This window comes from Bacillus sp. CBEL-1 (assembly GCF_004348885.1).
In the GTDB taxonomy this organism is placed as follows: Bacteria; Bacillota; Bacilli; order Bacillales; family Bacillaceae_H; genus Priestia; species Priestia aryabhattai_A.
Genome location: NZ_SBIM01000006.1, coordinates 56,871 through 172,213 on the forward strand (window position 1 = coordinate 56,871; position 115,343 = coordinate 172,213).

113 protein-coding genes and 2 riboswitches are annotated in these 115,343 nt (G+C 37.8%); of the genes, 40 read left to right on the forward strand and 73 right to left on the reverse strand.

Features of this window, described 5'->3' with window-relative positions:
- Positions 1 to 80: 80 nt before the first annotated feature.
- The 3 genes from EPL02_RS04990 to EPL02_RS05000 all read right to left on the reverse strand — a co-directional run bounded on the left by EPL02_RS04990 (position 81) and on the right by EPL02_RS05000 (position 1,896).
- On the reverse strand, positions 81 to 956 hold the full coding sequence (locus EPL02_RS04990) for a YitT family protein (protein ID WP_094911420.1): 876 nt from the start codon (positions 954 to 956) through the stop codon (positions 81 to 83).
- 192 nt (positions 957 to 1,148) lie between these two features.
- Positions 1,149 to 1,280 (reverse strand): AgrD family cyclic lactone autoinducer peptide, encoded by a 132-nt coding sequence (locus EPL02_RS04995; RefSeq protein WP_119543731.1) that lies wholly within the window; start codon positions 1,278 to 1,280, stop codon positions 1,149 to 1,151.
- Positions 1,261 to 1,896, reverse strand: a complete 636-nt coding sequence (locus tag EPL02_RS05000; RefSeq protein ID WP_165932517.1) for an accessory gene regulator ArgB-like protein — start codon at positions 1,894 to 1,896, stop codon at positions 1,261 to 1,263. Before EPL02_RS05000 ends, EPL02_RS04995 begins: the two co-directional genes overlap by 20 nt.
- 248 nt (positions 1,897 to 2,144) lie before the next feature.
- Between EPL02_RS05000 and EPL02_RS05005 the strand changes: the two genes are divergently transcribed.
- Positions 2,145 to 2,480 carry a PadR family transcriptional regulator gene (locus tag EPL02_RS05005; protein WP_094911488.1) on the forward strand — a complete coding sequence of 112 codons (336 nt, stop codon included), beginning with the start codon at positions 2,145 to 2,147 and terminating at the stop codon, positions 2,478 to 2,480.
- A complete protein-coding gene (locus tag EPL02_RS05010) occupies positions 2,477 to 2,989 on the forward strand; it encodes a DUF1129 family protein (RefSeq protein ID WP_094911418.1) in 513 nt (170 codons plus the stop codon). The genes EPL02_RS05005 and EPL02_RS05010 overlap by 4 nt, the downstream gene beginning before the upstream one ends.
- Positions 2,990 to 3,172: 183 nt before the next feature.
- On the opposite strand, the gene EPL02_RS05015 is transcribed toward EPL02_RS05010, so the two are convergent.
- The 8 genes from EPL02_RS05015 to EPL02_RS05050 all read right to left on the reverse strand — a co-directional run bounded on the left by EPL02_RS05015 (position 3,173) and on the right by EPL02_RS05050 (position 8,304).
- Positions 3,173 to 3,688, reverse strand: a complete 516-nt coding sequence (locus EPL02_RS05015; protein WP_094911417.1) for a stage II sporulation protein M — start codon at positions 3,686 to 3,688, stop codon at positions 3,173 to 3,175.
- Positions 3,689 to 3,796: 108 nt separating this feature from the next.
- On the reverse strand, positions 3,797 to 3,997 hold the full coding sequence (locus EPL02_RS05020) for a circular bacteriocin, circularin A/uberolysin family (protein WP_076512897.1): 201 nt from the start codon (positions 3,995 to 3,997) through the stop codon (positions 3,797 to 3,799).
- 32 nt (positions 3,998 to 4,029) lie between these two features.
- Complete coding sequence (locus tag EPL02_RS05025; protein WP_076512897.1) at positions 4,030 to 4,230, reverse strand: circular bacteriocin, circularin A/uberolysin family; 201 nt, start codon at positions 4,228 to 4,230, stop codon at positions 4,030 to 4,032.
- Between the two features lie 32 nt (positions 4,231 to 4,262).
- The gene (locus tag EPL02_RS05030) at positions 4,263 to 4,463 is read right to left on the reverse strand and encodes a circular bacteriocin, circularin A/uberolysin family (protein WP_076512897.1); all 201 of its coding nucleotides are present in this window, start codon (positions 4,461 to 4,463) and stop codon (positions 4,263 to 4,265) included.
- 39 nt (positions 4,464 to 4,502) lie between these two features.
- The gene (locus tag EPL02_RS05035; protein ID WP_094911416.1) at positions 4,503 to 4,703 is read right to left on the reverse strand and encodes an uberolysin/carnocyclin family circular bacteriocin; all 201 of its coding nucleotides are present in this window, start codon (positions 4,701 to 4,703) and stop codon (positions 4,503 to 4,505) included.
- Between the two features lie 31 nt (positions 4,704 to 4,734).
- Positions 4,735 to 5,430 (reverse strand): YIP1 family protein, encoded by a 696-nt coding sequence (locus EPL02_RS05040; protein WP_094911415.1) that lies wholly within the window; start codon positions 5,428 to 5,430, stop codon positions 4,735 to 4,737.
- A gap of 346 nt (positions 5,431 to 5,776) precedes the next feature.
- Complete coding sequence (locus EPL02_RS05045) at positions 5,777 to 6,502, reverse strand: ABC transporter ATP-binding protein (protein WP_131887170.1); 726 nt, start codon at positions 6,500 to 6,502, stop codon at positions 5,777 to 5,779.
- Between the two features lie 14 nt (positions 6,503 to 6,516).
- On the reverse strand, positions 6,517 to 8,304 hold the full coding sequence (locus EPL02_RS05050) for a hypothetical protein (RefSeq protein WP_131887171.1): 1,788 nt from the start codon (positions 8,302 to 8,304) through the stop codon (positions 6,517 to 6,519).
- 286 nt (positions 8,305 to 8,590) lie between these two features.
- Here EPL02_RS05050 and EPL02_RS05055 point away from each other — a divergent pair, with 286 nt between their 5' ends.
- Together EPL02_RS05055 and EPL02_RS05060 are read left to right on the forward strand one after the other, a co-directional pair.
- Complete coding sequence (locus EPL02_RS05055) at positions 8,591 to 9,928, forward strand: sensor histidine kinase (RefSeq protein WP_094911412.1); 1,338 nt, start codon at positions 8,591 to 8,593, stop codon at positions 9,926 to 9,928.
- A gap of 13 nt (positions 9,929 to 9,941) precedes the next feature.
- Entirely contained in the window at positions 9,942 to 10,703 is a 762-nt protein-coding gene (locus EPL02_RS05060; protein WP_094911411.1) for a LytR/AlgR family response regulator transcription factor, read from the forward strand.
- A gap of 75 nt (positions 10,704 to 10,778) precedes the next feature.
- Here the strand turns inward: EPL02_RS05060 and lepB are convergent, their stop codons facing one another.
- The 6 genes from lepB to EPL02_RS05090 form a co-directional block, all read right to left on the reverse strand.
- On the reverse strand, positions 10,779 to 11,327 hold the full coding sequence (gene lepB, locus EPL02_RS05065; protein ID WP_094911410.1) for a signal peptidase I: 549 nt from the start codon (positions 11,325 to 11,327) through the stop codon (positions 10,779 to 10,781).
- A gap of 387 nt (positions 11,328 to 11,714) precedes the next feature.
- Positions 11,715 to 12,272 (reverse strand): L,D-transpeptidase, encoded by a 558-nt coding sequence (locus EPL02_RS05070; RefSeq protein ID WP_094911409.1) that lies wholly within the window; start codon positions 12,270 to 12,272, stop codon positions 11,715 to 11,717.
- Positions 12,273 to 12,602: 330 nt separating this feature from the next.
- A complete protein-coding gene (gene prpB, locus EPL02_RS05075; protein ID WP_094911408.1) occupies positions 12,603 to 13,517 on the reverse strand; it encodes a methylisocitrate lyase in 915 nt (304 codons plus the stop codon).
- 16 nt (positions 13,518 to 13,533) lie between these two features.
- Positions 13,534 to 14,970: a bifunctional 2-methylcitrate dehydratase/aconitate hydratase gene (locus EPL02_RS05080; protein ID WP_131887172.1), complete on the reverse strand. Its 1,437-nt coding sequence runs from the start codon at positions 14,968 to 14,970 to the stop codon at positions 13,534 to 13,536.
- Between the two features lie 95 nt (positions 14,971 to 15,065).
- Positions 15,066 to 16,175, reverse strand: coding sequence for a citrate synthase (gene mmgD, locus EPL02_RS05085; protein WP_131887173.1), 1,110 nt, complete (start codon positions 16,173 to 16,175; stop codon positions 15,066 to 15,068).
- On the reverse strand, positions 16,165 to 16,398 hold the full coding sequence (locus tag EPL02_RS05090; protein WP_131887174.1) for a hypothetical protein: 234 nt from the start codon (positions 16,396 to 16,398) through the stop codon (positions 16,165 to 16,167). The genes mmgD and EPL02_RS05090 overlap by 11 nt, the downstream gene beginning before the upstream one ends.
- Before the next feature lie 164 nt (positions 16,399 to 16,562).
- A riboswitch (cobalamin riboswitch) is annotated at positions 16,563 to 16,762 on the reverse strand.
- 253 nt (positions 16,763 to 17,015) lie between these two features.
- Between EPL02_RS05090 and EPL02_RS05095 the strand changes: the two genes are divergently transcribed.
- Complete coding sequence (locus EPL02_RS05095) at positions 17,016 to 17,243, forward strand: DUF3923 family protein (RefSeq protein WP_131887175.1); 228 nt, start codon at positions 17,016 to 17,018, stop codon at positions 17,241 to 17,243.
- Between the two features lie 69 nt (positions 17,244 to 17,312).
- Here the strand turns inward: EPL02_RS05095 and EPL02_RS05100 are convergent, their stop codons facing one another.
- Positions 17,313 to 19,244 carry a DUF2075 domain-containing protein gene (locus EPL02_RS05100; protein ID WP_131887176.1) on the reverse strand — a complete coding sequence of 644 codons (1,932 nt, stop codon included), beginning with the start codon at positions 19,242 to 19,244 and terminating at the stop codon, positions 17,313 to 17,315.
- Positions 19,245 to 19,428: 184 nt separating this feature from the next.
- Here EPL02_RS05100 and EPL02_RS05105 point away from each other — a divergent pair, with 184 nt between their 5' ends.
- Positions 19,429 to 19,824 carry a (deoxy)nucleoside triphosphate pyrophosphohydrolase gene (locus EPL02_RS05105; protein ID WP_094911403.1) on the forward strand — a complete coding sequence of 132 codons (396 nt, stop codon included), beginning with the start codon at positions 19,429 to 19,431 and terminating at the stop codon, positions 19,822 to 19,824.
- 19 nt (positions 19,825 to 19,843) lie between these two features.
- On the opposite strand, the gene EPL02_RS05110 is transcribed toward EPL02_RS05105, so the two are convergent.
- The gene (locus tag EPL02_RS05110) at positions 19,844 to 22,648 is read right to left on the reverse strand and encodes a DEAD/DEAH box helicase (protein WP_131887177.1); all 2,805 of its coding nucleotides are present in this window, start codon (positions 22,646 to 22,648) and stop codon (positions 19,844 to 19,846) included.
- Positions 22,649 to 22,873: 225 nt separating this feature from the next.
- Here EPL02_RS05110 and EPL02_RS05115 point away from each other — a divergent pair, with 225 nt between their 5' ends.
- Positions 22,874 to 23,683: a hypothetical protein gene (locus EPL02_RS05115; protein WP_205687701.1), complete on the forward strand. Its 810-nt coding sequence runs from the start codon at positions 22,874 to 22,876 to the stop codon at positions 23,681 to 23,683.
- 42 nt (positions 23,684 to 23,725) lie between these two features.
- Here the strand turns inward: EPL02_RS05115 and EPL02_RS05120 are convergent, their stop codons facing one another.
- Positions 23,726 to 24,208 carry a glutathione peroxidase gene (locus EPL02_RS05120; RefSeq protein ID WP_131887178.1) on the reverse strand — a complete coding sequence of 161 codons (483 nt, stop codon included), beginning with the start codon at positions 24,206 to 24,208 and terminating at the stop codon, positions 23,726 to 23,728.
- Positions 24,209 to 24,483: 275 nt separating this feature from the next.
- Between EPL02_RS05120 and EPL02_RS05125 the strand changes: the two genes are divergently transcribed.
- Positions 24,484 to 25,482, forward strand: a complete 999-nt coding sequence (locus tag EPL02_RS05125; protein ID WP_094911401.1) for a tRNA dihydrouridine synthase — start codon at positions 24,484 to 24,486, stop codon at positions 25,480 to 25,482.
- Between the two features lie 83 nt (positions 25,483 to 25,565).
- Here the strand turns inward: EPL02_RS05125 and EPL02_RS05130 are convergent, their stop codons facing one another.
- A complete protein-coding gene (locus EPL02_RS05130; protein WP_131887179.1) occupies positions 25,566 to 26,453 on the reverse strand; it encodes a hypothetical protein in 888 nt (295 codons plus the stop codon).
- Between the two features lie 218 nt (positions 26,454 to 26,671).
- Here EPL02_RS05130 and EPL02_RS05135 point away from each other — a divergent pair, with 218 nt between their 5' ends.
- Positions 26,672 to 27,562, forward strand: coding sequence for a ferritin family protein (locus tag EPL02_RS05135; RefSeq protein WP_131887180.1), 891 nt, complete (start codon positions 26,672 to 26,674; stop codon positions 27,560 to 27,562).
- An 89-nt stretch (positions 27,563 to 27,651) separates the two neighbouring features.
- Here the strand turns inward: EPL02_RS05135 and EPL02_RS05140 are convergent, their stop codons facing one another.
- Entirely contained in the window at positions 27,652 to 28,269 is a 618-nt protein-coding gene (locus tag EPL02_RS05140; RefSeq protein WP_131887181.1) for a TetR/AcrR family transcriptional regulator, read from the reverse strand.
- A gap of 171 nt (positions 28,270 to 28,440) precedes the next feature.
- Here EPL02_RS05140 and EPL02_RS05145 point away from each other — a divergent pair, with 171 nt between their 5' ends.
- Positions 28,441 to 29,625 carry a YhgE/Pip domain-containing protein gene (locus EPL02_RS05145; RefSeq protein ID WP_131887182.1) on the forward strand — a complete coding sequence of 395 codons (1,185 nt, stop codon included), beginning with the start codon at positions 28,441 to 28,443 and terminating at the stop codon, positions 29,623 to 29,625.
- A gap of 52 nt (positions 29,626 to 29,677) precedes the next feature.
- On the opposite strand, the gene EPL02_RS05150 is transcribed toward EPL02_RS05145, so the two are convergent.
- A complete protein-coding gene (locus EPL02_RS05150) occupies positions 29,678 to 30,463 on the reverse strand; it encodes a tyrosine-protein phosphatase (RefSeq protein ID WP_131887183.1) in 786 nt (261 codons plus the stop codon).
- A gap of 204 nt (positions 30,464 to 30,667) precedes the next feature.
- Here EPL02_RS05150 and EPL02_RS21120 point away from each other — a divergent pair, with 204 nt between their 5' ends.
- From EPL02_RS21120 to EPL02_RS05170, 4 genes are read left to right on the forward strand one after another with little or no spacing between them, the layout of a single operon-like run.
- Entirely contained in the window at positions 30,668 to 31,126 is a 459-nt protein-coding gene (locus EPL02_RS21120) for a hypothetical protein (protein ID WP_286175233.1), read from the forward strand.
- A gap of 36 nt (positions 31,127 to 31,162) precedes the next feature.
- Positions 31,163 to 31,435, forward strand: coding sequence for a hypothetical protein (locus EPL02_RS05160; protein ID WP_131887184.1), 273 nt, complete (start codon positions 31,163 to 31,165; stop codon positions 31,433 to 31,435).
- Positions 31,436 to 31,458: 23 nt separating this feature from the next.
- Positions 31,459 to 35,121, forward strand: a complete 3,663-nt coding sequence (locus EPL02_RS05165) for a multicopper oxidase domain-containing protein (protein WP_131887185.1) — start codon at positions 31,459 to 31,461, stop codon at positions 35,119 to 35,121.
- Positions 35,122 to 35,123: 2 nt separating this feature from the next.
- Entirely contained in the window at positions 35,124 to 35,885 is a 762-nt protein-coding gene (locus tag EPL02_RS05170; RefSeq protein WP_131887186.1) for a hypothetical protein, read from the forward strand.
- Between the two features lie 71 nt (positions 35,886 to 35,956).
- Here EPL02_RS05170 and EPL02_RS05175 read toward each other — a convergent pair whose 3' ends face one another.
- The 3 genes from EPL02_RS05175 to EPL02_RS05185 all read right to left on the reverse strand — a co-directional run bounded on the left by EPL02_RS05175 (position 35,957) and on the right by EPL02_RS05185 (position 37,753).
- On the reverse strand, positions 35,957 to 36,505 hold the full coding sequence (locus tag EPL02_RS05175) for a hypothetical protein (RefSeq protein WP_094911393.1): 549 nt from the start codon (positions 36,503 to 36,505) through the stop codon (positions 35,957 to 35,959).
- 212 nt (positions 36,506 to 36,717) lie between these two features.
- Entirely contained in the window at positions 36,718 to 37,044 is a 327-nt protein-coding gene (locus tag EPL02_RS05180) for a branched-chain amino acid transporter permease (protein WP_131887187.1), read from the reverse strand.
- Position 37,045: 1 nt separating this feature from the next.
- Positions 37,046 to 37,753 (reverse strand): AzlC family ABC transporter permease, encoded by a 708-nt coding sequence (locus tag EPL02_RS05185; protein ID WP_131887188.1) that lies wholly within the window; start codon positions 37,751 to 37,753, stop codon positions 37,046 to 37,048.
- A gap of 157 nt (positions 37,754 to 37,910) precedes the next feature.
- Between EPL02_RS05185 and EPL02_RS05190 the strand changes: the two genes are divergently transcribed.
- On the forward strand, positions 37,911 to 39,314 hold the full coding sequence (locus tag EPL02_RS05190; RefSeq protein ID WP_131887189.1) for an aminotransferase-like domain-containing protein: 1,404 nt from the start codon (positions 37,911 to 37,913) through the stop codon (positions 39,312 to 39,314).
- Between the two features lie 54 nt (positions 39,315 to 39,368).
- Here the strand turns inward: EPL02_RS05190 and EPL02_RS05195 are convergent, their stop codons facing one another.
- Positions 39,369 to 39,719 carry a hypothetical protein gene (locus EPL02_RS05195; protein ID WP_094911390.1) on the reverse strand — a complete coding sequence of 117 codons (351 nt, stop codon included), beginning with the start codon at positions 39,717 to 39,719 and terminating at the stop codon, positions 39,369 to 39,371.
- 706 nt (positions 39,720 to 40,425) lie between these two features.
- Here EPL02_RS05195 and EPL02_RS05200 point away from each other — a divergent pair.
- The gene (locus tag EPL02_RS05200) at positions 40,426 to 40,701 is read left to right on the forward strand and encodes a hypothetical protein (RefSeq protein ID WP_131887190.1); all 276 of its coding nucleotides are present in this window, start codon (positions 40,426 to 40,428) and stop codon (positions 40,699 to 40,701) included.
- Between the two features lie 216 nt (positions 40,702 to 40,917).
- On the opposite strand, the gene EPL02_RS05205 is transcribed toward EPL02_RS05200, so the two are convergent.
- Together EPL02_RS05205 and EPL02_RS05210 are read right to left on the reverse strand one after the other, a co-directional pair.
- Entirely contained in the window at positions 40,918 to 41,163 is a 246-nt protein-coding gene (locus EPL02_RS05205; RefSeq protein ID WP_131887191.1) for a hypothetical protein, read from the reverse strand.
- Between the two features lie 13 nt (positions 41,164 to 41,176).
- Positions 41,177 to 41,686 (reverse strand): hypothetical protein, encoded by a 510-nt coding sequence (locus tag EPL02_RS05210; protein WP_131887192.1) that lies wholly within the window; start codon positions 41,684 to 41,686, stop codon positions 41,177 to 41,179.
- A 418-nt stretch (positions 41,687 to 42,104) separates the two neighbouring features.
- Here EPL02_RS05210 and EPL02_RS05215 point away from each other — a divergent pair, with 418 nt between their 5' ends.
- Together EPL02_RS05215 and EPL02_RS05220 are read left to right on the forward strand one after the other, a co-directional pair.
- On the forward strand, positions 42,105 to 42,401 hold the full coding sequence (locus EPL02_RS05215) for a DNA-binding protein (protein WP_131887193.1): 297 nt from the start codon (positions 42,105 to 42,107) through the stop codon (positions 42,399 to 42,401).
- Positions 42,402 to 42,416: 15 nt separating this feature from the next.
- Positions 42,417 to 42,812: a DUF2283 domain-containing protein gene (locus EPL02_RS05220; RefSeq protein ID WP_165932518.1), complete on the forward strand. Its 396-nt coding sequence runs from the start codon at positions 42,417 to 42,419 to the stop codon at positions 42,810 to 42,812.
- A 47-nt stretch (positions 42,813 to 42,859) separates the two neighbouring features.
- Here the strand turns inward: EPL02_RS05220 and csaA are convergent, their stop codons facing one another.
- The 6 genes from csaA to EPL02_RS05250 all read right to left on the reverse strand — a co-directional run bounded on the left by csaA (position 42,860) and on the right by EPL02_RS05250 (position 49,224).
- Positions 42,860 to 43,192, reverse strand: coding sequence for a chaperone CsaA (gene csaA, locus EPL02_RS05225; protein ID WP_025908687.1), 333 nt, complete (start codon positions 43,190 to 43,192; stop codon positions 42,860 to 42,862).
- 21 nt (positions 43,193 to 43,213) lie between these two features.
- Positions 43,214 to 44,104 carry an EamA family transporter gene (locus EPL02_RS05230; RefSeq protein WP_131887195.1) on the reverse strand — a complete coding sequence of 297 codons (891 nt, stop codon included), beginning with the start codon at positions 44,102 to 44,104 and terminating at the stop codon, positions 43,214 to 43,216.
- A 93-nt stretch (positions 44,105 to 44,197) separates the two neighbouring features.
- Positions 44,198 to 44,899 (reverse strand): AraC family transcriptional regulator, encoded by a 702-nt coding sequence (locus EPL02_RS05235; protein WP_094911381.1) that lies wholly within the window; start codon positions 44,897 to 44,899, stop codon positions 44,198 to 44,200.
- A gap of 230 nt (positions 44,900 to 45,129) precedes the next feature.
- Positions 45,130 to 46,362 (reverse strand): amidohydrolase, encoded by a 1,233-nt coding sequence (locus EPL02_RS05240; protein WP_131887196.1) that lies wholly within the window; start codon positions 46,360 to 46,362, stop codon positions 45,130 to 45,132.
- A gap of 15 nt (positions 46,363 to 46,377) precedes the next feature.
- On the reverse strand, positions 46,378 to 47,622 hold the full coding sequence (locus EPL02_RS05245) for an amidohydrolase family protein (protein WP_094911379.1): 1,245 nt from the start codon (positions 47,620 to 47,622) through the stop codon (positions 46,378 to 46,380).
- Positions 47,623 to 47,667: 45 nt separating this feature from the next.
- A complete protein-coding gene (locus EPL02_RS05250; protein WP_430487918.1) occupies positions 47,668 to 49,224 on the reverse strand; it encodes a glutathione ABC transporter substrate-binding protein in 1,557 nt (518 codons plus the stop codon).
- 210 nt (positions 49,225 to 49,434) lie between these two features.
- On the opposite strand from EPL02_RS05250, the gene EPL02_RS05255 reads away from it, so the two are divergent.
- The 7 genes from EPL02_RS05255 (at position 49,435) to EPL02_RS05285 (ending at position 56,105) form a co-directional block, all read left to right on the forward strand.
- Positions 49,435 to 50,340: an ABC transporter permease gene (locus EPL02_RS05255; RefSeq protein WP_286175234.1), complete on the forward strand. Its 906-nt coding sequence runs from the start codon at positions 49,435 to 49,437 to the stop codon at positions 50,338 to 50,340.
- 12 nt (positions 50,341 to 50,352) lie between these two features.
- The gene (gene nikB, locus EPL02_RS05260) at positions 50,353 to 51,273 is read left to right on the forward strand and encodes a nickel ABC transporter permease (protein WP_094911378.1); all 921 of its coding nucleotides are present in this window, start codon (positions 50,353 to 50,355) and stop codon (positions 51,271 to 51,273) included.
- Positions 51,274 to 51,284: 11 nt separating this feature from the next.
- The gene (locus EPL02_RS05265) at positions 51,285 to 52,289 is read left to right on the forward strand and encodes an ABC transporter ATP-binding protein (protein WP_131887197.1); all 1,005 of its coding nucleotides are present in this window, start codon (positions 51,285 to 51,287) and stop codon (positions 52,287 to 52,289) included.
- Positions 52,286 to 53,269, forward strand: a complete 984-nt coding sequence (locus EPL02_RS05270; protein ID WP_131887198.1) for an ABC transporter ATP-binding protein — start codon at positions 52,286 to 52,288, stop codon at positions 53,267 to 53,269. The genes EPL02_RS05265 and EPL02_RS05270 overlap by 4 nt, the downstream gene beginning before the upstream one ends.
- Before the next feature lie 64 nt (positions 53,270 to 53,333).
- Positions 53,334 to 54,092 (forward strand): sensor histidine kinase, encoded by a 759-nt coding sequence (locus EPL02_RS05275; RefSeq protein WP_131887199.1) that lies wholly within the window; start codon positions 53,334 to 53,336, stop codon positions 54,090 to 54,092.
- A 13-nt stretch (positions 54,093 to 54,105) separates the two neighbouring features.
- The gene (locus EPL02_RS05280) at positions 54,106 to 54,804 is read left to right on the forward strand and encodes a response regulator transcription factor (protein ID WP_094911374.1); all 699 of its coding nucleotides are present in this window, start codon (positions 54,106 to 54,108) and stop codon (positions 54,802 to 54,804) included.
- A complete protein-coding gene (locus EPL02_RS05285) occupies positions 54,801 to 56,105 on the forward strand; it encodes an SLC5/6 family protein (protein ID WP_094911373.1) in 1,305 nt (434 codons plus the stop codon). The genes EPL02_RS05280 and EPL02_RS05285 overlap by 4 nt, the downstream gene beginning before the upstream one ends.
- A 7-nt stretch (positions 56,106 to 56,112) precedes the next feature.
- Here EPL02_RS05285 and EPL02_RS05290 read toward each other — a convergent pair whose 3' ends face one another.
- From EPL02_RS05290 to EPL02_RS05315, 6 genes are all read right to left on the reverse strand, one after another.
- Positions 56,113 to 57,252 (reverse strand): glycerate kinase, encoded by a 1,140-nt coding sequence (locus EPL02_RS05290; RefSeq protein WP_094911372.1) that lies wholly within the window; start codon positions 57,250 to 57,252, stop codon positions 56,113 to 56,115.
- 25 nt (positions 57,253 to 57,277) lie between these two features.
- Positions 57,278 to 58,552 carry a GntP family permease gene (locus EPL02_RS05295; protein ID WP_131887200.1) on the reverse strand — a complete coding sequence of 425 codons (1,275 nt, stop codon included), beginning with the start codon at positions 58,550 to 58,552 and terminating at the stop codon, positions 57,278 to 57,280.
- A gap of 119 nt (positions 58,553 to 58,671) precedes the next feature.
- The gene (locus tag EPL02_RS05300) at positions 58,672 to 59,775 is read right to left on the reverse strand and encodes a sugar diacid recognition domain-containing protein (RefSeq protein ID WP_094911370.1); all 1,104 of its coding nucleotides are present in this window, start codon (positions 59,773 to 59,775) and stop codon (positions 58,672 to 58,674) included.
- 118 nt (positions 59,776 to 59,893) lie between these two features.
- Positions 59,894 to 61,834: a family 16 glycosylhydrolase gene (locus EPL02_RS05305; RefSeq protein ID WP_076512872.1), complete on the reverse strand. Its 1,941-nt coding sequence runs from the start codon at positions 61,832 to 61,834 to the stop codon at positions 59,894 to 59,896.
- A gap of 529 nt (positions 61,835 to 62,363) precedes the next feature.
- Positions 62,364 to 63,566, reverse strand: coding sequence for a hypothetical protein (locus EPL02_RS05310; protein ID WP_131887201.1), 1,203 nt, complete (start codon positions 63,564 to 63,566; stop codon positions 62,364 to 62,366).
- Between the two features lie 268 nt (positions 63,567 to 63,834).
- Positions 63,835 to 64,749 (reverse strand): LysR family transcriptional regulator, encoded by a 915-nt coding sequence (locus EPL02_RS05315; protein WP_131887202.1) that lies wholly within the window; start codon positions 64,747 to 64,749, stop codon positions 63,835 to 63,837.
- 257 nt (positions 64,750 to 65,006) lie between these two features.
- On the opposite strand from EPL02_RS05315, the gene EPL02_RS05320 reads away from it, so the two are divergent.
- Positions 65,007 to 66,368, forward strand: coding sequence for an MFS transporter (locus tag EPL02_RS05320; RefSeq protein WP_131887203.1), 1,362 nt, complete (start codon positions 65,007 to 65,009; stop codon positions 66,366 to 66,368).
- Between the two features lie 147 nt (positions 66,369 to 66,515).
- On the opposite strand, the gene EPL02_RS05325 is transcribed toward EPL02_RS05320, so the two are convergent.
- The 4 genes from EPL02_RS05325 to EPL02_RS05340 all read right to left on the reverse strand — a co-directional run bounded on the left by EPL02_RS05325 (position 66,516) and on the right by EPL02_RS05340 (position 70,445).
- A complete protein-coding gene (locus EPL02_RS05325; RefSeq protein WP_094911366.1) occupies positions 66,516 to 67,757 on the reverse strand; it encodes an MFS transporter in 1,242 nt (413 codons plus the stop codon).
- Positions 67,758 to 68,191: 434 nt separating this feature from the next.
- A complete protein-coding gene (locus tag EPL02_RS05330; RefSeq protein WP_094911365.1) occupies positions 68,192 to 68,416 on the reverse strand; it encodes a helix-turn-helix domain-containing protein in 225 nt (74 codons plus the stop codon).
- A gap of 10 nt (positions 68,417 to 68,426) precedes the next feature.
- The gene (locus EPL02_RS05335) at positions 68,427 to 68,912 is read right to left on the reverse strand and encodes a DUF2975 domain-containing protein (protein ID WP_094911364.1); all 486 of its coding nucleotides are present in this window, start codon (positions 68,910 to 68,912) and stop codon (positions 68,427 to 68,429) included.
- Positions 68,913 to 69,125: 213 nt separating this feature from the next.
- The gene (locus EPL02_RS05340; RefSeq protein WP_094911363.1) at positions 69,126 to 70,445 is read right to left on the reverse strand and encodes a hemolysin family protein; all 1,320 of its coding nucleotides are present in this window, start codon (positions 70,443 to 70,445) and stop codon (positions 69,126 to 69,128) included.
- Between the two features lie 121 nt (positions 70,446 to 70,566).
- Between EPL02_RS05340 and EPL02_RS05345 the strand changes: the two genes are divergently transcribed.
- Positions 70,567 to 70,869 carry a hypothetical protein gene (locus tag EPL02_RS05345; protein WP_094911362.1) on the forward strand — a complete coding sequence of 101 codons (303 nt, stop codon included), beginning with the start codon at positions 70,567 to 70,569 and terminating at the stop codon, positions 70,867 to 70,869.
- Between the two features lie 14 nt (positions 70,870 to 70,883).
- Here the strand turns inward: EPL02_RS05345 and EPL02_RS05350 are convergent, their stop codons facing one another.
- The 8 genes from EPL02_RS05350 to EPL02_RS05385 all read right to left on the reverse strand — a co-directional run bounded on the left by EPL02_RS05350 (position 70,884) and on the right by EPL02_RS05385 (position 79,051).
- Entirely contained in the window at positions 70,884 to 72,587 is a 1,704-nt protein-coding gene (locus EPL02_RS05350) for a YndJ family protein (protein ID WP_131887204.1), read from the reverse strand.
- 15 nt (positions 72,588 to 72,602) lie between these two features.
- Complete coding sequence (locus EPL02_RS05355; protein WP_094911360.1) at positions 72,603 to 73,280, reverse strand: DUF4166 domain-containing protein; 678 nt, start codon at positions 73,278 to 73,280, stop codon at positions 72,603 to 72,605.
- Positions 73,277 to 74,197, reverse strand: a complete 921-nt coding sequence (locus EPL02_RS05360; protein WP_094911359.1) for a DoxX-like family protein — start codon at positions 74,195 to 74,197, stop codon at positions 73,277 to 73,279. The genes EPL02_RS05355 and EPL02_RS05360 overlap by 4 nt, the downstream gene beginning before the upstream one ends.
- Positions 74,198 to 74,351: 154 nt before the next feature.
- Positions 74,352 to 74,888, reverse strand: coding sequence for a WGR domain-containing protein (locus tag EPL02_RS05365; RefSeq protein ID WP_311859623.1), 537 nt, complete (start codon positions 74,886 to 74,888; stop codon positions 74,352 to 74,354).
- Positions 74,889 to 75,017: 129 nt separating this feature from the next.
- Positions 75,018 to 75,350, reverse strand: a complete 333-nt coding sequence (locus EPL02_RS05370; RefSeq protein ID WP_131887206.1) for a YolD-like family protein — start codon at positions 75,348 to 75,350, stop codon at positions 75,018 to 75,020.
- A 19-nt stretch (positions 75,351 to 75,369) separates the two neighbouring features.
- A complete protein-coding gene (locus EPL02_RS05375) occupies positions 75,370 to 76,632 on the reverse strand; it encodes a Y-family DNA polymerase (protein WP_131887207.1) in 1,263 nt (420 codons plus the stop codon).
- Between the two features lie 446 nt (positions 76,633 to 77,078).
- A complete protein-coding gene (locus EPL02_RS05380) occupies positions 77,079 to 77,642 on the reverse strand; it encodes a DUF4256 domain-containing protein (RefSeq protein ID WP_094911356.1) in 564 nt (187 codons plus the stop codon).
- Between the two features lie 137 nt (positions 77,643 to 77,779).
- Positions 77,780 to 79,051 (reverse strand): MFS transporter, encoded by a 1,272-nt coding sequence (locus EPL02_RS05385; RefSeq protein WP_131887208.1) that lies wholly within the window; start codon positions 79,049 to 79,051, stop codon positions 77,780 to 77,782.
- Positions 79,052 to 79,186: 135 nt separating this feature from the next.
- Here EPL02_RS05385 and EPL02_RS05390 point away from each other — a divergent pair, with 135 nt between their 5' ends.
- A complete protein-coding gene (locus EPL02_RS05390; protein WP_131887209.1) occupies positions 79,187 to 79,399 on the forward strand; it encodes a hypothetical protein in 213 nt (70 codons plus the stop codon).
- Between the two features lie 61 nt (positions 79,400 to 79,460).
- Here EPL02_RS05390 and rlmD read toward each other — a convergent pair whose 3' ends face one another.
- From rlmD to EPL02_RS05415, 5 genes are all read right to left on the reverse strand, one after another.
- On the reverse strand, positions 79,461 to 80,855 hold the full coding sequence (gene rlmD, locus EPL02_RS05395) for a 23S rRNA (uracil(1939)-C(5))-methyltransferase RlmD (RefSeq protein WP_076512869.1): 1,395 nt from the start codon (positions 80,853 to 80,855) through the stop codon (positions 79,461 to 79,463).
- Positions 80,856 to 80,999: 144 nt separating this feature from the next.
- Positions 81,000 to 81,827, reverse strand: coding sequence for a delta-lactam-biosynthetic de-N-acetylase (gene pdaA, locus EPL02_RS05400; protein WP_131887210.1), 828 nt, complete (start codon positions 81,825 to 81,827; stop codon positions 81,000 to 81,002).
- A gap of 78 nt (positions 81,828 to 81,905) precedes the next feature.
- Positions 81,906 to 83,447, reverse strand: a complete 1,542-nt coding sequence (locus EPL02_RS05405; protein ID WP_094911352.1) for a fumarate hydratase — start codon at positions 83,445 to 83,447, stop codon at positions 81,906 to 81,908.
- Positions 83,448 to 83,587: 140 nt separating this feature from the next.
- A complete protein-coding gene (locus EPL02_RS05410; RefSeq protein ID WP_094911351.1) occupies positions 83,588 to 84,106 on the reverse strand; it encodes a YfiT family bacillithiol transferase in 519 nt (172 codons plus the stop codon).
- 250 nt (positions 84,107 to 84,356) lie between these two features.
- The gene (locus EPL02_RS05415) at positions 84,357 to 84,548 is read right to left on the reverse strand and encodes an SE1561 family protein (protein WP_025908669.1); all 192 of its coding nucleotides are present in this window, start codon (positions 84,546 to 84,548) and stop codon (positions 84,357 to 84,359) included.
- Between the two features lie 181 nt (positions 84,549 to 84,729).
- Between EPL02_RS05415 and yfkAB the strand changes: the two genes are divergently transcribed.
- On the forward strand, positions 84,730 to 85,848 hold the full coding sequence (yfkAB, locus tag EPL02_RS05420; protein WP_094911350.1) for a radical SAM/CxCxxxxC motif protein YfkAB: 1,119 nt from the start codon (positions 84,730 to 84,732) through the stop codon (positions 85,846 to 85,848).
- 40 nt (positions 85,849 to 85,888) lie between these two features.
- Here the strand turns inward: yfkAB and EPL02_RS05425 are convergent, their stop codons facing one another.
- Both EPL02_RS05425 and cax read right to left on the reverse strand, forming a co-directional pair.
- Positions 85,889 to 86,701, reverse strand: coding sequence for a YfkD famly protein (locus EPL02_RS05425; RefSeq protein ID WP_094911349.1), 813 nt, complete (start codon positions 86,699 to 86,701; stop codon positions 85,889 to 85,891).
- A 129-nt stretch (positions 86,702 to 86,830) separates the two neighbouring features.
- Positions 86,831 to 87,883, reverse strand: a complete 1,053-nt coding sequence (gene cax / locus EPL02_RS05430) for a calcium/proton exchanger (protein ID WP_094911348.1) — start codon at positions 87,881 to 87,883, stop codon at positions 86,831 to 86,833.
- A gap of 202 nt (positions 87,884 to 88,085) precedes the next feature.
- Here cax and EPL02_RS05435 point away from each other — a divergent pair, with 202 nt between their 5' ends.
- Positions 88,086 to 88,496: a pyridoxamine 5'-phosphate oxidase family protein gene (locus EPL02_RS05435; protein WP_094911347.1), complete on the forward strand. Its 411-nt coding sequence runs from the start codon at positions 88,086 to 88,088 to the stop codon at positions 88,494 to 88,496.
- 210 nt (positions 88,497 to 88,706) lie between these two features.
- A complete protein-coding gene (amyS, locus tag EPL02_RS05440; RefSeq protein ID WP_094911346.1) occupies positions 88,707 to 90,257 on the forward strand; it encodes an alpha-amylase in 1,551 nt (516 codons plus the stop codon).
- Positions 90,258 to 90,303: 46 nt separating this feature from the next.
- On the opposite strand, the gene EPL02_RS05445 is transcribed toward amyS, so the two are convergent.
- Entirely contained in the window at positions 90,304 to 91,356 is a 1,053-nt protein-coding gene (locus tag EPL02_RS05445) for an aldose epimerase family protein (protein ID WP_131887211.1), read from the reverse strand.
- Between the two features lie 160 nt (positions 91,357 to 91,516).
- Here EPL02_RS05445 and EPL02_RS05450 point away from each other — a divergent pair, with 160 nt between their 5' ends.
- The 4 genes from EPL02_RS05450 to EPL02_RS05465 all read left to right on the forward strand — a co-directional run bounded on the left by EPL02_RS05450 (position 91,517) and on the right by EPL02_RS05465 (position 96,240).
- A complete protein-coding gene (locus EPL02_RS05450) occupies positions 91,517 to 92,113 on the forward strand; it encodes a class I SAM-dependent DNA methyltransferase (protein WP_131887212.1) in 597 nt (198 codons plus the stop codon).
- Positions 92,114 to 92,223: 110 nt separating this feature from the next.
- On the forward strand, positions 92,224 to 93,633 hold the full coding sequence (locus EPL02_RS05455) for a sigma-54 interaction domain-containing protein (RefSeq protein WP_062687338.1): 1,410 nt from the start codon (positions 92,224 to 92,226) through the stop codon (positions 93,631 to 93,633).
- A gap of 157 nt (positions 93,634 to 93,790) precedes the next feature.
- A complete protein-coding gene (gene speB / locus EPL02_RS05460) occupies positions 93,791 to 94,768 on the forward strand; it encodes an agmatinase (protein WP_094911343.1) in 978 nt (325 codons plus the stop codon).
- A 59-nt stretch (positions 94,769 to 94,827) separates the two neighbouring features.
- Positions 94,828 to 96,240: a sodium:solute symporter family protein gene (locus EPL02_RS05465; RefSeq protein ID WP_094911342.1), complete on the forward strand. Its 1,413-nt coding sequence runs from the start codon at positions 94,828 to 94,830 to the stop codon at positions 96,238 to 96,240.
- Between the two features lie 99 nt (positions 96,241 to 96,339).
- On the opposite strand, the gene EPL02_RS05470 is transcribed toward EPL02_RS05465, so the two are convergent.
- The 6 genes from EPL02_RS05470 to EPL02_RS05495 form a co-directional block, all read right to left on the reverse strand.
- Positions 96,340 to 97,587 (reverse strand): helix-turn-helix domain-containing protein, encoded by a 1,248-nt coding sequence (locus EPL02_RS05470; RefSeq protein WP_094911341.1) that lies wholly within the window; start codon positions 97,585 to 97,587, stop codon positions 96,340 to 96,342.
- 90 nt (positions 97,588 to 97,677) lie between these two features.
- Positions 97,678 to 101,844, reverse strand: coding sequence for a S8 family serine peptidase (locus EPL02_RS05475; protein ID WP_165932519.1), 4,167 nt, complete (start codon positions 101,842 to 101,844; stop codon positions 97,678 to 97,680).
- A 368-nt stretch (positions 101,845 to 102,212) separates the two neighbouring features.
- Entirely contained in the window at positions 102,213 to 102,692 is a 480-nt protein-coding gene (locus tag EPL02_RS05480; RefSeq protein ID WP_094911339.1) for a hypothetical protein, read from the reverse strand.
- Complete coding sequence (locus tag EPL02_RS05485; protein WP_094911338.1) at positions 102,692 to 103,069, reverse strand: hypothetical protein; 378 nt, start codon at positions 103,067 to 103,069, stop codon at positions 102,692 to 102,694. The genes EPL02_RS05480 and EPL02_RS05485 overlap by 1 nt, the downstream gene beginning before the upstream one ends.
- 216 nt (positions 103,070 to 103,285) lie before the next feature.
- Complete coding sequence (locus tag EPL02_RS05490) at positions 103,286 to 103,798, reverse strand: hypothetical protein (RefSeq protein ID WP_094911337.1); 513 nt, start codon at positions 103,796 to 103,798, stop codon at positions 103,286 to 103,288.
- 198 nt (positions 103,799 to 103,996) lie between these two features.
- Entirely contained in the window at positions 103,997 to 104,380 is a 384-nt protein-coding gene (locus tag EPL02_RS05495) for an OsmC family protein (protein ID WP_094911336.1), read from the reverse strand.
- A 104-nt stretch (positions 104,381 to 104,484) separates the two neighbouring features.
- Between EPL02_RS05495 and EPL02_RS05500 the strand changes: the two genes are divergently transcribed.
- Positions 104,485 to 105,714: an MFS transporter gene (locus EPL02_RS05500; RefSeq protein ID WP_286175257.1), complete on the forward strand. Its 1,230-nt coding sequence runs from the start codon at positions 104,485 to 104,487 to the stop codon at positions 105,712 to 105,714.
- Between the two features lie 46 nt (positions 105,715 to 105,760).
- Here the strand turns inward: EPL02_RS05500 and EPL02_RS05505 are convergent, their stop codons facing one another.
- Together EPL02_RS05505 and EPL02_RS05510 are read right to left on the reverse strand one after the other, a co-directional pair.
- Positions 105,761 to 106,696 carry a cation diffusion facilitator family transporter gene (locus tag EPL02_RS05505; RefSeq protein WP_094911334.1) on the reverse strand — a complete coding sequence of 312 codons (936 nt, stop codon included), beginning with the start codon at positions 106,694 to 106,696 and terminating at the stop codon, positions 105,761 to 105,763.
- 12 nt (positions 106,697 to 106,708) lie between these two features.
- Positions 106,709 to 107,026, reverse strand: coding sequence for an ArsR/SmtB family transcription factor (locus EPL02_RS05510; RefSeq protein ID WP_094911333.1), 318 nt, complete (start codon positions 107,024 to 107,026; stop codon positions 106,709 to 106,711).
- A 324-nt stretch (positions 107,027 to 107,350) separates the two neighbouring features.
- Between EPL02_RS05510 and EPL02_RS05515 the strand changes: the two genes are divergently transcribed.
- Together EPL02_RS05515 and EPL02_RS05520 are read left to right on the forward strand one after the other, a co-directional pair.
- Complete coding sequence (locus tag EPL02_RS05515) at positions 107,351 to 107,500, forward strand: BH0509 family protein (RefSeq protein WP_035319822.1); 150 nt, start codon at positions 107,351 to 107,353, stop codon at positions 107,498 to 107,500.
- A 207-nt stretch (positions 107,501 to 107,707) separates the two neighbouring features.
- Complete coding sequence (locus EPL02_RS05520; protein ID WP_131887213.1) at positions 107,708 to 109,624, forward strand: heavy metal translocating P-type ATPase; 1,917 nt, start codon at positions 107,708 to 107,710, stop codon at positions 109,622 to 109,624.
- 244 nt (positions 109,625 to 109,868) lie between these two features.
- Here the strand turns inward: EPL02_RS05520 and EPL02_RS05525 are convergent, their stop codons facing one another.
- From EPL02_RS05525 to EPL02_RS05535, 3 genes are read right to left on the reverse strand one after another with little or no spacing between them, the layout of a single operon-like run.
- The gene (locus tag EPL02_RS05525; RefSeq protein ID WP_094911330.1) at positions 109,869 to 110,705 is read right to left on the reverse strand and encodes a YihY/virulence factor BrkB family protein; all 837 of its coding nucleotides are present in this window, start codon (positions 110,703 to 110,705) and stop codon (positions 109,869 to 109,871) included.
- Positions 110,706 to 110,720: 15 nt separating this feature from the next.
- Positions 110,721 to 111,065, reverse strand: coding sequence for a hypothetical protein (locus EPL02_RS05530; RefSeq protein WP_094911329.1), 345 nt, complete (start codon positions 111,063 to 111,065; stop codon positions 110,721 to 110,723).
- Between the two features lie 23 nt (positions 111,066 to 111,088).
- Positions 111,089 to 111,562, reverse strand: coding sequence for a low molecular weight protein-tyrosine-phosphatase (locus EPL02_RS05535; RefSeq protein WP_131887214.1), 474 nt, complete (start codon positions 111,560 to 111,562; stop codon positions 111,089 to 111,091).
- Between the two features lie 148 nt (positions 111,563 to 111,710).
- Here EPL02_RS05535 and EPL02_RS05540 point away from each other — a divergent pair, with 148 nt between their 5' ends.
- Together EPL02_RS05540 and ade are read left to right on the forward strand one after the other, a co-directional pair.
- Entirely contained in the window at positions 111,711 to 111,938 is a 228-nt protein-coding gene (locus EPL02_RS05540; protein WP_094911327.1) for a DUF1128 domain-containing protein, read from the forward strand.
- A 184-nt stretch (positions 111,939 to 112,122) separates the two neighbouring features.
- Positions 112,123 to 112,224: riboswitch (purine riboswitch) on the forward strand.
- A 77-nt stretch (positions 112,225 to 112,301) separates the two neighbouring features.
- Positions 112,302 to 114,035: an adenine deaminase gene (gene ade / locus EPL02_RS05545; RefSeq protein WP_131887215.1), complete on the forward strand. Its 1,734-nt coding sequence runs from the start codon at positions 112,302 to 112,304 to the stop codon at positions 114,033 to 114,035.
- A gap of 269 nt (positions 114,036 to 114,304) precedes the next feature.
- Here ade and EPL02_RS05550 read toward each other — a convergent pair whose 3' ends face one another.
- Positions 114,305 to 115,012 (reverse strand): CAP domain-containing protein, encoded by a 708-nt coding sequence (locus tag EPL02_RS05550; RefSeq protein WP_131887216.1) that lies wholly within the window; start codon positions 115,010 to 115,012, stop codon positions 114,305 to 114,307.
- Between the last annotated feature and the right edge of the window lie 331 nt (positions 115,013 to 115,343).

The following is a 115,343-nucleotide window of genomic DNA, read 5'->3' on the forward strand; positions in this document are numbered from 1 at the left end:
CTGGTTTTTATTGGATAGGTTGTTGGATAATCCTTCTACCTCTAGATAATACCAATTTTATACAGAATAAAAAGATTAACTTAATGAATGTTGGTTTTTCTAAAGTTTCCACCCTTTACTTCGGCAACGTCATATACGCGCACAAATGCGTTCGGATCAATCTCGTTGATAATTTCCTTCATCTTACTTTCCTCTAAACGGTTAATGACGCACGTAATTTCTTTGAACTTCTCATGAGAATATCCGCCGTATACTTCTTTATATGTAGCGCTTCGACCAAGTCGATCACGAATCGTTTTAACCATTAAGACAGGCTCACTTGTAATAATTTCAAACGCTTTTGAACCGCTTAGTCCTACTTCAACGACATGAATGACCTTTGAAGCAATGAAGTAAGCAATTGCAGAAAGGATAGCTCCTTGTAAGCCAAACACAAAAGAAACCACGATAAAAACAAACATATTTAAAAATAAAATAAGGTCACTTGTTCCAAACGGGGACTTTCGTGAAAGGAGAACAGCAAGCATATCAATACCGTCCAATGCGCCTCCGTTACGCAGTGCTAAACCCATTCCAAAACCAAGGATTACACCACCTACAACGGTTACTAAAAGCGTATCTCCTTCGATAATTGCTGGAGTATGATGCATAAGAGTTGTACTAATTGCTAGAGAAGCAATACCGATGATTGAAAAGATAGCGAAGCTTTTTCCAATTTGTTTATATCCTAACCAAATGAACGGAAGGTTGATAATAGCGATTAACACACCTAGTGGAACTTCAAAAAGCTGTGAACCAACGATGCTAAGTCCCGTTACGCCCCCATCAGATACGCTATTTGGAATTAATACTGTTTCTAACCCATAACCTGCGATAATGCCACCAATGATGACTAAAAGGCCCCGAAACAGCAGCTTTTTTTTACTCGATTTTCGATGCTGTTTTAACGCATTCATGTAATTCCTCACTTCTAATATTTTTTGACACACATAATTTTATCATAAAATCATCTTCATTTATAAGATTAAGGTATCTCTAAAAGATAATACGCATAACAAACGTAAATAGCCAGTCATCGGTTTAGTACCGAAAACTGGCTATTTAACTACTTTAAAAATGAAAATAAGTGCAAAAAAATCATTGTAAACTTATTGTAGTTCTTCGTCTTCATCTTCAGGAAGTTCAGGTTCATACAATCCTAGAAAACAACTTGTTGTAAAGGTAGCTTGTGTCATAAATAAACCTGTAGCAGCAACAAAATTATAAAGATACTTTTTCATTTAAATCAATCTCCTTCTTTATTAAAATTTTATCTATTGAGTGTATGATAAATACTCCAATAGGTGTAATCGTAAATGTTTGATAAACCAGTACTTGCATGATGACAATTGCATATGCCTTGGGAATAAATAAACTTATAATCATCAGAAATAGTGCAATTAAAATAGAGGTCCATTTATTTTTTTGTTTCTGCGAATTACTAAAAGCTGCTTCTTTCTTAAATAAAATGGGTGCATATCGCCAAACAAAGAAAATGACTATTGGATAAGCAATGATCTGCCAATAAATAATATCAAGCATAGGTGAGAGATACTTAGAAGTAAAAGAAATGGTGAAGATAAGCATAACGCTTGCAATTAAACAGTGATGAAATTTAGAGAAATGTGCTCCTCCGGAAAACATTCGAAACATGGATAGAGACAGTAAGCAAAGTAATGTGAGAAAAAATAGATCAAATAGAGAGCCCAATAGTAAAACAATGAAAACCTGATAAAGTAAAATAATCATCATTTCTAAACCATAGCGAATTTTTCCGCTTACTTTTCTAAAGCTACTTTCGTGAGCAATAACTTCATTGGTTATTGCTTGAGCTAAGTCTTTTGGTCCCCAATTCACACTTACTCCTCCAAACAAACTATAATTTACAATTGTTATATTAGCACAAAAATACTATTAAGTTAAATTAATACAGTTAAATTAAAACACAAAAACTCCCCTAAAAATTCTTATTTTGGAATTTATAGTACATTTTTAAACCTTTATACGTCATGCTAGTATTTTAGATTTAGTATTTATAAGATAATTTTTATAACCCATCTATATTGCTCAACTATAGTTCAGAAAGGCTGGTGAAAGTACTGTCTATTTATAGTCAGATGATTAAAGGCTTATTAGAAGGTAGTATTCTATCTCTTATTAAGCAAAATGAAATATATGGATATGAATTAATTGAGAAGTTGAGGAAAGGTGGATTTAACAAAGTAAGTGAAGGAACCATTTATCCTCTATTGCTGAGATTACAGAAAGAAAAGCTTATTTCTGCCTACTTTATTGAATCCAAAACAGGACCAAGGCGAAAGTATTACAAAATAACACCAGAAGGTCTAGAATTTTTACAAGGCTTTGAAGATGAATGGGTAAAATTAGAAAAATCAGTAAATTATTTTCTAAAACATAGAGAGGAGCACTCACGAGTATGACTTATCAAGAGGTTGAAAGATTAAAGCTTAGATTAACTAAGTACAATAAGCAACAGTTTGAAGAGTTTTGTCTATATTTATCTAGCAGCGATTTAGACACGAAAAAACGTAACGAAATTAGAGATGAAATACTTGATCACCTTTTAGAAGGAGAGAAACAAGGAAAAGACTTTCACGACTTATTTGGTCAAAACCCCAGAGAATATACACAAAAAATTGTAGAACAGCTACCAAAAAGCTCTTTAAAAGAAAAAATAACCTTTGGGCTTAGTATTCTACTCATATCAACTATTATTATCTTTAGCCGTTCACATAACGATTCATCTTTATTTGTTGATTTAACTTTATTTTCCATATTAAGTAGCGTTGTCATCCTAGGTTTTTTTAAATTGAATAAGCGTTTTGCCTTTACAAGCTCTATCATGAGCATTCTAATTTTAACTCTCATTATTCAGGTTGCAGGTGTATTATATTACTTTTTAAAAATCCTTCTTATCAACATTAGCTAAAACAGTCTTGATGGTAGTAGCATTCATTTTATTCTGTTTTAGAGACTACATAACAATGGCTAAGCAACAGCACAAGAGCCATATTAACCTACAGGAGAAATTCCTAATACTAGTAACAGATGATTGGTTATCTTCTCTTCACTTTTTAAAGGACTTCTTAATGAAAACACTAAGTCACGCCTATTAAATATACTTAGGCGTGACAAATCCTTCAATAAGGCCTGCTATTAAAAGTAACACAACAATAATACCTACTGTTGATAGATTCCTTTTCCAGTTCTTTTTTTGAAAATAAAATTTAAAACCAACAAATCCTATGTAACCGGCTAATAATAAAGCTGGAATCTCAAAAATTCCATGTGGCAATATGCTTATACATAATTCCCAGACGCTTGTGCCATTTAAATATTGACTCGCTATTACACCCCCAAGCCAAAATCCATTGATTACTAATACTAAAAAAGTAGAAAGCCCAAAACAAAGAATTCCGGAAAGTAACATAAGCACCACTTTAAAATTTTGAATAAAAAAGAATGTTGCTCCTGAAATCCCTTCTCGTTTCGCATAATAATTATTGTTGTTACTAATAGCTTCGTTCACATCTGCACTTAAAACCAAACCTAGTCCAAAAATTAAGCTTAAGAAAAAACACCCAACAGAAAATAGAAATAAATATCTATCTTTTAATAATTTTTCCATTTTTACCACCTTAAGATTTTTTTTATGTAAGAATTTTGATATAATAAATTAAGGGAAACGACCGACATCGTTCCCCTCCCTACAATTTAATTTGTAGTTGCAATTGTATTAGTAGGCAACTGCAGTTTTCTTAGCGCCTTTTTTCAATAATGATTTAGCTGTTAAGATTAGTGCTGATGTTAATCCAAAGCTAGCAAACATTGAGATTAAAGCTAGAACTGTGCTGCCTGCTTCAATTGCTGTTACGATTACGTTTGCCCAGTATTCAGAAATTCCTAATGCTCCTGCGATATATGCTACTACTTCCATGTTTTCCACCTCATTTTAAGATTTTTAATTTATTAGTAAGCTACTGCTGTTTTCTTAGCGCCTTTTTTCAATAATGATTTAGCTGTTAAGATTAGTGCTGATGTTAATCCAAAGCTAGCAAACATTGAGATCAAAGCTAGAACTGTGCTGCCTGCTTCGATTGCTGTTACGATTACGTTTGCCCAGTATTCAGAAATTCCTAATGCTCCTGCGATATATGCTACTACTTCCATGTTTTCCACCTCATTTTAAGATTTTTAATTTATTAGTAAGCTACTGCTGTTTTCTTAGCGCCTTTTTTCAATAATGATTTAGCTGTTAAGATTAGTGCTGATGTTAATCCAAAGCTAGCAAACATTGAGATCAAAGCTAGAACTGTGCTGCCTGCTTCGATTGCTGTTACGATTACGTTTGCCCAGTATTCAGAAATTCCTAATGCTCCTGCGATATATGCTACTACTTCCATGTTTTTCACCTCCTTTAAATAAAATTCATTCTTTTCTTATTAGTAAGCAATTGTTTTTTGCTTACCAATTTGTTTGATTAACTTTCTCAATGTACTAATTAAGGTTCCAGTTAATCCAAAGCTTCCAAATGCAGCCAATAACTGTGTTACTGTATCTCCAGCCATGATGGCATTCACAATCAAAGTAGCCCAATACTCGGAGATTCCTAATGCTCCGACTAAATTAGCGATTACGTCCACCCTCTCACCTCCTTCAATCAGTGCATTTTTCTTAATTTAAAAAGCTCAATAGCATAGAAGAAATAGTAAGAAATACTAGCCACGTAGAGAACACAAGGATCATGCTTTTTTTCTTACTAAACCCAATACATACGCTAGCACCTAAGGCAATGATGAAATAACTCCAAATACTGAATATTTCAAGACTAGAGAAGAAATTAAGGATAAAAACCGAATCAGTCAAAGATTGTATCGTAAAACCTAAGCTTGTAATTGGCATTTCCATAGTGTTTTCATTAATAAATAATAGGTTAATTGCTTTCCCAATAATAAGGGGGATTTGCGCAACCATCACGATATGAAAAAGCCCTTTAAACGTTACTCGAACCTGTGCAAATGATAAGATAATTTTATAAATTAAAGTAGAAATTAAGACGGTAAATAAAAATTGGAATATTCCTACTAAAGTGGTTCCAATTACCATAATCATTTGACTTTTTCCATTTTGCAGTTCTTTTGGCAACATGGATCCAATTTCATTATTCGTTAATAAGTGTTGAGAAAGTAAATATGTAATAATTCCATATAAAACTAAAATAATGAAGATATTAACCCCCAGTTTTCTTTGCACTTTTAGCTGACTAAAGAATTTAACTGGGCTAAATAGTGCGCTAACTAGACTAATGGGGTTGTTAGTCGAGAGTGATACAGATTGTTTATTTTCCATTACTTCAGATTGATTCACCATTGTACTTTCTCATCCTCCTGTTTGTTGGTTGCTTCCTGAATAAATAGTACAATAAAAACCCAAACAATAAACATTTTTTGGATATTATGGTCGTTTTTTGTATTTTCAGGGGTTATTTTGCTAATATTAGTGACTAAAATAAAAAGACTAAATCCCTAATTTTTTAAGGACTTAGTCTTTTTTTCATTTTTTTCTTCTAACAAATTCATATGTTGTAATCGAAAAAACAATAATTATAATCAAGGAGATAACCATAATGTCCTTTACCTCTCCTTGATAAATAGCTAATATAAGTGGCGGTGAAGCGAATAGTAAAAACACGATAGTAGCCAGTATAAAGAATTTTTTAGTCATGCGAAGTGCCTCCTGACGTACTTAACATTGAAATAAAGTAGTCTTCTAAGCTTTCATTTTTTGTGAAAACACTTGATATATCTCTTTCTATTTTTAAGATCTTTCCTTCGTTAATGAAGACCAAAGAGTCACAAAATGTTTGTGCCACTTCTAGCTGATGGGTAGAGAGCAAAATAGAGTTACCTATTGATGCATAATCTTTTAAAATGGATTTTATTTTTTTCATATTAATTGGATCAATCCCAGATATGAATTCATCTAACAGTAAGACGCTAGGCTTATTCAGCAGGCTGCCCATCAAAGCTAACTTTTTTTTATTACCTAATGATAAATTTTTAATTTTCTTATCGATTTCTTTCTCTAGATGATAGTAAACAATTTGTTTCTCTACTTCCTCTTTTGATAGATTTAAATCAGTTAATTCCATAATAAACTTTATATATTCTCGACCTGTTAATTCGTCGTATAAATAAGGATGATCAGGTATAAAAGTGACTTCTTTCTTCATTTTCTCTATGCTTTCACTATGCAAAAGCACCTTTCCCTCATTCGGTGTGAGAAGTCCCATTGCAATTTTTAACGTTGTGGTTTTACCCGCTCCATTCTGTCCAAGAAATGCCGTTATTTTCCCTTTTTCAATATCAAATGAGATATGGTCTAATATGCGTTTGGTTTCAAACGATTTACTGACGTTTTGAAAGCGTAAAGAGTAGTTCATACAATCACTTCTCTCTATAAGTTTATTTGTTCAAAGCTTGATTTTTTAACTAATAGTTTGGAAACGAGCGACAGCGCTGTTCCAACAAATAAAAGAAGAATTATTCCAATCATGCCCCACTGAATGACAAGATAGCTTAAAGTCCCAATACTATCCACTAGAAACAAAGCCGTAGGAAGCATCAATAATGGAACCATTAACCCAACGGTCCCAAAGCGGATGACATCGGCAACAATTTTCTTATCTGGATAATCGTCTAACTGTTCGATATTTTCGTAATTAAAATGCGGTCTAAGTACTCCAGGCAAGAACATTAATAAAGCAAAGAAGAAAAAGCTAATAATATGCAATAACAAAGTCATGATACTTAATATGAGCGACATTTGATTAACAAAAAAGAATACGATATCTGCGACGATAAACAAAGGTAAACTTGTCAAAGCGAATAGATGAAACCGATATTTAAACACATCCCATAATGATTTTCCATTTAACAAATAAGTAATGACTTGCTTCCCTTCTCCGTCCACAGAAAACATACCATTTAACTCGGAGAAAATTGAATATACATAGAAATAAGTTAAGAAAAACAAATAAAATGACATGATTAAAAAGTAAATCTCTTCACTTGGATTAAGGCTTTGCAGGAGACCTGTAATCACTCCCCAAATTACCCAAAATAAAAATGACCCTAAAACAATCGGAAACCGATAGCGTAAATAATTCGTTCGATAATGATGCTTCGCTAAAATAGTTGTATACGATGTGCCAGGAATAACTTTAGCTAAAAAAGTATTGAAAGCCTCTATCCTTTTAAACGGATAATATGGTGTTCTTCTATGATGATTCATTTTTGATAGAATGAATAAAAGAACAATCAATCCTACAAAGAACATTGCTAGCTTCATTAAGGCATGGAGTTGTAGGCCATCAAACAAAATGTCTGAAAACACGTTATAAGGCATATAAGGATGTAAAAAGATTTTTGATAGCGGTGCTAAAATAGAAAAAATAACGTCTACTCCTTCATTAATCCATTCATTGTAATGTGCATAATTGATATTATTGCTCGTTAAAGGAAATTTCTTAATCCACGGAGAGCTCACTTTTCCAATAAAAAAAGCTGTATATACAATCAAAAGGCGAACAATTAGGTTTGTTAACAATCTCAAAAAGAAATTCCATTTATAATGCTGTAGCTTAATATAATTGTTATGCAATATTGAAACAAGCAAAGTCATCAGCAGATAGCTACCTAACGTTAAAATTAGTAAGCTAGCAAGATAAACTTTATTTACACCTGTAACAGCGCCTACAGCTACTAAAATTGGAATATAGTTAAAGATAAAATCCTTCGTGTCCCATACAATTGATTCTAAATAAAGAAAGATGTTTGCTTTTCTTTGCTTGATCTTTAACGTAATCATTAACCATTCTTGATCTTTCGATTGTATTTGCCATTTAGAAGAACTTATCCCCGAAATAAAGGCAAAAATCATAATTAAACAAAATAAAATTGACCAAAGAATCTCCCCATTTTGTTGTATGGAAGACAACATCTTTAAAATTAAATTAAGCACTAGACTTTGCTTCACTTCACCATTCGTTAACTGTTCGTTAAGAACTACGTATTTTAAAAGAAAATACGTTCCGAAAAAAATGAAGCATGAATGAATTATATTTTGAATAAAAAATAAGACCCAGAGGCTTCTTCCGACTGATAAATCTCTAAAGATTTTAATATAGTTCCATTGATTCTTCCATCGAATAAAAAGCTTCCATTTCAGCCATTTGCTTATCATTTTTTTCACCCCTCCACTATATTGCATTACAATATAGTAACTCAGAAAACTTCTTACAATAATTTAAAATAAACATACATATATGTCTACATCTCCTGCTTATCTAGGCATTTTTTCGTCTTAACAGGGTCAAAACATCGTCTGTTAAAATCATCAAATTAACCAAGTATTGTTATTTTTAGAAATAATTATTGTAATTAACATATTAAAAAAATTCAATATATGCTATTTTATATATCGTAAAGGGTTGTTAGCATAATAAAAATAGGAGGTAAAAAGAATTAAAATGAACTTCTTCGTTGAACTAGCAGGCACCTTTTTAGAAGTTTTTTCATTAATGTTTTTCTTAATTGCCTTTTTAGGTATTAAATTTTCCAAGGTAAGAGCACAGTTCATAGCAGTCAATTCAATCGGAGTAGCATCGATTATGCTATTGAAGTTAACGACCAACTTTTCACACGCTATTACTTTTTTATGCAGCTTTCTCATTTTATTCATCTTAGGAAGCTTAATTTTTAAGATTAGCTTTTCTGCTGCGTTTATTTCAGTAGTACTCGGTTTATGTATTTTATTATTAGGAGAATTAATAGCACTCCTTTTTTTAGGAAATACCTTTGATGTCATAAGCTTATTGGAAACTCAGTCCTTTAAGAAAATGTTCATTGCGTTACCTCATATTCTATTAATTAATTTCATTAGCTTTCTATTTATTAAATACAAATTACCTTTCATTCCTTTAACTATTATTTACAAAGATCAGAATGAATTCTTTTATAAGCAACATGGGCCAAGGTATATCATCTTAACTTGCTTCACTATGGTACTTATCATTGTTGTAGCATTTACGATTTCGTATAATTTATTTTATTTACAACAAACGAATTCATCTATTTTATTCATTACGGTTGTATCTATCATTTATCTGCTATTCTTTTCACAAATTGTGCTTAAGCATGAATCTGAACGATTAGAGAAACTGTTAGAAAAGCAGCATGAGGTGGAAATTAAGCGATACTTTCAAGTTATTAAATCTCAGCGGCATGATTTTATTCATCACCTTCATACACTATACGGATTAATTGCCCAGCAAAAATTTCAGGATACTGAAGCATATATAGAGGAAGTCATTGAAGATGTGAGAAAAGTAAATGAAGTCATTCCTATTCATCACCCAGCCGTTTCGGCTTTACTATTAACTTTAAAGCAGCAAGCACATACCAAAAATATTCAGATGTCCGTAATCGCAAAAGATAATTTAGCCCACATTCCCTGCAAAGTAACCGATATTAATCGCATACTAGGAAATTTAATTTCAAATGCGATGGATGCCCTAACGCATAATAAAAAACAAAACAGCTGGATTGAGGTTTTAATTGAGACTGAACATTCATCCAACGAATACATATTTACAGTAACAAACAGTGGAGAAATAGACCCTAATGTTGCTTCAAAGTTATTTAACAATCAATTTACAACTAAGTCAAATGATCATGAAGGTATTGGCTTAATTGCTACTAAGCGGATTATCGAGAAATATGAAGGCATGATTTACTTAGAAACAACTAGTAATACTACGGCTTTTATTGCTAGACTTCCAGCTATGAAAAAGAACAAAGCGATTTAAAGGAGAGAGACAGATGGATAAATATAATGTTTTAACCGTAGATGATCAGATCCATTGCACGGATATGTTAAAAAATTTATTAACACGATATCCATTTATCGAAAACATTTATAGTTATTCAGATCCCAGAGACGCACTAGCATTTCTACAAACATCAGCGGTTGATTTAGTTTTTTTAGATATCGACATGCCTCACATCAATGGTTTAAAGTTAGCTGAAACCATTAAACAGCAATTTCCTGATATTTTACTGATTTTTGTAACGGGTCATTCTGATTATGCTCTACATGGGTACGAGTTATATCCTATCGACTTTTTATTAAAGCCTGTAAGCCCGTTACGACTTGAAAAAGCGTTGGTTCAGTTTCGTAACCAGCGCTCAAACAGAACGGTTTCTCAAGAACTTAACCTTGATAGTACACAAGAGCAAGCAACAAAGAAAATCACGGTAAGAGACAAAAGCTCCATTCACTTTATTACAATCAATGAAATTAATTTCGTTGAAAAACGAGGCCGAAAATGTATTATTAGCGTAAGGGATAACAAAGAGATTGAATGCAGCAATACGCTGAACGAACTGGAAAAAATGCTAAGCAAACATCATTTTTTCAGACCTCACCAATCATTCTTAATTCCTTTATCAAAGGTAGCTGAAATTAAGCCTGATGAATACATGCGCTCTTATTTAATCGAGCTTGAAAATGTCAATGCAGAAATTCGAGTTAGCAAAAACAAGTATAGTGAATTGCGACATGCCATTAATTCATATCTATAAGCGTGCTATATATCTTAGTGAAACAAAAATATCCCTTTTTATAAGGGATATTTTTGTTAGTTAAACAATCGTTTTCTACTCTTTTGAATCAGAACCGATAACCTCTAGCTTCTCTAAAGGCCAGTATGCAAGCTCTGCTTTTCCAACCACCTGATCGTACGGAACCGTGCCAAGCATCGGCGACCTGCTGTCTAGGCTGTTGCGGCGGTTATCCCCCATCACAAACAGCTGTCCGTTTGGTACAACTGTCTCACCTGTATACTCTTCAAGCTTAAAGTCTTCTGTAAGAGGTTGTCCCAATAAACCTTTCTTATATTCGTCCAAATAAGGCTCTTCGTATGCTTTTCCGTTAATATAAAGCGTATCATCTTTATATTCAATATGGTCACCAGGCAGTCCAATGACGCGCTTTATGTAATCTTTATTCTTTGTCACGTGAAACACAACAATATCAAACCGATCAACATCTCCTAGCTTATTGACAATCATGCGTTCTTCGCTTTCTAGCGTTGGCATCATCGACGCGCCGTCTACAATGATTGGAACAAACACAAAGTTTCGTACCAAAAAGACAATGGCAACTGCAATTAGAATGGATTTACCCCAAGCTACTATTTCTTTCACCCGCTACACCTCTATTCAACATTTCCTTTTCCTACTTCTAGTTTGTTCACCATTTTATCCATTTAGACCTCTTTTACACTCTATCTTATTTTATTATACTTGATGTAAACGCCATATTTTGTTTATGTAAAATAAGTAAATAGCGACTAGAAAATGTGTTTATGAAGAGATATTGGATACTAACTACTGGCATATATCTATTATTTATAATCAGTTCGGGCTTTTTCTATCTATATTCATTTAATAAAAGCGGATTTACTTACTTTGCTATCAGCACTTTTATTCTGATGATGTTGAGCATAATTAATTATAAAGTCAATTATAAACAAAGAAGAAAACCGCCTGTGCACTAAGGGACTGGCGGTTTTCTTTAAATCATTTCATTTATCACTTGGTGCTGTAGCCTTTAAAATCATATCCGTACACAGCCGTTAATTCTTCAAAGCTTTTATACGAATACGTAATGGCCACTGGCGTACCTACTTTTACTTTATCAAAAAGTTTGGTTACATCCGCATTATGCATACGAACGCAGCCTAAGCTCACGTATTTTCCGATGCTGCTTGGATTGTTATTTCCATGAATTGCATATGTATCTCCGTACGTTCCGTTGGCATTTAAGCCAATCCATCTATTACCTAATGGATTACGAGGATCTCCACCAGGAATTTTCCCTTTATAATAAGGGCGATTTTTTATTTTATTTACTACCTTAAAAAAACCAACCGGAGTATTTTCCCACGACTTTCCGGTCGCAACAGATTTAACCATCTCTAAACTTCCATCTTGATAATAAACTAGCTTATTATAGTATTTGTTGATAATAATTAAATCTTGATTTGCTGTGCTTTTACTAGCAGCTTCTGCTTTATTTGTTGGAAGTCCACTTAATAAAACCACGAGTAATGCTAAAACAGTAATCCCCTTTGTTAACACTTTTTTCATTGTAACTGCTCCCCTTTTTTCTGTTTATAGGCAAGTAGCAAACAGACCTTTTTCTCTATAATTTACTATATTTTTAATATATAACAATAAAGGCAAAAAATATAGATTAATACATAATTAACCATTAAAATTTTGTCAAAAAATCATTAAAAAAGTCGAGAAGTTGCTCAATTTATGGGCAACTCCTCGACCTTTTTTACTATTTATATACAAATTTTCTGTTTTATTTCTTATCTAAATGATTTAACTGCTATATCTGGTCTACTAGAATAAGAACAGTAATTAGTTCAGGTTGCAGCAAGCTCACACTATTCTAACTTCCTTATCTGCTTACGACTTATGCTTTTCTGTAAGAATGGTTTGAGCTAAGTTCTTGTCCAAATGTTCAAAATCATAGTACGAGATAATATCATATAGCTCGCTTCTTGTCTGCATATCTCTTGTTGCTTCTTTTTGAGTACCCGTCGCCTTGATTAGCTCAAATATCCTTTCGTACGCTTTTGCTGCTACGCGAAGTGACGAGACTGGGTAAATGACCATTTGAAAACCCATATTACTAAATTCTGTTGCTGTATAGTACGGTGTTTTCCCAAACTCTGTCATGTTAGCTAAAAGAGGAGCTTGAATTTGCTTTTTGAACGCTCGAAATTCTTCTTCGGAACCCAGTGCTTCAGGGAAAATAGCATCAGCTCCTGCTTCCACATATGCAGCTGCTCGTTTGATAGCTTCCTCCAAACCTTCGCTACTGCGAGCATCCGTCCGAGCTACAATAATTAAAGACGGAGCAACTTCTTTAATTGCTCTAATCTTTTGCACCATTTCTTCTATTGTTACAAGCTGTTTTCCATTGAGATGACCGCATTTTTTGGGAAGCTGCTGATCTTCAATTTGAACGGCAGCTACGTTTGCTTCAACCATTTCTCTAGCGGTACGGGCAGCATTTAAAACGCCACCAAAGCCTGTATCAATATCAACTAGCACAGGCAAGTTTGTAGCTCTTATCAAATCCTTCGCTCGGTCGGCTAACTCAGTAGATGTCACGATTCCTAAGTCGGGCAGCCCCCGACTTGCCGTGTAGGCCGCGCCTGATAGATAAAGTGCTGAAAAACCCGCTTGCTTAGCCACAAGTGCGGCCATAGCATCATGCGCACCCGGAAGTTGAAGGATTTCTGGTGCATCCATAAGCCGTTGAAACGTAGCAGCTAGCTCCTGCTGAGATAACGGCTGATTGACAATCCACGTCATGTAAGACCCTCCTTATTTAGATTAAAAACAATTGAACAAACTCGTTTACGCTCATGTTTTCAAGCTCCTCTTGGTTATAGCAAACTCCTTCGATTCGCTTTTGCTGCTTACGAGGAAAACGCGTTTTGATGTTAGTCGAGAATTTTTCTTTAACCTTTGGAATGGCTTCATCTCTTCTAAAACGGTGGCCTAACGGATACTCACACTCTACTTCTTCTGTTTGGGTACCATCTTTAAAATGAATCTGTACGGCATTTGCAATCGATCTTTTTTTCGGATCCAAGTAGTCTTCGCTATACTGTTTATTTTCAACAACCTTCATCTTGCTGCGCAGCTCGTCAATTCGCGGATCAGCTGCAACTTCGTTTTCATAATCTTCGGCAGCAATTGTTCCTTTAAGAAGACCAATTGCCGTAATATACTGCAAGCAATGATCTCGGTCCGCTGGATTATGAAGCGGCCCTTCTTTATCAATAATGCGAATCGCAGACTCATGCGTTGTAATTGTAATCGACGCAATATCGTTTAATCGATTCACGACTTCTCCGTGCAGTTTAACTGCGCACTCCGCGGCCGTTTGAGCGTGAAACTCTGCCGGGTAAGACACTTTAAACAGCACGTGCTCCATGACATAGGAATCAAGCGGGCGGCCAAGCGTTACCTGTTTCTTATTAAATAATACGTCTTGGAAACCCCAATTAGGTGCAGAAAGCGCAGTCCGATAGCCCATTTCTCCTTTTACTGCCATCATAGCCAGCTGTACGCCTCTGCTCGTGGCGTCTCCCGCAGCCCACGACTTTCTCGAACCGGTATTCGGCGCATGTCTGTAGGTACGTAAGCTCACCGTATCGATCCACGCGTTGGACAAAGCATTAATAATTTCTTCACGCGTTCCTCCAAGCATTTTAGTAACAACTGCAGTCGTAGCAATTTTCACAAACATCACGTGATCTAACCCAACTCGGTTTAAGCTGTTCTCTAACGCCAGTACGCCTTGAATTTCGTGTGCTTTAATCATCATTTCAAGTACATCACGAACAACCAGCGGCTCTTTCCCTTCTGCTATACGTACGCGGCTAATGTAGTCAGCCGTCGCTAAAATACCTCCAAGATTATCAGAAGGATGTCCCCATTCTGCCGCTAGCCACGTATCGTTATAATCCAGCCAGCGGATGATGCAGCCAATGTTGAACGCAGCTCGAATTGGATCTAACTCAAATGACGTGCCCGGCACCCGGCTGCCATTTGGAACAACCGTCCCTGGAACAACTGGGCCGAGAAGCTTTGTGCACTCTGGATAACTAAGCGCCAGCATCCCGCACCCAAGCGTATCAAGCAGCACATAACGAGCGGTTTGGAACGCTTCTAAACTCTTAATCTCCTTATGAAGAACGTAATCTGCGATCTCCTCTAACAAAACATCCGTTTTGACTTGCTCATTCGTTTTCAACATGTGCATCTTTCCTTTCTACTCAAATTTATTTATGATAGAAATGGGTATTCGCCAAAATATCCATTCGGTGAGCGGCCGTGAACAACCCCAAATTGTTAAAAGCGGCGCTCGCCTACATACTGTACGCGAGGTCTAAAAAGTCGATTATGTTCATGTTGCTCAATAACGTGCGCACACAATCCTACCGTTCTAGCACTAAAAAAGATTGGTGTATAAAGTGAAATAGGAATACCAAGCATCCAATAAACAGGTGCTGCGTAGTAATCTAAGTTTGGATAAAGACCTTTTTCACGCTTCATAAGTTCCTCGCCCGCCTCGCACATGCGATAAAGGCGATCATCTCTTTGCAGGTCGCATAGCTGTTTGAGCGACTCTTTCATCATTAAAGCACGCGGATCGATTTTGTTCATATACACGCGATGTCCAAATCCCATGATACGCTCTCTTTTATAAAGCTTAGCGGCCAGCAGCTCTTCAAATTTATCCACAGTACCAGCTTCTAAAAGCATTTCCATTACCGCTTCATTAGCTCCTCCATGCAAGTTTCCTTTTAAAGAAGCAACAGCTCCTGTCAACGCTCCGTATAAATCAGACTGAGTAGAAGAAATGACTCTCGCCGTAAACGTTGAGTTTGGCATCTCATGCTCACTGTATAAAACAAGTGAACGATCAAAGATTTGCTCTTCCAGAGACGATGGCTTCTTTCCGGTGATCATATAAAAGAAATTTGCGCTATACGATAACTCTTTAAGGGGACGAATAGGTTCTTTCTTCTCAATTAACCGGTAGCTGTTGGCCACAATCGCAGGCACTTTACCTAACAACTTGTAAGCACGGCTTTTATTTACTGATAGCGAGCGGTCATCAAGCCTCGTATCAAAGCCAGAAAGAAACGAAATTCCTGTTCGCAATCCATCCATTGGATGCGTGCCGTTAGGGAGTAAGCGGAAGACATCCAACAGTTCATCTGGAATGTCATACGCTCCTTTTAAAAATTCTTCGACTAGCTTCTTCTCGTTATTATTGGGGAGCCTTTCTTCTAGTAAAAGATAGATCATATCAAGATAGCTCCTTGATTTTGATAGCTCAATCAGGTCATATCCTTGAATAATAATTTTTCCTTGCTGTGTATCGAGAAATGAAATTTTTGTTTCAGTAGCTACAACGCCTTCAAGTCCCGGAAAAAACCTCGCTTCAGTCTCCATACCTCTCTTCCTCCATTCCAAATATCTCTTCACCTACTATCTTGTAAGCCTTTTCAATATTGTGTAAAAAAAGAGCCTTCTTTTCAGCATCCCCCCTCTCATCTACCACACAATCTCGTAACTCGTGATAATAGTCTGAAAGTGTACAAGGATTCTCTGCCACTACGTTATTCATAATGCTCGTTTTGAAGTAATTCACAAAATACTCAACTGATCCATCCACAGCTGCTCACCTCCATCACGCGTACCCTGTAAAAAAGCAACAAAAAAACAACTTCTCAAAGAAGTTGTTAAGCCGCGAGACAATACTCAAATAAACATGTTTTTAAATCATTTTTAAAACATGTTTGTCACTTCGCACTTAACACCCCCTATCCGCGTAGGTATTGATGCATGCTAAAACAGGCAGGTCTCCTGGCTTATGATCATCGCTCTTCGAACCTTCCCATCTTCATTTCCATGAAAACAGTGGCTTTTTTCGAATCGCTCCCAAATACAGTTGCGGGACAGCGCCGGAATCCAACCGAACTTCCCTTTTAAGCAGATGAAAGATACCTTTCATCTACACCTGTTTCTACACCGATATTAAATTCACTTTAAACATATCAAATTTTATAAATTTTTACAATTTTTATTTTCATTTCACTTAGCTAACACTGTACAACACTTCATTTTTCAAAGCACTTATCTTATAAATCCATTTATAACCTCTCTGGCAAAATCATAAATAAAATATAGAAAAATTGTTTTTTTGTTAATTATTGGATAATAAATCCTGGATAATAAAGGAAAAACTTAAAAGTAAATTTGCTTTATGCCAAAGATGAAAGGAGCGATTTCATGAAAAAACGATGGATTTCCTGGTGGATTACGAACTGTTTTTGGGCCATGCTATTTGTTTTAGGCACTATTATGGTATGGACGCGAAAAGTGGACGGAGCGGGTGCCATTCAAACCCCTGAGATTAAACTATTATCCTTTATTGTGTTAGTGCTTGCCTTTGTCATTCCGCTTGTGATTCAAGTTGTATGGCTTGTTTTTAATGTAAGAGGGAGCAGTAATACCTAGGTTTAGAGCATCCTGAAGTGAGCTATTTATCTCTCGGGATGCTTTAGAATTAGAATCTATTTAATAAATTCAGCTATCCTCTGCCACCACAGACCAATCGGCAAAAAAACCATTTGCCTTATAAAAAGTATCGGTCACTTGCAGACGATTACGCAGGTATTCTTCAAGGTAGCTATCTGTACAATATACAAAACAACCTTTTTGTCCACGTGTTAATAACACACGATACGTATTTCGAATAATTTCATCAGCAATTTTTAATGCTTTTTCTGGTTCTTTTTTCATCATCTTCTTTAAACCTCGTAATGAATTATCTGTTTTTGCGCGCTTCGTATAGTCTGTTTTAATTTCGCCTTCACGATAGGTTAAATCATCGCCAATAATAACACCTACATAGTCAAACTCTAGCCCTTGACACGTGTGAATACATCCAACTTCATTAACAGATTCAGAATCAATTGCCCACGTTTCTGAATTCCCTAAGTTCCAGCTCATGCCAAAGTTATGTTCTTCAATTGTAATATCATGAACATCCGTGCTGTTTTTTCCTTCCTTCTCCCAATTCCAACAGTATCCAGCTACTAAACGAGACTTATTCTTCACTTTATTTAGCTTGAAAATGGCTTGCTTCAGTTCATTAGGATCCGAATAAATGCGAAAATCGTATTGATTGCCTAAATGATTGTCGTTAGCTGTCTTTTGAATTTCTAATACATCATCTAACCACGCTAAGTAACCATCAGACCCATTGCAACGAAACTGAGATTCTAAACGTGCTTTCGTCACTATAGCACCAGCTTCGCTTGCAAATATTTCAATACTGTTTGTTTCTCCTACATCCTTTAAAGTCACCCGCTGCTGCTCATCAATAAAGAAAATAGCTAGCTTAGACGCTTGAATAATTTCTTTCATTTGATTTTCACCTAAGTTGGCAAAAAGACCTGACTTTTCATTTAAACGATGAGCTTCATCCACAATTAAAGTATCAAACTCATTTACTGGTGTGTTAATGTAACTCCCTGAACCTGTAAACAAATTATCTATGTGACCTTTTCTAAAGTCTCCCTTTAGTTTATTAGCATAAATCTTACGAGGAGCAGCATTTTTTGTTACGTACTGAGCTACCATGCTACTCTTTGTGAGCTCTACCAATAAATTAATTGCTAGCACAGATTTCCCTGTTCCAGGACCCCCTTCAATTATAAGCACCTGCTTAATATTTGTTCGAATTGCTTCTTTTGCAAGCTGTAGAGCTGCTTCATATACAACCTTTTGAACATCAATCATCATGAATTCTTCGTTACCCTGAAGCATGCTATTTAGTGAATCTTGTAATGATTTCGAAGGCCGAATCCGTCCATTTTCAATTTTATATATATTCTCTTTATTATCTCCATATTTAATATGACGCTTAATAAAATCTCGTAGCTTAGCAGCTTCACCCTTCATAAATACAGGCGCTTGGTTTATATAATATTCGTAAATCGGGTCTGTTAACGGATCTTTTTCTTGATAGATATAATTATGTAAATAAGCGCACGGATAAAGCTTTATATTTTCTTTTTGCACGTTCTCATTATAATCTTGAATTAACGAAGCATATGACCATGCTTGATATGAGGGATGTGTTGTTTCAACTAACCCTTTGTTCATACCCGTTTTCACAATAGCTTCCTTATTCTCTACTCTTTCGACGCGCTCCCACTGCTTCAATTCAACAATGACAATAGAGTCACGCTCATCATCTCGCCCAGAAATTAAAAAGTCAACGCGCCTAGACGTATAAGGAATCTTAAATTCAATCGCAACTCCAGCATTTTTCGGTATGTCTCTATCACTCAAAATCCGGTACATATACTGCATTGAATTATCCCAAGAACGAACTTCACTTTGATTGACTTTACCGATTTTTTCATTATAGTTGTTGCAAATATTATTCACTAACCTATCATCAAATATATCTGTCAAAAACTCTTGTTTTGTAGCTTCGTAGACTATCAAGATTATCACCTGATTCTTATTTTTTATGTCATTGTGTTCACATATATTGTAAATATTATATCAAATAAAGAAGATATGTGGTTCATTTCCCTCATCACCCTCAATCTACCTATCAATTCCGATCTTATAATCTCCTACTCTCCTATGTTATGATGAAACAAAACAGCTGTAAGGAGAATGAACCGTGAAGAAAAAAATAAAGGTCGTTGCGGCCGTTATTGAAAATGATCAAAATGAAGTGCTATGTGCTCTTCGCTCAAACGACATGTCTCTACCGAACATGTGGGAATTTCCTGGTGGAAAAGTAGAAGAAGGCGAAGACATCTACTCTGCGATTGTGAGAGAAATTGAAGAAGAGCTGCACTGTAAAATCAAAGCAACCGAATTACATAACGAGCATACGCATGAATACGATACGTTTATCATTGAGCTTATTGCCATTAAAGCTGAAATTGCTGAAGGTACACCGCAGCCTACTGAGCATGCGAAGCTTGTTTGGTTAAACAAAGAAAACCTTCATTCACTTGTCTGGGCACCAGCTGATGTTCCGGCGGTTGAACTGTTAGTAGAAAAGAAATAGCCTTCTCATGATGAGAAGGCTATACTCTTTCCGTAAACTCTGTATACAGAAGTGCTGGAATTTCATTTTCTAATTCTAAAATGACCGTAATTGGCTTTTCTCCGTGGTACTCAACCGTATTTCCTTTTCCGATATAAATAAACGGCTCAGTTTTTTCATCAATTTTACGATACTTTCGTACAAACAGATGCAGATAAATACCTCTATCTTTGTTAAAAATGATATTCTTTCCTCGCTCAGATTTTTGGGTCGTACTGTTTGGCGTTTGCCAGTGGAACGTACGCTTATCGATGAACTTATCCTGATAGTTAATACTTTCTTTAATATCTTCTTCCTTATGAAGATCAATAAATAAGAAAAACTCTTTCTCATTTGTTAATAAACCAGAACCACGAAACGAGCTGTGCGTTTTCCGATAGTTTGATAGTAAAGCTGGGTCCATCATCGTGTACTGTTCATACAGCTTTAAATGCGGTACGCCGTAATCTCGTTTACCAAACTCTTTTTCGTAGCGGAAAATACCATAATCAATCGCATCTTTAATAAACGGCTTAAACTGATCGTTATGTAAAACATTCACAAAGCGCTCCGTTTTCACCGCTTCTTCTCCGTTAAAATCAAGTAGCTTTAACTTAGAACGAAGCTGACCACTATCATAGTACGCTTGATTTAATACTTCAAACGCATGCCTTACCGTATCTTCCTCCACGTTCTCTACGTATTTCAAGATTTCTTTATTAGCTTGCTTCAGTGAAACTTTGTCATGACCTAGTAAATATTTCAAAATCACAAACTCGTATACCCGCTTGATTGGTAGCTTACTAGACAATTCCTTAAGGGCACTTTCAAAGTCTTCATGAAGCAACAAAGTTTTCAGCTGGTCGTCTTTTTCGGTTTTTGCTACAAACTGAAGATATGATTTTTCTTTATTAATAAATTTCACTGGGTCAGGCGCTCCGTCGAACTTTAAATAGTCCATGAGATAATACGGAATCATGCCTTGATTTAATTTTTTGAACTCGTTGTACTCTTCTCTCAGGTACTTCAGCGAATTGAAGTTTTCACGGTCAATTTGCGCTAAAATTCTGTCGCGTGAAATCTCATCCATTTGAATATGCGTAGCACCTGGAATACTTGGGAATCCCGTTGCTATAGCTACCTTTAAGCTTTCCTTATCGTAATAGCGGCTGCCGTTTAAGGCAAGGGCAATTAAAAAGACCTTGCTGTGATTTCCGATAAAATCAAGCACTGTTAGGAATGATTTGCTTTCGTGCTTGCGCAAACCACGTCCCAGCTGCTGGATGAAGACAATTGGTGAATTTGTTGGACGAAGCATTAATACAGAGTTCACCGATGGAATGTCCACACCTTCATTGAAAATATCTACTGAAAAGATGACTTCTAATTCATCTCTATCGTCTTCTAATCGTTTAATACACGCTTGACGCTGAAGGATGGAATGGCCGCCATGTAACACTTCACTTTTGTAGCCACGCTTATTAAACTGTGCTGCCATATACTCAGCGTGCTCAATACTAGCGCAAAAGCCAAGCGTTTTACGAGTTAAGCCGTCGTGACCATAAAACTCCATGTTTTCAATAATAAAATCAACGCGCTCATTTACTTTTAACCGTTTGGTTACCTCGGCTATATCATCAATGTCAATATCACTTAAATCAACATCTTCAATATCCGTAATACCAAAATAGTGAAACGGTACAACTAACTGATCTTCTAGCGCTTCGTGAAGACGAACTTCAATACCTACGTTGTTATCAAACAAATCAAATACGTTCATGCTGTCGCTTCGCTCTGGCGTTGCCGTCATGCCTAGCGTAAATGCTGGGGTAAAGTAGTCCATTACTCGCTGATAAGAAGGACTTGTCGCATGATGCGCTTCATCATAGATAATATAATCAAACGAATCTCGCTCAAACGTACTATAGTGCTTCGTTAACGTTTGAATCGTCGCAAACAAGTAGTCTGCTTCTTGATTTTTCGAGCTTCCTGTCAAAAAGCCAAACGTCACTCCCTCGTTCACAAGCAGCGTTTCAAACGTTTCTTTTGCTTTTTGGAGTATCTCTTCTCGGTGTACAATAAACAAAAGGCGCTTTGGCTTCACTTTTTGCACGTCGAATGCTGACATATACGTCTTACCTGTACCCGTTGCCGCAATGACTAAAGCTTTCGTTTCACCAAAGCTGCGCAAGCGCCCTAAATTTCCCATCGCGCGCTGTTGCATCTTATTTGGTTTGATGTATTCACTCTGTTCAAAAATCATCTGGGGCTTGTACGCTGCTTCCTTTAGCGCAGCCAAAAACTTTCCGTACTCCTCGAGAAATTCGCTCGTGGCGTCGTTGCTAATGTCCCACAAATGCTCGTATTCCTTTAGTACATCTTGAATGAAAGGCGTTTCGCTCTTTGATACAACCTCTACATTCCACTCAATATTGCTTTTCAGCGCGCTTTGCGTCATATTTGCAGATCCAATAATCACCTTGTAGTCGCTCTCATACTCAAAAATATAAACCTTCGTATGAAACCCTTTTTCTTCTACCGAGCTAAATACCTTAAGATCAATATTATCAAAGCTTTTAATCTTCTCTAACGCCTTCACTTCCGTAAAATTCAAATACGTCGACGTAATAATACGCCCTTCTACACCACGATTAGCCGCTTCCTTCAAAGGGTCTAAAAGCAGCTGCAGACCGCTAAAATTAATAAAAGCCACGCTAAAATAAAAGCTCTTACACTCTTTCAAAGAAGTCACAAGCTCATGTAGAAGATTCGTGTTTTTTGAGTTTACTAGTAATCGATTGTTCATGTAGTCCACCGCTCCACCTTTTTCCATTAAACTGTTACTTTTAGTTTAGGGGTTTGGACGGGGTGGATCAAGGGGTTTTTGGTAAACAGCAAGAGTTAAAGTATCTATCTTATAAACTATCATCAACCTCTTTACCCTCAAACAACTTCCCACAATTTGTTAATCCTATGCTAAAATCATTCTAAATGTTTTAATGCATTTCATACATAGAAACGAGGAAACAAAATGACAAAAGCAAAATGGCTACTCGTTCTTCTGTGCGTAATGGACTTAGGACTAACATCTATGCATCTATCAGGCTATTTTTTCCTCTTTTTAAAACCAACTGGTTATCTCATTCCTTTAGTCATCAATATCATCGTGCTGTTTTTTGTTAACAAAAAGCTGTGGATTGGTTTAGGACTAATCGTTGGAATTCCGGCCTTATTTATACATGGGTTTATGGTCTTGTTCATGGATTATGACTATACAAAGATTGATTCTCCCAGTCACAAACAATCTCTTGTAATTGAGTATCGTCACGTCACTCTAGGTGAGACAACGTATTTTTATCACTTTTATAAAACACGATTTGGAGTAATTGGTAAGCTTCTCGACAATCAATCGGTGGAATTTATGGTGAGAGGACCCGAATATCCTGTTGAAGAAGGAGCTGAGGCAGCATTAGGAGCCCATAATCCAACATGGGTTTCCAAAGATATTGTCAGGTTTAACTCATGGAAAGGAGCAAAAGATGTGTATTTAGCCTCTTCTTCATCGTCAGTCAGTACAAAAGAAATAGAGAATTTCATACTGAAAGCAAAAAGCAACAGTGACGGAGAGAAAATAACCATTAACGGGATGGATTTCATCACCCGGTATGATAAAAAAACAGGTCAGCGCTGGATTGATGTTGTAAGCGATGGTGACGAAGGGCTAATACCCAGACAGCAGTGCTCCTGGATTGTACGCAACGAAGAACGCGGATATTATATGTTAGAGGAATGTACGCATCAGTGGGAGTATGAGCTATATCCTCTTACGGACGGACAGTAATATTATAGGAGCTTAGATACCTAAGCTCCTTTTAATCTTTCTCTACAGCGCTAACTGCTTCACAATTTCTTTCTCAATCTTTTTCGGCTCCACAGTTGGCGCATAGCGCTCTAATACACGGCCTTTCTTATCAACAAGAAACTTTGTAAAGTTCCACTTGATGTTTTTAGATAGGAGACCCTTTTTTTGATTCTTTAAAAACGTAAACAGCGGGTCTTCATTCTCTCCGTTCACATCAACCTTCGCAAACATCGGGAAAGTTACGCCGTAATTCAGCTGACAGAACTGCGTTGTTTCATTAATATTATCGAACTCTTGGTTGTTAAATTGACCGCATGGAAAACCTAAGATTTCTAAGCCCTGTTCGTTGTATTTGTCATATAGCTCTTGTAGTTCTTTAAACTGACCTGCTAGACCGCAGTGACTAGCCGTGTTTACAATGAGTACTACTTTGCCTTCATACTTCTTTAATGCTTGTTCTTCGCCATTTGTCTTTTTTACCGTCAAGTCGTACAAAGTCTCCACATTCGCTTCCCCCTCCATAAATATTGCGCACTATTTAATTTTACAAAATGTTTATAGAAAGTTCAATCATTTTCCTTTTCATCAGAACCACAAAACGATTTAAATAACAATTTCCAGCACAACAAGATGTCTCGTTCCCTTGCACTTTTTATTTAATACTATTAAAGTATATAGTGGTTGAATTTCTTCTATAGTAGAAATCAGCTCTCTAACAATCATTTCACTTTTTAATTTCGGGAACGCGTTTCCCTTTAAGGAAAGGGTTTAGATATACAATGAAAGATAATTTTTGGCATGAGCTGCCTCGTCCGTTCTTTATTTTGGCGCCAATGGAAGCCGTAACGGACGTTGTTTTCCGTCACGTGGTGACAGAAGCAGCTCGACCTGATGTGTTTTTTACAGAGTTTACGAATACGGAAAGCTACTGCCATCCGAAAGGAAAAGATAGCGTAAAAGGACGTCTAACGTTCACTGAAGATGAGCAGCCAATCGTTGCGCATATTTGGGGAGACAAGCCTGAATACTTCCGTCAAATGAGTATTGGTATGGCTGAAATGGGCTTCCGCGGCATTGATATTAATATGGGCTGTCCTGTACAAAACGTTGCAGGAAACGGAAAAGGATCTGGCTTAATCCGTCGTCCAGACGTTGCGGCAGAAATTATCCAAGCAGCAAAAGCTGGCGGACTTCCTGTCAGCGTAAAAACGCGCCTTGGCTATACAAAAGTCGACGAGTGGTACGACTGGTTAAAGCATATTTTAGAACAAGATATCGTTAACCTATCTATCCACCTTCGTACGAAAAAAGAAATGAGTGACGTGGACGCACACTGGGAGCTGATCCCAGAAATCAAAAAACTTCGTGATGAAATTGCGCCTCATACGCTTCTTACGATTAACGGTGACATTGCTGACCGTCAACAAGGCTTGGAGCTTGCGGAGAAGTACGGTATTGATGGAGTTATGATTGGACGCGGAATCTTCCATAATCCATTCGCGTTCGAAAAAGAAAAGAAAGAGCATACAAGCGAAGAGCTATTAGACCTTCTTCGTTTGCAGCTAGATCTTCACGATAAATATTCGAAAGAATTAGAGCCACGTCCATTCAAACCGCTTCGTCGCTTCTTCAAAATCTACGTTCGTGGATTCCGAGGTGCAAGTGAGTTACGAAACTTACTGATGAGCACAGAAACGACTGATGAAGTACGTGATTTGCTTGATGAGTTCAAAGATCGAACTGGCATGAAAGAAGACGAAGGTTTTTCCATTAAGTAATCTTTGTTTTACTTAAAAAGTGCCAAAACAAAAAGCTGAGCCTACATGAGGTTCAGCTTTTGTTTTTGATAAATCAAATTTACTTATTCACTAAAGCCGTCTTCCGTTAACGCATAGTTAATGCGCGCGAATAAATTGTTGGTTTCTTGTCTCGCTTGGGCATATACCTTTTCAAATTCCGCTTTATTTTCAGCAGGATTCTCAAATTTACCTACCTGTCCCCACATTGCTTGAACCATTTTCATGTTTTCAAAAAGCTCATAGTCTAACGGAGTTTGCGGAGCCGGTGCAAAAACAAGCGGTGCGCCTAGTTTTTCTAGCTCTTCTTGTCCTACTACAAACGCCGGGTGATCATATAAGTCACGGTCCATCGCAGTTTTAATATCATTCATTGTCGGTCCGACTAAATAAAGCATCTGCATCATGCCTCGCTCTAAGTTCGTCGCTTGTTCCCATGTTCTATACTCAGAAGGATCCGTGCCTTGGAGCTGCGTTGGCTGATTGGCTAAAATCAATTTATAGATTTGATCCCTTTCGGCTTGATTTTGAAGCTGATATGCTTGTTGGCTTTCTGGATTAATAAACACATCACTGTAGTTTGTGATGTTTGAAACCTTTGAAGATGACGTACTGCTGACAATTGTTCGGATTGGCTCTTCCGTTAAGCTAAAGTAAATTCTTCCCGTCTCGTCCATATAGTTTTCAACTAGTTCTTGTTCCGTAAGATCTTTTTCGTAATATGGTGAATCGATCGAAACCGTTGGAATTCGAAGCTTGTCTGTCTCTTCTTGGGATAGTTCCACTTTTGAGGTTTCTTCTTTTGAATTTTCCTTTTCAGCTTCTTTTTCTATTTTTTCTTCATTCTTTTGCTCTTCCGCAGCCGCTGTTTCTTTCGCTTGTTCTGCACTCTCGTCTTTACCGCAAGCTGCTAGTAGTAAGCTTGCAGCTGTTACAAGTAACCATTTCTTCATCTTGTTCGCCTCACTCGTCCGTTTTTTCTTAACTTAAAAAGTATATCATTCATAAATTGAAAATTATGGATGATATGTAAAAACAGGAAAAAGGCATTAAGCGTTAGAAAAAACATCATACGAATTAACTAATCATTACGTCTTAGAACATAGTCATGCACACTAGCCCGCTTTACATACATAAAATGTATGAATTGCAAATACAAGGAGGACAATCTATGTATTCATACTTTCATGATTTTTATCGAAACACCTCAGATACAAAGCTTTTAAGCGATATTCAAAAAGCTATCAATGCAGAGTATAGTGCTATTTCGTGCTACGAGAAGTTAGCTAACCTAGCACCGACAAAAGAAGAGCGCAACAAAATACGTGAAATTCAAAAAGATGAAAAACGACACCTTGAAGAGTTCACCAGAATTTATATAGCGTTAGCTGGAAGACAGCCCTCTTATCAAATCACTGAACAATGTCCCAACAATTATAAAGATGGCATTGAGTTTGCGTTTAAAGACGAGCAAGAAGCTGTGGATTCTTACTTAGATATTTCAGACAAAGCGCAAGACCTTACGATAAAAGATCGTTTTCGACGAGCAGCCTCAGATGAGCAGAATCACGCTGTATGGTTCTTATATTTTATGAAAAATCCAAAGCCCTCTTCGTCTCAAAGGCAGCTTGATGATTACGGTGCTAAAGGGGCATTAAATGCACCATCGCTATCGTTATCAGAAATGCTGACATATGCACTTCAAGACGAGTACCTAGCTCAGTCTAGATATAATAACGTTATTCAAACGTTTGGGCCCGTACGAACATTTGTTCAAATTAAAGAAGCAGAACTACGCCATATTGATGCACTACTGCCACTATTTGATCGCTATCAAGCACCGATTCCTGATGATACTTCTCAAGACCTTGTCAAAACTCCAGCAAACCTCAAAGCTGCATATTCAGCAGGTGTTCAAGCAGAGATTGATAATATTAAGATGTACGAACGCTTTTTAACATACGATATTCCAAGTGATGCACGAACGGTCTTTTCACAGCTACGAAACGCATCTGTCAATCATTTAGCTGCTTTTGAAAGAGGGGTTGCATCTTTCGGCTAACCGATTAAACATCTTTAAAAAAAGGCTAAACTAACAGCAGTTTAGCTTTTTTGAGATGAAGATCGTTCTTAGATAGACCTTCTGGCACCTTATTTTTTCAAACCAGCAGCAAAAAAAGGACCGTTAAAAGTAATGATTGAAAAGATTTTAGCCATTTCTTCTGGCGATTCTTTTCGGCCGCTATTAAGCCACTGTTGGATTACTCCAATATGCGCAGAAGCTATGTAAGAAGCCAAGTAGTCTCCTGGAACAAGAAAATTTTCTTTCCGAACAAAGTCAAAGGCTTCATTTTCAAAGATTTCTGTCCACATAAACTTTTTTAACCTCGTCTGAAAAGATAAATCTCCGTTTGGACCTAATAACGCTCTCATGAAACTACTGTTTTTGTTTAGATATTCAAAGATTACGATTGCAATGGTAGACGGAACTGCTATTGGTGAGTCCTCTTCTAGAGAAGCGACAACGCTTGGGAAATTTTCTTTTACAATAGTAGAAAGCTCTAGCATCACTTCATCTTCACATTTTTTCATTAAATCAAATTTATCCTCATAATGCGCATAGAATGTGCCTCGATTGATGTTGGCTCTCGTTGTGATATCTTTCACTGAAATAGCGTCGAACCCTTTTTCCTCAATTAATTCAATAAATGCATTTTGGATTGATTCTCTTGTTCGAACAATTCGCAAGTCCAAATGCTGATTTTTCATCGTATGTCCCCCTTTATTTTATCCAACAGATTGCTAAGTAGTGTTCCGTAACCGACACATCCTTGAATGTTGATTATTGATGACGCCTCATACAAAGTATAGAATTCGAATAGAATCAACATAAACAACAGGTTGTTCATTATTTTATCAAAAGTATAAGGAGGAAGAAACATGTTTAAGAACAAACTGCTCTTATTTTCACCTCTTATTGTGTTTGGCATTATCTTTATTTTTTCACAAACATTATATCCATCCGTTCAGCCTAAACTTAAGAACTTACCGATTGCGATTGTGAACGCAGATGAAGGAATTCAGCTTCCTAATCACCCTGAGGTAAATATGGGACAGAAAGTTGTGGACATGGTGATAAAAAGCTCAAAAACTACAGCTGAAAGTGAACCAGCTGTGAAGTGGATTGTTGAAGAAAATGAAAATGATATGCAAAAAGGATTGGAAAATCGAGACTATTACGCAGCACTCGTCATTCCTAAAGACTTCAGCGCAAAGCAAGCTTCTTTCAAGACGCCTGCCCCGGAAACAGCTAAATTAGAGATTTTTATTAATCAAGGGATGAACACGATGGCATCCACAGCTGCAGGACAAATAGTAAACAATGTAGTTGATCAGATGAACACAACTGTACGCACTCAGCTCATTACTGAATTAGAAAAACAAGGGGCAACGTTAACGCCAAAGCAAATTGAACTGTTCGCGAACCCGATTGGTAAAACGATGGAAAATGTTCACGAAACCGGAAAAAATAGCGCAAACGGCAATTCTCCAATCTCTTTGTTTCAACCCTTATGGATTGCTTGCCTAGCAAGTGCCGCTATTCTTTTCATCGCAACTCGTAAATTAAAGGCTAGAAACCGTAAAGATGTTGTAAAAACTAAATTAATCCAACTATTTATGGGCGCTTTCATAGCACTTGTAATTGGATTTAGCTTAACCTGGTTAGCTGCTCACATGGTTGGTTTCCATATTCCACAGTTTACAGACGCAGCCTTATTCTTAACGATTACGTCCTTTAGTTTCATTTTAATGATTTCTGCCGTTCTTTCACTAGTAGGCATAAAAGGAATACCCTTATTTGCCCTAATGCTTTTCTTTGGAGCACCTTTGCTTTCACTGCCTCCAGAGATGATGTCTTCTTTTTACAGAGACTGGATTTATTCATGGTTGCCAATGCGATTCATGATTGAAGGGTTACGAGATCTCTTCTTTTTTGGAAAGAGCATCACGTGGGATGGTCCACTATCCATACTTGTATGGATTGGAATCATCAGCGGAATTGTGATCCTACTTTCTGCGTTTAAGCCGCAAGCCGTCAACGAAAAAGTAGAGCTTGAACAGTAATAGAAATCACAAGAAGCCGAACTCAAATGGCGTTCGGCTTCTTTTTGCTTTGTTATTGGCATTCGCTAGATGAAAGAAACTTTCTTTTCAGCTCTTCTAAACAACTTCTCGGAATATCGCACCCTTCTTTTAAATACGTTTCAATATCTCCGTACTGCTTCATGATTTTTTGATAAACATCTTCCAAGTACTCACGACGCACTTCCAGAACGGGCCTGATTTGTTCAGGGGAAATTCGAAATAAGCTCATCCATCGAATAAACGACTCAGTTCTTTTCATTTTTTCTGCAATTAGCTCATTTGACTTTAAGTATTCAGCTATTACTGTTTCATATGAAACGCCCAAATATAATTGAATAATAGCCGCGATAAACCCGGTTCGATCCTTACCACCCGTACAATGAATAAGAGCAGGTATCCGACTTGTATGAGATAAGAAGCAAATAATTTCTTTTATTTCATCATGACAGCCAAAAGCCATGTGCTCATACATATCTCTCATGATTTTTTCGAAATCAACGCTAGTCGACTTGCTCACAAGAAACTTAAAAAACTCAAGATGGGTAAACTCTTGGCTCTTGTCATGGATAGATACCGATAATAGTTCTATACCAGGGCCTGGTCCCACTCGACTAACCTTTGATTTTTGTTCAGATGGCATTCTTAAATCACAAATTGTTTTAATATTCAGCTGACGAAAGGTCTCAATATCTTGTTTCGTTAGCTTTGATAGATCTTCTGAGCGAAACAAAACTCCTTCTTTAAGCTTTTCGCCATTCTCTGTCATCACTCCGCCAACATCTCGAAAGTTAAATAGCTTTTCAAATTTATAGTTCATATTCTTTCTCCATTGTTTGTAATAGTTGCTTTTCTCTATTCTACGATAGAGTACAAAAATGCTGAACTGCTAATCAAGTTCACTCTTTAATTCACGTTAAACGGTTGTCTTTTTTCAGAATAAAAACAAATTATATTAATGATACTAGCCTACCCTCCATATATTGTAAATGATTAAATTCTAATAGCTATAGGAGGAAAAACTATGGGCAACCAAGATTTTTATAGAGGCCCGGCCAATGGTTATCAGGGTTCGATTGAGTCCATTGAAGCAGAGGTCAGGTCGTTAAAGCGTCACCTAAAGAAGATGAGCCGAGAAGAAAAGCGTCACTCAAACAAACGAGACCAAAAGGAATCCCCACAAGAAGATTGCGAAACAGATGATGATATTTTACCTGAAAATCAATTATTCCTAGAGGTCCTTGGTGAAGAAATATTAATAACCATGGACTCTGATCAATATAACTTATTCGGTCAAACATTTCGTCCCATTTTTTGTGGCAAAGTAGTGGACGTAACAAATGGATTTATTACGCTAAATCCCGTCATTATAAAAATGCAAAATGTTCCATTTCATCGTTTCCCTATTCCATTAAGCTTTGCTATTGAACAAATTTCTAGCTTCGTACCATTTGATAGTAGTACACAGTTCCCTATTCCATAATCCTGTTAAAGCCACTATCTAAAGGAGGTTGTCTATATGTATCAATCACTGGATATTAATGCAATTCGACAACAAGTTGTTACGGAAGCTTTTGCTACGGCAAGCGGTGAGCGAAGCCTCATATTTATTAGTTCTTTTCCTTTTATATGTATTGGAACAATCCTTAAAGTGGAGAGTGATTACGTTTTTTTAGACATTGAAACCACTTATATTTCTGAATTAGAAAATAAGGTAATGCGCATTCATATTGATGATATCGATGTATTTTATATTGAAAATGGCGGTCCTTCTATACCGAAAATCCGCTAAGTTGTTAAAGGGGTTGATGGTAAGTGAAAAGATGCTTTCATGTTGTTGCGATTCCCATTCGGATTGTAATTAATAATTTTGGTGATCACGATCCGAATGGAATGATGTATGTTTTAAAAGAAAATGAAAAAAAGGTACGTGAACAAGTTGACTGTAGTCCATTTATGCCCGTTGAGCTTGTCCAACCGCTGACAATCCGAGCAAATGCAGGAGACGATATTGAAATTTTATTGGAGAATAAGCTTCCTTTCCCAACATCTATGCATATCCAACGAGCCGAGTATGATGTGCAAACATCTGATGGAGCTTTTGTTGGATTAAATGCTAATAGCACGGTTCCACCTTGCCCTTCAGGTGAAACCCATATTTATCGCTGGAAGGTTAATAATGAAGGAATTCATATTTTTTCAGATTTAGGGAACTCGTTATCTAGTGAACTAGGAACCAATCTACACGGACTTTTTGGCGCACTCATCGTTCAAACAAAAGGATCTTGGTGGACAGATCCAGTCACAGGCGATGATATTACTAGCGGTGTATATGCTGATATCCACAATCCGTTAGGTCCGTCTTTTAGAGAATATGCATGGTTTTTTCACGATGAGCAAGAAGCTAACAACTTAGCCGGTGATCACCCAATTGATCCTCACACGCTACAGCCGTCCATGCAGCACTCTATTAACTACCGCTCTGAACCGATGAGAAATCGTCAAATGCTGATGTTAGAGGGTGTCGCTTGCAGTGACTGTGAGGGAGAAGAAGTTCACCATGATTCCTGGGCATTTGGCGATCCCGCAACGCCTGTCTTACCATCTTATGTAGGAGATCCTCTCAAAATACGTCTCATTCATGGAGGAGTTCAAGAAACCCATGTATTTCACTATCATGTTCATCAGTGGAAGTTCGAGTTAGAAGATAGTGATTCTGACATCATTGACTCTCAAGCAATTTCCCCACAAAATTCGTATACAATTTCACCTCTATATGGTGCTGGAAGCTTCCAAAAAGCGTTCGGAGACATTATCATTCACTGCCATTTGTACCCTCACTTTGGCGAAGGAATGTGGGGAATGCAGCGAATATTTAATACGTTGCAAGACGGTAGTCAGTGTTATCCTAACGGAGTCCCAATTCCTTGCTTACAGCCTTTGCCTGACCGGCCTTTACCACCAAAACCAACAGCAAAGAAACCTGGGTTTCCAAACTTTATCCCTGGTATAGTCGGCTGTAAGTCTCCAAGGCCTCCTATTGGAATAAGCGACGCTAATCGAACGCCTACTAAGCTAGAAAAAAAGCAGTTTGCGCCCAATGCTTCTCCTGGTGCATTGTTTGCTAACCCCTGTATTGAAGGGGTTACACCTACACGCGTTTATGACACGGTGTTGATACAGATGCCTATTCAATACAACGAGGAAGGTTGGCATGATCCTGAAGGGCGACTATACGTTTTAGCGGAAGACGAAGAAGACGTTCTCGCTGGTCGAAAAAAACCTGAACCGCTTGTCATTCATGCCAATGCTGGTGAATGTATTAAGATTCGTTTTACAAACAAACTTCCCCAAATATTAGGGGGAAATGCCTTTCAATTAGTTAATCGCACCTATGAAGCAACTCAGCACGTTCACTTTGTGAAGTTCGACCCTTTATGTTCGGATGGAGCTAATACTGGCTGGAACTATAACACTGCGGTACTGCCTGGCGAAACGATTGAGCTGCAGTGGTACGCAGACGTAGAGCTCAGAGGTGTATTTTTTCATGACCATAATTTCGCTGCTCAGGGACAACAGCATGGAGTGTTTGGTGGTTTAAATGTTCATGCAAAAGGTGCTGAAGTTCTAGATATGCAAACAGGAAAGCCCATTGATTCTGGTACAAAAACAATTGTTACACACCCTTTAATTGCAGACTACCGAGAATTCTCATTATTTGTTCATGACTTTGCTTTACTATTTGATAAGGACGGCTGCCCTCTTAATCCGCCACCTTTTCCAGGTTCCCAAGAAGACCCTGGGGTAATGGGCATTAATTATAAAAATGAACCTCTGCAATTTCGGTTAGTTGAGCCAACTTGTGATCCTGCTTATGTGTTTAGTTCTTACCTACATGGTGACCCTGTCACACCACTGCTTGAAACGTATAATGGTGACCCTGTAAGAATTAGATTATTTGACGGCGCACAAGAAGAGTCTCATAGCTTTAATCTACACAGACAAATTTGGCAAAAAGAGCGCCAAGACCTGGATTCTGAACTCACTCAGCAGCAGCATATCGGTATCTCTGAACACTTTACTCTTGCATTTTCAATAGAGGGTAAAGGCGATTTTGATATGTTATATCATTTTGGTAGTATTGATGATTTATGGCTCGGAAACTGGGGATTAATGCGAACGTTTGAAGGAGAAGTAGATCATTTATATCCTCTTCCAGACCGCCCTTGTCCTCCAAAACGAAAGCTACCTTTACCATGTGAAAATGGTAAGGTACCAAAGAAAGCTGTCCCTAAAGACTTTCCTGGTCCGAAGGATGCACGCGTTATTAAATATAACGTTGTCGCCATGCAAACAGATATTGTCTACAACAAGTATGGTGACCATGATCCATTTGGCATTGTGTTTGCTCTTGCGAAAGATGAAAAAGCAATTCGTTCTGGTAAATTAAATCCTGAGCCACTCATTTTAAGAGCAAACGTGGGTGATTGCATAGAAATAACTCTTCACAATAAGCTAAAGGGCTTTTCACATCCACAACATGCTATTCATGGCTATCCTGAAGTTCCTGTTGAAACACCATTTCCACCTTCTTGTCGAATTTCTTTACATGCCCAGCTTTTAGAGTATGACGTGAGAAATTCAGACGGAGCAACAGTAGGCTTTAACCCTGACCAAACAATTGGTCCCGGTGAAACGATCACTTATCGCTGGTACGTCAGTCGCCCTGTAGGCGCATGTAACTTGTGGGACATGGCTGATTTGCGTAATCACCGGCACCATGGAGCATTCGGAATCTTTATTGCTGAACCAAAAGGTACGCATTATTTAGATTCTGTTACTAGAAAGAAAGTGCAATCTGGTAACCAAGTCATACTCTCTCACCCTCTTTTGGGCGAAAAGCGGGAATTTGTCTTGTTGATGCATGATGGCGTTCGGTTGGTAGATCGCAAGGGCAATCTTATTATTGACCCCGAACCTATTTTCATGGACCGCGAAGAATTAGAAGACTTTGAAGATCAAGGCTCAAGAGGATTTAACTATCGATCAGAGCGGTTTATTAATCGATTACGACGAAATTCTGATATCTCTAAAGTTTTTAGTACAAAGGTACATGGTGATCCATCTACTCCAATTTTTCTTGCTCACCCAGGTGATCCAATTACAATACGCTTCGTTTTCCCTGCTGATAGAGCACGTACTCATACTTTCACTTTGCACGCCCATGAATGGAACCGAAGCATTCGCGATGTTAATTCAGAAGCCATTTCTGCCATAGGGCAAAACACGGTTGGGACACATGATAACTTTGAGCTTCATGATGGAGCCGGGGGGCAATTTGCTTTACCTGGTGACTATATGTATCGCTCTGGCAATATTCGATGGGACATTGAACTGGGGATGTGGGGAATTATGCGCGTTCTTAAAAAAGGTGACTCGCGTATCGCGCCACTAACAAAATACGAAAAGAGAGGGTAAATATGGGTGATATTAGAAAAAGCCATTCTGACAAAACTACCGGGTATCAGCGGCACTTTCACTGTCCAACTTGCATCTTAGAAGCTGAAAATGATCCTACAAGATTCTGTTCGCCCTATGAATGTCCCGAGGAAATACCCACTAAAAGGTTTTCTGCTCCAACTAGAATTTTACCAATTAAAGAGCATGAGGAATTAAAGGAATGTATCCATGAAGTTAACCAACTTTTACTAGCCTTTGCGGATGAACGAGATCCTCATTTATTAGAATCTTTTCGTTTAAAAGTAAAATCGATGCGGGGACATTTCGTCACTGCTCATGTGTTATGTGGAAAAGATGAAACTCCTATTGAAGGTGAGCTTTCTGATGCAGGAAAGGATTTTTTGATTATTGATCATTCACATCAAAATTTCTTCGTTCCGTACGAACGTATTTGCAATATCAATCACAGTGAAATGAATGAACATATGATGGGAAGACACGGCGGAGAATTAGCCAACTTGAATGACTGTTGCCGTCGAGAATTAATGCTTAACTTTGGAGAAGTTGTGGCAGCTAACCCTTTTTTAATTAACCTATTCTTTGGAATGAGACTAAACAAATTTTTATGTGCCTTTCTTAAATCCGATATATGTGTTGTGACAAAAGATAAAGGTGAAAAGAAAGGATGTTTATTGGCAGTTGAAGAAGCTAATCTGACTTTAGAAATAAACGAATCAAAAGAAACGATAGCTTTTGAGGAAATTTGCTTCATTAAAGAATAACCCTTTCATACTAAAGGACTCAAAATCAATTGATTTTGAGTCCTTCCTTCTTAAAAGCCGCATTGAAAAATTTAGTGACTTGAGCATTCAATAATAACGCGTTTTCCTATTTTCTTAAATAAATGGAAGTTTAGATTTTGTGTTAATCCTCCCAATCTTAACTGTACCATTCCCCCACAAGCTGGAATGGAAGGGGTTGGATGGAACTTCTTATTGTGGTGATGTTTTTTCTTGCAAGTGCAATTGTGATGGTGACCATGACGATGACAATGGCAAGGGTAATGGAAGTGTTTAGAGTGTGTAGAACGATATGCAGAATTGTGGTTGGTAGTCGAGGTCTTTTTGACTTTATCAAGCCAAATAATTTTACTCATATTATTTCTTAAAATTGTCACAACTGTACAATCGTCTTTTAATATATCGACAAAATCTGTTCCTACCATATATAAAGTACCTTCAACTTTATGTTTTGTAGTGGCGTTTGAATCTTTTTTAGGTTGTGGATGATTCGTGGGTTGCATGCGACGTACAGGTTGCACGAGTTGCATTGGCTGCATAAACTGTACCGATTGTACAGATTGCACAGTTTTCATGGACTTTATGATTTTCACTGGCTTCATCAATTACTTTCACCTGCCTTTCTTATGCTGATAACATGGTATGAATATGGCAAGCTTCAAGAATGGGTAACCACACAGGATTAGTAAATATTTTACAATAAAATCAATTTTAACCCTTTATATAAATGAAGTAGACCTTTTCAATGTCACATGAAATGAATGAACAAAAAGTGTAGCCTCATATCAAAAAAATGACACAAAACTGGCGCCCTTCAAAACACCAGCTGAACCAATCCCATATATAAAAGCGTTCCTCCCCCAATCGAAAGCAGCATGCTTCCTCTCCATGCATGAAGCAGTACCACAAAGCCAACTGCTAGCATTTCAGGTAACCCATGACTTCCTGAAATAAAGCTGATATCCTTTAACGAATACACAACCAACAATCCGATGACCGCTGCCGGTAGAACAACTCCGAGATACTGAACATACTTAGGGGTTGGCTTATTGGCTGGAAAAAGTAAAAATGGTAAAAAGCGCGTAATCATCGTTCCGAGAACAACCATTATAATCATGATAACTTGCTGGGTAATAGTCATATTACATTGTCACCTCTGCTTTTTGAACAGGCTTGCGAATGAGCGTTAATACCGCTAGTATCAAAATCATAGCTGGAATAATAAAGCTATTTGGGCCAAAAACAAACAGGCTTACGCTCGAAAAACCAATTCCGATCAGTGCGCTGTGGTACTGCTTGCCTTTTTTCCATTGCTCCATAAAAATGACGACAAACAGCGCGGTCATGACGAATTCAATTCCTTCCGTGCTGAACGTAATAAACGAGCCAAAGATACTGCCAAGTGCTGAGCCGAGTACCCAGTAGCAGTGATTCAACAGCGTAATAAAAAAGAAAAACCAGCCTTTATCAATTCCTTTAGGTACATCCGTTGCCTGACTGATGGAGAATGATTCGTCGCAAAGACCATAGATTAAGTAGCCTTTCTTTCTCCCAACGCCGCTGTATTTTTCTAATAGAGAAAGCCCATAAAATAAGTGTCTAGCATTAACCATAAGCGTAAGTACTAATGCACTGACTGGATTAAACGTCGCCAGCAACAGCCCCCCTGCAACAAACTCCATTGATCCTGCGAAGATAAATAAACTCATGAGAATTGGATATATGGGATGAAACCCTAGGGAGTTCATATAGATGCCGTACGCCCCTCCTAAAAACAAAAAGCCTGCAAAAATCGGCAGAGTGTGCGGGAATGCTGCGCGAAGTGCGCGTATTTTTTCTTGATGGCTCATTGATTTCACATCCTTGCTTGAGTAACTTATTTTAGTTTTAACACACCCAATCCATACAAAAAATAAAAGAATTGTATGGATTACAATTCTCTCCGGCACGATGGTTTGGGCTATACTAAAATAAGAATTACCAAACGTCTGAACTGGAGGTGGCGTCATGCCTGTAAACTCATTTGAACATTATCCCATGTCATGGAAGCCTGATCGCTCGTCGTTAAAGCGTCCTTACTACCAATCCTTAGCTCACTTACTCGAAGAAAATATCACCAACGGCTTTTTAGCTCCAGGAACAAAGCTACCTCCACAGCGTGAGCTAGCTGATTTTCTTGATCTAAACTTCACAACGATTACAAGAGCTTATAAAATTTGTGAAATGAAAGGCCTGATTTATGCCGTAACGGGAAGCGGTACGTTCATTTCTCCAAACGCCACTCGCTCTATTACGATTTCAGCAGATAGGCTCACGTGCAACATTGATCTTGGATTTGTAGCTTCATTTGAACGAACGAGCCCTTATTTAAAGGAAGTACTCTCAACAGTAATGGAAAAGCGCTACTTCGACCAGCTTTTAAACTACAACGATCCTACTGGAATTCCACACCAGAAGATGGCCGCCGTGAACTGGATGGAAAATCTCGGCGTGGACGCTTCCCCTGAGCAGGTTTCCATCGTATCAGGCGCTCAAAATGCGCTGGCCATCAGCTTAACCGCCTTGTTTGAGCCTGGTCAAAAAATAGCTACGGATTTATATACGTACTCAAACTTTATTGAAATTGCCAAGATGTATCATATTCAGCTTGTTCCTATTGCTGGTGATGAATGCGGAATGTCTCCAGCAGAACTTGACAAACAATGTAGCCACACCTCTATTCACGGCGTATTTCTCATGCCTTCGTGCTGTAACCCAACGACCGTGATGATGACAGACCATCGTAAAAAAGCACTGGCATGCGTTATCAAAAAACATGATTTAATTATCATTGAAGATGATATTTACGCTTTTTTCACAGCGGGAGTAGTCACCGATTATAAACAGCCCATGTTTAACTTACTTCCTGAACAAACCGTGTACATCTGCAGCACTTCAAAAGCGCTTTGCTCAGGCCTTCGCGTTGCTTATATGGTATACGGTGAGCGTTTTAAAGAGAAGATTTTGCGCGCTATTTTTAATATCAATGTCAAAACGTCATCCTTAAACGCTGAAATCGTGACGGAGCTTATCTTATCTGGAAAAGCCCATGACATTATCTCGAAGAAAAAACAGCTTGTTCAAGAAGCCAACGATCTTTATTTTGAATACTTTCCAGCTCGCAAACACTACGAGCACCCGCTGAGCTTTTTCCGCTGGCTGTCAATTAACCCTTATCATAACGCACTCCAGCTTGAAGCAGATCTTCACGAGCGTGGAATTCGCATTTATCACTCCGACCGTTTCTTAAGTGGACAGACTACGCCTAATAAATACCTGCGCGTCGCTCTTTCTTCCACTAATTCGCTGGAAGAGCTGCGAGTTGGACTTCGCGTATTGAAAGAATATCTAGAGGAAAAAGAGCTTTTATAGCAATAAAAAAAGAGTTGAAATGAATCTCAACTCTTTTTTCTCTTACTCTGCGTTTTAAAAGGCATACTGAAACAATCCGTAGTAAAGCGGACCTACCGTGATAATTCCTGTTCCAATAAATAGTGCTGCTTGTACAGGAGTGGATAACTCTTCAAGTTCTTCGTGCTTTATACCTTTAACGAAGGTAAACGTAATGTCCCAAGTCAACCCTCCAACGAAAACCATCTTCCAAATAAGAGGCGTGAATAAATCAGTTCCTGTGACATATCCAAACAGCCCAAGCCATGTCACAATTGAAATAAGAAAATCGGTTACGTACGCAACGGTCTTTTTTCCTTGAATTAAAAAGCCAACTAGCGCAGTTCCTAAAATCCCTAAATAAATATACCAAAATATCTCAATCATCGTTTCGTTCCTTTTTAATTTACTATTTTCCTAGCTATTATATATGTTTTAATACGTTTGAAAAATCATCTTTTAAAAACTTCTCCTTTATGTATGACCTTTCTATAAATCGCTTTTAGCCAAATGTAAAGAACAAACTCACTGACAATAAAAACTACGATACTGATAAAGGTAATCGAGAAGAATTCAAAAATCAGCAAGTTATAAAAAGCATGTGGAAACCACCAGGCTCCCACGTTCATTAAAAACAATAAAAAATGGCTAAATAAAGACACTCCCTGAGCTTCTCCTATTGTTCGATTTGTTCTTAAGATTATATATCTGCCTATTAAAAAACTAATAATAAATGAAAAAGCCATGAACATAAAATAGATGGAACTAGAAAGCAAAGCTTCTTGTGGTGAATACATCATTCTTCCTCCTTTTCACGAAGATTAATTACCATATTTTAATATAAAAGGTATTTAATGTTATAATAGTATCGTACTAAAGATATGTAAAGGTGGTCTTATACGTGTTCAGTCGTAAAATAACTTACCAAGTGCTTATCGCTTTTACAGGTATAATCTATATGTTATATAACCATTATTTACAGCCTACCGTCAGTGCAGTAGTTGATTCATATATAATTTTCCCTACTATGCTTTGTTTATTTTTATTCTTTGCTTATATGTATTTTAAGGTCGAGAAAAGGTAGGAGAAACATATGGAAGGGAGTCATGTACCTAAACGAAAAGAAACATATAAAACCCAGAGACCGTCGACTTACCTCCGAGACGTGTTTGGTTTAGGGATTGGTTGGATTAGTTTTAATCTGCTCCCTGACCAATGGAAAATAAATTGGGTCTACCTCACAGGAGTCCTCATGATTTATTACATTGCCGTGAAGTTTGAAAACGTAAAGCTTCCGCTAAGCGTAAAATGGCTAATTAGCGGTTGTTTATACACCATTGGACTACTTCTATTGATAAAAGATTTTTAATAATGATAGCTGAGAGGATGAGAAAATGAACTGGAAGAAGTATGCTATCCTTTTCCCCCCTTTTTACTAATTGGATCTCTTCTATTGTTTTATTTGCCATTGAGTCAACTTCATTATATGATGCTCGCTCCCCTCTTATTTGGGCACTATACAACTTGTGGGTTTACACAGAAAGAGATAGATAGAAAGAAGAAACATACCAAAAAGAGTAGCTTTTCAGCTACTCTTTCCCATTTTCAAAATTCCCTGAGCCACTATTGAAATAACTCCATAGAAAACAACGTTTAGCAAGAAGTATACACCATCTACTACGTTATAGTGGATCAGCAACGCCATCATCAAACAAAAACCTGCTGTGAAAACTAAACTAATTCGTTTTACTTTGTCTCCTTTCAACCGTAAGCTGTAGATGAGTGCTAGTATCCCTGTCACGACTGAAATAACAACGTAAATCACAATCATTCACTCTCCACTATTACTCTATAAATGCATAGCCTTTAAGTTCATAGGGTTTTGGTTCACTAATATCAATGGAGCTACCGTTCCAACTTGTAACAGCTCCGTATCCCCATCCATAGCGATGCTTAACCAGCGTAAACTTAACAGGGCCCTTTTCTGACTTAGCTCTAATTTCATTTGCCAATTCACTTCTTCTCAAATTATCTAATAACGTAACCCCACCGATTAATGCACCAGGGGTAGTGAACTTAATCCCCACTAAAGTACTTGTAATATACTGAGAAACCTGCGTCGCAGTTCCCCTTTCAATTTTTGAAGCAAATGCTCTGGCTTTGGCAGGTTTTAAATAATAGGTGTGTTCATCCTGACTCCACTGTGCTCTTGTATCAATCAAAGTCTTTTTTACAATGGCTCCGTTATAACTGGATGGAACGGTCTTAGTGGAAGCAGCAAAAGCACTGTTGCTAAAAGCGCTAGACATCACTAACGTAAATACGAGAGCCATCATGAATTTACTAATTTTCACAAAAACCACCTCTTTTTTGAAAATTTCTATTATTTTAGAGGCTACCATATTCTGACTAAAATCTATAGACTATTCGGCAAGATTGATTAAATTATCCTAAATTTAAAATTTATGAATGACTATTCTGCTATTATAAAAGAAACATAAAACAATCTAAATTATGTTAAAATATACTTATATTTACTTTTTGTTAATGGTGAAGAAATTGAATAATCGTAGTTCAAGATAACTTTGTATAATGATGGGGGCAATTTGTTTGATTTTGGCGTTAACTTTAAATCTAACTGGTGTATTTCAGGAAATAGTATCCTATTAAATTTATCAGGAACAGTTATTTTAATGAATTTTATCGCAGATCAAAAACTTACTAAGGTGTAATGGACTATTAATAACTATAAAGATTAGGAGGTTAAAAATCATGGATATCAGCTTTTTTTGGATTGCTATAGGGCTAGCTGCTCTTGGTTACTTTATTGGAGATGGTTTAAAAAATTTTGGTAAACCGAAAGAGAAAACAACCTACCCTTATTTAATTAAGGAGCGTGATCTTCACTATCACTTTAGCTTAACGCGAGAAGAAATGCAGGAGCTACTAAATAAATACCCAGATGCTCCTAAAATTGAGCTGAAAGGCAAGACGTATTATCCATATCATCAATTTGTTGAGTGGGTTTCATCAGCCGATCTTTATACCAATAATAAACACAGAGAATAGATGGGAGAAATAGACATGGACGCTAGAATTACATATGATACTGACGCAAAGTTAGCTTACCTTTATCTCTTCCCTGCTTCGGCTTCTTATCAAATTCAAGAAACGGAAGAATTAGAAGTAAATCCTAGTTTACTGCTTGATATTGATAGTGAGGGCCGAATTATTGGCATTGAGCTTTTCGGAATGCTTGCAGAGAAGATAGCGCCACTTTCTGGTGCTGAGCATATCTATACAATGCATGATGAGATGTTCTCATTTTGCCTATCATCTCAAGAGGCTCATGCAACATTTGTTTTTAACGGAATTAAATTTTGCTTTGCAGACGCTGATTATCAACACTTCGTCGGCTTTGACGTAATTGATTCAAATCTATATGAGCGACCGCTATTGATGCAGCTCGTTAAGCCATAAAAGAAAGCTGTAAAAAGACAAGCTACCTTCAGCTTGTCTTTTCTTATTCATGAAATCTTCGTTCCATTTGGCAACTTTTCATCCGGCTGTAGCAGCACCACGTCTCCTTCTCCTGGAACGCCACCTAAAACGAGCACTTCTGATTTAAATCCTGCAATTCGCATTGGCGGAAAGTTTACAACCGCGACGACCTGACGATTCAGAAGCTCGGTTGGCTCATAGCGATGCGTAATTTGCGCAGATGACTGCTTCACTCCGATCTCTTCTCCAAAATCAACTTCAAGCTTAATCGCCGGCTTTTTGGCCTCTGGAAACGGTTTGGCGTCAAGAATTGTACCAACGCGTAAATCTAATTTTAAAAAGTCTTCAATGTTTGCCATTTAGCTTGAACCACCTTTTTATTATTTTTCGATTGTGACCATTTCAGATTTTCTGCTTACATCACGTGTTGACCAAATCAGGATCCCAATTCCTATTAACAACAAGCTAATTCCGCTCCAAGACGTCATCGTCAGCTTTTCTCCTACAACTAAAACGCCAAGCATCGTTGCAGTTAGCGGCTCTGCTAACGCTAGAGTAACTGCGGTTGAAGATGAAACGTGTGCAAGCCCTTTGGCAAATAGAAAATAAGCAATCCCTGTGGCCATAACGCCAAGCTGGAGGCTTACACCAATACCTCTCAAGCTTACAAACCACGACATATCAAATAAAAATAGGAGCGGTGATAAAAAAAGCGCGCTTAAAATAAAGACAACCGCAACGGCTGATAGTGACGAATACTTTTCCACTAACCCTCTGCTTGCAAGGGTGTAGCAAGCAAAGGATAGGCCTGCTCCAAGCGCCATGAAAATTCCCGTTATATTTAGGCTTGCCGATTCTTTGTTCAGAAATAACAGCACGCAGCCTAAGATAGATAAAAACGTAGAGCACCACCAGATGATGCTTGGCCGCTTGTTTGAATAAAACCATTCAATAAGCCCAGATAAAACAGGTGCACTCCCGATGGCCACGACCGTGCCAATCGCAACGCCTGTAATTGAAACTGCTGAAAAGAATAGCGGTTGATAGCACGCCATACTAAGAGCCGCTACAAGAGTAGCTTTTAGTGGCCATCCTTTAAAACGTAAGTCTTTTCTCATTAGCAGAAGAAGTAATAGAAACCCACCTCCTACCGCAAGCCTTGTTGCGCCAATAGCAATTGGATGTGCTGAGTCCGGGGCTAGCGCCTGAGTAGTACCAGTTGTACCCCATAGAATACCGGCTAGTAAAATAAAAAAAGGAGTTGCTTTCACATTGGCTCACCTCAATAAAAAAGATAAAAAGAACGATTACTCTTATAATAAAGAATCCACTATCCATTTTCTTTACCAAGTTTAATCTTCTTTTTATCTATTATTAAGAATTCGATATTTTTGTGGCGACATGCTTTCATGGCTGACAAACCATCTTGTAAAGGAAGAAGAGTTCGCAAAGCCGATCTCTTCGCTAATTTGGGACATCGACCATGTCGTTGATATCAGCAGGCGCTTTGCTTCATTCAAACGAAGCTCCGATAAATAATCCTTTAAGCTCTTTCCCGTTTGCTTTTTAAACCATGTCGAATAGTAAACAGGATGATAGTGCTCGATTGCGGCGAGGGTTTCTAGCTTGATTGGATCCTTAAAGTGCTGATGAATATAATCGATTGAAGGAGGATTAGACGTTTGGAGCTTTTTAGTTACATATCTTGTTAAATCAACTAATGCAGACTGATCAACAGAATTTTTCGCTTCTTCTAACAATAAATACCGAATAGCTGACCACTGACTGTCAAGCGTCATATACATGCTGCTTGTACCCCTTGGCAGATACTGAGTTGGAATATCTAAGATTAAAAATTCGTTTCGATCTCTGGAGCGATAATTATGATTCACTCCCGGAGGTAGGTAAAAGCATTGATTAGGGCTAAGCGTTACTTCTTGAAACGCCATTTCCATATCAAGAGAGCCTTGAAGTGGAAAAAGAAACTGTCCAAAATCATGCTGATGGAGCGTGAATTCTTTCGAGTATGATCTTTTTTCACACGTTAACTCGTTTACTTTACCCATACGGCTCTCTCCTTTACGTTAAGTTGAGTCTATTATAAGCTTAAATTTATATTTAAAAAAGAACTAACTACCAACAAAATTACTGCTCTTTAGTATTCTCCTATGGGTTTTAATCTCCATTAAAAAGAACACATCCATATGTTCTACACGGATGAACATGTGGATGTGCCTTCACTAAAATCCTTTTATCCTAGCAAGTTTTGAATTAGAGAACTATTGTCCATTGGTAATTAAACATGTAAAACTGCTTTTTCCAACTCTCCAAATACAAACTCACCTCTACTCATAACTGCAAGACGTTGCTTTCTTCTAGCAACTACTTCAGCCGAAGAAGTAGCGTTTACAAAAATAAAACTAGCATCATCTTGCTTTTTAGGCCATTGATACGTTCCGTCCTTGGCTAAAGGCGTTATCCCTCCGGTAACCCACTTTAAGCTATCTCTCAACGATACTTCATCAATTCTTTTGGTAATTTGACAATACTTTTGTACTTTTTCAATCAAATCTCCATGTCCTAAAGGACTCCATGAGTCATAAAAACCATCACAACCAAAATGAACTGATACACCACGCTCGTCTAATAATTCAATTGGCGGCAGGGATTTTGTTAGTGGAATAGTAGACATAATTGCCACATTGTTTTTCATTAAGCGATTTGCTAAATTTTGTTGTTGTAATGTAGGAATTTCGCCTATACAAAATGCATGACTGATAGCAGATGCCCTCTTCCATTTTGTTTCTTCAACAATATCTAACCATTTGTTAATTGTATAAACTCCCACATCACCTCCGTCATGAAGATGAATATCCACCTCAGCATCAAATTCCGCTGCAATAGCCATGGTTTCATATAATGATTTTTCAATATTTTGGTCAATGCCAGATGGATCCAATCCGCCTACGACTGTGGCCCCACTTCTCATTGCTTCTCTCATTAATGCTGGTACAGAACCATTAAATAATCCATGTTGTGGAAAAGCAACAATATCTGCAGTAACAGCACCTTTGTATTCCTCTAGCGCAGCGACTACTCCCTCTAAATTTTTAAGGCCTATATAAGGATCAATATTGACGTGAGTTCGAATATGTGTGGCCCCATGTGACAAAATTTCTTCAATCATTGCTGTTGCTCTTTGTTTAGTAGTAGGTGCAAGATCCTTTAATTCTTCTGCTTCATATTGAAGCCTTTCCTTTAGGTTTTTAACAAGTTTAGATGCTTTCCATTCTAACGAAAGATATGTCTTATCTAAGTGATTATGCATTTCCTTAAACGTTGGAATAGCTAGATATTCTTTAGCATCGTATACTTCTTCAGCAGTTTCAGGGATAGGCATAGTATAATGAAGATGTTCTACAATCTTTCCATCTTTTATCCCTATATGATAAAAACCTGTTTTTGTCTCAATACGTTCACCATCAATTATGTTACCGATTTCTAATTTCACATTTTTTATCCACTTCATACTATCATTCCTCTCTTATTTAGTTGTTGCAACTTCAAATTGGTGAGTATTTATTTCTCTACCACTTTTATAAACAGAATGAATTTTTGTACGACGAGCAATTGCTTCTGCTGAACAGCTTGCTTCTGTGAATAAAAAGTCTGCTTTATCTCCTACTTTAGGCCAAACTTGGTTTCCTTCATCGTCTAAGGGAGTGATTCCTCCAGATGCATACTTCCATACTCGATTAATAGAATATTCGTCAATTAACCTAAATCTCTCTGCTAAAATATTAAGTTTTTCTAAAGTATCCCCTGTTCCAAAAGGTGACCAATGATCAGTTAAACTATCATGACCTACCGATACTTTTATACCGAATTTATCTAATTTTGGAATAGGAATTGTAGGACGATTAATTGGAACTGTTGTTGTTATATCAATCTCATTCTCTCTTAACAATGTCATAATCTCTGTTAAACTTTCTCCCTCTAAATCCCCAAGACCAATTGCATGACTCATTGTTACTTTTCCTTGCATATTTGCTTCTTCTGTAAGCTTAGCAAGCTTCTCAAATGTAAAGGCTCCTAATGTATTTGGATCATGAAGGTGAATGTCAATTCCAGCATTATTTTCTACAGCTATATCCATTGTCGTCCACAATGATTTATCGAGGTCTCTATCCACAGTGGCAGGATCAACCCCACCAACAATCGTAGCTCCATTTCTCATTGCTGCCTTTACTAATTCCACTGAATTACTTTTTAACAGCCCGTGCTGTGGAAAAGCAACAATATCGTATGTTAAATAATCTTTATACTTTTCTAAGGCTTTAATTGTAATCTCTAAGTGTTTTAATTTTGAAGTGGGTTCAATGTTACAATGTGTACGTATATGCGTGTGACCATTGCTCAGCAATAACTCAATCATCTTTTCTGCCCTTTCTTGCGCAAACGGCAGCTGCTGTGGAAGTAACTGCTTTTCTTCTTCAATTCTTGTAAAAATTCCTTTTGTAATTGGTGTACAAGCTTTCCAAGGGCCACCATAATAAGTCTTATCAATATGGATATGCATTTCACGGAACGAAGGCATTAACAATTTACCTTTCATATCGGTGACTGTATAGGAAGTTGAGTTAAGTTCTGTGTCATCTTCTGTAATATGAACAATCGAATCCCCTTCAACCTTTACATGTACAAGCTTAGTTTCTGTCCCTACTACTGTCCCTCTATCTTTTTTAAAGCCGCTTTCAACTCTTACATTTCTCAGCCAAAAATTTCTCATTAAATTTCCCCCATCCATATTTTCAATTTAAAAATATTAATACACTTATTCAATTATTGCTTGATTAACCATTAAATAGTTTACTGGGCTCAACCAAAAGTCTTTTACTTGGTTACTGTAGACTGCTAAATGTTCATAGTTTCGAATTGGAACATAAACAGCATCTTTAATTTCAATAGAAGCAACTTCTTCATATAGCTGTTTTCTTGTTTCTGAGTTAGGTTCTTTACGTGCTTTAACAATTAGTTCATCTACTTTTTTATTGTCATAGTAGAAGTGATTACCCGGAGATCCATGAGAATTAGAATGAAATAGATTGTATTGATTGTAGTCACCATCACCCGTAGCATTTCCCCATCCACCTACAAAAAGATCATGGTCTCCTTTGTTAATAGCGTTGATATATGTTCCATATTCCATAACTTGAATATTAACTTTTACTCCTATTCCCTTTAGCTGTGATTGAACGACTTCAGCTAAATTTACACGTTCTTTCTTATCATTTGTAATTAAGGTAAGTTCCAGCTTATTATCCATATCTTCTTCTTCGAGCAGTTTTTTAGCTTTAGCTGGATTATAGCTATATGGCTTCGTAGCTTGACTATAGCCAAACACTTTAGGACTCATCGATGAGTTAGCTAACGTTCCAACCCCGTTATATACACCGTCAATGATGGCTTCTCTCTTTATTGCCATTGAGAGAGCTTTTCTTACTTTTGCATTATCAAAAGGCTCTTTAGCCGTGTTAAAGCCAATGTATTCTACTGCTAATCCGTCTGTACGATAGAGGTTTAACGCATCCGAACTTTCTATACGTTCAATTTCTGTAACAGGCACTTGGTCATTAATATGAGCTTCACCAGTTTCGACCATAGCAAGACGTGTAGAATCTTCAGGGACAACTAAAAACTCGATACCATCAATAATTGGTTTTTCTCCAGAATAGCTATCATTTTTTACAAGTTTAATTGATTGTCCAGATTTCCAAGACTCAAACTTAAATGGACCTGTTCCTATTGGTGTAGTTGTTAAGCTTTTCGGGTTTTCATCAATCACCTTTGGACTTATGATACTTCCTTCATTGCTAGCTAATATTGACAATAAAGGTGCATAGGGGGCATCTAAAACGAATTGGATTTTGTAATCATCTATAACTTTAATTTCCTTAATCATACCTAACTTTTCTCGTTGGGGAGACTTTGTATCAGGATCTAGCAATCTATCAAATGTCTTTTTTACAGCTTCTGCGTTAAAGGTAGTTCCATCATGAAATGTAACGTTTTTCTTTAAATTAAATTCCCAGGTTACATTGTCAACCTGCTTCCAACTCTCAGCTAATCCTGGAATGATTTTCATATCTTTATCAAATCCCACAAGCGTTTCGTAAACTTTTTGATAAATAATATTAGCAGAAGAGATATCCGTAATGAAATGAGGGTCAAGATTTGTAGCATCGGTAGCTCTTACTACTTTTAATGTACCCCCTTCTCTTCCTTCAGTGGTTTGAGTCGATGGTTGACTTTCAGTAGTTCCAGTAGAACAAGCTTGTAATAATAACACTGCAAATATAAAGCTTAAAACAATAAACATTTGTTTCCTTATGCTTTTTTTCACTCCTTATCTCCCACCTTTTCGAAATTATAATTTCAACTGTCTATTTGCATTATAAAAAAGAACTAAGAGAATTTTTTATAATATCTTTACCTATTTTTTAATTATTTTGACTTTTTTAACAAATTGTCTTTTTTTCCTTATGTACTTCCTCTATCTTTGAACTAATCAATTGAATTTGTTTTAAAAGGAGGAAATAAAATGAGCTCACCGCTAAAGATGCAAGAAAACGTTTCTATAATCAAACCCACTAAGCCTAAGCTTTTTTGGTCAAAATCCCTTGAATTTTGGGGAGATTTTTCTAAAAACAAAGGAGCTGTTATAGGTGGAATTATTATTTTATTTTATCTTTTAATGGCACTACTAGCTCCCATCTTATCTATACATGATCCTTATCAAATCGATTTAAGTAAAAAATTGCAAGGCCCTAGCCTAGAACATTGGATGGGAACTGATGATAAAGGGAGAGATATTTTAGCTCGTATTCTTTACGGCTCTCGACTCTCAATGGGGGTTGGTTTTGCAGCGGTAGCTTTTGGCGCATTCTTTGGTATTATCATGGGTTTATTAGCAGGATACTTTGGCGGTTGGCTTGATACTTTAATTAGTAGAATACTTGACATCATGCTTGCTTTCCCTGGCATTCTACTAGCTTTAGCTATTATTAGCGCCCTGGGTCCAAGCCTTATTAATGTAACGTTTGCTGTTGGAATTTTTTCTATCCCCTTATTTGCAAGGATTGTCAGAGGATCTACTTTAGAAACAAAAGAACTTGAGTATATTGATGCTATTCGATGCTTAGGTGCTAGCGACCGTACAATTATTTTCAAGCATATCTTGCCAAATATATTATCACCAATTATTATCCAAGGAAGCTTGCGCTTAGCAACAGCTATTTTATCTGCAGCTGGCTTATCTTTTTTAGGCTTAGGAGCTCAGCCCCCCTCACCAGAATGGGGCACAATGCTTTCTAGCGGCAGGGATTTTCTTTTTAGCGCTCCCTATATTGCTATATTTCCAGGGCTAGCTATATCAACATTAGTTCTTGGCTTTAATCTGTTTGGTGATGGCTTAAGAGATGCGTTAGACCCTAGATTAAAATCTTAAGGAGGACGTTACATGATTTTCTATATTTTCCGGAGACTCATAGAAGTTATACCTGTTATCTTTGGTGTAACCTTAGTCGTATTTTTAATTATGCAAATGGTCCCTGGTGACCCAGCCGTTATTTTAGCAGGAGAAGGAGCTTCCAAAGAAACAGTAGCGCAGCTGAGAACCGACCTTGGATTAGATAAACCACTTTATGTACAATACAGCGACTATATTCTCAGCTTGCTTCAAGGAGATATGGGCAATTCCTTAAAGAATAATCAACCTGTTCTTCAAGAGATTATGACAAGGCTTCCAATTACAATTGAATTAGCTTTCTATAGCATTGTAATTACAATTGTTTTAGGAATGACTGCAGGTATTATCTCGGCTATCAAGCCTTATTCTTTAACTGATATTGGAGTTATGGTAATTGCTTTATTAGGAATTTCTTTACCTAGCTTTTGGTTAGGTCTGCTATTAATTTATGTATTCTCCATTAAACTTCAATTGCTACCAGTTTCAGGGTGGGATAGCATTTTGCATATCCTACTACCAGCTTTAACACTGGGATTAGGTGGAGCAGCAATTGTAGCTAGAATGACCAGGTCTAGCATGTTAGAAGTCATACGCCAAGATTATATAAGAACCGCTCGCGCTAAAGGGTTAAGAGGATCCGTTATTATTTATAAGCATGCTTTACGTAATGCTCTCATTCCCGTAATCACCGTAGTCGGACTACAATTTGGAGCTTTGTTGGGAGGGACAGTTTTAGTTGAGTCGGTATTTGCTATTAATGGGCTTGGTCGAATGATCGTAGATGCAATAAGAACCCGAGACCTACCTGTAGTACAAGGTGGCGTTCTTGTAGCTTCTTTAGTATTCGTATTTGTAAACCTGTTAGTCGATATCTCGTATCGCTTCTTTAATAAGCGAATCGATTTGAAATAGGAGTGAGCTAAATGACACAGAACGTTATCTTAGAAATTAAAAACCTGCATACACATTTCTTTTCCAAAAAAGGTATTACAAAAGCCGTCGATGGGATAGACCTTACTCTACATGAAGGAGAAACATTAGGTATAGTTGGGGAATCAGGGTGTGGAAAAAGCATGACCTCCCTTTCCATTTTACGCCTCGTACCTACACCACCGGGAAAAATTGTTGAAGGTTCTATTAAGCTTAAAGGGAAAGATATTTTAACAATGTCTGAAGAAGAACTTCGCCATGTTCGTGGCAATCAAATCTCAATGATCTTTCAAGAACCTATGACTTCTCTTAACCCGGTAATTCCTGTCGGAGAACAAATAGCTGAGTCATTACGTCTACATCAACGGCTTGGAAGAAAAGAAGCCTGGAAAAAAGCAATTGAAATGCTTGAACTAGTAGGAATTCCCTCACCTATTGAACGGGCAAAACAAGAGCCTTTTCAATTAAGCGGTGGGATGCGTCAACGTGTAATGATTGCAATGGCTTTGTCATGCAGCCCTGAAATTCTAATTGCGGACGAGCCAACTACAGCTTTAGATGTAACTATTCAGGCTCAAATCTTAGAATTGATGAAAAAACTCCAAAAAGATTTAAAGATGGGAATTATCTTTATTACGCATGACCTTGGTGTAGTAGCAGAGCTGTGTGACAAGGTAGCTGTGATGTATGCAGGAAAAGTCGTTGAGTATAGTAATACGGAGCAGTTATTTTCCAATCCAAAACATCCTTATACTAAAGGACTTATTGCCTCTTTGCCTAAACTTGAAGAAGAACAAGTAGAGCTTGAAACAATGCCTGGAACTGTTCCTTCACCTTATAACTTGCCAAAAGGTTGCAGCTTTGCACCTCGCTGCTATTTCGCAACACAAGAGTGTCAAAATCAGAAACCTCCGCTATACACTTTAGAAGATAATAGCCAAATTAGATGTTTCTTATTTCAAGATAATGTAAAGAAAAGTGAGGTAGATATCAAATGAATGTATCATCTCCTATCAAAAAGCAAGCAATATTAGAAGTAACCGGGTTAAAACAGTATTTTACACTAAAAAACGGATTGCCATTTAAGCCTCCTCAACAAATTAAAGCTGTTGATGATATTAGTTTTTCATTATTTGAAGGGGAAACATTGAGTATTGTAGGAGAGTCAGGATGTGGAAAATCTACAACCGGGAGAGCTATCCTTCAACTTGATAAACCGACAGCTGGAAGCATTAACTATAAAGGGCTTGATCTAAGCACATTATCAAAGAAAGAACTTCGAAAAATTCGCGGGGAACTTCAAATTATTTTCCAAGATCCCTTTGCATCTTTAAACCCTAGGCAAACAGTAAGAAAAATTTTGACAGAAGCTATGATAATTCAAAAAGTTGTACCATTCGAACAACACGAAAAAAGACTAAAAGAACTATTAGATTACGTTGGGCTTCCATTAACCTCTCTAGATCGTCTGCCACATGAGTTTAGCGGTGGTCAAAGACAGAGGATTGGCATTGCGCGCGCATTAGCTGTAAATCCTAAAGTAATTATTTGTGACGAAGCCGTTTCAGCTTTAGATGTTTCTATTCAAGCTCAAATTCTAAATTTATTAAAGAGTTTACAAAAAGAGCTCAAACTTACTTATTTATTTATTTCTCATGATTTAAGCGTAGTTAAACACATATCCGATCGCGTGATTGTTATGTATTTAGGAGAGATTGTTGAGATAGCTACAAAAGCTGAGCTGTTTCATAACCCGTCTCATCCCTATACTAAAGCGTTACTTTCCGCTATACCAAGCGCTAATGCTCAAAAACGGGCACAACGAATTTTATTAAAAGGAGATATCCCTTCACCATTACATCCTCCTGAAGGATGTAAATTTCATACTAGGTGTCCAGCTGCAACGGATCAATGTAAATTAGTTGCCCCTCCTATGATTGGTGGAGAGAATCATTTAACAAAATGTCATTATGTATAAACCTATTTTCATAATAATCATTTTCTATTAAAATAAAGATATCTCTTCTTACAGGAGCCTATACATGTTTACATTAAAATCATTTTCTTTCTATATTATGCTATCAGTACTAGCCCCTATTATCGGGGCTTTTAGTTTACTATTTTTATTTATTTTTGAAAAAAGGCTAGATCAATTACAGAAAGAAAAGAAAGAGCTACTATTAAAGCAAGAGCTTCAGCTTGCAAAGTATAACCAATTGAACCAGCAGATTCAACCCCATTTCTTTTTTAATACGCTCAATGTGATTCTTAGTCTTGCGCGTTTAAACAAGAAAGAGGAACTTATTACTTCTATTGAAATACTCTCTAAATATTTCAAGCTTAAATACACAACTGTTGATCCTCTAATTTCACTAGAACAAGAAATTACATATACTCAGTACTATTTATCAATTCAACACTTACGTTTTAGAAATCGAGTAGAATATGTTTGGAATATTGAAGAGAATTGTTTACCTTTTCAAATTCCGCCTTTCTTATTACAAACACTTGTTGAAAACGCTTTTAAACATGGTATTGAAAAGAATCCTGGCCCAGGAAAGCTAATTATTACACTGAAAGAAGAAAGAGACCAAGTTTTTTTAAAAGTATGGAATAGTGTAGCTACTTCAAGCACAAATTCTGAGTCAAAAGAAGGGTTAGGCTTAGAAAACATTGAGAAAAGATTACAAATGTTATTTCCTCTTGATACCGTCTTTATACATTTATATGCTGAAAATCAAGGTGTTAGTGTTCAAGTCCTATGGCCGAAAGTAAAAGATAGACACCATTTTACACTATGAGGGAGGAGTTTCAATGCACATATTATTAGTTGATGACGAGCCACTTGAACTAGAGCAATTAGAATATATCATCAATGAAAATTTTTCATACTGGAATATTCATAAAGCCGCAGATGCTTCTCAAGCTATGAAAATTTTAAAATACTACCCTGTTAATCTCGTCTTGCTAGATATTCAACTGCCTGGAAAATCTGGCATTGAACTTGGTAGAGAAATTAAGACACAGTATAAGCTCGATATTATTATGGTAACCGCTTTTCAATCTTTTGATTATGCAAAGGATTCGCTGAGATTAGGTGCAAAAGATTATATTACAAAACCAATCATAGAGGAAGAACTTATTAAAGTATTAAACCCTTACAGGTATTCAACTATTCAATCACATATTATTCATCAAACATTAGCCATTATTCATAATCAATATGCTACAAAACTTTCATTGTCTAGTGTTGCTCAACAAATTCATGTCAATAGTACATATCTTAGTCGGAAATTCCATGATGAAATGAATATTGGTTTTTCCGAATACTTAAATAACTTCAGAATCAAACAAGCAGAAATATTGCTTATACAAGACGATGAAAAATCTATTTTATGTATAGCAGAAGAATGTGGGTTTAGCAGTCAACATTACTTCAGTTCGTTATTTAAAAAGCAGCTTGGCTGTACTCCAACAGAATATAGAGCAAAGTTGAAGGTTAAAATGCAATGAATACTTCAAGTTATTCCGTTTATATACAAGGTATTGTTAAATTCGGACTTGCTTATGGAGTCGTATCCTTGCTATCTAGATGGATTAACAGCAATACGATTTTATCAGCACCCGAAACGCTTGTGAAATATGGATTACTAGGAGGGATAGGTTATGCCGTTATGGGAGCAATCGCTTTATTTCTATTCGGACTCATTGCTCCTTCTATACAAAAGCGCTTCCCAAACGCATTGACCATTGGGGATATTCTTTATGAAAGATTAGATAGAAGGTCATACTGGTTTGCGATGCTAGTTTTAGTTATTACCAGCTTTGATTATCTTCTTATTCAAGTTTTGAGTATTGGAATCATAGTACATTTACTGCTAAAGATCCCATCATATATAGGTTTGCTTATATTTTTACTATATTGTTATGTATTATTTGGATTAGGTGGTATGAAGCGAATACATAAATTCAAGGCGATTCACATTTCGATTGTTTTCGCTGCTATTATTTTAATACCTGTTTATTTCTTTATTAAAGAAGGTATTTATCCAGTTTATGATGGCCTGACTCTTTATCATCCATACTTATTATATTTTAAAGATACTTATATCTTGTTATTTGTACTAACTGGACTCATTGTATCAATTGGACAATTACTAATAGACCGATCAACTTGGCAAAGAATTTACGTTATTGAACCTTCCAAGATTAGGTCTTCCTTCTTTATGACAGGAATCATTTGGTCTGCTATTCCATTAGCATTCACATCAATTACTCTTATTACCATACATAATCAAGGTTTTGAAGGTGTCAACTCTATTCTTAACCAATTAGTCGAGAAAGTGGACTCTGCCTTTCTTATTATATTATTTATTGGTTGCTGCTTTAGCATTATTGCTTCTACTACTGGTGCAGAATTGCATGCCACATCTATTATGATTGTCCGAAACATACTTGCTGTTTATTTTAACTGGGACAGTAAACAACAGCTAAAGAAAACTTACTTAGCAGCAGGAGCACTTTGTCTAGCTTTATTTTTCACTTCAATTGCGTTATCTCCTACTCTAGTATCAATTATCTTCTTTTTCGGTAAAATATATGCTGCTGCAATTCCGACAATGCTGGTGGTTATCTTTTATAAAAAAACAGTTCCTAAATACCTTCCCTATTGTTCACTAGCTGGTGGATTATTTAGCAATATTCCTATTTACGGTGTTTCTAATTTGACGGCTATTTGGATTAGCTTTGGCCTTTCTAGTTTTTTTATAGTATGCTATTTGGCAATAAATCAAATAGGCAAAAAACCTGAATGATTAAAATTCAGGTTTTTTTATTAATTATAAAAACAGCTGCCACGTTCTTTGCGGCTCTTTCCACATACTCGCTGGCATTCGCAAAAGCATTTTCCAGCGTTGTTACTCCTGGCACAATGCTAAATAATGCATCGATACCATGTTCATAAACAACCTGGCTGTCAGCTCCAACGTTGCCAGCAATTCCAATGACAGGAACGCCATATTTTTTGGCCGCTTTGGCAACGCCAATGGGAGTTTTGCCGTAAATGGTTTGCCCATCAATTTTTCCTTCTCCCGTGATGACTACATCAGCATCACGCACGGCTTCTAGTAAACTTGTTGCCTCAATGACGATGTCGACGCCCCTTTTTAATTCCGCTTGTAAGAAAGCAAGCAGCCCTGCGCCTAATCCCCCTGCTGCACCAGCTCCTGGTACGTCATCAATCTTTTGACCAAGATCTCGCTCAAGAACGGCTGCGTAATGTCTTAAATTTTGATCTAACAGCGCAACCATCTCTGGTGTTGCTCCTTTTTGTGGACCGAAGATGGCAGATGCTCCTCGCTCTCCGGTAAGAGGATTATCAACATCACACGCTACTTCAATTTTGACGTGCTGAAGACGCGAATCTAACGTTGCTAGATTAATAAAAGCTAAGTTTCCGAGTGCTCCGCCACCATCTAGAATTTCGTTTCCTTCTGCATCTAGTAACTGTGCACCAAGCGCTTTGGCCATTCCAGCGCCTCCATCGTTTGTGGCACTTCCACCAATCCCGATAATAATATGGTTTACGCCGTAATCTAGCGCTGCTGAAATGAGCTCACCTGTACCTTTTGTTGTTGTCATAAGCGGATTTCGCTTAGCAGGGGGTACGAGATGCAGTCCTGATGCGGCTGCCATTTCAATGACGGCCGTCTTCTTCGTTCCCAGAATGCCAAAGAAAGCTTCAACCGGTTCGCCTAAAGGACCCGTAACCTTTTTTAAAATAATTTCTCCATCCGTTGCGTCAACCAGTGACTGAACCGTTCCTTCTCCTCCATCAGCCATCGGTATTTTCACATAATTTGCTTGTGGCAATACTTGTTTAAAACCTTTTTCAACTGCTTCAGCCACTTCTAAAGCTGATAAGCTTTCTTTAAATGAATCCGGAGCAATGACAATCTTCATTACACTCTCTCCCTACACTTTAATATTAGCTAAATAGCTTGAACACACCGTAAATGAGCGTTGATAAAATGGCTAGCGTTAAACCAACTGCTGATTCGTATGGAATAAGCTTAAGGCGTTCTTTAATTTCCATATGAACGCTTCCCCCCGTCGCGTGGAAAAAGCTACCGTGCGGTAAGTGATCTAAAACCGTCGCACCTGCGTGTACCATAGCTGCTCCGGCAAGCGCTGAAACGCCCATCTCTAAAATTGTGGAGCTAAACACCTGGCTGGCCACAGCTGTGCCTGCAGTTGTTGAAGCCGTTGCAGCAGACATGAAAATTCCTGATGCTGGCGCCAGCACGTAGCCTGGTAAACCAAGCGCACTTAATCCTTCAATCAATACATCTTTCAAACCTGAGTTAGCGATGATTCCAGCAAGCGTACCCGTTCCTAGAAGCATAATGGCCACACCCGTCATTTTCCCTAATCCTGAAACAGCATAGTCATTTAGCTTTTTGCCTCTTCCCATCACAAGCGCACCGACAATTCCTCCAGCCGGCAACGCAATCATTGGATCAATACTAATGTCAAACAGCGGTCGCAGTGATAGTAAAACAATCGTCACAAGCGGCGCTATAATAGCTGGTAAAAACGCTGGTAGCTTATCTGCATTGTTTACTTCTATTTCGGTAAGCTGTACAGAAGACCCTTTTTTCACAAGCTTTTTGGCAATGATATATGTCACAAAAATTCCAAAAGCTGCTGGGATAATGCCCGCTGCCATAATGGATGTGAGCGGCACATTAAAAGCATCTGAAGCTGCGATAGCATTGGGATTTGGCGACATAATGTTCCCAGCTTTCCCGCCTCCAATCATTGCTAATAAAATCGCTGGTTTTGACAGCTTGGCTTTTTGAGCAATTGCAAGTGCAATTGGTGCCACCGTAATAACCGCTACGTCAACAAATACACCAACCGTAGTTAAAATCATTGTTGCAAGCGCCAGCGCAAGCAAAGCTCTCGCTTCCCCTAGTTTTTTTACAATTGTTTCTGCAATAACAGCAGCTGCTCCTGATTCGATGAGCACACCTGCTAATATACCTGCAGCTAATATTCTCAGTACTGCTGGAATAATTCCTTGCGCTCCTTCCATCATGAGCGCCACGGTATTCGTTATATCCACTCCTCCTACTAGACCACCAATTAAAGCACCGGCAATCATTCCATAGGCAGGAGATACTTTCTTTAAGATCAATACAATTGCAACAACAAGCGCAACCACTGCGCCTAACGCGCTTACTTCAATAGTAGCATCCATTTCCCGTTCCCCCTTGAATGTTATACACTAATTGTAAGCGTTTTCTAAACTAACTACATTGTTCATGAAACCAAAAAAAGGCCTGTCTTTCGCAAGCCTTTTTGTGCATCGGAACAACTTTATTGAATTTTATACTGTAGGATTGCTACGTACAGCTCAACCAAGTCACTGAGTTTGCGGGGATCTTTATTTGTTAGCTCCGAAATGCGTTCCAATCGGTACCGCAGCGTATTCCGGTGGATAAAAAGCCTGCTTGCTGCTTTGTTTACATCACCATTTTCTTCAACATATACGCTTAAAGTTTCTAACAAATCGCCTTTTTCGTCATAGTCTTTTAACACTTCAAGTGATTGACTTAACTCGCCTTTTACTCCAAATTCTTTCGCTTTAGCTAAAAAAACAGCTAGTTTATAATGTTCATAGCGATAAAGTGATTGATCAGGGTGTAATTTTTCACCTACTTCTAACGTATAGAGCGCTTCTTGATAAGATGTAGCGATTCCTTCCACTGAAGGCAAGAACCTTCCAATTGCCATCTTGCCTTCTAGCTGATTACGTTGAATCCAGCTCTTGATTTTGTTAAAAGCACCGTCTTCTTGTTCCTTCGTTATATCAATTCTTTTCAGCACTACAATATGAGTTGGTTGAACAACATACAAGTCATCGTTTTCGAGCTTTCCTCGCAGCCACTTATAGCCATTTGAATGATTTTCCGCTTTTAAGATTATTGCTATACGTGGGAGGTCCAACTGAATCCCTAAACGCTCTACTCGTTCAAAGTAAAAGGAATCTAACGTTTCCGTGCCGTGAAGCAATTGACTCGTTAATTCCTCTTTCAGTCGCTCGTCCCATTGAATTTCATCTATTAATACTGCCTGCTGTAGAATCATTTCAGCAGCCATTTTCACAAGCTCACCGTAGTTCCTCACTTCCTCTGGTTCACCTGTAATACCAATCACACCAACAACCCTATCATGAAAGGTAATGGGCAAATTAATTCCTGCTTTTACTCCTTGAAAATGCGTTAAATCAGAACTCGTAATTTCAAAGCCTTTTTGTGTTTCGATTACTCGCACAGCACCTTCATGAATAGAATCAATTCGATGATGATCCCCTGAGCCGATAATTACGCCTTTTTCATTCATCACGTTGATGTTGCGATGAATAATATTCTTCGTTCGATTTACAATTTCTTGAGCTAAAGAATGATTTAAAAACCTCATGCACTCCACCTCTTCATTCTCATGAATGCCTTTTCAATCTATCGTTAACTATAGCATCATTAAATAAAAAAAAGAAAGCCTGCTTATACCTAGGCTTTCTTTTAATTGAAGAGTCCTCTTAACGTAAATGAATGTTGTCAATTGTTATACTCTTTTTTACATCTCCTAAGTAAAAGACAAGCTGAGCATTTTTATCGTCATGAGGTAGCTGTAAATTTTTAAAAGCGAAGTGATATTTCTGTATTCTGGAAGATACTTTTACTTTCTGCTTCTCATACACGTTTCCATCTTCGTCTGTCAGCGCAACAAACATATCACCTTTTGGTTGAATACTTGCATCAAAGCTTAATTCATACCCTTGTCCTGCATTCAGGAAAATACCTTTTTGAAGTAACTTCAAATCATCTGCATATTTGCTGCTTGTTTTCACATCAATATGAAGCTGGCGTTCATTAGGGTCAACGGTTGCTAAAGCGTTTATTTTTCTCGCTTGTACAACGTGCCAATAGCTCATTCCATCTGCTTCTCCCACGCTAAATGTACCGTTGTATACTCGATTTCCATCACTTAAAGGAACCTTTGGAATATCGTCATTAAACGGAATTCCTTCAACCTCTACAAGCTTTGCGTTTCCAATCCATACAGGCTGGTCGTTTGTTCCAAGATTAAACTCAACGCGCGCTGCATTATCGGATTCTTTTTTCATTTGGAACAAAACTTCATAGCTTTGTACTTGGTTTGTCAGCTGAGCATTTAAAGCTGGTGAATATCCTGCGTATCCAACTGATGCTCCTCCTGTTACTTGTACCTTCATGCTTCTAGCTACTTCCGTTTTAGCATCAAACGTTAGCTTATAAAAGCGGCCTTTCGCTAGTGACACAATAGACTGAGGCTGCACCGAGTAAAGCTGACCTCCAGGACGAAGTATATTTACCTTTAAAAAGCGGCTATTGTTTAATTCTTCTACTGATAAAACTGCATCTCCATCCGGCTCTTTATGAAGGGACCAGTTAGCAGTACCTTCAATTCCCATGCCAGGGTCACCTGCTTTTGTTTCTGTAAACTGATTGTTATAAACTAAGTTTCCGTCTGCTTGAGGAAGCTTAGCACCTGACAAATATTCTTCTTTTGGAATGACTGGAGGAGTTGGCTCACGGTACTCTCTGCCCGTTAACTCATAGACTCTTACATAGTCAATTTTCATTTCTTTTGGGAACTGGGTCTCTGCCGTTGGATTCCCATCAAAATTCCCACCAACTGCTAGATTCATAATGAGATGAAATTCTTCGTCAAACGGCGCTGGATAAGCATTGGTATCTGGCTGTCCATCACTTTGACTGTACCAATCGTTTTGCACGCTATAGAGCTCACCGTCCACGTACCATCGGATTTCACCAGGCTCCCATTCAACGGCATATGTGTGGAAATCTTCAATTGTGCTTCCATCTTTAAATGTGTATTCTTCACCGCTATACGTATTGTTTGGCCACTGCTGACCATAGTGAATGGTGCCCGCAATAGTATTTGGCCTGCTACCCCAGCCTTCCATAATATCAATTTCACCCGAAGCTGCCCAGCCTCCGTAACGATTATGCTCCGGAAGCATCCAAACGGCAGGCCAATAGCCTTTACCTGTTGGGGCGCTAGCACGGATTTCAAACTTCCCGTATTTCTTGCTGAACAACCCTTTCGTCTTTACACGAGCAGATGTGTAGTCAAAGCCTTGGTAGCTTTCTTTATGAGCTTGAATGACAAGATTACCACCTTCTTCTCGAACATTTTTTGAACGATTGGTGTAATACTGGAGCTCATTGTTCCCCCACCCAGGTATGCCCACAGAAGCACCGTTTGTTAAATCAAACGTCCATTTCGTAGGATCAATCTTTCCATCGTCAAACTCGTCTCCCCACACTTGAGTCCACATTGGCTTATTTTTTTCTTTTTGCCCTTTAGCTTGTTCTTCCTCTTCGGCATGACCAACCGGGGTAAACAAATAACTAATTAACGCTGCTGATAATATGGAGCCGAAAACCTTTCGTTTTAAAGAAGGACTTTCCATTTATGATTTCCTCTCTTCTATTAAAATATAGTAATCGCTTACATTTTAATTAACATTTCTATTACCTATAAAGTTCTACGTATGTGGTCCCTACTCTCTGGTTAATCTTAGTGATTGAGATAAAATAAGCTTTATATTTTTCTAAAAATTCAGATATAAAATGGTATAAAAAATCGCTATGTCCATGGATTTCTTACATTAAACATGCTTGTCTCCACTTTATCGAAAGCGCTTTCGATAAAGTCATTATAGCCTAGTCCATTTTGGTACGCAACAGCAAAATGATAAGAAAATTGTATTGTTTTAACCGAAACGATGCTAGATAGCATAGAGAAAAATAAAAAATGGGAATTTAATATAAGTAGTTTGAGAGGATAAAAATGTGGTTCATTTAGATAGATGTAATCTTGCCTTCTATTTTCGTGTGATAGTTAGCTACCACACGAAAATAGAATTAACCGTAAAGAATATATGATCTATTACTATAGGCAAATGCTAACGCATTCTTCTAGTTATACAAATAGACATTTTACAATGGACTGATGCTTTCAATCATTGTTCCTTGCGAGGTTTTTACTCCTGTCAGTAACACTTTTGTACCAGGAGCAAATTTCTCTTTATGATGTGCCAAATAGTCTGATAGCTTGAACGTTGTTGGCTGATTGTTTACGTAAACTTGAACCGTATTCCAATTCACCATTTCAAAATAATCAGCTTCAATAGATACTGTTTGATCGCCCGTATCAGGACTTACAACTTCTACAATATCACGAATTTGATTTTGTCCATTTGGACTTGCTACATAACGAACAACCAGTGCTGTTCCTGCTTCATACTGGCGAATCTCGTTTTGTAAATCGATGTCGCTTTTAACATGAAACGCTTTCATCTGTCCTTGAACGTCAAGTTCAATACAATGAGCATCGACTAAACCAGTTACAACTCCAAGAACTTCTAAAATTTGCTCCTGCCTTACGTTATTTTCAACAGGTATTGACGAATTACTTTGTTCTTGCTGCACAGGCGCCACTTTTTCTTCTTGTAAGGATTCTTGCTCTTCCTGAATTGGAGCACTTTGATCCTCTTCTAAAGCTTCTTCTTCTTTAGACTCCACTTTTTGAACAGGTGCTGGCTCTTTCTCTACTTGTAAAGCGGCTTCCTCTTGAATTGGTGGCTCTTCAACTGGCACTATACTCTCTTCAAATTCTGTTTGTAGCTCTTCTGTTGGTAACTCTTGTATGGGTGTTTGTACGTTCATTTCTTCTTCTACGGGCGAAGGTACAGGCTCTTGTTCCTGATAGCTTAACGGTACTGGTACTACTTTTACTGCAGGCTCCACTGGATCTTGCTTAATTGTGACTTCTTTCACTGTATCTTGTTCTTTTGCACTAGACGCGGCAGTGATTTCTTGTGCTAGCACCTGCTCGTCCGGCTTAGGAGAATGGACTACCCTTTGCTCTAGTGGTTGGTTTGCTTGATTATAAGAAAATGGTATCTCCTTTTCTGGCAGGTTTACTACCTTTTTAGGGTTCATGCTAGGCTTCTGATCTTGAGCACTTTTTTGTACTTGTGCGACTGTTGCCTCTGTCTGTTCGCTGTTTAACGCGTTTGAGACGCTGCATCCAGTAATTGTTGTTACAATGGCTAACCCTGTTCCACCAATTTTGATAAGCTTCTTTCTCTCTTTTGCTTTTTGCTTAGAAAATTTTTCAACTCTTGTAATTCTATCCATTTAATTACAACCTTTCATTAATTTTCTGCTTTTTTAATTTATATTAGATTGAGAATTATGAATAGAGCGAAAGAGAAATACAGTTCTAAGGATTTAATGTTTTTCTAAAGATTAGTTATTAATCCCCAAAAACCGACAAAGTTCTACAAGTATCATTGAACTATAAAAAGGGAATTTATGAGAAACTAAGAACAAACGCGGTTACCCTAGCTGAACTTTCCTCTTACAAGAAAACAAACAAAAAAACTAGAAGCCAATCGCTTCTAGTTCATTTTTGGTGATACTTTTCAATTACTTTATGAAGCTCTTCTAAATAAATTCGAGCCATGCGACTAAGTTGAGTTTTGTTGTGAACAACCCATCCTACTCTAATGAACTCACCTTCATCAAGCGGTACCGATACAATATTTGATCCATTTAAATCTTCACTTACAATACCTGTTGAAATGGTGTAGCCGTTTAAGCCAATAAGCAAATTAAATAACGTTGCTCGGTCACTGACTTGAATGCTTTGTTTACTTGGAATCGTGCTGAAAATTTCTTCAGCATAGTAAAACGAGTTAAATTCTCCTTGCTCAAAGCTCAACCGTGGGTATTCTTCTAAATCTTTAAGCGTCACGGATTTCTTTTTAGCAAGCTGATTTTGGACACTCACAAAGATATGAGGAGTAGCTTGAAACAGCTCATGAAACTCCAACCCTTGTTCTTTCAAAAGCTGCAGCATTACTTTTTCATTAAACGAGCTAACGTATAAAATGCCAATTTCGCTTTTTAAGCTCTTTACGTCTTCAATGATTTCATAGGTTCTCGTTTCTCTCATGGTAAACTGGTATTTGTCTTGCCCGTACTTTTTAATCATATCCACAAACGCATTGACGGCAAACGCATAGTGCTGAGTGGAAATGGAAAGCAGCTGTGGAGAAGGCGCTGCATTTAAGTATCTGTGTTCTAACAACTCTGCTTGTTCAACAACCTGCCTTGCATACCCTAGAAACTCAGCTCCGTCTGAGGAAAGGGCAATACCCGTTGAAGTACGGGTGAAAATTGTAATTCCAACTTCTTTTTCTAACTCTTTTATTGCTTTTGACAAGCTTGGCTGTGAGATGTAGAGCCTGCGAGCTGCTTCATTAATCGACCCACACCTCACAACTTCAATAACATATTTGAGCTGCTGTAATTTCATAATTAAATAAATGCGACTCCTTTTTGTTTGAAATTTTCTGTATAATATCCGTTTGTATTTTAACTTCAAATGGTTAAAAGTTCAAATCGATAGTCGTTTTTTATTTGTTATATCTTTTGGCTATATCAATTGATGCGTTTTATCAGTTACACTATACCTCTTTAGTCATGGTAGGATACATACAATAAAATAAATTGTTGGGTTTTCTAAGGATATTTAAAAGCAACTTAAACGAAAAAAATTTCAGGAGGAATTTCATGCGCGTTGTTCAAACTTCTCAAGTTATTGCTGAAAGTACATTTAATAAGTTTCACTTACTCGTGTTTCTATGGTGCTTTTATGCCATTGCGTTTGACGGCTTTGATATTGCACTTTACGGAATAGGTTTACCACTTATGATGAAGGATTACGGACTAAGCGTCGTAGAAGCAGGAGCGATTGGCAGCTATACGCTTGTGGGTATGATGCTTGGTTCTTTCCTACTCGGCTCTCTGGCAGACGTAATTGGTCGAAAAAAGATTTTAGCGATTTGCATGGCTATATTCAGCATTTTTTCTCTTTTAGCAGGGCTTGCACCAAACCCACTTACCTTTACCATTATGAGGTTCATCGCAGCGCTAGGAATGGGTGGCCTAATGCCAGCTGTCATTGCAGTTATGACTGAATACTCACCTAAAAAAAATCGTGCTCTCACCGTTGCTACCATGTACTGCGGCTACTCAATTGGAGCAATACTAGCTTCACTTATTGGGATGTACTTAATGGAAAGCTTAGGATGGCGTTTTTTATATTGGCTAGGGATTATCCCGCTGCTCACCCTACCACTATTTTTGAAGCAGTTTCCAGAATCGCTATCATTTTACATTCTGCGAAACCAGGGTGATAAAATTGCGAACATTCTTAATAGAGTTAGCCCTAGAGGAAATTATCAATCTACCGATGATTTTGAATATGAAACCGTGAAAGAAAAAGCAAAAGGAGTTCCTGTTAAAAAGCTTTTTTCTGACAAACGAGGTGTTAGCACAGTATGTTTTTGGCTTATTGTCTCGAGCTGCCTCCTTATGATTTACGGCCTAAACACATGGCTACCTAAAATTATGCAAGGCTCCGGTTATGGTATTACATCAAGCTTGTCCTTCAGCCTTGTTTTAGGAATAGGTCAAATCGGAGGTTCTTTATTAGGCGGGTATTTCGTTGATCGCATCGGTCACCGAAAAGTTCTTTTATACATGTTTTTACTCGGTTCACTTTGTTTTGTTGCGCTAAGCCTCACATCTCAGCAGCTTTTATTATACGTGTTAATTGCGATTAGCGGTGCGTGTACAGCTGGAACTCAAAACTTAGTAAATCCTTATGTTTCAGGGTTCTACCCACCGGAAATTCGCACAACCGGGTTAAGTGTAACAGTAGGCATTGGGCGAGTAGGTTCTATTTTAGCTCCTGTAATTATCGGCTTCTTATTAACAACCAGCTTAGCTCCTCAGCAAGCATTTATGGCTTTTGCCGTTCCTAGTATCATCGGATGTATCGCTCTTTTATTTGTTCAAGAGCGCCATGGACATGCAGAAGAGAGAATAACCGCACCTGCGCATTTTAAAGTATCAAAGGTTTCAAGCTGAATAGTACATGGTGAGGAGCAAAGCACAAAAACAAACATTCACAGGGCATCTGTTCGCACAGTTCCTTATCTTAAACCAATAAAAGAAGAAAAACGAGATCATATAAAATGATCTCGTTTTTGCTGTTTACCTTCTATTCTCTCACTATTAAGCATTGAGCGTATTTTTTTCAGATTCAATTAGCACTTTATTTTGCCCTAAGAAAATTGCAAGAACAACGATAAAGATACCTGTTCCAACTAAAAGCCATTCTACGCTAACAAAGTCTGCAAGAGGTCCAAAAACCAGCATTCCAAGCGGCATCATAGAAGTAGAAATCATGCCCATCACCCCAAATACACGCCCTAAATACTCTTCTTCTACCTTTTCTTGCAATAATACGGTAGCTGGCGTATTAAAAATAGGCATAGCGACTCCAAAAAGGCCCATAAATCCTAAATACAGCCAAAAGATAGGAACTAAACCGAGGGCTAACGTACAAACGCCCATGATTATGCTTGCTAGGCCCAACGTTTTAATACGATTTTGGAAGCCACCCCAAGCTGCAATAACCCCTCCACCTATCATCATTCCAACTGAAAATGCAATTTCGATTGCAGTCAGTCGCCACACATCATCACCAAAGCTTCGCGTAACCTGAAGCGGAGTTAAAAATGCAGCTGGTGCCATTAGTACAAAGAACACCGCAAAGAATAAGAAAAATTGCTTTAAGAAAGCATGATTATTCACGTAGCGAATTCCTTGTTTAAAATCACTGAAATAGCTTACTTCCTGTTTCCCAACAGCTTTTTTATGCACAGAAACTTTCACGAAAGTAAGCAGCGTCAAGATAGCAAGTGCTGCTGTAACTACATCAATGAAAAAAATAACCTCAAGCGACATTGTAGTAAGTAAAGCAGCGCTAATCATTGGTGATATAAACATAATGATTGCCTGGATACTTCCATTTGCTCCGTTTACTTTGGTCAGCTTATCTTTTGGCACAATTTGTGGCAAAATGGCCCCAACAGCAGGTGTTTGAATCCCTGCTCCAAATGCACGGACTGCTGCCATCACAAACAGAAGCCAAATACTATCAAATCCCATTAAAAAGAGAATTGCTAGAACAAGTGTTGCAGTGGCAATTAAACCGTCCGCGAGCATAATGAGGACTTTTCGATTGTAGCGATCCGCCCAAACCCCAGCAACGGGCGATAAAATAAAGGTCGGAATAAATCCACAGATAATATACAACGTCATCATGAAGCCCGACTGTGTGGTTAACGTAATGTGCCACATGATAGCATACTGCACAAGGGACGATCCAAACAGTGAAATTGTCTGGCTACTAAGAAAAAGAATAATATTCTTTAACCAGTTCTCTTGTAAATGGTTTTCTGCACTATTCATATTTAACAGCTCATTTCTATTCAATTTTTATCTCATTTACCTACTAACTCCGTCCATGCACTCCTATTTTGAGACAACAAAAAAGAGAGGAATATTCTCCTCTCTTCTTAAAATAACCGTAAAATATAGGGTTTTCTTAAAAATAGACAGACCAATTCCGTTGCTCTGAGCGCAGGCAGAGCTTCCAATTATTCAATTAGCGAATGAACATTGGTAAACGTAATCTCATTGATGCTGTCAACAGAAAAACCCCCATTTCTTATTAGATACTATTATCATAGCAAAAAGACCTGTTTGATACAATTACCTTTTTACTTGGAATTAACAACCTTTTAGAATCAATATGCGTTAAGTGAGCGTTTCATTCATCAAAAAGAACAAACCTTTACCGTTTCGACTAAACAAGATGGCGGGCTCACAAAAATAATTATTTTCTATGTGTCTAACATATCCTCATCATTTTGATACTCTAGGATATCACCTGGCTGACAGTCTAAAGCTTTACATATAGCTTCTAACGTTGAGAAACGTACCGCTTTGGCTTTACCATTCTTTAAAATAGAAAGGTTTGCCATTGTAATTCCTACCTTCTCTGACAGTTCAGTTACGCTCATTTTCCGCTTGGCTAACATCACATCGATATTAATAATAATAGCCATATTCTTCACCTCAAATTGTTAAATCGTTTTCTGATTTGATATTGATTGCTTCTTTTAAAATCCTTTGAAGAACCGCGGCGAACACAGAAATAACAATGGAAGCAAATGGAACAATTAAGCCGACCAAAATGACTCCCGGAGCATCGTCCTTTTCCGCAAAGAGATAGAAAAATGGTAACACAAAAAGATGTAGCATACTAACCGCAACGGCACAATATTTAATTTTCTTTAATGCTTCTACAGATAATTCAGAGAAAGCCTTATTTTTGTCAATATAGCGTAAAAGCTTGAAAGCTTGATATAAAGCAAAATAAAAAGGTATGGCTGAAGCATAAAACGCAACGGAAACGAAATACTTCATATACGCAAATTCAGGAAGTAATTTTTCAGTAACACCAGCCAACTCTGGAACTAAAAATATACATAAGAGGAGAACAGGTATTCCAATCAAAATCACAGCTACCTTTAAAAATAGTGTTGATAATCCTTGTTTCATATAAAGCACCTCACTTAATTTATTATTTACAATATGATAGTAACTCAAAATTTATTGTTTTTCAATAAATATTTTATCTTATTCATGATTTTATTATTGTTAAATCACAAAAGGCTTTTGTTCATTCATCTGCTTTTTTCCTATGCTAATAAAAATAAGCAGCCCATATTTGTATAATATGGGCTGCTTTTCATACTATTTTATATACCATTGCTACATTTCGCCTAATGAACTTTCTTCAACTCTTGAAACCATCACCTTGTCTACACGAAACTGATCCATATCAACCACTTCCAATAACAAATCCCCTACGCGAACTTCATCTTTTACTTTAGGAATTTCTCCCTTTTGGCTGGTGATAAAACCACCAAGAGTATGAAAATTTTTATTGCTCGTTAGGTTTTCGACACCTTCAAGGTCGAAGTACCTGACAAATGTGTCGATTGGTATCAGCCCATCTGCAAGCCAAGAATTTTCGTTACGCTGGACGATTTGAAGCTCTGTTTCGTGCTCTTCTGGCATCTCACCAATAATATGTTCAAACACGTCGTGAAGAGTAACTAATCCTTCCACCCCGCCATATTCATCGATTACAATTGCTTCGTGGTGTGCGGATTTTTTCAACATTTCCATCGCTTGAAAAGCTTTCATTGATTCAGGAAGAATGATTGTTTGACGTATACATTCTGTCAAGTCAAAGTGTTCATCAGACACTAGCTTTGCAAACATGTCTTTCGCATGAACAATTCCTTTAAAATCATCAAGCGTTCCCTCTCCTACAGGAAACCTAGAATATGAATTTTCTTTCATAATCCTAATGTTTTCCTCTAATGGATCTTCTAAATCAAGCCATACGAGCTGAGGGCGTGGTGTTAAAATATCGCCTAATCGCTTATCTCCTAAGTAAAAGATTTGTTCCACAAGATCTTGTTCAATGGATTCAACAACTCCGCTATATACGCCTTGTTCAATCAGCTGAGTAATCTCTTCTTCCGTTACATCTGGCTCATCATTTGGCTTTACTCTCAGCACTTTTAGTACAAACTCTGTTGATTTACTTAAGATAAAGATAAGAGGTTTACCAATTTTTGAGAAGTAATACATTGGCTTTGCCACAATCGATGCCGTTTTTTCTGGATTGTTTAATCCAATTCGCTTTGGGACCAGTTCCCCAATAATTAACGACAAGTATGTAGACAGACCTACCACAATGATAAAGCTTAACTGATAGCTAAACGCAGCCAAAGCATCAATTTGGTCTACATAGCCTGATAGCTGCCGGGCAATTGTGGCTCCTCCAAATGCCCCTGTTATTACACCAATTAACGTAATTCCAATTTGAATGGTTGATAACAGCTGGTTTGGATCCTCAGCAAGCTTTAATGCATATGCAGCTCTGCGGTCACCTTGTTCTTTTAATTTTTCAAGTCGATTCTTTTTAGACGTTACAATTGCAATTTCGGTCATCGCAAAGAGTCCATTTGCGACAATAAGGATTAAAACAATAACAATCGAAACCCAAATACTATTCAAGAGGTTTTCACCGGCCTTTAACGTAATAATATACAGTTAACTTACCCGCTTGAACAATAAGTAATACCATTATTTTTCATTGATGGTAAAATCAATATAAATTAATTTTAAAGGAGCTTCTATGCGCTGGTTTACGTTTTTAGGACTTTTTATTTTAAGTTGGTTCCTTTATTTCGTACAGGATCTCGTACTTGAAGATTATCTTAAAGGTTCCATTTCGCTAACTCTTATCGTTGCTATTATCATTAAAGTAATTATCTTTTTCCTATTATTTAATTTGGCGAGCAAGCTGTTTGACAAGTACCAAAAGAAAACGAGTACTAAGGTGTTGTTAATAGTTACTGCTTTTTTTATCGTTTTTGTTATTATAGCTATAGCAGATAACTTATGGTACGAGTATTATGGCGATTGGTTGATCAAATAAAAAAGCGTGAAGGTTTATGCTAGACCTTCACGCTTTTTAATGGTGTAATCAATTGAAAGAAACGGAATTCCAAAAATCCACATTTTATGACTAGCTTTGATTTGATGTAAGCCTGTCTCTGGCCATACTGTAAAATGCTCATTTATTGGTAAGCGAATTGTAAACCACTTTGTTACGTAGTAAATCCCTTCATCACCTTTATCAGCTGACTGTTTTAGACTAGTTAAAATAAAGCCTCTTTCTCTCTGCTTATCCTGTGGATTTTCAAAGCGCAGCACGCCGGTCATTTGGCCAGACGGTAGAGGAAGCGCAATATTTAAGTACTTTTTCTCCTGATATTCATGGGATGAATACGCAGCGACAAAAACAGCTTTATTCGTTTCTCTTGATGTTCGAATCCAAGCTCGAACTTTCTGCCTTCCATCTTGCTTACTGCTAATTCCAACAATTCTGCTATCCACAACTAGCTCTTCCGTTTCATGATTAAGCGGTAGGTTAATTTGCTCAATACTTGAGCTAAATTGCTTATAGATTCTGGATAGAAAACCAAATCCTTTATGCCAATATGTTTTAGAATGAAGCTCATATTCAAGAGTTTGTTCATAAAAATGTCGAACAGTAGGATGAACAGACTGAGCATTGAAACCTCTTTGCTGAAATTCACCTAAGTTATCTACTAGCCCTTCATAGTGGTTATGCTTTCTATCTTTTGATTCGTACTGCTGAAAGAAATCAGCGCCAATTTTCCACCTTCCAAAAAGATTGCTAGTAGGCATTGCGTATGGGTTGAATACCATACTTGGACGAATAAAAGACCAGCCGATGACCCCTAGAAAGACAAATCCAAATGCATTCCCAATCCCATGAAGCGACACCATATTTGGAATTGAAATGAGCTCGACGTGTAGTACGCGTGATAAGCCATAATACCCTGCCAGTAGCATGGTCAACAAAAGTGTCCCCGATGATAAGACAAGAAAAACATACGCAATTGTGCTTTTGGTTAAGGTTCGTATCCTTACTACTGTAAAATAGGCATATAGCCACAGACAAATGACAAACACTACAACAAACACGAATTCAACCAATCGAGAAAACGTAATGCCAACCGCAATACCCATCGAGCTTACCATAATACCAATTGCTGCTATGTGATACATAACTGGTAGTTTCTCACCTCGTTGCCTCAGTAACCTTCCAACAAAACCTATAAAGATTGGCGTAATCAGAGCCGAAAAGTGAAAGTGGATAGCGGTCAATAGCGTAATTGTTGGTCCAAATGACATCACGTCGATGCCAAATTGAAACGTTGAAAACCAAGCTCCTCCAAGCAGGAGATACATTAACCCAATATCAATACTTACTTCTTCAATTAAATAAAGGCCTCTTGCCAAAAGCCTTGATGCACCATATAAAAACACCATTGCTGTCCATATTAACCAACCAAGCGATAATAACCCTGCTGTTATTCCTGTGGAAAAAAAGAATGACAAACAAGCTAACAGGGCGGCTATTGGATATAGATATACGCTGAATATGTACGTTTTAAACGTATCGCCGTTGCGATTTCTTGTTTCAATAACGTTTAAGATAAGCGGTACAATGACGAGCATGGCAAATAGTAAAAGCCGCTCAATTTGATTAACTTCAAGAGCTAGAAAGAAACTTAGCCACATAATAAATCCGATAAGTGCTTGTATGGATGTGAACTTTCTCATAACTCAGCTTTCCTCCTAAACCGCTGTTACTACTGCTTCACGCCTTGGTTTTGCGTAGGCGGGAGGATCTTCACAAGTCACGTACTCAATCGTGAACGTTCCTTTATAGCCAAATACTGTGCCAAAGCTTCCGTTCGTTACTGCCACATGAATGTGAAAGCACTCGTTTTCTTCGTCATACCACTCAATTGCTTCCGCTGTACCTGAAAAAACGGCCGGTATCTTTAGATTTAAACCTTTTTTCGAAAACGTAAGCGGTCCTGAAAGTAAACGAATCCCGCCGTTTTCCAACACGGAAATATCAATATCCGTGACAAAGTCTTGGTCGATACCTAGATAATCTACAATTCCTTTCTTCTTCGAACTATAGATCATTGTGGCATCAAAATTGCGTACTGGGTCAAATTGAAATTTCCGAATCCAAGCCATGCACTCCTGACCTTGTGCGTTTCGATACGCGTAATTCTCTAACGTAAATGGGATATTTCTCCCTCTTTCTGAAAATGTAATGTTCTTCTGTGCACCTAGATGAAGAAAAGGTTTCATATAAACTTTTCCGCCCCATATTTCTTCCATCACTCCAGTACAGATAATAGATGTTCTAGCCTCGCTCGTTAAGCCAAATTTCTTCTGAAGTTCTGGGTGAAGCCGACTGTAAGCTTCTCCAAGTGCTCGTTCATAAATTGAAATCATTGTTTTCCCCTTTTTGTCGTTCGTTTTCTTTTGCAACTTGACGCGCTTGGTAAATCGCGTAAGTTCAAAAGCGCCATTGCTGAGTAGCCAATCATTGCAAGCGTTAAGGTGGCTGGATTGAAAGGTGCTGCAAAGATACTACCTCCACTCATTACTGCGCCAACACCTAAGCTAATTAACGCGACAATATTTATCAAATGAAGCCATTTGCTTCGGCTAAATATTAAAAAAAGCAAGCCGAAGGTAATTTGTCCAGCTCCTAGTCCGTATAAAAAAAGTTCTTCTTTTCCTTGAAGTAAACCTGTTCCTTTTAATAACGCCAGCTCGCCTGCTTCTTGATATAAAACTTTAGGAACAAGCCCTTGGTAAATCCAGATAAAAGCAAGGATACCACTTAAAATGATTTGAAACAGGGTTTTCATTATCGAAATACGCGGTGGAATTTCCTTTTCAATCCATAACCGTAGACAGTCAAAACTCCAAGCTGTCGCCCAACCCATCAGCGGTTTAAAAAGGACATCTAGCACTCTGCCCAAAAAACTAAAGCGAGTCTTATAGTCATACTGAGTTAAAAACTGGATGCCTCGATCAGTTTTTATATACTTCCAGTAGCCACTACCTTCTTTAATTAGCGAAATTGGGTGGTCTGCCCAAAATTTTAGTGAGGAAATGCGCTCGTCATCTTTTTCAATCGTTTTTACGCTCTCTCCCGTTCCTTTTATGCTAATTCCAAACCCAATATTCGTTTGGTACAGAAACTGCTGAGGCGCTTCTTCTTTTTCTTTCGGTAAATATTCAATATTTGAAAATCGCAAATCCCACTGCTGGTGTAGCTCAGGTTTTTGCGTATATTCCCAAAGCTTCTCCATTTCACAATCAATTACTATTTCCACATAAATTGGCTTTGATTTCGCCATATAATGCTCCTCTTTTTAATAAATTGTCTTATTTAGTAGTTCAGTATGTTCATAGAAAGTCCTTTTTGATAAAACTAGAAAAAGAAGAGTAACTACTACTCTTCTAAATTTATTTATGTAAGGAGTAACAAAATGCCTTTTATCAATAACGATGTTAAATTAATTCAAACTCTGCTCCTTCTGGATAAAGCGCTACGTATTCATCGCTGTCATCATCTAAATAGGCAATCTTTGCGCCTTCAAGCACGTTGTTCTTTTCAAGGTCTTGGATAATAGTTTGAGTGGCTTTCTCGGGGTCAATCACATAGTTTACAATATTCGCTGTGCCACTTCCAATGTCTCCACCATCGCAGAAGCCATTACCTGTCCACCCTAAGCATTCATTCATTAAATCCTCAACGTGATGTCTCTTATCAAGTACTTCTTCCATTTCCCCATCTTCATAGCTATACTGTACAACCAGCTCGATAAGCTCATCTTCATCTATGTAATCATAGCCTTCATCAACTTTTGCTTCTGCTAGGCCTTCCATTAACTTTTCTGCATTGTGAAGTCGCGATAGTTTCTTTTCTTGAGTATCGCCTGCATCTCCAACTCGTCCATAGTGAATCAATAACGTTTTCTCATCTTCCCAGACTTCCCAATAAAGGAGCTCACCGTTTACTTCTTTCAGCATTTTGATCACAATCATTACCCCCTATGACTTTTGTTAAGTAAATTATACTATGTATTTTGAAAATTTTTTCACTATTTTTTCTGATTACAAACTAAAATAGTCACTGTTACTTTACAAAATATGAGGTTGTTAAGTGACCGTGCTTCACACAAACCGTACATCAATCAGCTCACTTAATCTCATTTTACGTTTGGCTTCTAATGCATCGTCAATAAAAACAAAAAGGGCCCTCAATGAATCGACAAACTGAATGAATCCTGTTTCCGTTATATAATGCCCTTGCTTGTAGTATGTAAGATAAACTTTTCGATTTGCATGTAATGCTTCAATTAAAGTAAAGTTCATGTGCTCTATTTGATCTTCGGCTAAAACTGGCTGTGAAACTTCTAATTGTTTATTAATTATGTTTTGTATACCTATATATTGCTCTGGCATTGTTGCAAATGGTCGCCATTTTTTCATTCCTCTATTTTGCATAAAATCTCCCTCTTTCTTATCATGCTTTATGCCCCCCAATGAGGCCATTTCGATAGTGAGCTGTTGAGTGATCGAGATGGCTTGAAGCTCGTAGAATACTGTTCTTTCCGTAGCGTAGCCGAATATCATCAACCGTTTTGGAAAGCGCGTAGGCTCTTTCACGCTGATCACTATCTTCAAATAAGCTCATTTGCTCTTCTCTTTGAATGCTTGTTTTTGATAGCGAAATACCAATCGATCGAATAGGCATTCCACTATCAAATGTATGTAAGATTGTTAAACAATATGGAAAGATATCTTGGGTCAAGTTTGACGCCCGCATCATTTTCTTTTGCTTGGAAAATCCTCCTTTTTGCTTACTGTAGCCAATGGATAAATGAACAGTTTGAGCCACCACTTGGTGCATACGCAATCGAAAACAGACGTCATCTAACAGCTCCAATAGCAAAAGTTCCACTTCTTTTCGACTTGTATAGTCTTGAAATAAAATTTGACTCTTTCCAAAAGAACGAGAGCTTGGAACATACACGTCAGAAATACGGCTAAAATCAATTCCGTTAGCATGTTGGTGAAGCTCTTCTCCTATAACACCAAACTCTTTTTTCAACATCTCTTTGGAAGAAAGCGCAAGCTCTTTTATAGTCGTAATGCCTAAACGGTGTAATCGTTTTTCCGTAGCCGATGAAATCCCCCAGAAGTTTTTCAATGGATGAATTGACCATAGTTTAATAGGAACGTCCTCATAGCGCCAATAGGCAACGCCTGATGAGCTGTTCTTCGCTTCATGGTCCAAGCTGATTTTAGCTAATAAGAGGTTGGGGCCTATTCCTGCAGTGGCTGTTAGCCTCGTCTTTTGGTAGATTTCATCACGTATTCGATGGGCTAATTCTTCAGGAGTTTTGGCAAATAAATGTAGAGAAGCTGTCACATCAATAAACAATTCATCAATGCTGTATGCATGAAAATCTTCAGGCGCTACATACTGTAATACCAAGCTTGAAATATAGTTAGAAGCCTTGATATAGCGCTTCATAGATGGGTTCACCACATAAACGTCTTTTCTTTTAGGAATGTCAAACAGCCGACTGCCGGTTTTGATTCCTTCTTTCTTTAACAAGGGCGTGGCTGCTAAAACAACTGAGCCAGGCCGCTTCGTGTCTCCCACAACAGCAAGTTTTACTTTCAATGGATTCAATCCCCTAATAACGCAAGAAACCGATGCAAAAAATGCTTTCATATCAATACAAATAATGACTCTGTTCGGTAACTGACCATAATCCATGAAAATAACTCCTTAAAAGAAAAAGTGAGGAACATTCGTTCTCATTATATACGAACATTTGTTCTTTAATCAATAAATTTTTAATAAAATTTTTGATTTTGAACTATCTCAAACGGAAATGAAGCTGATTTCAGACTTAACAAAGCCGGATGGCAGAATCACTGGTCAAGCCCCAGCTGTTTATGAAAAGGTTTAGCTTTCATATAGTAAAAAGAGCAGAATTAACTCTGCTCTTTTTACTATTTTCTATTCATTCCCCTCTTTTAAATCCACCCCAATTGGGTCAAGTTCAATCTCTTTATGCTCCCAAACTCACCCTTTCTCCATATACTTACTAAACACAGAAACATTGCTTTTGGCTTGTTTTTTAAAACAAAAAAGAAACATAATAAAAAACCCTAAATTCTCTCTCTAACTCAAAGAATTTAGGGTTAAATAAATATTGTTTAAACCTTTAATAGACCTCGAAAGCCCCTGGAAGAATAGTAAGAATCCGCTCCGTTATGGTAGACAAAGACTGTGTCGTAGCGACGATCACAAAAGATAGCTCCACCACGCTTTCTAATAGGGGCTGGTGTTTGTACCCAACTCGATGTTTTATTATCGAAGCTTCCAAACTCCTGTAGATATCGATATTGTTCTTCCGTTAAAAGGTCAATTCCCATATCCGTAGCCATATCAATAGCCGTATTTTCAGGCTTGTGCTTCTTTCTTGATTCCAGCGCTTCACGATCGTAACAAACGCTTCGACGTCCTTTTGGACTTTCTACTGAACAATCATAGAACGTGTATACATCCTCTGTATCATAATCAATTACATCTGGCTCGCCGCCAGTTCGCTCCATTTCATGAAGGGACCAGAGTTTTTCAGGATTTGTTTTGAGCTTTGCTTCTACTTTGCTCCATTCAAGCTCTGGATGACGATTTATATTTTTTTCAAAACGTTCTCTCAATACTGTAATAATTTCTTCACTCTGTTCAGATGACAACTGCTTTTCGTTATTTGTCATATTAAAGCCTCCTTGGCAACTCTCGAAATAGCTTCATAAAAAAATAAAGGTAAAGACGAACATATTTATTATACTAGCTTATTTTTCTAACCGGTAAGAAGGTTTCCTTCCCAAATATTATTTTTTCACAAATGCATTTACTGTTTACTTCTTCTCTGCCACACTACAACTGGAATCAATAACAACGAAAGCATCCCCCCAACTAGTGATAACGTGGGAAAGCTTGAACCTGCTACAATCACTCCTGATAAAGCTCCACCTGCAGCTCCTGATAAGGCAATGGAAACATCAACCGTTCCCTGCACTTTCGCTCGTGTAGAGATGCTCGTAGAGTCCACAATTAGTGCCGTACCGCTTATTAAGCCAAAATTCCACCCTAATCCAAGTAAAACAAGGGCAAGGACTAATAAAAACATGGATTCTCCTGGTGCTAGTGCTGCGATTAATCCAGCTAACAGCAAGGTAGCTCCAGAAGCAATCGCCATCGGAACGCGTCCAAGCTTATCGACAAGGATTCCAGTAAACAGTGACGGAAGGTACATAGCACCAATATGAAAGCCAATTACTAATCCAACGGCTCCTAAGGCGTGGCCGTGGTGAGTCATATGAACAGGTGTCATCGTCATGATGGCAACCATCACGATTTGAGTAATGACCATAATTGTGGCACCAATTACAATTCCTCTTTTATCTTCTTTCATCGCTGCTGAAGCCGTAGCCTCCTTTTTATCATGTTGCTTCATCATTTCTATTTCTCTTGCTATGACTAATGGCTCTGGACGAAGAAAGATAAAAAGGAAGATTCCAGCTAAAAGATAAGCAGCTGCTCCTAACATGAACGGACCTGTAAGAGATGGAAACCCGATTGACTGGGCAAATTCTCCCGTCACGCCTACTAAGTTAGGACCCGCTACGGCACCGAATGTCGTAAACACCATTGTCGTACTAATCGCTGTGGCTCGCTGCTTGCTGTTGGCTAAGTCTGTGCCCGCATAGCGAGCCTGCAGATTTGTAGCTGTGCCTGCTCCGTATATTAGCAACGAAGCAAATAACAGTACAATACTGTTTAGAATAGCTGCCAATATGATCCCAACTGCACCGATACCACCAAAGAAAAAACCAGTTGATAGCCCAATACGCCGTCCATATCGTTGTGAAAGTCTGCCCACTAGCAGCGCAGCTCCAGCCGATCCAAAAGTTAACAGCGCAGAAGGAACTCCTGCATAAGCTTCTGTTCCGAGCATCTGCTGGGCAATAAGTGCACCAACCGTCACTCCTGCAGCGAGCCCTGCACCACCAAGTATTTGTGAGATACTAACAATGAATAAAATACGTTTATAGAGCGCTTGTTGCTTTTCTTCCGAAAGCACGTAGCTATGTATTTCTTTTGCAGTACTTGTGTTTGTCATCACCGAACCGCCTCTCCAAGAATATGGTCCCTTACATAATTAAAAACCAAATAATTACTCTTTCTATGATACTATATCTTTACAAAATAAAAGCAGCTCATTTACTACTAAAAAATAATCAACGGAGGTATTTTAGTGGAATTCTCAAAACCTGAATTAGTTGAAGCAAAACGTCAAATTGATTCAACTTTACATAAGCTCAGAGAAACCGTCAAAACGCTAGAAGCAAAAGAAATTCCCAGTAGGTACAAATCGCAAATCACTTTAGCTAGGCGACGTATAGATGCATTTGAAATTTCTGTATTCCTTATTGAAAGAGAACTAATGGAACTTGATGAGGAAAGTTAAAGAGACAAAAAAACCCAAAAATCGCACATAACCACGCGAGGTTTGGGTCTTTAGTACATTCTTATTTATGCATACTTTTCAACTTCAATGTCGTCACAGACTCAACGTGAGCCGTATGAGGGAACATATCGACTGGCTGTACGTTTTTTACTTTGTAGTACTTTGAAAGAATTTGGACGTCTTTTGCAAGAGTCGATGGGTTACAAGATACGTAAACAACTTTCTTCGGCTTCACTTGTAAAATTGCTTTTAAAAGCTTTTCATCACAGCCCGTACGCGGTGGATCCACGACGATAACGTCCGGCTTCCAGCCTTCACTTACCCATTTTGGTAACCACTGCTCGGCTGGCCCTGTTACATATGTGGCATTTTCAAAGCCGTGATCTTTCGCATTTTTACGCGCATCCACAATTGATTCTTCAATGGTATCCATTCCGCGGATTTCTTTGGCGTCATCCGCTAACCATAAACCAATCGTTCCAACACCACAGTAAGCATCAACGATTTTTTCTTCTCCTGTTAGCGCCGCTGCTTTTTTCACTTCGTCATAAAGCTTAACGGTTTGCTGAGGATTTAATTGGAAGAAAGCGCGAGCTGATAGTTCAAATGAGATATCTCCTAACGTTTCTTGAATGACTGGCTTGCCTGCTAGCGTAAACGTTTCATCACCAAAGATTAGCGACGTTTTTTGACCGTTTACGTTTTGAACAACAGATTTCACTTCCGGTAGACAACGTTTGATTTCCTCTAATAGTAAGTCTTTACGCGGAATATCTTTTTGTGCCGTAATTAAAACAAGCTGCACTTCACCTGTTTCAAATCCAACGCGCGTCACAATTGTACGAACAACCCCACCGCGCTTTTTCTCGTCGTACACAGGAATTTTTAAATCTTGTAAAATACGCTTCATTTCTTTTGTCACATGATTTGTCGCGCGATGTTGAATCGGACAGTTTTCAATGTCAATTAAGCGGTGTGAATTGATTCCATATAGGCCGGCAATGACTTTTTGCTTGTCCATTCCAACCTGAAACTGTGACTTGTTTCGATAACGCCACGGATCTTCCATACCAATTGTTGATTTGATTTTTGACTCAACGTTTTTCAATGAGCTATGACGTTCAAAGGCTTGTGAGACAATGTCACGCTTTGAATCAAGCTGGCCTTCATACGACAAGTGCTGAAGCTGGCAGCCTCCACACTGCTCATAGATGGGACAGGGCGGGTTAACGCGCTGTGGTGATTTTTTGCGAATACGCTTAATACGACCTTCCGCAAAGTTACGCTGTACGTTCGTTGCTTCAACAACTACTTCTTCATCTGGCAACGCACCAGGAACAAAGACAACTTGGCGTTTGAAGTATCCTACTCCTTCACCGTTAATACCAAGACGCTTAATAGTAAGCGGAAAGGTTTGTCCTTTTTGAACCTTCATTTCTTGTTTAGGTTTATTCATTCTAACAACTCCGATTATAGTTTCTGTTTCTATTTATGCACGGTTTTACCTTTTCATAAAACCGATGATGTTTTTCTTAAAAAAGAACCAAGGCATATTATAACACTTTCACGACAAAAAAACCGACAAGGATTCTTGTCGATTTTAAGGAGTTTTTTGCTCTGTCATATCGGTAGGTTCTTTTTTCTCAATTGGAGCTACTTTTTCACGCTCAAACACAAGATTATCAATGCTTTTGAACGTATATCCTTCTTCTTGAAGATCGTGAATTGCTTTATCAAGCGCCTCTGCATTATCCTTTGAAACGGTATGAAGAAGTAAGATAGCACCCGGGTGGATTTGAGCCATAATGTTGTCATAAGAATAGCGCCAGCCTTTTTGTGCATTTGTCATCCAATCCACAAATGCCAGTGACCAGAAAACGTTAATATAGCCTTCCTCTTGTGATAAAGCTAGCGTACGTTCACTAAAGACGCCACGGGGTGAGCGAATATATTGCATATCATCTCGTCCGGTAATGTCTTTGTATTTATCTTCTACTTTTTGCAGCTCTTCTTTAAAACGCTTATCGTTTACTTGCGTTAAGTCCGGATGGTGCCAAGAGTGATTTCCAACAATATGGCCTTCTCGTACCATTCGTTTAATCAGCTTTGGCTGGTCTTTTAGATAATGCCCTGTCACAAAGAACGTTGCCGGTACTTTACGCTTTTTCAACACGTCAAGAACGTCTGCTGTGTAGCCATTTTCATAGCCGTTGTCAAACGTAAGATAAATTTCTTTTTTGGTTGTATCACCAAGGTAAAAAGCTTCGTATTTCTTTAATAGCTTTTCATGAGAAGCTCCTGCATCAGCCGGCTTGTGATTTTTACTTTTTTGAAACCCCCAGCTAATTGGTTTATTTGAATAGGTTTGTGCTGAAACTGGAATCGTTACGCCTACTAAAACAACGAGGAAAAGGATGAATCTACGCATAACGTGCTCCTTTCCAAAGGTCAGTTTATGCTTAGTATTCATCCTTTTCGTTTACGTATGCTCGCTACTTTTTACCAATTACTTAAACACAGGCTCTTTAAATTGCTCCAGCTTTTCAAGCGATGATTTATCAACGTCGGCATGTAAGCTATTCCCATGAGAGTCCATCGTTACAACTGCTGTGAACCCTTCAACTTTTAAATGCCACATTGCTTCAGGAATACCGAACTGCATTAAATCAACGCCTTCAACGCTCTTAATGCAATCTGCGTAGTACTGCGCTGCGCCGCCAATTGCGTTTAGATAGACGCCTCCGTGTTCTTGTAGAGCTGCTAGGGTTTTTGGCCCCATTCCGCCTTTACCGATAACAGCACGAATACCAAACTTCTTCATAATATCACCTTGGTAAGGCTCTTCACGAATACTTGTGGTTGGTCCTGCTGCAGCTACTTTCCAGTTGCCCGCATCATCTTTTAACATAACTGGACCACAGTGATAAATAATTTGGCCGTTTAAGTCAACCGGAGCGTCATTCGTTGTTAAGTGTTTGTGGATTGCGTCACGGCCTGTATACATCATGCCGTTAATCGTTACCACGTCACCTACTTTTAATTCGCGAATTTGCTCTTCTGTGATTGGTGCTTGCAGAACAACTTCTCGTGTTTTATTCGCTACTTTATCTTCTTCTTTCTCCGCTTGTTCAGAGAAGTCAATTTCTTCGCCTTCTTGGTATAACCATTCTGTTACGTCACCTGTCGCTGCATCAATTTTAATGCCAAGGCGACGGTATGCCCAACAGTTATAAGCTACCGATACGAAGAAACTTGCTGGAATACGATTAATAACGCCAACTTTACACCCAAGAAGCGTTGTTTCACCACCAAAGCCCATGGTACCAATGCCAAGCTTATTAGCATTTTCCATCACGTACTCCTCAAGTTCTTTTAGCTGCTCATTGGGATTTTCATCATCTAAGCTTCTGAAAAGCTGTTCCTTTGCTAGCTCATAGCCTGTTGTACGGTCGCCACCGATGCCCACGCCGATGACGCCGGCGCTACAGCCTTGGCCTTGGGCTTGGTATACAGAGTGCATTACGCACTTTCGAATACCGTCTAAGTCACGACCAGCACGGCCTAGACCTTCAAGCTCACATGGCAAGCTGTACTGAATATTTTTGTTTTCACAGCCGCCGCCTTTTAAAATGAGGCGCGCGTCAATATAATCATTTTCCCACTGTTCAAACTTAATAACCGGAGTCCCTGCACCTAAGTTATCACCGCTGTTTGCTCCTGTTAACGAGTCAACGGAGTTTGGGCGCAGCTTTCCGTCTTTTGTTGCCTCTTCAATTGCCCAATAGATCGCTTTTTTAATTTCAATTTGGTTCACGCCAACTGGAGTTTTAATTTTAAATGTCGGCATCCCCGTATCCTGACAGATTGGTGAGATGTTTTCATCCGCCATTTTAATGTTGTTTGTGATTGTTGCAAGTGACATCGCTGCACGCGTACCCGCATTTTCTTTTGCTTTTGCCGCTGCAATAGCACGTCGCACATCCTTTGGTAGCTTCGTGGATGTTTCAACAATTAGATCGTACATACTCTTTTTTAAAGCTTCAATCATTGTAGATCTCCTCCCGTGTCCCCTAAATAAATGTAAGCGTTTTTTTATTTGTAGAAGAGCCGGCCGTTTCCGTTCTTCATTTCACTTTTATTATACTCTCTTGTCTTATAATCTGAAAGGTTTTCCTTGGAATTAGCTGACTACCAGTTCTTATGTTTTCTCAGCGTTGTAATGTGTGCAATGTGATGTTTTCCATGCCACGCATAGGTTCCAATTACTTCTGCAATGGTCATTGTGCCGTTATCAGGATGTTGAATGGTTCTTTTTAATTCACCTTCTGTCAAAGATTGAAGCAGCGTGACTAAACGTTTATGTAAAGACGATAAGAGTCCAATGGATACCTCAATTGATAGACCACTATCTGATAGGAGTGCCCACGCTTTTTCGTCGTATGGACGTATTGTAGGGTTATTCTCTGTCAAACCAAGCTTTATGCGTGTATAAGCATTTAAATGAGAATCAGCCATGTGATGTACCACTTGTTGCAACGTCCAACCGCCTTCTCGATAAGGTGTAGCTAACTGGGCTTTTGTAAGCCCTTCTACCGCTCTTTTCAATTGAGCAGGTGCTTCATCAATTTCTACAATCCAGTTCTTAATTTGTTCATTTGTTATAGGCTGTTGAATTGTTAATACTCCAATTGGATATTGGTTAAACATAAGTTTCTCCCCCTGACCATTAATCAAACTATGTAAGTATACTCATTCTTTAACACCGTCAAATATCTCGTTCATTCCAATTCTGTATACGCTCTAGAGATAGTGCTAGAAGTTCATGTTCACATACTCTCAATCATTTTTATCTTCTACTCACATCTTCCACTTTTTAGCATAGCGAATTAATAATGAAATATAAAGATTTTAGTTCCATAAAGAAAGCGAAAAGACTCTTTGGCCTTTTCGCTTTATCTTACTTATTATCGTCGCTCTTTTTAAATTGCTCACACTTTAATTCAAGGTCATCAATCATTGTGATTAAACGGTCAATATCTTCAAGCTCTGTTGTTTCAGGTTCAATTGAGTCAAGCACCTGCATAAACATATTTAAACGTTCTTTTAAATAGCGAACTTGTGATTCTGAATCATGTACTGCATTTCCCATACTTGTCTACACCTTCTCATGATAAATTTAAATGCGCTTTTCTACTTGGTAAAAGAACTAATTTCTTTTATCGTAACGAATGATTTTGCATTTGACAACTAAAAGCATTGGATTTCATAATAGTCACTAGTGTCCTTTTTAAGCTAGGTAACACGTTGAATGAAAAAAAGGAGTTTTTGTGATGACCACTTTACAAAAGATCACGCCGTCTTATGACCCGTGGGAAGCTTATTTAGATATAAAAGATTACGGAAAGCCAACTTTAACAAACGTCGAGTTCACAACAACAACGCTGTGTAACATGCGCTGTGAACACTGTGCAGTTGGCTACACGCTTCAGCCAAAAGATCCGAATGCTTTACCTCTTGATTTGATTTTAAAGCGTTTGGATGAAGTACCGACTCTTCGCGCTCTAAGCATTACAGGGGGCGAGCCGATGATGTCTTTAAAATCTGTCAAAAATTACGTAGTGCCTCTTTTAAAGTATGCGCATGAACGTGGCATTCGTACACAGATTAATTCAAATTTAACGCTTGATTTAGCACGTTATGAGCTTATTATTCCATACCTTGATGTTTTACATATTTCACACAACTGGGGAACAATGGATGATTTTGTTGAAGCTGGCTTTGCAATGATGGACCGAAAACCAACATACGAGCAGCGCGCTAAATATTTTGATCGCATGATTGAAAATAGCCGTGCACTCGTAAAAGCTGGCGTAACGGTATCAGCTGAAACAATGCTCAACAAACGTACGCTTCCTCATATGGAAAAAATTCATCGTCAAATCGTTGATGAAATGCTTTGTCAGAGACATGAGGTGCACCCTATGTACCCAAGTGACTTTGCAAGCGCACTTGAAACATTGTCATTACAAGACATGCGCAGCGCCATTCACCACTTGCTCGATATCCGTGATGAAAACGTGTGGATGCTTTTTGGTACGCTGCCGTTCTATGCGTGTAATGGTAACGAAGAAGACCAAGCGTTGTTAAAGCGTTTATACAGCAGCAAAAACGTAACGGTTCGGAACGATCCAGACGGCCGTTCTCGCTTAAACGTGAACATTTTTGATGGCGATATTATCGTGACCGACTTTGGCGATACGCCTCCGCTTGGTAACATTCAAGATACAAAGCTACAGAGTGCTTTTGACACATGGCAGCAATCATCAATTTCAAAAGAACTTAGCTGTCACTGCTCAGCCGTTTCCTGTCTTGGACCAAACATTTTGGTGAAAAACAGCTACTATCAAGGTACGGATTTTTCAACGCGCAAAGCATTGATTACGAAATAAGTAAAACCTCTCCAGTAGGCTGGAGAGGTTTTCTTTTTGATTAACGCGGCTGATCGTAAGCACCAAAGCTTAATGACACGTAATCCTGTACCGGAATCCAAGCACCAATTCCTTGTGACGTTACGTTTTTAACGACAATCATGCGCTTGCTGCCTTTCATAGTTAAATACACTTCACCATACGTTACTTTTCCTTTTTCATGAACGGCCGGTGTATATGCGTATAAGTACCCAACCTTTTTAGGTGCAATATTGTATACCTGATCTTTCTTGGTACCGGCACCGATAATCGTTTGGAATGATAACGTTAGGTTTGTTTTCTTTGAAGCGGTTAAAAGCATCATTTGCTTCACGTGGTCCGCTTCGTTAATACGAGACGTTAAACCGCCTTTTACAATGCTTTGTGATTCTTGATTATAGTGCATTTGCTGCTGAGACTTCCCTGAACGATTATCATAATGATTTGTGTTCACTTTTTGATACTGCCAATTCACACTTGTTGCTTCAGATTCATAGTTAAGCGGCCATTGGCCAAGATAAATTGTTGCTCGAAAACCGATTGCCCACGGTGTCTTTGAAATGGATGTTTCATTTAAGATACGAATTAAATCTGGATTTTGAATTGGCACATTGGACGTTTCAAGTAATTCTTGAGACAGTTCACTTGGCTGTAGATAAGGCGTATCTTGACTCGTATTTGGATTTGTATTTTCCTTTGCAATATGAAGCGTAGAGCTAGGAATTTGAACAGCCGTACTTGGTGTTTTTGTCTCCTTGTTTTTCGCTTCTGTTGTATGCAAACCTGAAAATGACAAGAAAATAGCGAACGTTACGATAGATAATTGACGTAGCATATAAGAGCTCCTTTCAACCTCATAAATAGATGTACGCATAGTTTTTTCAAAGGAATAGCTCTTTATCCTGTTTTAACCAAAGGAAATTATAACCAAAAAAGCCGAGCGCTTCTTCTGCTCGGCTTTTCCTTAAATTAAATAAAATCCAATTCCCATAATGATGTATGCCCCTAATAAAATTGCACCTTCAAACCAGTTCGTATCTCCGTCATTTGAGATGGCCACAGTAACAAAGACTGCTGTTACCATAGCAATAAGCTCTGGCCACGTAAAGACAAGCGGCATTTGCTCCTCAAACAGTAAAGAGATTAACACCAATACAGGGGCCACAAACATGGCTACCTGAAGGGTAGAGCCAATCGCAATCTCAACAGCTACACCCATTTTATTCTTCACAGCCATAATGATGGCAGATGCGTGCTCCGCTGCGTTTCCGACAATGGCCACGATAATAACCCCGATGAACAGCTCACTCCAGCCAAACCGAAGCGCAACGGTTTCAATTGTATGTACTAAACTTTCTGCCACGTAAGCAACAGCGACGGTCGCAAGCAGTAGAACAAGAATTGCTCTGCCTTTTGACCATTCTGGCTCTTCATGTTCTTCCACCTGTTCGCTCTTATGCTGATACACCCCGCGATGAGTCACCAACTTAAAGAGTAATGCCGCTAAGTATAGAAGGATTAACGTAATGGATACACCAACGCTTAGGACTATCGTTTTTTGATCATTCATTCCTTGAGAAAATACTTCTGGAATAACAAATGCTACGATTACAGCGAAAATCAATAGACCAGAGTTATGACGCGCATCGTATACGTTGAACTCCTGACGCTTAAATTTCAATCCGCCAATAAAGAAAGATAAGCCGCCAACAAGAAGCAGATTGCCTAAAACAGAACCTGTTAATGAAGCCAACACAACGCCTATCAATCCAGCTTTTAATGCGAAAATAGAAATGATAAGTTCAACGGCATTACCAAACGTTGCGTTTAATAAACCTCCAATTCGCGGTCCTGCGACAACAGCGAGACTTTCTGTGGCGCGACCCATATAAGCTGCTAAAGCTATAATGGTTAAGCAAAACACTGCAAACATGAGAACCTGCGACCAGTGCAGAAGATTCCCAATCACCGATAGCGGAACACCAATGAGTACCATTATAAAAAACACTCGATTCATTCATATGCACCTACTTCTCTAAGTTAAATCCATTCACTCTACAAGCTTCGTCTTTCTAACGCCTGTTTATTCATTACCCTTGTTACCCTTTTATTTTAAAAAAATAAACTTTTTATGAACAAAATAAATTCTTCTTTAAGAAAATGTTTAAAAAAAGCCCAAACTAGCAAAAGTAAGAAAGATGAAAAAAGGAGTTGAGCATATGTCAGATGTAAAACAAAAAGTACTGTCCATTTTAGATAACTATAAGATTGGTACGCTTGCTACAATCCAAAATAACAAACCCTATTCTCGCTTTATGATGTTTTCTCACGATGACCTTGTACTTTACACAGCAACAAACAAAAACGCACATAAGGTTGATGACATTCAATCTAATCCATACGTTCATATTCTCCTCGGCTATGACGGCCAAGGCTGGAATGATCCGTATGTTGAAATCGAAGCCAAAGCTCTAATTGAAGACAACAAAGAATTAAAAGAAAAGTTTTGGAACGATCATTTAAAAGAATGGATTAACAGCCCAGACGATCCAAACTACGTACTTCTTCAGCTAACACCTGAAAACATTCGCTATTTTGAAAAAGCAGGTAGTGAACCAGAAGAATTGTAATCCTTTAAGAAGCTCAAACAAGAAATTTCTTGTTTGAGCTTTTTTATGCTTGTAGCTTTATATATAGTCGATAAAGCTGATGAATTTTTCTTTTTTTAAAAAATTAGATAACCTTCTTTCTTTTTTTTTGAAAAAAAAGAAGGATTTTTTATTGTTCATCTCTAATTTCTCTTTTGGTAACGCTTACATAAAAGTGAAGGGGATGGAAATGTGAGAACAAAATGGTCAAGAAGATGGTTTAGTTTACTTCTCGCTTTATTGATTTTTGTGCCAACGGTTGCACCGAATCATAAAGCGGAAGCAGCAGCTCAAAACGGAACGATGATGCAATACTTTGAATGGTACGTGCCTAATGATGGCCAACACTGGAACCGATTGCGCAACGATGCAGCATACTTAAAAAGCGTAGGTGTTTCGGCTGTTTGGACACCTCCTGCTTATAAAGGTACAAGCCAAAATGATGTTGGATACGGGGCTTATGATCTCTATGATCTAGGTGAATTCAATCAAAAAGGAACGATTCGAACAAAGTATGGAACAAAAGCAGAATTAAAATCAGCGGTTAGTACTCTCAAAACAAACGGTATTCAAGTGTATGGAGATGTCGTTATGAATCATAAAGGTGGCGCTGACTATACCGAAAACGTGACAGCAGTTGAAGTAAACCCTTCTAACCGAAATCAAGAAACTTCAGGTGAATATACCATCCAAGCATGGACTGGCTTTAACTTTCCAGGTCGCGGGACTACACACAGTCCATTTAAATGGCAGTGGTATCATTTTGACGGAACGGACTGGGATCAATCACGAAATGCCAGCCGTATTTTTAAATTCCGTGGAACAGGCAAAGCATGGGACTGGGAAGTATCGAGTGAAAACGGCAACTATGATTATTTAATGTATGCTGATCTTGACTTTGATCACCCAGATGTTGCGAACGAAATGAAGAATTGGGGCGTATGGTATGCAAACGAAGTTGGCTTAGACGGCTTTCGCTTAGACGCAGTAAAACATATTAAGCATTCTTACCTAGGCGATTGGGTCAATCATGTTCGTACGAAAACCGGAAAAGAAATGTTTACAGTGGCGGAATACTGGCAAAACGATGTGAATGCCATTAACAACTATCTAGCAAAGGTAAACTATAACCATTCTGTCTTTGACGCACCTCTTCACTATAATTTCCACTATGCGTCTCAGTCTGGCGGGAATTATGATATGAGAAACTTATTAAACGGAACGGTTGTGGCTGCGCACCCAACAAAGGCCGTAACGTTAGTTGAAAATCATGATTCACAACCAGGTCAATCCCTAGAATCTGTTGTACAGCCTTGGTTTAAACCGCTAGCTTACGCATTTATCTTAACAAGAGCAGAAGGTTATCCAAGCGTATTTTACGGTGATATGTACGGCACGAAAGGAAACAGTTCATATGAGATCCCAGCTTTAAAAACAAAGATAGAGCCTCTATTAAAAGCTCGTAAAGATTACGCTTACGGTACACAGCACAACTATATGGACCATTGGGACGTAATTGGATGGACGCGAGAAGGAGACAGCACAAAAGCAAAATCTGGTCTCGCAACTCTTGTCACAGATGGACCTGGCGGGTCTAAATGGATGTATGTTGGAAAGCAAAATGCCGGTGAGGTTTGGTACGATATCACAGGTAATCGCACAGATAAGATTACGATTAATGCAGATGGATGGGGGAATTTCCAAGTAAACGGTGGATCTGTATCTGTTTACGTTCAGCAATAAAAAGAAGCTCTGCGGTGAACGATTATCCCGCAGAGCTTTTTACTAGTTAACTCTCAACTGTTCCGAATTGATATGTCGTATTTGCAGAGTACACTTTGTTTTTTTCTAATACAATGGATGGAAATTCTGGATGGTGAATAGCGTTTGGTAAATTCTGTGTCTCTAGACACAAGCCAAGGTACTCACGACTTCTCACATCGCGAATCATTCCTGTATTTTCAAGCATATTCGCCGTATATAACACGACGCATGGCTGGTCTGTTTCTACAATAAGCTTACGCCCACTATCATGATCAACCACCGTTATTTCTTCATTTTGATTCTCGTTCAGTAAAAACGGGTGATCGTAACCATTGCCAACCTTCACATTTTGAGGATGCTGAGATTCTACACCGGCTCGAACCTTCTTCCCTTTTCTAAGATCAAACGCAGTGTCCGTTACGTTTATTTTTTCACCTGTAGGAAGCATAAAATCGTTAAGTTCTAAAAAAGCATCACTCTTCATTATTAATTCATGTTCTAAAACGTCTCTTTTGACGTTCCCACTTAAGTTAAAGTACGTATGATTTGTCATATTCATCAGCGTATCTTGGTCTGAAATTCCATGATATGACACTTTAAGCTTGTTTTCATTCGTAAGCGTATACATTACGCTGACTTTTAAATTACCCGGATAGCCATTTTCACCGTCTGGGCTGTTATATGTAAACGTAACGCTTGCCTCATCCTGATTTTCTTTCACTTCGGCATTCCAAATGACGTGGCTAAACGCTTTGTCTCCACCATGAAGATGCTTCTCTCCTTCATTTTTTGAAAGCTCATATGTTTTATTATCAATTTCAACTTTAGCTGGATGAATTCTTCCTGCTACCCGTCCGACAATTGCCCCGAAGTAAGCCGTGTTATGAAGATAGTCTTCTACCGAATCATAACCTAGTACCACGTTTTCAACCTTTCCAGCTTGATCTGGCACCTGAATTTTAGTAATGATGCCTCCTAAGCTAATACACGTTACGGACATATTGTTATCATTGGTCATCGTGTATGCCATCACTTCTTGACCGTGTAGTTCTCCAAACAAGCGTTGTGTAATGTTCATCTGCTTCCCCTCTGTTTCGTTAGTATATGTAATGCGTAAGTATAATTGAAAGTATATCATTGGTTTTTAGCGCCTGCTAGTTTGACCAAAGCGGATACATGTATTGCCCCTTATTCTTTTGCTATAATACAATCTAACGTTATAAAAGATGGAGGTAAATATGGAAAATAACCCATTTGAACAAATGGCCAAACGATATGATACCGAGGACCGAATAGAATTAGCTAAGGTTATTGTTAAAGAGGTAAAAACTCAGTTAAAAGATAGTCAATCAAAATCATTACTGGACTACGGAAGCGGAACGGGACTTGTCAGCTTAGAACTAACGGATTTAGTCGATTCCGTTTTATTAGTAGACTCCTCTGAGCAAATGCTCGATATTGCAAAAGGTAAAATTGCCTATAACGATATTCAAAATGCCAAAACGCTCTGTGCAGACTTCACAAAGAAAGTACCTACTGTTAAAGCAGATATTGTTTTAATGTCACTTGTTCTTCTTCACATTCCAGAAACTAAGCAAGTGTTGCAACAATTATTCACTCTTTTAAATGACAATGGCAAGCTCATTATTGTGGATTTTGATAAAAATTCTAAAATTAGTCATCCAAAAGTTCATAATGGCTTCTCTCACAGCGAACTAAAAGAATTGTTGCTGGAAGTTGGATTTGCATCAACGACAATTCACACTTTTCATTACGGTGAACGTATTTTCATGAACCAAGATGCTTCAATGTTTTTATCCACCAGTCTAAAGTAATAAGTTCACTTCTTTCAAAGACATTGCCATTTCCCTAAAAAGATATATAAAATAGTTTAATAAACTGAAAATTCTATATAAAAACCATTCCACAAAGGGGTATGTGAATGATGTCTGAACACTATGAAAGCTTAATGATGGAAATGGAAGCTATTTTAGATGCTTCAAATGATAATATAGTGATAGCTGATAGCGATGGAATTATTTTAAAAGCAAGTAAAAACTGTAAAGAAATCTATGGATACGACTCTAACTCTATTATCGGAAAATCTGCTTACGAACTTGAAAAACAGCAGGTATTCTCACCTTCTGTTACGCTGGCCGTTATAAAGAAAAAGAAGAAAGTTCAGCTGATGCAAAGAAACAAAGACGGTGGATTAATCATGGCAACTGGCATCCCAATCTTTAATAAAAAAGGAATCCTGTATCGAATTGTTAGCTTCTCTCATGATTTAACAGAGCTTAAACGATTAAAAGAAGATTATGAACATCTTCAACAGCAACTTAAGCAATACGAAGTTGAGATTCAACAGCTCAAAGAAAAAGAAATAATTCGAAATGGCATGGTAATTAAAAGTAAGAACATGCAGCACGTTTGGGAACTTACTGAGCGAGTAGCTGCAAGTGATGCTAATGTCGTTCTTTTAGGAGAATCCGGTGTAGGAAAAACTGTCTTTGCTCGCGCTTTGCATCAAAACAGTGAGCGAAAAGCTTGTCCTTTTATTGAAGTTAACTGCGGTGCTATTCCAAGCTCTTTATTTGAATCTGAAATGTTTGGTTATGAGAGCGGTGCTTTTACTGGTGCTAACCATAGAGGCCGTAAAGGGTTAATCGAACAAGCTGATAAAGGTACTCTCTTTTTAGACGAAGTTGGCGAACTTCCACTTGATATTCAAACTAAGTTGCTAAAAGTACTCCAAGAAAAACAAATTACACGTCTTGGAGGAGGAAAGACAAAAAAGATTGATTTTCGTTTAGTCGTAGCTACCAATCAAGACCTAAAAGCAAAAGTTAAAAACGGTACGTTCCGAGAAGATCTATTTTATCGCCTATACGTGATTCCTATTACCATCCCACCTCTTCGAGAACGCAAAGAAGATATTTATAGCTTACTAAAAATGTTTTTAGATCGTTTTAATGAGCAGTATTATGTTCAAAAGTCATTTAATCCTAAAGCCATTGATTATTTAAGTGGTTATGACTGGCCAGGGAATGTACGGGAATTGGAAAACTTCGTTGAACGGCTCGTAGTCACTTCTCCTACTGATATCATTCATGTAAATGAAGATTTCTCGTATGGTATTCACACATCTGAAACACCTGTTCAGCATAAAAATTCGATTTACCTAAACCAAGACCTAACATTAAAAGAGGCCTTAGCTGAAGTAGAAAAGCACTTTTTACTAAAAGCTGCCAAGGAAAATAAAACTACATACGATATAGCTAAAGAGCTTGAAATGAGTCAAGCAACTGTTGTTAGACGCTTACACAAATATCAAATTAATTCAAAAATGAATTAAAATTACCGTAAAAAATTCATTTTTGAATCAAATCAACCTTATGGATTAAGCATCAAGATGCTGTTCATAAGGTTTTTTTAAGGTTTTTAAACTTGGCACAGTATTTGCAATATAAAAAAGAAAGGACAATCTATTTAATTAAAGGAGCGATTTACTGATGGCTAAGTATGAACCAAAAAACTCATTTGAATCTCCTCGCTTTTGTGGACCACGTACGTTTATGCGTTTACCTTATATTGAACAGCTTGATTATGATATGGACTTTGTCATTACGGGTATTCCGTTTGATTCAGGTCAATCATTTAGAACTGGAGCCCGCTTCGGTCCTCAAGCAGTAAGAGACTTTTCTATTTTACTTCGTCCGTATAACGTAGAACAAAACATTAATATTTTTGATTATGTCTCTGGTATCGACTACGGTGATATTAATGTCGTTCCGGGATATATTGAGGAGACATACGTAAATATCGAAGAAGCAATTACAGAGATTGTTAATAAAGATATTATTCCTATTTCAATTGGCGGTGATCACTCAGTTACGCTTGGAGAATTACGAGCAATTGCTAAAAAGCATGGTCCTGTAGCTCTTTTACAATTCGATGCTCACTCTGATACATGGGATACTTACTTTGATAAAAAATATAATCATGGTACTGTATTTCGCCGCGCTATTGAAGAAGGTCTAATAGACGTCTCCCGTTCCATGCAAATCGGAATGCGGGGCGGCTTGTATGGACCTGAAGATTTAGAAGATGCGCGTAATTTAGGGTTAGACGTGTACTCTACAAATGATTATAAAAAACACGGTGTAGAAGCCATGCTTAAAAAGATTCACACTCGTGTACAGGAAGGCCCTGTTTTCTTAACGTTTGATATTGACTTTCTTGATCCTTCATTTGCGCCAGGAACAGGAACCCCAGAGGTTTCAGGCGCCTCGATTGATGATGCATTGGCATTTGTAAGAGGGCTTGAAGGCTTATCTTTTGTAGGTTTTGATTTAGTAGAAGTACTTCCAGCCTACGATCATGGAGACATTACAGCAGCAGCTGCTGCTAACATTCTTTATGAATTTGTGACGCTTGTGGCATTAGCGAAAAAAACCAAAACAAAAAAAGAGCTTCAATCCGTAGAATAATAGAATTCTTAATTCCAAGGAGAGAGTTTCTTCTCTCCTTCTACTAAAGGAGCGAATCGATGAATACAGTTGATGGTTTGGTTATTATTATTTACTTTTTACTGTTAATCTTTGTTGGTATTTTAGGCTCTCGACGAGCAAAAACGTCTGAAGATTATATCGTAGCAGGCAGAAACCTAGGGTTTACCATGTATCTTGCATGTTTAGCAGCCGTGATTTTAGGAGGAGCATCCACAATAGGAACAGCTAGGCTTGGCTATGAATTTGGGTTATCAGGACTGTGGCTAGTTGCCATGCTTGGTTTAGGAATAGTCGTCATGGGAATCTTTTTTTCAAAGAAGATTTTTTCGTTAAAAGTGTTAACAATTAGTCAAATGCTAACAGAGCGCTATAATGCACAAACAGGTGTTATTAGCGCATTAGTAGCGGCTATTTATGCAATGATGGTATCAGTAACTCAAGTAATTGGAATGGGAACAGTGCTCCACGTTCTTCTTGGATGGAATCTCACGTTTTCAATGATAATTGGAGGAACTATTGCTCTTTCTTATACTATTCTTGGGGGCATGTGGTCCGTTACAATGACCGATATTGTTCAATTCATTATTATGACAATTGGGATTTTTGCTATTATGTTACCAATGAGTCTTTCCAAAGCTGGCGGCTGGAGCAATTTGCAAACAGAGCTCCCTACTTCTTATTTTGGTATTAGTAGCATTGGCGGAATGGAAATTTTTCAATACTTTCTACTATTCTGCTTAGGAATGGTGGTGGCACAGGACATTTGGCAACGGTTGTTTACTGCAAGAACATTAAAAGTAGCACGTTTAGGGACTTTAGGAGCTGGTATTTATAGTTTATTTTACGCAATTGCTATTAGCATTATTGGTATGTGTGCTTTTGTAGCCATCCCTGCTTTAAACGATCCACAAACAGCTTTTACAAGTATGGCTCTTGAAACATTACCAACAGGTATTTTAGGCATTGTACTTGCTAGCGTATTATCTGCGTTAATGTCAACTTCATCAGGAACACTACTTGCCTCTTCTACTTTAATTGTCAATGACATTATCAAGCCCCTTGTCCCATCTATGAGTGAAAAAATATTTTTAAAAGCATCTCGCTTTACGACCTTAGCTGTCGGTGTTGTGACCATGATCTTTGCCGTATGGATTCAAGACGTTCTTGTCGCATTAGATGTGGCGTACGCAGTGCTATCTGGTTCATTGTTCTTTCCAATTGTATTTGGATTCTTCTGGAGAAAGGCAACGTCCAAAGCTGCTTTCTTCTCTATTCTATTAAGCGCAGCAGTCATCTTAATCGGACTGGTTGTTCAAGGTATTACAGCCACCGAACCTATCGTTTACGGACTGATTACGAGCTTTATTTCTTTTGTTACTATTTCACTTACTAGTAAACAAACTCAAATCTCTACTAATCCTAAGCTACCAAAAAAACAGTCTGTTTCTTAAACAAAAAGATAAAATCTACCGGACAGTAGAAGGTAAGCTGATGAAAAGGCTTACCTTTTTATTTGTAGAAGTAACATATAGCTAATTTTATGTATAGTTTTAATGGTGATCATAAAAGCTTGTTTTTGAACCGATATAAGAATGAGCTATTTTCATTGCCTTCTTTAAATCTCCCTTTTCAGAGTAGTAGTAAAAAAGCTTTCTTTCATAGTGCTCAACAAGAATAAAATAACCTATTTTTTGATAATAGGGTAATATAGTTTCTTCAATTAGTGTATAGTAGTTCTCATTATCGTCCTTCATTTCATATATAACCATTTGAAAATCCATCCATTGAGGTGAATTTATTTTTTTCGCTCCTTTGAACCCTTTTTCTGCTAAAGTTAACAATGTAGTCACCGGAGTTAAATTCCCTCTATACGAAGCATTAATATATTGGTAAAGCGTTGTTAAATACTGTGGAGAAGATTGATCCATCAGTGCCAATGCATCATTAAAATACCCTACCGATTCGGAATACAGCTTTCTTCTATAACATTCGAAGCCAAAATTATGGTAAACCTTTGCTTTATATGCTGGCGAGCGCACTGAATCACATAATTTTAGTAGTTGTTCATATTTCTCTTTTGTTTCTTCAAAATGATGGAGTTCTTTTGCATTAAGTTGAACAATGAGCATTAATTCTGTATCAATAATACGTAGAATATTTAACGTTCGCTGAAAAAAACTTAATGCTTTTTTTCCATAATAATAAGCAGTGATATTAGAATGGACTGAATGGTAAGCAAGTGCTAGATGGTAAAAATATTCCTCGTTATTATAGTGCTCTATATCAATTTTGGTAAGATGCTCAATGCAATGACGAAATTCACCCATTTGAAAATAATAAATACCTATAATATGTTTTAGCATATTACGCGTATAGCCCGACAAAATTCCTTCCTGCCTTTGAATTTCTTTTATAAGTTGGTTAGCTGTATTTAGGTCTTGATTAAACAAAAAGTATCTAACAGAAAGCAATTGATAGATTTGTTGAAATTCAGGCATTTTAATAAGCGGTTCTTTTTCTAGCTCCTCCCTATAGGTTTTGGACTCTGCGCCATGCTGCATGACAATAGCTTGTTCCCATTGTTGCAATTTTTTAGACAAGCGGTGATAGCGATTAGTTTCTGCTTGAAGGTTAATTTTCAGCCTTTGAGCTAGCATACCTGTAATCTCTTTTGAATACTCTGTAAGTCCTCTTTCAATCTTGCTTAAGTGAGTAACTGAACAAATACCTTCACATAGTTGAGCTTGCGTTAAACCGCTTTTTTCTCGATAAAATTTTATAATTTTTTCTTCAACCATAATCAACCTCACTTAAAGTGTTTTCCTATATTATAGCAAGCATAAAAAAAAAGCGAAGGAAATCTCCAACGCTTTCTTTCAAATTTATCGTTAATTTTTAGGTGTTAAACCTACTTCTTTTAGATAATATGCAAGATCCTTTTTACCAATTGTTTCTTTTGGATTATTGCCTTTTCCAGCCAATTGACCTTTTGTGAGGAAATTTTGTTCAATTAACCGAATATCGGTTTCATTGACTGTGTTATCTTGGTTCAGATCTGCTTTTCCTCCTTGTTTACCGTAGTCTTCAACTGCTTCTTTTACATCACGAATGTCAATAACTTCGTCTCCAGTTACATCACCTACTAGGTTTTTTCCTGGGTTTTGTCTCCAATAAATACCGCGATATTCTCCTTCTTCTTCAATGCTTCCCATCACGTGCATAGATTGTGTGAGGTGTCCAGGAACTTTTGCATAAATTTTATATGCGTCTTTATCTGCTGGGACAATGAATTCATAACCCCCGCGTTTATCTAATTTAGCTTCAAATACTTCATCCTTACTATTCTTGGCATAAATGTTAGCATTAATCTTTGTAAAATCATATTTATTATTACTGTATCCTTCTGGAGTTAAAAATGCTTCCGGCGCGAAGTTACCAGTAAACCTACTATGTGTTGAAATAACCTCCATGTTTTTGAAACTATAAGCTGGAATACTGATATTTTCTGTCTTCCCTGCTTTTTTATAAGACAGGTTTGTAAGTTGTGCACCAGTATTTTTAGAAACCTCTGTGTCGTTTATTAATTTAAACGTTACATCGAGGAAAGGCGTATCTCCACTAATACCATTAAATCCATCTTTCACCAAAGAAGCCCCCACCTGAACAGAAGATTCAGACACCTTTGGCTCATCAAGCTTAACCTCAGCTCCATATTTGTTGGCTAATTCTTGAAACTCCTTGTTAACTTTTACTTCTTTGAACTGTAATACATAGTTATTATCTATTTTCATTGAGCCAGCCATAAACTCTTTTACATTATTAAGGCTTACAGTCAATGTTGCCTCATCATTTAATTGCACTTTTTCTTTATTAAAGTAACCTCCTGCATACTCCGTCCCTTCATTCATAAAGATATAACGAGGTGAGTAATGATAATCAGCCGCTGTTGCCATATCCCATGGGAACAAGCGTAGTTCATAAGGTTTTTTCTCATATTCTTCTGGTAGAACTCCAAACTTTGTCTCACCATTATCTTCAATTTGCAAAAATCCTCTAATAAATGGTGGGCCACTTTCGTAGTAAGCAACTGAATTTGTTTTTTGAGTATACTTAAAGCCTCTTTGTTTCAGTAAGTCGACGGTATTATCTTTGACTGTTCCATGTACCCAAAGCCCATAGTACCCATCTTCTTCAGATAACATATCTTTCGTAACCTCAATCGGCCCTGGTTCAAGAGCTAAATCTATCTTTGGTGGTGTATTATCTATTACTCCCACACTTTCTTTGCTATATGTTTTTCCATCTTTATCTCTACCAATAAATTCAATGACATATTCACCTTCTGGAACTTTTTGAATATAATCGCCAATTGGTTGCTTTTTGTCACCAGTGAATGGATAGACAAGGCCTCTATGCCCAAAATAAATTAAGTATTCTTTATCAGGAATCGCACCTTTTCCATCGTAGCTACCAATTACTCCAACTGCTTGGCCGGTTTTTTTATCTCTCATTACAATATCGAAATGCTCCATTGGACTATTCAACTTAAATACAATGTGAGTTCCTGGCGTGTAATATTGATGAAAAGGTGTATTATTTGTAACGGACGGTACAAGAGGTTCCGCTACGGCAATACCTTTTTCAACAACTCGTATAGCAAATGGAATTTGGTAATGATCTTTCTCATCTTTTTCATTTACAATATGAATATATCCTTCGTAGCGTCCAGGCTTTGCATCACTTGGAACCGTAATTTCAGCAGAAATCTCTTGAGTACTTTCTGGGTCAAGATGCAATTGTTGAGGTACGTTAACTTTTATCTTATTGGTTATGCCATCTTGTATCCCTGTCCCAGCTTTATGGTACTCCACATTAACTTGAAACGACTTCGCTTCTCTTCCTTTATTTATTATTTTGATGAGGCGGTTTTCATTAATAGGACTTCCTGTTAAGTAATGACTTTCATAGTTAATCGAACCTGTTAAATTATCGATTTCTACATACTCACCGTTTTGGATGTCATCAGTGCGATTTAATACTTTAAAAGATATATCAGAATGAACCGCTTGATATGCGTCAATACGTCCAGCCCCTACTTCGTGAACAGAATAATTGCTCTTTAGGTCTTCTGCCGTATTCATAAGCATAGCTTTCATTTCAAACGGATCAACATTTGGATTTTTTTGTAAAATAAGTGCTGCTACACCCGCTACGTGTGGCGTAGCCATTGAAGTACCGTTTAAGCGAGCATAAGCAGTTGTAAAATCCTCACCGTCTTGTGGGTGATTCATAAATTCTGGATACGTAGAAAAAATGGATACTCCTGGCGCAACGATGTCTGGCTTAATATCATCGTTACTATTAACAGGGCCTCTAGAGCTAAAACTTGCTAAAGAGTCTCCTCCTGTTTTCACACTAGATAGAGTATTAAATGTAATAGATTCTTCATTCTTTAATTGTTCTCCATCTGTTTTTGTAAGCTGAAATGTTGGAATATATTTCGTACTTTCACCCATATAAGAAGGAATGTCACCCTCTTCATTATTATAAATAATGACGGCTGTTGCTCCTGCTTTCTTAGCATTTTGTATTTTTGCTTCAAATGTAAGCTCGCCGCGCTGAATAAGCGCTATCTTTCCATTTAAATCTTTACCATTAAAGTCTTCTGGTTTTCCTAATCCAACTGACGCAATAGGATAGGTACGTCCTTCAAATTCTCTTAAACTGTCATTAAAATGTTTTCCTAACAGCTTCATTGATTCAATTGTTTTATTACCTGCCGTTACTGAAAAAGTTGGGATGGAAATAGCTGCATCACTAGCTCCTACGGTAATTCCAAATGCACTTGTCCCCGGCGAATTAACCGTCTTTTCAGATGGTCCCGTATTTCCAGCTGCTACTACGGATACAACACCTGATAGCATCGCATTGTTAATTGCAACAGATGTAGGATACAGCGGATCGTTTACATTTGCCCCTAGCGATAAATTGATGACATCCATTCCATCTGCCACAGCTTTATCGATACCTGCTAAAACTCCTTCAGTTGCACCAGAACCATAGGGACCAAGTACTTTATAAGCATATAATTCAACATCTGGCGCTACGCCTTTTACTGCGTAATCTACCTTATTATCTTTTTGAGCCGCAATTGTACCGGATACGTGAGTACCATGAGACGTATAATATGCATTTCCTGAAGCATTAAATTCAGGAGAGCTCGTTGCTTTCCAATCTTTATGCGTTGTTTCCATCGGATCGGCATCATTGTTAATAAAATCCCATCCCTTTACAGAAGACGGATTTACACCTTTTCCATCGCTTCCTTCTGCTGATCGATATCCTTTATATGAATCTGATAAATCTGGATGTGTGTAGTCAATGCCTGTATCCAGCACTCCCACTTTAATACCTTGACCTGTAATTCCTTCATCATGAAGCTTATCTACTCCAATTTGTGGAATGCTGTCAATCATTTTAGGAGTAGCTTTCTCCCCTTTTGACTTAGGAAGTTCAAGTTGAATTTGAACATTGCTCCAAATTCTTTTTACTTCTCCAGAATTCAATAATTCTTCAACTGCCGTTCCAGGAAGGCTCATTGCTACACCATTAAAGGCATTTTTATACTCATGCTTCACGTTAATCTTACTTGGATCGTATACCGCCTTTTTTTTCTTAGTTTTTAATTGATCTATATACGTTTTGAATTCTTTATGTGACTGTTCAACTCTTTGTTTTGCAGTACCTAAAGAGATTTTCTTTTGATTAAGCATTTGTTTTTTCACTTCTACTTTTGCTGGATCTTGCTTAAACTCAACGATAATCTCAACGTTTTCTGGGGTTGTAGTATTAATATCGGGTGAAATAATAAAGCCAGGTCCAATTTCAAGTTGTTGTAAAGCTTCTCTTTGTTCTTTTGATAAATTATTTAGTACTTGTTCCGCTTCACTCATCGTGATACTTGGCTCTTTTGCTAAAGCAGCGTAAGGTGTAGAGGTAGAAATTATCACACCAGCTACTAAAGCACATTTTAGCAAATGTTTTTTTGCTTTCATTTGAATCCCCCTTATATGAAAAATATAGTTTATAAATCGAATCTATATTTATCGTAACGGGATTAAGGAGAAGAAGTAAATTGGGGTAATAAAACGGGAAGAAAGAACCTATTGATGGCAAATAATAACCTTAAAGTTATGAAAATATATGCTAAGAACTCTCACAAAGAGAGTTGTATGTTACATAATATGTTTTGATATCTAGTAAAAAACCCCAATTGCTTCTTTTAGTACAAAGAAGGTACAATTTATATAGAAGTTACTTCCAGATCACTACAATAGCCTACTATTGTGAGTGAAACAGCCAAGCCCTTCAATCAACCATAACAAGAAAACTCTCTTAAGTTTTACTTAAGAGAGTTTTCTTGTTACCCTTTAAAAATCACAGCAATCATTTCATCTTCGGTCATGCTGCTATCAACTTCAAACGTTCCTGGACGAAGTTTGTTTTCCACGCCTTGTCCTTCTACCTTTTTGTAGAACTCAAAGCCGCTTTTTACGATTTTAGCTTTTTCAAGAACCTCACCAACATCAACTGCCGTCATACCAGATGACACGTTGATAATTGTGCGATAAACTGGTTCTTCTTTTGACTGCTCTTCTTTTTCTTCTTTCGATTCTTTTTGAGCTTCCTGTGCTGCTTCTGCTTGCGCATCAGCTAACTGCTTGTCCAGTTCATCTTGTGTTTGAACCACAAATCCTTTGTCTTCTAACTGAATTTGCATCTCTTCTTCTGATAACTCTTTAGAAGTTGAAGTTGAAGATGGCTCAAGCAAGTACACAATGCCAGTTGCCGTTGCTGCAACGAGTAAACCCATAGCAAAGCTGCGTAGCGTATTCGGTGTCATTATGCCATCATGCTCCCTTCATCTTTCTTCTTCGTGTAAGGAGCTAGCATTTGTTCCACTTCTTGTTGCGTATAGCCTTTCATTCGTCCTGCAATGCTTTCAGATGAATAACCGCGCTTGTGCATGTCAATCATATTGCGAAGATCTTTACGCTCAGGTGATTCTAGACCTAATACACCTGATTTTTCTGCTGTAATCGCCGCATCAATTTCAAGAGTACGAATACGGTCATTCAATTCATTCATTTCTTGTCCAATGGTCAGCGTCAACTGTTCTAGCTGCTGATCTGTATGAGTTTGTGCTTGTTTTGTTTTTCTGAAAGATAGAATAAGCAATACAATAGCTATTCCTAGTAAACTAACTATAAGTAATACCATGGTAAATCCTCCCTTATTTGTATATCGATTATCTCATTCATACTGAATTATACATTGATAAACTCAGCATTTCGAATCAAAGCCCTAAAACTAGCCGATAGTCCTATCATCATTCTAAGAAACCTTTAGTAATCAAATCTATCTTACTTGTCTTTTCCTTTTCTTTCAATCTTCAATTAGTTCTATACACCTATTTCATGTAAGGTGATGCGTATCTTATTGATGTGCATAATACGTATCGTACAAGCCGTTATAGTCATCTTTTAACTTAGCGATGTTCATTGTATCGTTTGAGACAATATCAATAACATCCGTACTTACATATAACAAATAGTCATTCGAATAAAATGAAATATATGCTGGCCTTCCTCCCTTTCTGATACTCAAACAATAATTATAAATATCGTTAGAACTTAAATTTTTGATAGAAGCATAGACAACTGCATTATTTTTATCTTCCCCTACTATGTATTCTTTCCAATTGTTCAACTGAAAGGTAAGACCAACTCTGGATTTAGCTGACCGACGCTTTCCATTAAAGATGTACGCTGAAATAAAAATAGCATTAATGTCTTTCCTCTCAGGAAAGACTTCGTTAATAATACTTTTAAAATCAGCCAGCGATAGTTCATAAAGATCAAATCGGATTCTATTGTTCTGATGAACTTGGAAAAAAGGTATTCCTTTTGTATAGTCAAAATCAATCATAAAATCTTTTAATTGAACCAAATTGTATCAGCTCCTCTTTTTTAGGGTGACGTCCTAATTTTTAAAACGCTCTGCTTTACATATGGGAATATATTCTAAACACTTTTTTATTATAGATGATTTTAGTTAAAATTGAACCTTCTTTCATAAGGAATAGATTAAGCATAATCATAGATAACAAGAAAAAACCCTCTCAGATTTATTCTGAGAGGGATAAATTTATGCGATCAACTCAAATGTTTCCGTTACATTGATGCTGTTAACAACAGATTGAAGCATTGAACAATTCTTTCTAGCAAGTTCGATTGATTTTTCAATTTTATCGTGCGGAAGATTTTCACCGCTAATTTTATAGTGTAAATGGATGCTTTCAATGCGATTTGCTTCTTTTTCATTTCGCGTCACGTCTGCTGAAATGTGAATATCTTTCACTTCAATGCGCTTCTTTTCTAATATTTTACGAAGAACGCCACCGCTACAAACCGCAATGGATGAAACCATTAGCTGAAACGGACGAAAGCCGTATTCATCATCTCCTGCCACCTGCAAATTCCCAAATGGTAAATCTGTTGAGAAACCAACTTCTTGCATTTTAAATTCCATCCCAAAATACCTCCTAGGGTTTTAATTCGTTATATCACGAATTGGAACGATACTCAAATATTTAAGTTCCCTTATTGTCATTTTCAGATAGATTCTATACGATTATACGTGGAGAAAAAACATCTAAAAACGAGGTCACTTATATGAACAGAACGTTACGAACACGATTTTGGGTCTTGGTTAGCCTAGTAGCGATTTCTGGCTTTAGTCAAGGTATGTTGTTACCACTTATTGCTATTATCTTTGAAAAAGATGGGGTATCATCGACTTTAAATGGATTAAACGCTGCTGGCTTATATATTGGTATTTTACTGGCATCTCCATTTATGGAGCCACTCTTACGAAAGTATGGCTATAAACCGATTATCATGTGGGGAGGAGCTTTAGTAATCTTATCCCTCTTTTTGTTTCCGCTTTGGAAATCGGTTACGTTTTGGTTTTTGCTTCGTCTCGCAATTGGAATTGGGGATCATGCTCTTCACTTTGCTACGCAAACGTGGATTACAGCATTTTCACCTGTTGAAAAGCGCGGACGAAACATCTCACTGTACGGCCTTTCCTTTGGCATTGGTTTTGCGGTCGGTCCTTTGATGGCCAATTTGGTTAACGTAAGTGAATCGTTGCCGTTTATTTTTTCAGCTTTCATTTGCTTCATCACATGGGCATTTTTATTTTTATTAAAAAATGAAATTCCAACGGGTGATGAAGAAATAAGTACAATGTCTTTTGCTGCAACAATGAAGCGCTTTTCACAAGCCATAAAATACGGTTGGATTGCGTTTTTACCACCGCTTGGTTACGGGTTCTTAGAGTCGTCACTAAATGGAAGCTTTCCGATTTACGGATTGCGAATTGGTTTAAACGTAGAATTTATTTCACTTTTGCTAACCTCTTTCGCAGTCGGCGGTATTATATTTCAGCTCCCTCTTGGCATGCTGAGTGATAAATATGGACGAAAGTTTGTTCTTCACTGGATTTTATTTTTAGGCTCTGGAGCATTTTTATTGGCAACGCTACTAGAATCTACAACAATTCCACTATTAGCTTGCTTATTTATCGGAGGGATGCTCCTTGGCTCTACGTTTAGTCTAGGAATCAGTTATATGACAGATCTCATGCCAAACTCGCTGCTACCAACAGGCAACTTGCTGTGTGGAATTTCCTTTAGCGTTGGAAGCTTAGCGGGACCGTACCTAGGTGGAACTTTTATCGGATTATTTGAAGGACTAAGCTTTTTTGTCGTTATTAGTTCTGTACTATTTTTAATTTTTCTGTGCGTCTTTTTATTTGGCACATCCGTGCAAAGCTACAAAAAGACTACCTTATCAAAGTGAATGCAAAAGGAGGTTGCTTTATTGCAACCTCCTTTTCTATTCTTCTCTATACCTTCAGCTCACCATGCTCAAGTCCTGGCTTCTCAACTTGAATCGTCGAATGCTCAATACCACACTGCTCCTTCACTAAGTTCAGTGCCTTTTGTAAAATAGCCTGACAATCCTGGTCGTCACTTACTTGTAAATGACAGCTAAAAGAATGAAGTCCAGATGTAATCGTCCATACATGAATATCGTGAACATCTTTTACACCATCAATTTCTTTAAGTAATCCCTTAATTTCGTTTGTATCTACGTGTGCAGGTGAACCCTCCATCAAAATATGAACGCTATGAGTTAACACTCCCCAAGCACTTTTTAAAATCAAGAGTGCTACCACCACAGAAATAATAGGGTCGGCAATATACCAATTAAATAAAAGCATGAGTAACCCGGCAACTAAAGCGCCAACAGAACCTAAAGCATCTCCTAACACGTGCAGATATGCACTTCGCAAATTAACGTTATCCTTTACGTCGCCTTGTCGTAAAAGCGACCAAGCACTAAGCAGGTTAGCACCTAAACCAATAGCTGCAATAACCATCATCATACCGCTCGCAACCGTTTGAGGATGCAGCACGCGTTCATAGGCTTCATAGATAATAAAACCTGCGATAACAAAGAGCGTTACTCCGTTAAATAAAGCAGCCAACACTTCGAATCGATAGTATCCGTACGTTTTTTCCGATGAAGCTGCACGGTTTGCAAACCAAATAGCTACAAGGCTTAGTGCTAGTGAACTTGTATCCGAAAGCATATGCCCACTGTCGGATAGGAGTGCCAAGCTGTTTGTCACAAGTCCTCCAATGAATTCTAAAATCATAATACCTGCTGTAATACATAAAGCAATAAGAAGTCCTTTTTGGTTGCCCTCACGCTGCCTGTCAAAATGATGATGCCCATGGTGGTCATGGCCGTGATGGTGATGATGGTGGTGACTCATTCAATCTCCTCCCTATTCTTCGTGCACGCATTCAATGTGCTGAATCACTTGATTTAAAATACCTACAACATGTTCGTCGGCATATGTGTAAAAGTATGTATTTCCTTCTCTTCTGTATTTCACTAATCGTAAATTTCGCAAATAGCTTAGCTGGTGGGATACAGCGGATTGTGAAATGTTTAATACTTCTGTCATATGGCCAACGGAACACTCTTCTTGAAACAGTAAATATAAAATTTTCATTCTTGTAGGATCAGAAATTGCTTTTAGCATGCGAGACGCTTCATCGACCGTTCTGGCCGATAAAAAGTGATGGTCTGCTCTTTTCATTAAAGCTTCCCCTTCCACAATACACAATAGTATATGAACATATGCTCATATACTTTATTGTAAATTTCAGAAAAATATTTGTCAACTGTTACTATTTCCAGAAATACTGTTTTCATTACTACGGGCTAGCATGCCGTGCTGCTTCATCATTCTTTATTTAACGAGTTAAAACTAGATATAACGTCTGTGATTTCTAGACTGAATCAATCATTTTAAAAAAATAAGCCTAATTTTAAAAAAAGCTACACAAAATTCAGAAAACTGTTATATAATACAATTAATAATAATAAACTGTATTAAAACAGATTGAGAGGAGAAATAACAATGAGCAGACAAGAACGCAAGAATATGATTATGTTTATTGAAACAATTAAGGGGTTTGATCGTGAGACATTAATGTATATGACAGACGCTGACATCGAACATGTTTATTCTTCTGCATATCGACTGTATGAAGAACACTTAGATATGTAAGAGCATATACTCTTCTTAGATTATAAACGCAATTTTCACTATTCCTTCTGTAGCTATTCCATGTTATACTTTTGTTACTAATATATTCAAAAAACCTTATAACAATTGTAAGACGTGCTGCTATCGCTGAGATGGCAGCTTTTGTGCTTTTTTAGGGGTAATGATTGTGATTATTCTTCTCAACTACTACATTATAGGAGGCTTTTTATGGAACAAACATTAGCAAAAAAACAAGAGAATCAATCAGCTTCTTCGTTCCTTGCTGGCATGCAGGCACACGGCGAATTGATTGCTGCTCTTGTAAGCGGCGTGCTTATCTTAGCTGCTTGGCTTTTATCAAAACAAGATGCTTCGACCTTATCTATTACGTTATTCGTGCTTGCTTATGTTATTGGCGGATTTGCCAAAGCTAAAGAAGGCATTGAAGAAACAATTGAAAATAAAGAACTAAACGTGGAAATGCTGATGATTATTGCAGCTGTTGGTGCCGCTGTAATTGGTTACTGGACAGAGGGTGCCATGCTTATCTTTATTTTTGCATTAAGCGGAGCGCTTGAAACATACACCATGAATAAAAGCAGTCGCGAAATCAGTGCTTTAATGGATTTACAGCCTCAAGAAGCAACTCGTTTAAACGGGGATCATGAAGAAGTCGTAGCTATTTCTGAACTACGAGTAAACGATACTTTACTTGTGAAGCCTGGTGAACGCGTACCTGTAGATGGCATTGTCTTATCAGGTGAAACAACAATTGATCAGGCTGCGATTACCGGTGAATCAGTTCCCGTTTTAAAAACGGCTGATCAAGAAGTATTTGCAGGTACGGTAAATTTAAAAGGCGCTATCGTCATTCAAATGACAAAGCCAAGTACGGAAACGCTATTCCAAAAGATTATTCAGCTTGTTCAAAGTGCCCAAAGCGAGAAATCACCTTCTCAGCTATTCATTGAACGATTTGAAGGAACCTATGTAAAAGTGGTTCTATCCGTTGTTGCCATCATGCTATTCCTTCCTCACTATGTTCTTGGGTGGAGTTGGACTGAAACATTTTACAGAGCGATGATTTTACTGGTTGTCGCCTCTCCTTGTGCACTTGTAGCGTCTATTACGCCAGCTTCTCTGTCAGCTATTTCAAACGGAGCCCGTAAAGGAATCTTATTTAAAGGGGGCGTACATTTAGAGCGATTAAACCATTTAAACGCTGTTGCATTTGACAAAACCGGGACGCTTACGAAAGGAAAGCCTGAGGTAACGGATGTACTTGTTCGTGACGGCGTTTCTGAAGATGAGTTTTTAATTAAAATTGCTTCAATTGAACGTCATTCAAACCATCCGCTTGCTCAATCAATTGTACAATTTGCAAAAGATAAAAAAAACCTTCAGTTACTTCAACCTGAATCTCTTGAAGATGTTCCGGGATTTGGTGTTATTGGTACCATTCAAGGTAAGCAGTGGAAGATTGGAAAAGCAGATTTTATTGGCAAGAACGATGCAATGTCCTTTAAGAACGGTTCTGCAACGGCTCTTGCTTCGGAGGGAAAAACTGTTGTTTATGCAAGAGATGAACACGGCGTTATCGGAATCCTAGCATTAAAAGACGTGGTGCGAACAGAAGCAGTCGAAGCAATTAAAGTCCTGAAATCCTTAGGTATCCACACGGTTATGATTACGGGAGATAGTGAAAAAACAGCGGAAGCCATTGCAAAAGAATGCATGGTAGATGAATATATTTCTGAATGCTTGCCTGAAACAAAGGTGGATAAAGTAAAGGAATTAAAAGAAAAATATTCGACTGTAGCTATGGTTGGAGACGGAATTAACGACGCTCCGGCTCTTGCTACTTCCAATGTTGGAATTGCTATGGGAGAAGGTACAGACGTTGCATTAGAAACGGCTGACGTTGTATTAATGAAAAATAATCTATCTAGAATTGCCGATGCTGTTAAATTATCTAAGCGAATGAACAGCATTGTTAAGCAAAACGTTATTTTTTCAATCAGCGTTATTTTCTTATTAATCGCATCAAACTTCCTTCAAGTTCTGGATATGCCTTTTGGCGTGATTGGACATGAGGGGAGCACAATTCTCGTTATCTTAAATGGACTGCGTTTATTAAAGTCTTAACACCCAAAAAGAGGCCTTTTATCAGGCCTCTTTTTTATAAGAGCAAATTCCTTAATGGTAACCGTTTTGTCCATTTTGGCTGTTGCTTGTTTTATGTTTTGGATGACTTTTCTTGTTTTGTTTTGTGTTACTTCCGTCTTTTTTCGTATGTTTTGTCATGGTGAATCCCCCTTTCATTTCACTATTAGTATGCCCACTTTCCAGTCTTCGTCTCATACCAATATGTTCAAATGGGTTCTTCGCCTTATGCTTTAATTGCTTTTTTTCGCTCATAAAAGATAGCGTTAATTTCTCCACCAATGACAATAATCATCCCTGATAAATACAGCCAAATCAGCAACACAATAATGCCGCCTAAGCTTCCGTATGTCGCCGTATAGTTTCCAAAATTATTAACGTAATAAGAGAAAATAAACGACACAACTGTCCAACCAATCGTTGCAAAAACAGCTCCTTGTACAACGTTCTTTAAAGTCAAGCGCTTATTAGGAGCAAAATAGTATAGCCCCATAAAGACAATAAATAAGATAACGCCGCTAATAATCCACCTAGAAGCGGCCCATAGTGATAAAAAAGTTTCAGATAGCCCAAAGGTTGAGAATAGGTAAAAGCCGACCATATGACCAAACACAGGCAACAACAGCGCCACAATAATCACGAAAATCATCGCAAACGTTAGTAATACAGCCATGCCCCTTGCCACTAGAAAAGGACGGTTCTCTTTTACATGGTAAGCACGGTTAAACGCTCGCACAATAGCATTAATTCCGTTAGACGCTGACCACATTGTCGCGATGATTCCAAACGATAACAGCTTTCCGTTATGAGAGCCTATAATATTATCTAGATTGTTTTCAATCATGCTCATTGCTTGATCTGGCGCAAAACTTTCAACAAGCCCTAATAAATCAGGGGCCTGAACGGGTAAAAAGCCAATAAGGGTAATGAGAAAGATTAAGAATGGAAAAAGGGATAACAACAGATAGTACGCTAGCTCCGCTGACAGGCTTGGCAGTTCATCGTTATGAATGCGAGCTGCTAATTCTTTTATAAAAGCTACAATCTTTGCTGTGTCGGCCATATGCTCACCTCTCAATTATTCCTGTTCATCTTGGCCATACTTATGTGAGAAAGTCTCCTTTGTTGTTTTTACTACGTCTAGCACTTGAGGAGTTGTTTTCTTAAGTTGCTCCACCTGTGTCGTTAGAAAGGAAACGTCATCGGATACTTGCTCAATTGTTTCACGCACGGCAGCATATTTTTCTTGAAGGTTTTGCTTTACCTCATCTGGATGTTTAATCATATGTACCGTCTTATTTTTAACAGCTTTACTGTTTTCAATAACCGTTCTACGCGTATTTTTGTCAAGCATTGAAATTGCAGCACCAGCGATTGCTCCAATAATAATCCCTTCAAGTAGTTTGCTTTTTCCTTGACTCATATTCTCACTCTCCTCTTGTTTAATTAACTTAATTTATGCTCTGTTATAATTTCTTCTACTAACTGCTTACATCCTGCCGTAACCAGATCGTATACCTCGTCAAAGTTCCCCGTATAATAAGGGTCAGGAACGTTCTCAACGGATAAATGTGGGACATAATCTAACAGACGTTCAATGCGTACATCACGACGATGTCCAGCCATACGTCTTAAGTTCCCCACATTTTCAGCGTCCATGCCAATAATGTAATCAAACTGATTCAGATCTTCTTCAATAACTTGGCGCGCTTTTAAACCTGTAACGTCAATTTTATTATCTGTTAAGATGCTAAGCGTTCCTTCATGGGGTGGCTTGCCCTCATGCCAATTTCCTGTTCCAGCTGAATCAACCTCAATTTGCTTCTCAAGTTCTTTGTCTTTTACGAGCTTTCGAAAGATTGCTTCTGCCATTGGAGAGCGACAAATGTTTCCAAGACATACAAATAGTACTTTAACCATAGTTTCGACTCCTTTCTCTTATTACAAACATTATATACAAGCCTTTTCATTTAAGAAAACCCTGTTTTTGGTCAAAGAGTTTGACAACACAGTGTTCTTCTTATGAAAACATGTTACAATGAGAAAAAAGCTCGGAAGGATGAACATAGTGGATTTATCAGTAAAGTCTCCAGAAAACATTACGTTTATGATTGATCAAATTAGCGAAAAGCTTCGCATGTTAAACATCGGTGCAATTAAAGGCGATGCTTTTGATGAAGAAATGTACGAGGATTTAAAATATTTATATGAAATGGTTATGCGTAAAGATTCATTCAGTCCAAGTGAAATGCAAGCAATTGCAGAAGAATTAGGAGCATTACGCAAGCAAGCTTAAGCTTCACAAACGCCGTCAATGTCTATCTTGTACATTGGCGGCGTTTTCTTACCTACACGGCTTCTTCTCACTTCATTACATTTGTTTATCTTTCTTTAAAACATTATACGAGTAGAATTTTTTAAAAAGTCTTTCTTTTCCGAGAGTAATTGACGATAGTTAAAAATACAGATACAATGTATCGCAATACCTATAAGCATACACTCGTATAATCTTGGAAATAGGGTCCAAGAGTTTCTACCAAACTACCGTAAATAGTTGGACTACGAGAGTTGAACATTTTTATACCTCTATATTACTTCCGAGCGGTGTTCTACTCTTTTTAGTCCTTCATTGTTTCACAATGAGAGGAGATAAACCATTATGTCAAACCATTCACTTAAAAAGCAAATTGCTGTTGCAAATAAACAAATCCCAGCTGATTTAGTCATTAAAAACGGACGCATCATCGATGTGTTTACGTTAAGCATTCTTGAAGCAGACATCGCCATTGCAGATGGAATGATTGTCGGCCTTGGCCACTATGATGGCAAAGAAACAATTGATGCTACTGGCAAATATATCTCACCTACTTTCATTGATGGCCACGTTCATATTGAGTCATCAATGGTCACACCTAAAGAGTTTGCAAAGCTTCTTGTGCCAAGAGGTGTTACTACTGTCGTAACCGATCCTCATGAAATTGCCAACGTTTCAGGCGAAAAAGGCATTGAATTTATGCTTCAAAACTCTGAAAACCTTCCGCTTGAAGTACTTGTTAACTTACCATCAAGCGTTCCAGCTACTCGGTTTGAAAGCTCTGGAGCTGTCCTAAAAGCAGAGGACTTACGACCATTTTTCAACCATGAACGCGTGATTGGTTTAGCTGAAGTTATGGACTTTCCTGCTGTTCGTGACGCAAACGATGATATGCTTGCTAAGCTTCAGGGAGCAAAAGATCATCAGGGCGTAATCGATGGCCACGGAGCAGGACTAGATTCAACAGGAATTAATATTTATCGAACAGCTCACATTTCCACAGACCATGAGTGCGTAACGGCTGATGAAGCACTAGAACGCGTGCAACGGGGCATGCATGTCCTTATTCGCGAAGGATCTGTTGCTAAAGATTTGAAGCAAATACTTCCGGCTGTTAACGAGCGCAACGTTAGAAGATTCTTATTCTGTACAGACGACAAGCACCTAGATGATTTGCTAACCGAAGGGTCTGTCGACCACAACGTTCGCCTTGCAGTGAGTGAAGGTTTAGACCCTTTTATGGCAATTCAAATGGCTTCATTAAACGCGGCTGAGTGCTACGGATTAGCCCAACAAGGTGCTATTGCTCCTGGATATAAAGCAAACATCATGCTATTTGATGAATTAGAAAATATTTATGCGTCAACGGTTATTACAAATGGAGAGGTGGTGGCCAAAAGCGGCCAGCTAGTAATTAAACCGGCTAATGAAACGAGCGAGCCTAAAGAATTGATGCACTCCGTAAATTTAAAATCTATTTCCATTGAACAGCTACAAATTAACATGAAAAACAATAAAGCAAATATTATTGAAATCATTCCAAATCAGCTTATTACCAACCACGTAGTGGAAGAAGTAGTAGTTGAAAACGGAACATTTAGGATTGATACAGACAGAGATCATTTAAAGTTAGTCGTGGCCGAGCGTCATCACCAAACGGGAAATATTGGACTGGGGATTGTTAAAGGGTTTCAATTAAAAGATGGAGCCATCGCAACAACAATTGCCCACGACTCTCACAATGTTGTTGCTGTTGGTACAAATGACCAGGATTTACTGATGGCTATTAAAGAAATGGAAAAAATCCAAGGTGGAATTGTACTGGTGAAGGATGAAAAGGTGCTTGCTTCTCTTTCACTTTCAATTGGAGGTCTAATGTCTCCTCTCCCTTACGAACAAGTAAACAAAGAGCTTCACGTTCTGCATGAAGCGTTAAAAGGATTAGACATTAGCAATGCCTTCAATCCATTACTTACTTTATCTTTTTTAAGCTTACCCGTTATTCCATGCTTAAAATTGACGGATAAAGGACTTTTTGACTTTACAAGCTTTAAGCATATTGGAATAGAAGCAGATTAATTCATAAAAAAGCTCACTCTCGTTACGAGAGTGAGCTTTTTATTTATACGTACGCGTAGACGTTGTTGAACGGTTCTTGCGGTTTTTATAGTACTGGTAGCCTTCTTTCATTAAAATAGGGAATACAGCCACTATGATTTTTTTTAAAACTCTTCTCATGTGCATCGCACCCTTTCCTTGTCTTATGACATTAATTTACCCGACTTTCTTTAATAAAAAACATAAAAAAGCAAGCAGATTTTCTTCTGCTTGCTTTCTTGTGTCATGAATTATTTTGAAATAAACATTTGTGTCCAGTAAGTTGAATCTCCTTCAACAAAACCTACACCGATGTGAGTAAAGTCAGGATTCATGATGTTTTTGCGGTGACCATCACTGTTCATCCAGCCTTCCATTACTTCTTCAGGTGTTTTTTGACCTTTTGCAATGTTTTCACCTGCAGATGAATATTGAATACCGAATTGCTTCATCATATCAAATGGTGAACCGTACGTTGGTGAAGTGTGGTCAAAGTAACCTTTATCCATCATATCTTTTGATTTTTCACGAGCTACGTCACTTAGTTCTGTGTCAAGCTCAAGTGGTTTTAAACCTTCTTTCGCACGCTCTTCGTTTACTAATGTAACTACTTGTTGTTCAAACTCACTTACGTCTTTTGCTTCAGCTTTTGAATCTTTAGATTCTGCTGGCTTTGCTTCAGCTTGCTGAGCTGGCTGTGCAGCTTCTTTTTGTGGTTGAGCTTCAGCTTTTGGCTGTGCTTCTTCTTTAGCTGGTGCTGCTGCTTCAGCTTTTTGTGGCTGAGCGTTGTATTTCTTTACTAACTCATCGACATTTATATTTTGTGCTGCTTGAGCATCTTTAATAGTAATTTGCTTTGGTGTGTTGCAGTCAGGTGCAGCTGCGTTAGCTTGTCCTGCTGTTAATAAGCCGATTGAAACGGCACCTGCGATTGTAGCAATACGGAACTTCTTATTCATGTTGTAAATTCCTCCTTGAATGATATATCTGTATTGGTAGACAGCTACGCTACAGAATGAATCTGCTAATCTCGCGTTGCATATTCATTGTTACATGGATTCATAGAGTCAATCAACCGCTTTTCCGTTACCAAAATTAACTAGAGTTTTTTGTAATTTTTTTTAATACATCGTTAGCCGTTGGTATTCCTCACTTTTCTCCTCTCTTTGTTTGTTCTATTAAAATCGTTAGTAATATAACTGTAAATATAGCGTTACAAACGTTACAAGAAAAGAATGAGAATAATAGGAACGAGACCATTTTATATCCTTTTTTACCATTCAAGAAAAA

Coding starts and splice junctions, on each gene's coding strand:
- EPL02_RS05145 (WP_131887182.1), top strand. CDS start 28,441: ATGTTTAAGAACAAACTGCTCTTATTTTCACCTCTTATTGTGTTTGGC.
- EPL02_RS05425 (WP_094911349.1), bottom strand. CDS start 86,701: ATGCTACGTCAATTATCTATCGTAACGTTCGCTATTTTCTTGTCATTT.
- EPL02_RS05190 (WP_131887189.1), top strand. CDS start 37,911: ATGCCTGTAAACTCATTTGAACATTATCCCATGTCATGGAAGCCTGAT.
- EPL02_RS05125 (WP_094911401.1), top strand. CDS start 24,484: ATGAAAGATAATTTTTGGCATGAGCTGCCTCGTCCGTTCTTTATTTTG.
- EPL02_RS05030 (WP_076512897.1), bottom strand. CDS start 4,463: ATGGAAGTAGTAGCATATATCGCAGGAGCATTAGGAATTTCTGAATAC.
- EPL02_RS05330 (WP_094911365.1), bottom strand. CDS start 68,416: ATGGCTATTATTATTAATATCGATGTGATGTTAGCCAAGCGGAAAATG.
- EPL02_RS05310 (WP_131887201.1), bottom strand. CDS start 63,566: ATGGATAGAATTACAAGAGTTGAAAAATTTTCTAAGCAAAAAGCAAAA.
- EPL02_RS04995 (WP_119543731.1), bottom strand. CDS start 1,280: ATGAAAAAGTATCTTTATAATTTTGTTGCTGCTACAGGTTTATTTATG.
- EPL02_RS05115 (WP_205687701.1), top strand. CDS start 22,874: ATGACAAAAGCAAAATGGCTACTCGTTCTTCTGTGCGTAATGGACTTA.
- yfkAB (WP_094911350.1), top strand. CDS start 84,730: ATGACCACTTTACAAAAGATCACGCCGTCTTATGACCCGTGGGAAGCT.
- EPL02_RS05015 (WP_094911417.1), bottom strand. CDS start 3,688: ATGGAAAAATTATTAAAAGATAGATATTTATTTCTATTTTCTGTTGGG.
- EPL02_RS05405 (WP_094911352.1), bottom strand. CDS start 83,447: ATGATTGAAGCTTTAAAAAAGAGTATGTACGATCTAATTGTTGAAACA.
- EPL02_RS05380 (WP_094911356.1), bottom strand. CDS start 77,642: ATGACAAATAACGAAAAGCAGTTGTCATCTGAACAGAGTGAAGAAATT.
- EPL02_RS05170 (WP_131887186.1), top strand. CDS start 35,124: ATGGGTGATATTAGAAAAAGCCATTCTGACAAAACTACCGGGTATCAG.
- EPL02_RS05130 (WP_131887179.1), bottom strand. CDS start 26,453: ATGAAGAAATGGTTACTTGTAACAGCTGCAAGCTTACTACTAGCAGCT.
- EPL02_RS05335 (WP_094911364.1), bottom strand. CDS start 68,912: ATGAAACAAGGATTATCAACACTATTTTTAAAGGTAGCTGTGATTTTG.
- EPL02_RS05465 (WP_094911342.1), top strand. CDS start 94,828: ATGAATACAGTTGATGGTTTGGTTATTATTATTTACTTTTTACTGTTA.
- EPL02_RS05485 (WP_094911338.1), bottom strand. CDS start 103,069: ATGGTATTACTTATAGTTAGTTTACTAGGAATAGCTATTGTATTGCTT.
- EPL02_RS05275 (WP_131887199.1), top strand. CDS start 53,334: ATGTTTACATTAAAATCATTTTCTTTCTATATTATGCTATCAGTACTA.
- EPL02_RS05375 (WP_131887207.1), bottom strand. CDS start 76,632: ATGGATTATGGTCAGTTACCGAACAGAGTCATTATTTGTATTGATATG.
- EPL02_RS05520 (WP_131887213.1), top strand. CDS start 107,708: ATGGAACAAACATTAGCAAAAAAACAAGAGAATCAATCAGCTTCTTCG.
- EPL02_RS05195 (WP_094911390.1), bottom strand. CDS start 39,719: ATGATTGAGATATTTTGGTATATTTATTTAGGGATTTTAGGAACTGCG.
- speB (WP_094911343.1), top strand. CDS start 93,791: ATGGCTAAGTATGAACCAAAAAACTCATTTGAATCTCCTCGCTTTTGT.
- EPL02_RS05095 (WP_131887175.1), top strand. CDS start 17,016: ATGAAAAAACGATGGATTTCCTGGTGGATTACGAACTGTTTTTGGGCC.
- EPL02_RS05305 (WP_076512872.1), bottom strand. CDS start 61,834: ATGGAAAGTCCTTCTTTAAAACGAAAGGTTTTCGGCTCCATATTATCA.
- EPL02_RS05415 (WP_025908669.1), bottom strand. CDS start 84,548: ATGGGAAATGCAGTACATGATTCAGAATCACAAGTTCGCTATTTAAAA.
- EPL02_RS05370 (WP_131887206.1), bottom strand. CDS start 75,350: ATGCAAAATAGAGGAATGAAAAAATGGCGACCATTTGCAACAATGCCA.
- EPL02_RS05135 (WP_131887180.1), top strand. CDS start 26,672: ATGTATTCATACTTTCATGATTTTTATCGAAACACCTCAGATACAAAG.
- EPL02_RS05550 (WP_131887216.1), bottom strand. CDS start 115,012: ATGAATAAGAAGTTCCGTATTGCTACAATCGCAGGTGCCGTTTCAATC.
- EPL02_RS05235 (WP_094911381.1), bottom strand. CDS start 44,899: ATGGGTAAAGTAAACGAGTTAACGTGTGAAAAAAGATCATACTCGAAA.
- EPL02_RS05480 (WP_094911339.1), bottom strand. CDS start 102,692: ATGACACCGAATACGCTACGCAGCTTTGCTATGGGTTTACTCGTTGCA.
- EPL02_RS05475 (WP_165932519.1), bottom strand. CDS start 101,844: ATGAAAGCAAAAAAACATTTGCTAAAATGTGCTTTAGTAGCTGGTGTG.
- EPL02_RS05295 (WP_131887200.1), bottom strand. CDS start 58,552: ATGGATGCTACTATTGAAGTAAGCGCGTTAGGCGCAGTGGTTGCGCTT.
- EPL02_RS05025 (WP_076512897.1), bottom strand. CDS start 4,230: ATGGAAGTAGTAGCATATATCGCAGGAGCATTAGGAATTTCTGAATAC.
- EPL02_RS05185 (WP_131887188.1), bottom strand. CDS start 37,753: ATGAGCCATCAAGAAAAAATACGCGCACTTCGCGCAGCATTCCCGCAC.
- EPL02_RS05200 (WP_131887190.1), top strand. CDS start 40,426: ATGGAAGGGAGTCATGTACCTAAACGAAAAGAAACATATAAAACCCAG.
- EPL02_RS05270 (WP_131887198.1), top strand. CDS start 52,286: ATGAATGTATCATCTCCTATCAAAAAGCAAGCAATATTAGAAGTAACC.
- nikB (WP_094911378.1), top strand. CDS start 50,353: ATGATTTTCTATATTTTCCGGAGACTCATAGAAGTTATACCTGTTATC.
- EPL02_RS05535 (WP_131887214.1), bottom strand. CDS start 111,562: ATGGTTAAAGTACTATTTGTATGTCTTGGAAACATTTGTCGCTCTCCA.
- EPL02_RS05505 (WP_094911334.1), bottom strand. CDS start 106,696: ATGAGTCACCACCATCATCACCATCACGGCCATGACCACCATGGGCAT.
- EPL02_RS05215 (WP_131887193.1), top strand. CDS start 42,105: ATGGATATCAGCTTTTTTTGGATTGCTATAGGGCTAGCTGCTCTTGGT.
- EPL02_RS05470 (WP_094911341.1), bottom strand. CDS start 97,587: ATGGTTGAAGAAAAAATTATAAAATTTTATCGAGAAAAAAGCGGTTTA.
- EPL02_RS05060 (WP_094911411.1), top strand. CDS start 9,942: ATGGATAAATATAATGTTTTAACCGTAGATGATCAGATCCATTGCACG.
- EPL02_RS04990 (WP_094911420.1), bottom strand. CDS start 956: ATGAATGCGTTAAAACAGCATCGAAAATCGAGTAAAAAAAAGCTGCTG.
- EPL02_RS05175 (WP_094911393.1), bottom strand. CDS start 36,505: ATGAAGCCAGTGAAAATCATAAAGTCCATGAAAACTGTGCAATCTGTA.
- csaA (WP_025908687.1), bottom strand. CDS start 43,192: ATGGCAAACATTGAAGACTTTTTAAAATTAGATTTACGCGTTGGTACA.
- mmgD (WP_131887173.1), bottom strand. CDS start 16,175: ATGGAGACTGAAGCGAGGTTTTTTCCGGGACTTGAAGGCGTTGTAGCT.
- pdaA (WP_131887210.1), bottom strand. CDS start 81,827: ATGCGTAGATTCATCCTTTTCCTCGTTGTTTTAGTAGGCGTAACGATT.
- EPL02_RS05495 (WP_094911336.1), bottom strand. CDS start 104,380: ATGGAATTTAAAATGCAAGAAGTTGGTTTCTCAACAGATTTACCATTT.
- EPL02_RS05140 (WP_131887181.1), bottom strand. CDS start 28,269: ATGAAAAATCAGCATTTGGACTTGCGAATTGTTCGAACAAGAGAATCA.
- EPL02_RS05315 (WP_131887202.1), bottom strand. CDS start 64,749: ATGAAATTACAGCAGCTCAAATATGTTATTGAAGTTGTGAGGTGTGGG.
- EPL02_RS05255 (WP_286175234.1), top strand. CDS start 49,435: ATGAGCTCACCGCTAAAGATGCAAGAAAACGTTTCTATAATCAAACCC.
- EPL02_RS05055 (WP_094911412.1), top strand. CDS start 8,591: ATGAACTTCTTCGTTGAACTAGCAGGCACCTTTTTAGAAGTTTTTTCA.
- EPL02_RS05455 (WP_062687338.1), top strand. CDS start 92,224: ATGTCTGAACACTATGAAAGCTTAATGATGGAAATGGAAGCTATTTTA.
- prpB (WP_094911408.1), bottom strand. CDS start 13,517: ATGACGTGGATTGTCAATCAGCCGTTATCTCAGCAGGAGCTAGCTGCT.
- EPL02_RS05445 (WP_131887211.1), bottom strand. CDS start 91,356: ATGAACATTACACAACGCTTGTTTGGAGAACTACACGGTCAAGAAGTG.
- EPL02_RS05150 (WP_131887183.1), bottom strand. CDS start 30,463: ATGAACTATAAATTTGAAAAGCTATTTAACTTTCGAGATGTTGGCGGA.
- EPL02_RS05290 (WP_094911372.1), bottom strand. CDS start 57,252: ATGAAGATTGTCATTGCTCCGGATTCATTTAAAGAAAGCTTATCAGCT.
- EPL02_RS05280 (WP_094911374.1), top strand. CDS start 54,106: ATGCACATATTATTAGTTGATGACGAGCCACTTGAACTAGAGCAATTA.
- EPL02_RS21120 (WP_286175233.1), top strand. CDS start 30,668: ATGGGCAACCAAGATTTTTATAGAGGCCCGGCCAATGGTTATCAGGGT.
- EPL02_RS05020 (WP_076512897.1), bottom strand. CDS start 3,997: ATGGAAGTAGTAGCATATATCGCAGGAGCATTAGGAATTTCTGAATAC.
- EPL02_RS05320 (WP_131887203.1), top strand. CDS start 65,007: ATGCGCGTTGTTCAAACTTCTCAAGTTATTGCTGAAAGTACATTTAAT.
- EPL02_RS05410 (WP_094911351.1), bottom strand. CDS start 84,106: ATGTTTAACCAATATCCAATTGGAGTATTAACAATTCAACAGCCTATA.
- EPL02_RS05450 (WP_131887212.1), top strand. CDS start 91,517: ATGGAAAATAACCCATTTGAACAAATGGCCAAACGATATGATACCGAG.
- EPL02_RS05070 (WP_094911409.1), bottom strand. CDS start 12,272: ATGAAAAAAGTGTTAACAAAGGGGATTACTGTTTTAGCATTACTCGTG.
- EPL02_RS05530 (WP_094911329.1), bottom strand. CDS start 111,065: ATGAGTCAAGGAAAAAGCAAACTACTTGAAGGGATTATTATTGGAGCA.
- EPL02_RS05205 (WP_131887191.1), bottom strand. CDS start 41,163: ATGATTGTGATTTACGTTGTTATTTCAGTCGTGACAGGGATACTAGCA.
- EPL02_RS05265 (WP_131887197.1), top strand. CDS start 51,285: ATGACACAGAACGTTATCTTAGAAATTAAAAACCTGCATACACATTTC.
- EPL02_RS05010 (WP_094911418.1), top strand. CDS start 2,477: ATGACTTATCAAGAGGTTGAAAGATTAAAGCTTAGATTAACTAAGTAC.
- cax (WP_094911348.1), bottom strand. CDS start 87,883: ATGAATCGAGTGTTTTTTATAATGGTACTCATTGGTGTTCCGCTATCG.
- rlmD (WP_076512869.1), bottom strand. CDS start 80,855: ATGAATAAACCTAAACAAGAAATGAAGGTTCAAAAAGGACAAACCTTT.
- EPL02_RS05180 (WP_131887187.1), bottom strand. CDS start 37,044: ATGACTATTACCCAGCAAGTTATCATGATTATAATGGTTGTTCTCGGA.
- EPL02_RS05080 (WP_131887172.1), bottom strand. CDS start 14,970: ATGTTGAAAACGAATGAGCAAGTCAAAACGGATGTTTTGTTAGAGGAG.
- EPL02_RS05220 (WP_165932518.1), top strand. CDS start 42,417: ATGGACGCTAGAATTACATATGATACTGACGCAAAGTTAGCTTACCTT.
- EPL02_RS05160 (WP_131887184.1), top strand. CDS start 31,163: ATGTATCAATCACTGGATATTAATGCAATTCGACAACAAGTTGTTACG.
- EPL02_RS05240 (WP_131887196.1), bottom strand. CDS start 46,362: ATGAAGTGGATAAAAAATGTGAAATTAGAAATCGGTAACATAATTGAT.
- EPL02_RS05245 (WP_094911379.1), bottom strand. CDS start 47,622: ATGAGAAATTTTTGGCTGAGAAATGTAAGAGTTGAAAGCGGCTTTAAA.
- EPL02_RS05515 (WP_035319822.1), top strand. CDS start 107,351: ATGAGCAGACAAGAACGCAAGAATATGATTATGTTTATTGAAACAATT.
- EPL02_RS05285 (WP_094911373.1), top strand. CDS start 54,801: ATGAATACTTCAAGTTATTCCGTTTATATACAAGGTATTGTTAAATTC.
- EPL02_RS05350 (WP_131887204.1), bottom strand. CDS start 72,587: ATGAGAAAGTTCACATCCATACAAGCACTTATCGGATTTATTATGTGG.
- EPL02_RS05385 (WP_131887208.1), bottom strand. CDS start 79,051: ATGACAAACACAAGTACTGCAAAAGAAATACATAGCTACGTGCTTTCG.
- EPL02_RS05345 (WP_094911362.1), top strand. CDS start 70,567: ATGCGCTGGTTTACGTTTTTAGGACTTTTTATTTTAAGTTGGTTCCTT.
- EPL02_RS05355 (WP_094911360.1), bottom strand. CDS start 73,280: ATGATTTCAATTTATGAACGAGCACTTGGAGAAGCTTACAGTCGGCTT.
- EPL02_RS05325 (WP_094911366.1), bottom strand. CDS start 67,757: ATGAATAGTGCAGAAAACCATTTACAAGAGAACTGGTTAAAGAATATT.
- EPL02_RS05360 (WP_094911359.1), bottom strand. CDS start 74,197: ATGGCGAAATCAAAGCCAATTTATGTGGAAATAGTAATTGATTGTGAA.
- EPL02_RS05435 (WP_094911347.1), top strand. CDS start 88,086: ATGTCAGATGTAAAACAAAAAGTACTGTCCATTTTAGATAACTATAAG.
- EPL02_RS05525 (WP_094911330.1), bottom strand. CDS start 110,705: ATGGCCGACACAGCAAAGATTGTAGCTTTTATAAAAGAATTAGCAGCT.
- EPL02_RS05050 (WP_131887171.1), bottom strand. CDS start 8,304: ATGATAAGCAAATGGCTGAAATGGAAGCTTTTTATTCGATGGAAGAAT.
- EPL02_RS05510 (WP_094911333.1), bottom strand. CDS start 107,026: ATGAAAAGAGCAGACCATCACTTTTTATCGGCCAGAACGGTCGATGAA.
- EPL02_RS05300 (WP_094911370.1), bottom strand. CDS start 59,775: ATGAGGTTTTTAAATCATTCTTTAGCTCAAGAAATTGTAAATCGAACG.
- ade (WP_131887215.1), top strand. CDS start 112,302: ATGTCAAACCATTCACTTAAAAAGCAAATTGCTGTTGCAAATAAACAA.
- EPL02_RS05365 (WP_311859623.1), bottom strand. CDS start 74,888: ATGATTGTGATCAAAATGCTGAAAGAAGTAAACGGTGAGCTCCTTTAT.
- EPL02_RS05045 (WP_131887170.1), bottom strand. CDS start 6,502: ATGAACTACTCTTTACGCTTTCAAAACGTCAGTAAATCGTTTGAAACC.
- EPL02_RS05110 (WP_131887177.1), bottom strand. CDS start 22,648: ATGAACAATCGATTACTAGTAAACTCAAAAAACACGAATCTTCTACAT.
- EPL02_RS05040 (WP_094911415.1), bottom strand. CDS start 5,430: ATGGTGAATCAATCTGAAGTAATGGAAAATAAACAATCTGTATCACTC.